Source organism: Gilliamella sp. N-G2, from assembly GCF_002142215.1.
Lineage (GTDB): Bacteria > Pseudomonadota > Gammaproteobacteria > Enterobacterales > Orbaceae > Gilliamella.
In genome coordinates this window covers 1-86,968 of record NZ_NAST01000012.1, presented here as the reverse complement: position 1 = coordinate 86,968, position 86,968 = coordinate 1, and the positions used below count along the sequence as shown (strand labels likewise).

At 34.4% G+C, this 86,968-nt stretch carries 86 protein-coding genes, 5 tRNA genes, 1 rRNA gene and 1 pseudogene; 49 read left to right on the top strand and 44 right to left on the bottom strand.

All coding sequences use genetic code 11. The annotated features are described in order from the left end of the window. The first annotated feature begins 5 nt into the window (after nt 1–5). From rrf to gltP, 12 genes are all read left to right on the top strand, one after another. Nucleotides 6–121 (top strand): 5S ribosomal RNA (rrf, locus tag B6C99_RS07380). Between the two features lie 197 nt (nt 122–318). Further along, nucleotides 319–486 (top strand): YgjV family protein, encoded by a 168-nt coding sequence (locus B6C99_RS13685; protein ID WP_158092455.1) that lies wholly within the window; start codon nt 319–321, stop codon nt 484–486. A gap of 98 nt (nt 487–584) precedes the next feature. After that, nucleotides 585–1,157, top strand: coding sequence for an RNA pyrophosphohydrolase (gene rppH, locus B6C99_RS07370; RefSeq protein WP_065578249.1), 573 nt, complete (start codon nt 585–587; stop codon nt 1,155–1,157). After that, nucleotides 1,154–2,023: a prolipoprotein diacylglyceryl transferase gene (lgt, locus tag B6C99_RS07365; RefSeq protein WP_086359247.1), complete on the top strand. Its 870-nt coding sequence runs from the start codon at nt 1,154–1,156 to the stop codon at nt 2,021–2,023. The genes rppH and lgt overlap by 4 nt, the downstream gene beginning before the upstream one ends. Further along, complete coding sequence (gene thyA, locus B6C99_RS07360) at nt 2,020–2,814, top strand: thymidylate synthase (RefSeq protein WP_086359246.1); 795 nt, start codon at nt 2,020–2,022, stop codon at nt 2,812–2,814. The genes lgt and thyA overlap by 4 nt, the downstream gene beginning before the upstream one ends. 236 nt (nt 2,815–3,050) lie before the next feature. After that, on the top strand, nt 3,051–4,001 hold the full coding sequence (locus B6C99_RS07355) for a Kdo(2)-lipid IV(A) acyltransferase (RefSeq protein ID WP_086359245.1): 951 nt from the start codon (nt 3,051–3,053) through the stop codon (nt 3,999–4,001). A 52-nt stretch (nt 4,002–4,053) separates the two neighbouring features. Further along, the gene (gene rlmM / locus B6C99_RS07350; RefSeq protein WP_086359254.1) at nt 4,054–5,127 is read left to right on the top strand and encodes a 23S rRNA (cytidine(2498)-2'-O)-methyltransferase RlmM; all 1,074 of its coding nucleotides are present in this window, start codon (nt 4,054–4,056) and stop codon (nt 5,125–5,127) included. Between the two features lie 20 nt (nt 5,128–5,147). After that, entirely contained in the window at nt 5,148–7,016 is a 1,869-nt protein-coding gene (locus B6C99_RS07345; RefSeq protein WP_158092454.1) for a penicillin-binding protein activator, read from the top strand. After that, a complete protein-coding gene (locus B6C99_RS07340; protein WP_216819417.1) occupies nt 6,970–7,350 on the top strand; it encodes a YraN family protein in 381 nt (126 codons plus the stop codon). The genes B6C99_RS07345 and B6C99_RS07340 overlap by 47 nt, the downstream gene beginning before the upstream one ends. A gap of 16 nt (nt 7,351–7,366) precedes the next feature. Beyond that, nucleotides 7,367–7,945 (top strand): SIS domain-containing protein, encoded by a 579-nt coding sequence (locus B6C99_RS07335; RefSeq protein ID WP_086359253.1) that lies wholly within the window; start codon nt 7,367–7,369, stop codon nt 7,943–7,945. Nucleotides 7,946–8,042: 97 nt separating this feature from the next. Beyond that, nucleotides 8,043–10,736 carry a DNA topoisomerase (ATP-hydrolyzing) subunit A gene (gene gyrA, locus B6C99_RS07330; RefSeq protein WP_086359243.1) on the top strand — a complete coding sequence of 898 codons (2,694 nt, stop codon included), beginning with the start codon at nt 8,043–8,045 and terminating at the stop codon, nt 10,734–10,736. A gap of 90 nt (nt 10,737–10,826) precedes the next feature. Then, nucleotides 10,827–12,137 (top strand): glutamate/aspartate:proton symporter GltP, encoded by a 1,311-nt coding sequence (gltP, locus tag B6C99_RS07325; protein ID WP_086359251.1) that lies wholly within the window; start codon nt 10,827–10,829, stop codon nt 12,135–12,137. A gap of 104 nt (nt 12,138–12,241) precedes the next feature. Here gltP and B6C99_RS07320 read toward each other — a convergent pair whose 3' ends face one another. From B6C99_RS07320 to rpmB, 7 genes are all read right to left on the bottom strand, one after another. After that, complete coding sequence (locus B6C99_RS07320) at nt 12,242–12,652, bottom strand: VOC family protein (protein WP_158092453.1); 411 nt, start codon at nt 12,650–12,652, stop codon at nt 12,242–12,244. 1 nt (nt 12,653) lies between these two features. Further along, entirely contained in the window at nt 12,654–13,955 is a 1,302-nt protein-coding gene (gene fucP, locus B6C99_RS07315) for an L-fucose:H+ symporter permease (protein ID WP_086359241.1), read from the bottom strand. 40 nt (nt 13,956–13,995) lie between these two features. Then, nucleotides 13,996–14,925: a ribokinase gene (locus B6C99_RS07310; RefSeq protein WP_086359240.1), complete on the bottom strand. Its 930-nt coding sequence runs from the start codon at nt 14,923–14,925 to the stop codon at nt 13,996–13,998. A 15-nt stretch (nt 14,926–14,940) separates the two neighbouring features. After that, the gene (alsE, locus tag B6C99_RS07305) at nt 14,941–15,624 is read right to left on the bottom strand and encodes a D-allulose 6-phosphate 3-epimerase (RefSeq protein WP_034884351.1); all 684 of its coding nucleotides are present in this window, start codon (nt 15,622–15,624) and stop codon (nt 14,941–14,943) included. Nucleotides 15,625–15,682: 58 nt separating this feature from the next. Next, nucleotides 15,683–16,471, bottom strand: a complete 789-nt coding sequence (locus tag B6C99_RS07300; RefSeq protein WP_034884350.1) for a DeoR/GlpR family DNA-binding transcription regulator — start codon at nt 16,469–16,471, stop codon at nt 15,683–15,685. 405 nt (nt 16,472–16,876) lie between these two features. Further along, nucleotides 16,877–17,044, bottom strand: a complete 168-nt coding sequence (rpmG, locus tag B6C99_RS07295) for a 50S ribosomal protein L33 (RefSeq protein WP_034884348.1) — start codon at nt 17,042–17,044, stop codon at nt 16,877–16,879. Between the two features lie 15 nt (nt 17,045–17,059). Continuing rightward, nucleotides 17,060–17,296 carry a 50S ribosomal protein L28 gene (gene rpmB, locus B6C99_RS07290; protein WP_034884345.1) on the bottom strand — a complete coding sequence of 79 codons (237 nt, stop codon included), beginning with the start codon at nt 17,294–17,296 and terminating at the stop codon, nt 17,060–17,062. Between the two features lie 376 nt (nt 17,297–17,672). On the opposite strand from rpmB, the gene aroE reads away from it, so the two are divergent. The 4 genes from aroE to argA all read left to right on the top strand — a co-directional run bounded on the left by aroE (nt 17,673) and on the right by argA (nt 21,225). Beyond that, nucleotides 17,673–18,503, top strand: coding sequence for a shikimate dehydrogenase (aroE, locus tag B6C99_RS07285; RefSeq protein ID WP_086359239.1), 831 nt, complete (start codon nt 17,673–17,675; stop codon nt 18,501–18,503). Between the two features lie 152 nt (nt 18,504–18,655). Continuing rightward, entirely contained in the window at nt 18,656–19,009 is a 354-nt protein-coding gene (locus B6C99_RS07280) for a DUF1870 family protein (RefSeq protein WP_034884341.1), read from the top strand. A 205-nt stretch (nt 19,010–19,214) separates the two neighbouring features. Further along, on the top strand, nt 19,215–19,730 hold the full coding sequence (gene aroL / locus B6C99_RS07275; protein WP_086359238.1) for a shikimate kinase AroL: 516 nt from the start codon (nt 19,215–19,217) through the stop codon (nt 19,728–19,730). 166 nt (nt 19,731–19,896) lie between these two features. Next, nucleotides 19,897–21,225 (top strand): amino-acid N-acetyltransferase, encoded by a 1,329-nt coding sequence (gene argA / locus B6C99_RS07270; protein WP_086359237.1) that lies wholly within the window; start codon nt 19,897–19,899, stop codon nt 21,223–21,225. Between the two features lie 138 nt (nt 21,226–21,363). On the opposite strand, the gene B6C99_RS07265 is transcribed toward argA, so the two are convergent. The 9 genes from B6C99_RS07265 to B6C99_RS07225 all read right to left on the bottom strand — a co-directional run bounded on the left by B6C99_RS07265 (nt 21,364) and on the right by B6C99_RS07225 (nt 28,583). Beyond that, nucleotides 21,364–22,335, bottom strand: coding sequence for a sugar-binding transcriptional regulator (locus B6C99_RS07265; RefSeq protein ID WP_086359236.1), 972 nt, complete (start codon nt 22,333–22,335; stop codon nt 21,364–21,366). 109 nt (nt 22,336–22,444) lie between these two features. Further along, a complete protein-coding gene (locus B6C99_RS07260) occupies nt 22,445–23,689 on the bottom strand; it encodes a zinc-binding dehydrogenase (protein ID WP_086359235.1) in 1,245 nt (414 codons plus the stop codon). A 175-nt stretch (nt 23,690–23,864) separates the two neighbouring features. Further along, nucleotides 23,865–24,686: a mannose/fructose/sorbose PTS transporter subunit IID gene (locus B6C99_RS07255; protein ID WP_216819418.1), complete on the bottom strand. Its 822-nt coding sequence runs from the start codon at nt 24,684–24,686 to the stop codon at nt 23,865–23,867. 26 nt (nt 24,687–24,712) lie between these two features. Further along, nucleotides 24,713–25,525 carry a PTS mannose/fructose/sorbose transporter subunit IIC gene (locus B6C99_RS07250; protein ID WP_086359233.1) on the bottom strand — a complete coding sequence of 271 codons (813 nt, stop codon included), beginning with the start codon at nt 25,523–25,525 and terminating at the stop codon, nt 24,713–24,715. Between the two features lie 26 nt (nt 25,526–25,551). After that, nucleotides 25,552–26,043 carry a mannose/fructose/sorbose PTS transporter subunit IIB gene (locus B6C99_RS07245; protein ID WP_086359232.1) on the bottom strand — a complete coding sequence of 164 codons (492 nt, stop codon included), beginning with the start codon at nt 26,041–26,043 and terminating at the stop codon, nt 25,552–25,554. Beyond that, nucleotides 26,044–26,463 carry a PTS sugar transporter subunit IIA gene (locus B6C99_RS07240; RefSeq protein ID WP_086359231.1) on the bottom strand — a complete coding sequence of 140 codons (420 nt, stop codon included), beginning with the start codon at nt 26,461–26,463 and terminating at the stop codon, nt 26,044–26,046. It lies immediately after the preceding gene. A 206-nt stretch (nt 26,464–26,669) separates the two neighbouring features. Next, nucleotides 26,670–27,341: a DNA mismatch repair endonuclease MutH gene (gene mutH / locus B6C99_RS07235; RefSeq protein ID WP_086359230.1), complete on the bottom strand. Its 672-nt coding sequence runs from the start codon at nt 27,339–27,341 to the stop codon at nt 26,670–26,672. Nucleotides 27,342–27,409: 68 nt separating this feature from the next. After that, nucleotides 27,410–27,958 (bottom strand): NADPH-dependent FMN reductase, encoded by a 549-nt coding sequence (locus tag B6C99_RS07230; RefSeq protein ID WP_086359229.1) that lies wholly within the window; start codon nt 27,956–27,958, stop codon nt 27,410–27,412. A gap of 82 nt (nt 27,959–28,040) precedes the next feature. After that, on the bottom strand, nt 28,041–28,583 hold the full coding sequence (locus B6C99_RS07225; protein WP_086359228.1) for a Dps family protein: 543 nt from the start codon (nt 28,581–28,583) through the stop codon (nt 28,041–28,043). Between the two features lie 267 nt (nt 28,584–28,850). Here B6C99_RS07225 and srlA point away from each other — a divergent pair, with 267 nt between their 5' ends. The 6 genes from srlA to B6C99_RS07195 all read left to right on the top strand — a co-directional run bounded on the left by srlA (nt 28,851) and on the right by B6C99_RS07195 (nt 33,003). After that, nucleotides 28,851–29,399: a glucitol/sorbitol-specific PTS transporter subunit IIC gene (gene srlA, locus B6C99_RS07220; protein WP_086359227.1), complete on the top strand. Its 549-nt coding sequence runs from the start codon at nt 28,851–28,853 to the stop codon at nt 29,397–29,399. Between the two features lie 32 nt (nt 29,400–29,431). Further along, nucleotides 29,432–30,427 carry a PTS glucitol/sorbitol transporter subunit IIB gene (locus B6C99_RS07215; protein ID WP_086359226.1) on the top strand — a complete coding sequence of 332 codons (996 nt, stop codon included), beginning with the start codon at nt 29,432–29,434 and terminating at the stop codon, nt 30,425–30,427. 96 nt (nt 30,428–30,523) lie between these two features. After that, on the top strand, nt 30,524–30,892 hold the full coding sequence (gene srlB, locus B6C99_RS07210; protein WP_086359225.1) for a PTS glucitol/sorbitol transporter subunit IIA: 369 nt from the start codon (nt 30,524–30,526) through the stop codon (nt 30,890–30,892). Between the two features lie 10 nt (nt 30,893–30,902). Then, a complete protein-coding gene (gene srlD, locus B6C99_RS07205) occupies nt 30,903–31,682 on the top strand; it encodes a sorbitol-6-phosphate dehydrogenase (RefSeq protein WP_086359224.1) in 780 nt (259 codons plus the stop codon). A 75-nt stretch (nt 31,683–31,757) separates the two neighbouring features. After that, nucleotides 31,758–32,123, top strand: a complete 366-nt coding sequence (locus B6C99_RS07200; RefSeq protein ID WP_216819415.1) for a transcriptional regulator GutM — start codon at nt 31,758–31,760, stop codon at nt 32,121–32,123. A 100-nt stretch (nt 32,124–32,223) separates the two neighbouring features. After that, entirely contained in the window at nt 32,224–33,003 is a 780-nt protein-coding gene (locus B6C99_RS07195) for a DNA-binding transcriptional repressor (RefSeq protein ID WP_086359223.1), read from the top strand. Between the two features lie 202 nt (nt 33,004–33,205). On the opposite strand, the gene serA is transcribed toward B6C99_RS07195, so the two are convergent. Then, nucleotides 33,206–34,447: a phosphoglycerate dehydrogenase gene (gene serA, locus B6C99_RS07190; protein WP_086359222.1), complete on the bottom strand. Its 1,242-nt coding sequence runs from the start codon at nt 34,445–34,447 to the stop codon at nt 33,206–33,208. A 60-nt stretch (nt 34,448–34,507) separates the two neighbouring features. Next, the gene (rpiA, locus tag B6C99_RS07185; RefSeq protein ID WP_086359221.1) at nt 34,508–35,170 is read right to left on the bottom strand and encodes a ribose-5-phosphate isomerase RpiA; all 663 of its coding nucleotides are present in this window, start codon (nt 35,168–35,170) and stop codon (nt 34,508–34,510) included. 208 nt (nt 35,171–35,378) lie between these two features. On the opposite strand from rpiA, the gene B6C99_RS07180 reads away from it, so the two are divergent. From B6C99_RS07180 to B6C99_RS07165, 4 genes are all read left to right on the top strand, one after another. Next, on the top strand, nt 35,379–36,284 hold the full coding sequence (locus tag B6C99_RS07180; RefSeq protein WP_034883838.1) for a LysR family transcriptional regulator ArgP: 906 nt from the start codon (nt 35,379–35,381) through the stop codon (nt 36,282–36,284). An 83-nt stretch (nt 36,285–36,367) separates the two neighbouring features. Then, the gene (hemE, locus tag B6C99_RS07175) at nt 36,368–37,438 is read left to right on the top strand and encodes a uroporphyrinogen decarboxylase (RefSeq protein WP_086359220.1); all 1,071 of its coding nucleotides are present in this window, start codon (nt 36,368–36,370) and stop codon (nt 37,436–37,438) included. After that, a complete protein-coding gene (locus B6C99_RS07170; protein ID WP_086359219.1) occupies nt 37,435–38,028 on the top strand; it encodes a YjaG family protein in 594 nt (197 codons plus the stop codon). Before hemE ends, B6C99_RS07170 begins: the two co-directional genes overlap by 4 nt. A gap of 176 nt (nt 38,029–38,204) precedes the next feature. Then, the gene (locus B6C99_RS07165) at nt 38,205–38,477 is read left to right on the top strand and encodes an HU family DNA-binding protein (RefSeq protein ID WP_086359218.1); all 273 of its coding nucleotides are present in this window, start codon (nt 38,205–38,207) and stop codon (nt 38,475–38,477) included. A 133-nt stretch (nt 38,478–38,610) separates the two neighbouring features. On the opposite strand, the gene ybaK is transcribed toward B6C99_RS07165, so the two are convergent. The 4 genes from ybaK to glyQ form a co-directional block, all read right to left on the bottom strand. Beyond that, a complete protein-coding gene (ybaK, locus tag B6C99_RS07160) occupies nt 38,611–39,096 on the bottom strand; it encodes a Cys-tRNA(Pro) deacylase (protein WP_086359217.1) in 486 nt (161 codons plus the stop codon). A gap of 97 nt (nt 39,097–39,193) precedes the next feature. Beyond that, nucleotides 39,194–40,018, bottom strand: coding sequence for a hypothetical protein (locus B6C99_RS07155; protein ID WP_086359216.1), 825 nt, complete (start codon nt 40,016–40,018; stop codon nt 39,194–39,196). Between the two features lie 59 nt (nt 40,019–40,077). Beyond that, nucleotides 40,078–42,150, bottom strand: a complete 2,073-nt coding sequence (gene glyS, locus B6C99_RS07150) for a glycine--tRNA ligase subunit beta (protein WP_086359215.1) — start codon at nt 42,148–42,150, stop codon at nt 40,078–40,080. Between the two features lie 10 nt (nt 42,151–42,160). Continuing rightward, nucleotides 42,161–43,093, bottom strand: coding sequence for a glycine--tRNA ligase subunit alpha (gene glyQ / locus B6C99_RS07145; RefSeq protein ID WP_065613767.1), 933 nt, complete (start codon nt 43,091–43,093; stop codon nt 42,161–42,163). A gap of 202 nt (nt 43,094–43,295) precedes the next feature. Between glyQ and envC the strand changes: the two genes are divergently transcribed. Then, nucleotides 43,296–44,507, top strand: coding sequence for a murein hydrolase activator EnvC (gene envC / locus B6C99_RS07140; RefSeq protein WP_086359214.1), 1,212 nt, complete (start codon nt 43,296–43,298; stop codon nt 44,505–44,507). Continuing rightward, nucleotides 44,504–45,319 carry a divergent polysaccharide deacetylase family protein gene (locus tag B6C99_RS07135; RefSeq protein ID WP_086359213.1) on the top strand — a complete coding sequence of 272 codons (816 nt, stop codon included), beginning with the start codon at nt 44,504–44,506 and terminating at the stop codon, nt 45,317–45,319. Before envC ends, B6C99_RS07135 begins: the two co-directional genes overlap by 4 nt. 6 nt (nt 45,320–45,325) lie before the next feature. Here the strand turns inward: B6C99_RS07135 and rapZ are convergent, their stop codons facing one another. The 4 genes from rapZ to dsbB all read right to left on the bottom strand — a co-directional run bounded on the left by rapZ (nt 45,326) and on the right by dsbB (nt 48,214). Continuing rightward, nucleotides 45,326–46,174, bottom strand: coding sequence for an RNase adapter RapZ (rapZ, locus tag B6C99_RS07130; RefSeq protein ID WP_086359212.1), 849 nt, complete (start codon nt 46,172–46,174; stop codon nt 45,326–45,328). Nucleotides 46,175–46,275: 101 nt separating this feature from the next. Further along, on the bottom strand, nt 46,276–46,872 hold the full coding sequence (locus tag B6C99_RS07125) for an XTP/dITP diphosphatase (RefSeq protein ID WP_086359211.1): 597 nt from the start codon (nt 46,870–46,872) through the stop codon (nt 46,276–46,278). A 77-nt stretch (nt 46,873–46,949) separates the two neighbouring features. After that, nucleotides 46,950–47,606 (bottom strand): bifunctional tRNA pseudouridine(32) synthase/23S rRNA pseudouridine(746) synthase RluA, encoded by a 657-nt coding sequence (gene rluA / locus B6C99_RS07120; protein ID WP_065613760.1) that lies wholly within the window; start codon nt 47,604–47,606, stop codon nt 46,950–46,952. 74 nt (nt 47,607–47,680) lie between these two features. Then, entirely contained in the window at nt 47,681–48,214 is a 534-nt protein-coding gene (gene dsbB / locus B6C99_RS07115; RefSeq protein WP_086359210.1) for a disulfide bond formation protein DsbB, read from the bottom strand. Between the two features lie 147 nt (nt 48,215–48,361). Here dsbB and rluC point away from each other — a divergent pair, with 147 nt between their 5' ends. Further along, nucleotides 48,362–49,342: a 23S rRNA pseudouridine(955/2504/2580) synthase RluC gene (gene rluC / locus B6C99_RS07110; RefSeq protein WP_086359209.1), complete on the top strand. Its 981-nt coding sequence runs from the start codon at nt 48,362–48,364 to the stop codon at nt 49,340–49,342. Between the two features lie 26 nt (nt 49,343–49,368). Then, complete coding sequence (locus B6C99_RS07105) at nt 49,369–50,028, top strand: histidine phosphatase family protein (RefSeq protein WP_086359208.1); 660 nt, start codon at nt 49,369–49,371, stop codon at nt 50,026–50,028. 67 nt (nt 50,029–50,095) lie between these two features. On the opposite strand, the gene B6C99_RS07100 is transcribed toward B6C99_RS07105, so the two are convergent. From B6C99_RS07100 to proS, 3 genes are all read right to left on the bottom strand, one after another. Next, nucleotides 50,096–51,547, bottom strand: a complete 1,452-nt coding sequence (locus B6C99_RS07100; RefSeq protein ID WP_086359207.1) for a M48 family metalloprotease — start codon at nt 51,545–51,547, stop codon at nt 50,096–50,098. A gap of 141 nt (nt 51,548–51,688) precedes the next feature. Further along, the gene (locus B6C99_RS07095; protein ID WP_086359206.1) at nt 51,689–52,270 is read right to left on the bottom strand and encodes a tyrosine-protein phosphatase; all 582 of its coding nucleotides are present in this window, start codon (nt 52,268–52,270) and stop codon (nt 51,689–51,691) included. Nucleotides 52,271–52,294: 24 nt separating this feature from the next. Continuing rightward, nucleotides 52,295–54,010, bottom strand: a complete 1,716-nt coding sequence (gene proS, locus B6C99_RS07090; protein WP_086359205.1) for a proline--tRNA ligase — start codon at nt 54,008–54,010, stop codon at nt 52,295–52,297. Between the two features lie 108 nt (nt 54,011–54,118). Here proS and B6C99_RS07085 point away from each other — a divergent pair, with 108 nt between their 5' ends. Further along, nucleotides 54,119–54,559: a hypothetical protein gene (locus B6C99_RS07085; protein WP_086359204.1), complete on the top strand. Its 441-nt coding sequence runs from the start codon at nt 54,119–54,121 to the stop codon at nt 54,557–54,559. Between the two features lie 188 nt (nt 54,560–54,747). Then, entirely contained in the window at nt 54,748–56,106 is a 1,359-nt protein-coding gene (locus tag B6C99_RS07080) for an L-serine ammonia-lyase (protein ID WP_086359203.1), read from the top strand. Nucleotides 56,107–56,223: 117 nt separating this feature from the next. Here the strand turns inward: B6C99_RS07080 and B6C99_RS07075 are convergent, their stop codons facing one another. The 5 genes from B6C99_RS07075 to xerD form a co-directional block, all read right to left on the bottom strand. Continuing rightward, a complete protein-coding gene (locus B6C99_RS07075; RefSeq protein ID WP_086359202.1) occupies nt 56,224–57,708 on the bottom strand; it encodes an NAD(P)H-hydrate dehydratase in 1,485 nt (494 codons plus the stop codon). 70 nt (nt 57,709–57,778) lie between these two features. Next, on the bottom strand, nt 57,779–59,173 hold the full coding sequence (mpl, locus tag B6C99_RS07070) for a UDP-N-acetylmuramate:L-alanyl-gamma-D-glutamyl-meso-diaminopimelate ligase (protein WP_086359201.1): 1,395 nt from the start codon (nt 59,171–59,173) through the stop codon (nt 57,779–57,781). Between the two features lie 119 nt (nt 59,174–59,292). Next, a complete protein-coding gene (recJ, locus tag B6C99_RS07065; protein ID WP_086359200.1) occupies nt 59,293–61,026 on the bottom strand; it encodes a single-stranded-DNA-specific exonuclease RecJ in 1,734 nt (577 codons plus the stop codon). 79 nt (nt 61,027–61,105) lie between these two features. Beyond that, entirely contained in the window at nt 61,106–61,810 is a 705-nt protein-coding gene (gene dsbC / locus B6C99_RS07060) for a bifunctional protein-disulfide isomerase/oxidoreductase DsbC (RefSeq protein WP_086359199.1), read from the bottom strand. Nucleotides 61,811–61,836: 26 nt separating this feature from the next. After that, entirely contained in the window at nt 61,837–62,751 is a 915-nt protein-coding gene (gene xerD / locus B6C99_RS07055) for a site-specific tyrosine recombinase XerD (RefSeq protein WP_216819413.1), read from the bottom strand. Between the two features lie 210 nt (nt 62,752–62,961). On the opposite strand from xerD, the gene B6C99_RS13190 reads away from it, so the two are divergent. Both B6C99_RS13190 and grxB read left to right on the top strand, forming a co-directional pair. Further along, complete coding sequence (locus B6C99_RS13190; RefSeq protein WP_158092452.1) at nt 62,962–63,588, top strand: Pr6Pr family membrane protein; 627 nt, start codon at nt 62,962–62,964, stop codon at nt 63,586–63,588. Further along, nucleotides 63,585–64,235, top strand: a complete 651-nt coding sequence (gene grxB, locus B6C99_RS07045; RefSeq protein ID WP_086359197.1) for a glutaredoxin 2 — start codon at nt 63,585–63,587, stop codon at nt 64,233–64,235. The genes B6C99_RS13190 and grxB overlap by 4 nt, the downstream gene beginning before the upstream one ends. A 150-nt stretch (nt 64,236–64,385) precedes the next feature. On the opposite strand, the gene B6C99_RS07040 is transcribed toward grxB, so the two are convergent. After that, nucleotides 64,386–65,426, bottom strand: a complete 1,041-nt coding sequence (locus B6C99_RS07040) for a tagatose 1,6-diphosphate aldolase (RefSeq protein WP_086359196.1) — start codon at nt 65,424–65,426, stop codon at nt 64,386–64,388. 184 nt (nt 65,427–65,610) lie between these two features. On the opposite strand from B6C99_RS07040, the gene B6C99_RS07035 reads away from it, so the two are divergent. After that, a complete protein-coding gene (locus B6C99_RS07035) occupies nt 65,611–66,930 on the top strand; it encodes an MFS transporter (protein ID WP_216819412.1) in 1,320 nt (439 codons plus the stop codon). A 70-nt stretch (nt 66,931–67,000) separates the two neighbouring features. Here B6C99_RS07035 and B6C99_RS13680 read toward each other — a convergent pair. Then, nucleotides 67,001–67,137 (bottom strand): annotated as a pseudogene (locus B6C99_RS13680) (pyrroline-5-carboxylate reductase); the annotation flags it as partial. Between the two features lie 524 nt (nt 67,138–67,661). Here B6C99_RS13680 and adhP point away from each other — a divergent pair. Further along, nucleotides 67,662–68,693, top strand: a complete 1,032-nt coding sequence (gene adhP, locus B6C99_RS07025) for an alcohol dehydrogenase AdhP (protein ID WP_086359193.1) — start codon at nt 67,662–67,664, stop codon at nt 68,691–68,693. A gap of 173 nt (nt 68,694–68,866) precedes the next feature. Then, the gene (locus B6C99_RS07020; RefSeq protein WP_086359192.1) at nt 68,867–70,315 is read left to right on the top strand and encodes an APC family permease; all 1,449 of its coding nucleotides are present in this window, start codon (nt 68,867–68,869) and stop codon (nt 70,313–70,315) included. A 76-nt stretch (nt 70,316–70,391) separates the two neighbouring features. Here the strand turns inward: B6C99_RS07020 and rimL are convergent, their stop codons facing one another. The 4 genes from rimL to B6C99_RS07000 form a co-directional block, all read right to left on the bottom strand. Then, entirely contained in the window at nt 70,392–70,937 is a 546-nt protein-coding gene (gene rimL, locus B6C99_RS07015) for a 50S ribosomal protein L7/L12-serine acetyltransferase (RefSeq protein ID WP_086359191.1), read from the bottom strand. Nucleotides 70,938–71,110: 173 nt separating this feature from the next. Further along, nucleotides 71,111–72,469, bottom strand: coding sequence for a PTS ascorbate transporter subunit IIC (locus tag B6C99_RS07010; protein ID WP_086359190.1), 1,359 nt, complete (start codon nt 72,467–72,469; stop codon nt 71,111–71,113). A 15-nt stretch (nt 72,470–72,484) separates the two neighbouring features. Next, nucleotides 72,485–72,757, bottom strand: a complete 273-nt coding sequence (locus B6C99_RS07005) for a PTS sugar transporter subunit IIB (protein ID WP_034900870.1) — start codon at nt 72,755–72,757, stop codon at nt 72,485–72,487. 31 nt (nt 72,758–72,788) lie between these two features. After that, a complete protein-coding gene (locus B6C99_RS07000) occupies nt 72,789–73,232 on the bottom strand; it encodes a PTS sugar transporter subunit IIA (RefSeq protein WP_086359189.1) in 444 nt (147 codons plus the stop codon). Nucleotides 73,233–73,548: 316 nt separating this feature from the next. On the opposite strand from B6C99_RS07000, the gene B6C99_RS06995 reads away from it, so the two are divergent. Then, nucleotides 73,549–74,580 carry a LacI family DNA-binding transcriptional regulator gene (locus B6C99_RS06995; protein WP_086359188.1) on the top strand — a complete coding sequence of 344 codons (1,032 nt, stop codon included), beginning with the start codon at nt 73,549–73,551 and terminating at the stop codon, nt 74,578–74,580. A gap of 106 nt (nt 74,581–74,686) precedes the next feature. Here B6C99_RS06995 and B6C99_RS06990 read toward each other — a convergent pair. Together B6C99_RS06990 and tgt are read right to left on the bottom strand one after the other, a co-directional pair. Then, a tRNA-Pro gene (locus B6C99_RS06990) sits at nt 74,687–74,763 on the bottom strand. 60 nt (nt 74,764–74,823) lie between these two features. Beyond that, nucleotides 74,824–75,975 carry a tRNA guanosine(34) transglycosylase Tgt gene (gene tgt / locus B6C99_RS06985; RefSeq protein WP_086359187.1) on the bottom strand — a complete coding sequence of 384 codons (1,152 nt, stop codon included), beginning with the start codon at nt 75,973–75,975 and terminating at the stop codon, nt 74,824–74,826. Nucleotides 75,976–76,114: 139 nt separating this feature from the next. Here tgt and B6C99_RS06980 point away from each other — a divergent pair, with 139 nt between their 5' ends. Further along, the gene (locus B6C99_RS06980) at nt 76,115–76,795 is read left to right on the top strand and encodes a M48 family metalloprotease (protein WP_143413918.1); all 681 of its coding nucleotides are present in this window, start codon (nt 76,115–76,117) and stop codon (nt 76,793–76,795) included. 45 nt (nt 76,796–76,840) lie between these two features. Here B6C99_RS06980 and queA read toward each other — a convergent pair whose 3' ends face one another. Continuing rightward, a complete protein-coding gene (gene queA, locus B6C99_RS06975; RefSeq protein WP_086359185.1) occupies nt 76,841–77,872 on the bottom strand; it encodes a tRNA preQ1(34) S-adenosylmethionine ribosyltransferase-isomerase QueA in 1,032 nt (343 codons plus the stop codon). 156 nt (nt 77,873–78,028) lie between these two features. Between queA and B6C99_RS06970 the strand changes: the two genes are divergently transcribed. Next, entirely contained in the window at nt 78,029–78,787 is a 759-nt protein-coding gene (locus tag B6C99_RS06970; protein ID WP_086359184.1) for a M48 family metallopeptidase, read from the top strand. Between the two features lie 206 nt (nt 78,788–78,993). Here B6C99_RS06970 and B6C99_RS06965 read toward each other — a convergent pair whose 3' ends face one another. Further along, nucleotides 78,994–80,211, bottom strand: a complete 1,218-nt coding sequence (locus B6C99_RS06965; protein ID WP_086359183.1) for a pyridoxal phosphate-dependent aminotransferase — start codon at nt 80,209–80,211, stop codon at nt 78,994–78,996. A 143-nt stretch (nt 80,212–80,354) separates the two neighbouring features. Here B6C99_RS06965 and B6C99_RS06960 point away from each other — a divergent pair, with 143 nt between their 5' ends. The 9 genes from B6C99_RS06960 to B6C99_RS06920 all read left to right on the top strand — a co-directional run. Beyond that, on the top strand, nt 80,355–80,624 hold the full coding sequence (locus tag B6C99_RS06960; RefSeq protein WP_086359182.1) for an ACT domain-containing protein: 270 nt from the start codon (nt 80,355–80,357) through the stop codon (nt 80,622–80,624). Between the two features lie 35 nt (nt 80,625–80,659). Beyond that, nucleotides 80,660–82,015 (top strand): PFL family protein, encoded by a 1,356-nt coding sequence (locus tag B6C99_RS06955; protein ID WP_086359181.1) that lies wholly within the window; start codon nt 80,660–80,662, stop codon nt 82,013–82,015. Nucleotides 82,016–82,314: 299 nt separating this feature from the next. After that, entirely contained in the window at nt 82,315–83,112 is a 798-nt protein-coding gene (gene tcdA / locus B6C99_RS06950; protein WP_086359180.1) for a tRNA cyclic N6-threonylcarbamoyladenosine(37) synthase TcdA, read from the top strand. Nucleotides 83,113–83,407: 295 nt separating this feature from the next. Continuing rightward, nucleotides 83,408–86,104 carry a bifunctional acetaldehyde-CoA/alcohol dehydrogenase gene (gene adhE / locus B6C99_RS06945; RefSeq protein WP_086359179.1) on the top strand — a complete coding sequence of 899 codons (2,697 nt, stop codon included), beginning with the start codon at nt 83,408–83,410 and terminating at the stop codon, nt 86,102–86,104. Nucleotides 86,105–86,257: 153 nt separating this feature from the next. Further along, a tRNA-Thr gene (locus B6C99_RS06940) sits at nt 86,258–86,333 on the top strand. A 32-nt stretch (nt 86,334–86,365) separates the two neighbouring features. Next, nucleotides 86,366–86,450 (top strand) — tRNA-Tyr (locus tag B6C99_RS06935). A gap of 55 nt (nt 86,451–86,505) precedes the next feature. Further along, nucleotides 86,506–86,580: transfer RNA gene (locus B6C99_RS06930), tRNA-Gly, on the top strand. 3 nt (nt 86,581–86,583) lie between these two features. Beyond that, nucleotides 86,584–86,659 (top strand) — tRNA-Thr (locus tag B6C99_RS06925). Between the two features lie 182 nt (nt 86,660–86,841). Next, on the top strand, nt 86,842–86,968 hold a 127-nt coding region (locus tag B6C99_RS06920), incomplete at its 3' end, for a GTP-binding protein (protein ID WP_086359178.1).

Sequence of the window (86,968 nt, the reverse complement as noted above, 5' to 3'; positions counted from 1 at the left end):
ATATGTCTGGCGGTAATAGCGCGGTGGTCCCACCTGACCCCATGCCGAACTCAGAAGTGAAACGCCGTAGTGCCGATGGTAGTGTGGGTATTACCCATGTGAGAGTAGGGTGCCGCCAGACTTTTAAATATACGAGCCCAGCAGCGATGCTGGGCTTTTTTGCATTTTAGGATTAATATATTTTTATTAATTATTTTTCAGAGCCATTTCCCTGAATAGTAAACAATGGATAATCTAAACTTTCTGTATCAGTTTTTGAGTTCTGATTTTATTGAAAAATATACAACAATCCCGTAATTAATTGTTAAATTATATTATTTGGATGTTAAACAACATAATATACGATTGTTAATATTATTAGGTAGTATTTTATGGATAATATATAGCTTATGGATAGGCTTTTTAGGTAGTTTAGCTATAGAGGTTACCTTCACGATAATTACTATTATAACAATTATTAAATTATCACCAAAATTGACTGTATGATATTATATTTACTCTATTAGTATCATTTTCCTATTTATTTATTGTTGTATGTGTGAAACAATTCAACAATATAAAAAATAAATTTTTTGAGGTAGTCAGTGATCGATAATGATGGCTACCGTCCAAATGTAGGAATAGTTATTTGTAACAGGTATGGTCAAGTGCTTTGGGCTCGGCGTTATGGGCAAAACTCTTGGCAATTTCCTCAGGGCGGAATAAAACTTAATGAAACGCCAGAACAGGCAATGTTTCGTGAACTAAATGAAGAAGTAGGATTACTACCTAAAGACGTGAAAATTTTGTCAGTTACCAATGGTTGGTTAAGGTATAAATTACCAAAACGTATGATTCGTTGGGATAATCAGCCGGTATGTATCGGTCAAAAACAAAAGTGGTTTTTATTAGAATTAATTTCTGATACATCAGTTATTAATTTAAATATGTCTTCAACTCCTGAGTTTGATGATTGGAAATGGGTAAGTTATTGGTATCCTATACGGCAGGTTATTGCTTTTAAGCGTGATGTATATCGCAAAGCAATGAAGGAGTTTTCTTTGCCTGCATTTACTATACAATCTGAAGTAGAAGAACCTGTAACAAATCTTTCTAAGAAAAAACGGTTTAACTTCTTTGCTCACAAACGAAAAAATAAACAGCGTATTAAAAAATGAATCAATTTTTACAATTTCCCAATTTTGATCCAATTGCTTTCTCAATCGGACCTATTTCATTACATTGGTATGGTGCAATGTACCTATTTGGTGTGCTTGGTGCTTTGTTTTTAGCTAAACGTCGAGCTAATAAACCCAATAGCAATTGGACATCACAACAAGTTGAAAACCTATTGTTCTGGGGGTTTTTAGGCCTCTTTATTGGTGGGCGATTAGGTTATGTATTATTTTATAATTTTGATGCATTTTGTGAAGATCCCGCTATTCTATTCAGAGTTTGGGAAGGAGGAATGTCTTTCCATGGTGGTTTGATTGGTGCTATTTGTGTTATTGCTATCTTTGCTAAAAAAACACAAAAGACCTTTATGCAAGTAGCTGATTTTGTAGCTCCATTAGTACCGCTCGGTTTAATGTTTGGCCGATTTGGTAATTTTATTAACGGTGAACTTTGGGGCCGAGTAACTAACTCTTCAATCGGTATGTTATTTCCTACTTCATCACATGCTGATTTTATGTTTGTCCAAGCAAATCCAGAATGGTTTTCTTTATACAGCCAATTAAACGGCGTTTTACCACGTCATCCTTCACAACTTTATGAGATGGTATTTGAAGGTATAGTATTATTTATTATTTTAAATTTATTTATTCGCAAACCTCGTCCAGTTGGTGCAGCCTCAGGACTGTTTTTAGTTTGTTATGGCATATTTAGGTTTATAATTGAGTTCTTTAGACAACCCGATGAACAATTAGGATTATTTTTAAATATAATCAGTATGGGACAAATTCTCTGTCTCCCTATGATCATTGGTGGTATCTTGATGCTTTTATATGCATATAGATTTAACAATAAGGCTATTAAAAAATGAAACAGTATTTATCACTAATGCAAAAAATTTTAAACGAAGGAACGGCTAAATCGGATAGAACTGGTACAGGGACTTTATCGATCTTTGGTCATCAAATGCGATTTAATTTGCAAGATGGTTTTCCATTAGTGACCACAAAAAAATGTCATTTACGTTCAATCATCTATGAGTTACTTTGGTTTCTTAAAGGTGATACTAATATTAATTATTTAAAAGATAATAAAGTAACAATTTGGGATGAATGGGCCAATGAAAATGGTGATCTTGGTCCTGTTTATGGCAAACAATGGCGCGCTTGGGGAGCTGCGGATGGTCGACAAATAGATCAAATTTCGCAACTAATCGAACAAATTAAAAATGATCCAGACTCTAGAAGAATGATAGTTTCGGCATGGAATGTTGGAGAGCTTGATCAAATGGCGTTAGCACCATGTCATGCTCTATTTCAATTTTATGTAGCTCAAGGTAAGCTGTCATGTCAACTTTATCAACGTTCATGTGACGTATTCTTAGGATTACCATTTAATATTGCTAGTTATTCGTTATTAGTTCATATGATTGCTCAACAATGCGATTTAGAAGTTGGTGATTTTGTCTGGACAGGTGGCGATACCCATTTGTATTCCAATCATATGGAACAAACACATTTACAATTAAGTCGTGAGCCAAAACCATTGCCTAAGCTTGTAATTAAACGCAGACCACCTACAATTTTTGATTATGAATTTGAAGATTTCGAAATTGTTGATTACGATCCTTATCCAGCAATAAAAGCGCCCGTAGCAATTTAAGGCTTAACAAATTTTGAGGAACGTTCTTTTAGGGTATATTTTTTCTAAATTATAAGTAAAAATTGATTATTAGGGATTAATTAATTTAATCCTTAAATGTGTTTTTTATGTAATCTTTTCAAACAACTTCATGATAAGCACTTTAGTTATCTTTGATTATTTTATTTTTCTGCCGCATAACAGAAGATATTGGTATATAATGACTAACTTTGTTTAAATGGTTATTTAATCTTAATATGAGTCAAAATCAAGAAATTCATCCTATTTTTACAAAACGATTATTACATCCTCGCTATTGGTTAACCTGGTTTGGCATTTCTATTTTATATTTGATCGTTTTACTGCCATATCCAGTTATTTATCAATTAGGGAAAGGTTTAGGATTACTTTCGATGAAATTAATTGGCAAGCGTAAAGAGACCGCAAGGCAAAACTTAAAATTATGCTTTCCTGATAAATCTGAACAAGAACGAGATAAAATATTAAGAGATAATTTTATTTCCACAGGACTTGCTATATTTGAAACTGGTATGGCATGGTTCTGGTCCGACAAAAGACTTAAAAAACATTCTTCAATTGAAGGTGATTCACATATCACTCAAATACAACAGTCGGGACAGGGTGTTTTGTTAATTGGTATTCACTTTTTAACGCTAGAACTCGGTGCACGTATTTTAGGTATGAGTCATCCAGGTGTAGGTGTTTATCGACCAAACGACAACCCTGTTATGGATTATGTACAATTAAAAGGGCGTTTAAAATCGAATAAATATATGTTAGATCGTTATAATACTAAAGGTATGATAAGAGCCTTAAAGAATGGTGAACTGCTTTGGTATGCGCCAGATCATGATTATGGTCCTAAGAATAGTGTTTTTGCGCCACTCTTTGCGGTAAAAAAAGCAGCAACGACCATTGGAACTCGAATTTTAGTCAAATTAAGTCAGCCTGCAATTATTCCTTTCACCCCTAAACGAGAAAAGAATGGGCACTATACTGTTTACGTTACACCTGAGCTTAAAGGCTATCCTATAGATGATGATGTGCTAGCGGCTACTTTTATGAACAAAGCGATTGAACACGAAATATTAAAAGCACCAGAACAATATATGTGGTTACATCGACGCTTTAAAACTCGTCCTAAAGGTGAGGCGCCTTTATATACAAATAAAGTCCAATCAGATTAATTTGATGAATTTATAATATTTTCAAATAATTGAAAGAAAGAATATGCAAAAACTGAACAAAATAATTTTGTATTGTCGACCAGGGTTTGAAAAAGAATGTGCAGCAGAAATAACGGATAGAGCCGCACAAAAAGAAATATTTGGTTTTGCCAAGATTAAAGAAAATAGTGGTTATGTAATATTTGAGTGTTACCAAGACGATCAAGCTGAATTATTTATTAAACAAATTTCATTTCGAACATTGATTTTTGCAAGACAAATGTTTGTTGCTGGTGATTTATTAGCTAATTTATCAACTGAAGATCGTATTACGCCAATAATTAATGTTTTATCGGGTACTGTTGATAAAGCTGGTGATTTACGTGTTGAAGTTGCAGATACTAATGAAGGTAAGCAATTAGCAGCATTTTGTCGCAAATTTACTGTTCCACTTCGTCAGGAATTACGCAACAAACGTATTTTGTTAAAAGTACAAAATCCATCACGACCAGTTATTCATTTATTATTTATCAATAATAATAGTTGTTATGTCGGCTATTCCTTGAGTCAAAATAATTCTCCTTTTTATATGGGAATACCAAGGTTAAAATTTCCAACTGATGCACCAAGTCGTTCAACATTAAAATTGGAAGAAGCTTTTCATATTTTTATTCCTTATGAAGAATGGGGTGAACGACTTAAAGGTGGTTTAAATGCTGTTGACTTAGGGGCTTGCCCAGGCGGTTGGACTTATCAATTAGTCAAAAGAAGTATGATGGTATATGCTATAGATAATGGTCCTATGAATGAAAAATTAATGGAAACAGGACAAGTTAAACATTATCGTGAAGATGGCTTTAAATTTATACCTAAAAAGCATAATATTTATTGGTTGGTGTGTGATATGGTTGAAAAGCCAGCCAAAGTAACAGAGTTAATAGCCAAATGGCTAATTAATGGTTGGTGTCGAGAGGCAATTTTTAATCTCAAACTACCAATGAAAAAACGTTATGAAGAAGTAAAACAAAATTTACAATTACTAATAGAAGAACTAAATAACAACCAAATAAATGTACAAATTCAGGCTAAACAACTTTTTCATGATCGTGAAGAAGTCACTGTGCATGTACAGCGAATTTGGGGATGAAAAATTATAAGAGAATGGGTATGAAATTAAAAAAATCCTTTTATGCTATTGTTATTTTAGCATTATTTTCACTTTTAGTTGGATGTCATCTTAACTCATCAAAGAGTGCTAAATATGATGAAACTAAAGATTCCAATTATTATTTGTCGCACTTAGATACTAGCTCTGGAAGTGCTAAAATCGATTGGCAGTTATTGGCGATAAGAGCATTAATAAATGAGAATAAACTTTCTCAAGCAAATAAATTATTATCTCAACTACCATCTAATCTTAATGCAGAACAACAAAAAGACCAATTGTTATCCCAGGGTGAAATAGCAATTAAAAAAGGGCAATCATTTAATCTTAATCAGTTATCTGCTGAAAAATTAAATGATTCTCAATTATATCGTTATTATTCAATCAAATTAACCTTAGATAGAAAAGCTAAAAAGCTTAATGAGCAAGCGTATGATTACTTATCTTTACAAAAATTTGCACCAGAAAAATTAAAAAAACAAACCTTAAATAATACCTGGAATTTTTTTAGCAAATTATCGACAAATCAACTAAGTAAAATTTCTGTACCTGAAAATGACTTAACATTGAAAGGGTGGATTGATTTAAGTTATACATATCAACGTAATAATATAAAAGCGCCTGTTCAAGATAGTGATAGCCCAGAAGTCCTTGAAGCAAAAAATACAAATCGCAAAAATCAACTAAAACGAGCTATTTTGGATTGGGCTGCAAAATATCCTAATCATCCTGCACAAGATATTGTTGCGATTATAACTGGTGAACAAACTCTTGCTGTTGATAATGTAAATACTAAAAAGGTCGCTCTTTTATTACCATTAAATGGCTCTTCTCGTGTATTTGGTGACACTATTCGTCAAGGATATGTTGATGCTGCTAAGTTTTATCCACAAGAACCACAACAAAATGTTATTGTTTTAGATACAACATCAATACCAATGGATAATTTAATTCAGCAAGCACAAGAGCAAAATATTGATTTAATCGTTGGTCCATTATTGAAGTCTGAAGTGAGCCAAATAAAGCAGTTAGCACCATCTATTCCTGTGTTAGCATTGAATAAAGTTGATGATGGAACTGTTTCCTCTAACAAAATGTGCTTTTTTGCGTTATCTCCTGAAGATGAAGCAAAGGATGCTGCTGATCATATTTTTGCACAGAATAAACAAAAGCCGTTGTTAGTTATACCACAAAGTGAGTTGGGAAGAAGAGTAGCTCAAAGTTTTGCTAAACAATGGTCGCAAATTTCTAATGGTTCACAAGCTTATGTGCAATATGTTGGTAATTTAAATACTCTACGTGCAAATATTAATCATAGTAGTGGTATAAGTTTAACCGGTAGTCCGATTGCATTTAATAATGATGATGGCTCGGCTTCAATGTCCTCAAATGGTTCCTCTTCTGGATTTGATGCAATTTATGTTTATGCATCTTATGATGAATTAACCTTGATAAAACCAATGCTAGATATGGGAGCAGGAAAGACAATAGGTAATGGCTCTTCATCCATAGCGCTTTATTCAAGTTCTAAAAGTCATGTGGCAAATGCTTCGAATGACTTTAATTATGATATGAATCAAACTGAATATTCTGACATTCCTTTGATTATTAATTCATCAGAAAAGACAACGGCAATGATTCCTAGCAATATTCAAAAAGATTATTCTTTAACTCGATTATACGCTATGGGAATTGATGCTTGGCGATTGGCTAATCGCTTTAATCAATTAGACTCTTATCAGCCTAATTTTTTAGCTGGAATGACTGGTAAATTATCAACCAGTAATCAATGTGAAGTGACACGATCTCTTGCATGGCAACAATATGCCTATGTTATATCCCAATCGTCTTCAGAACAGAACGAAAAATAAAGATATCGGCAAGCATTATGAACATATTGCTTGCCAATTCTTAGCAAATCAAGGGCTGGTGTTGCTTGATAAAAATAGCCTATATCAAATTGGTGAAATTGATTTAGTCATGCGAGATAAGAGTTGTCTGGTTTTTGTTGAAGTTAGATATCGCAAAAATGCTAACTTTGGCGAAGCTGAAATGACTATTTCGCTCACTAAGCAAAACAAAATTAAACAGGCAGCTCAACTTTGGATGTTAAATAATAACTTAAATATTGAAGATACAGAGTTTAGATTTGATGTTTTTGCCATAACGGGAAAAAGTCAAAAATGGATAATTAATGCGTTTTAATGATCAGGTGAAAAACGTGCAAGATTTAATAAAAAATTATTTTACTGAAAGTATTCAAACTCAAATTGTTATGGCAGAATCTCTAGGCTCTTCAATTGAAAAAGCTGCTAATATTATCGTTGGAGGATTACTTAATGGTAATAAAATTATGGGATGTGGTAATGGCTCAGCTGCTGCAAATATACAAAGTTTTACCTCTCGGTTAATTACCAGTCTTGATATTGAAAGACCTAGTATTCCGGCTATTGCATTAGTGTCTGATAATGTATTGTTAAGTGCGATATCTAATCACGAAGAAATTTATGCTAGACAAATTCAAGCTTTAGGTCAACAAGGTGACATCTTAGTTATTTCAACTTGTGAAGGCAATAGTCGTTCGATTATTCGTGCTGTTCAAGAAGCCGTAATTAAAGATATGAAAATTGTTGCCTTAACTGCATTTGATGGTGGAGAAGTGATCGGATTACTTGGGCAAAATGATATTGAAATTAGAATTCCATCTTATAAAAAGGTGATGGCTTATGAAATGCATGCAATGATTTTAAACTGCTTAAGCCAATTAATTGAAAATACATTGTTTATTCATACAGAATAAGTTGAAATAAAAACAGTTTTGTTCTGCATTAATAGCGATTTTTATGCTATAATTATGAACTATTTTAAGATTTAAGTTAATAAGAGAACCAGGTGTTATGACCGAACTAGCCAAAGAAATAACCCCCGTCAATATTGAAGACGAATTAAAATCCTCTTATCTTGATTATGCGATGTCTGTTATTGTTGGGCGAGCTTTACCTGATGTCCGCGACGGACTTAAACCTGTTCATAGACGGGTTTTATTCGCTATGCATGAAGCTGGATACGACTGGAATAAACCTTACCGAAAATCTGCTCGTGTTGTTGGGGACGTAATCGGTAAATATCATCCACATGGTGATTCAGCCGTTTATGATACCATTGTTCGTATGGCACAACCATTTTCATTACGTTATATGCTTGTTGATGGCCAAGGTAACTTTGGTTCTGTCGATGGTGACTCTGCGGCGGCAATGCGTTATACCGAAATTCGTATGCAAAAGTTTGCCGGTGCATTATTAACTGATTTAGATAAAGAAACAGTATATTTTTCACCAAACTACGATGGATCAGAAATGATTCCTGACGTGTTGCCAACTCGCATTCCTAATTTATTAATTAATGGTTCGTCAGGTATTGCTGTTGGTATGGCAACCAACATCCCTCCTCATAATCTAGCAGAAGTTATCAATGGTTGCTTAGCATTTATTGAGGATGAAAATATTTCTGTTGATGGATTAATGGAATATATTCATGGTCCAGATTTTCCTACTGCTGCTTTAATTAATGGCCGTAAAGGTATTGAAAATGCTTATCGAACTGGCCGTGGTATTATTTATATTCGTTCAAAGGCGACGATTGAAGTAGATGATCATAGTGGTCGTGAAACGATCATTGTTAATGAGATCCCTTATCAAGTTAATAAGAAAAAACTGATCGAAAAAATAGCTGAGCTAGTTAAAGACAAAAAAGTTGAAGGTATTTCAGCATTGCGTGATGAATCAGATAAAGATGGTATGCGCATTGTTATTGAAATCAAACGTGATGCAGTTGGCGAAGTCGTTTTAAATAATCTTTTCTCATTAACTCAACTACAGGTTTCTTTCGGGATTAATATGGTTGCCTTACATAAAGGTCAACCGAAACTATTAAACTTACGAGAAATGATTGAAGCGTTTGTTCTTCACCGTCGTGAAGTCGTAACGCGTCGAACTATCTATGAACTTCGCAAAGCTCGTGAACGAGCACATGTGTTAGAAGGTTTAGCGATAGCATTGGCTAATATCGATCCTGTTATTGAATTAATTCGTGCTGCGGCGACTCCTTCTGAAGCGAAAACTAAATTATTATCGCAAGCTTGGCAACTAGGTAATGTTGCGGCAATGCTTGAAAAAGCGGGTAATGATGCCGCTCGTCCTGAAGATTTAGCGCCTGAGTTTGGTATTCGTGATGGCCATTATTATCTTTCTGAATCTCAAGCCCAAGCAATTTTAGATCTTCGATTACATCGTCTAACAGGACTTGAACACGAGAAAATTCTTGATGAATATAAAGAACTATTAGTTCAAATTGCTGGTTTGTTACATATTCTAGCGAGTCCAGAAAGACTAATGGCAGTTATTCGCGAAGAGCTTGAAGCTGTTCGCGATCAATTCCAAGATGCAAGGCGAACTGAAATTACAGCAAGTAGTGCGGATATCAATATTGAAGATCTTATTGCTCAAGAAGATGTTGTAGTTACGCTTTCTCATCAAGGTTATGTAAAATACCAACCGTTATCTGATTATGAAGCTCAGCGTCGGGGCGGTAAGGGTAAATCGGCAACGAAAATTAAAGAAGAAGATTTTGTCGAAAAATTATTGGTTGCAAATACTCATGACACGATTCTTTGTTTCTCAAGTCGTGGCAGATTATATTGGATGAAAGTTTATCAATTACCCGAAGCCAGTCGAGGCTCCCGTGGTCGTCCAATTATTAATTTATTACCATTGGAAGCAGATGAACGTATTACAGCGATTCTACCTGTTCGTGAGTTTGATGATGAGCATTGTGTGTTTATGGCGACAGCTCAAGGTACGGTTAAGAAAACTTCATTAATTGAATTTAGTCGTCCGAGAAGTGGTGGCATTATTGCCATTAACTTACGTGATGATGATGAGTTAATTGGCGTTGATTTAACCAGTAACGAAACAGCAGATATTGTTGATGATGAAGAACTCAATGATGATGCTATTGTTGATGAGCTTGAAGATGGTGATGAAGTCTCACAAATTTCCAATACTGAAGATATTATGCTATTCTCGGCTAATGGTAAAGTTGTACGATTCCCAGCCAATAAAGTCCGTTGTATGGGTAGAACAGCAACAGGTGTTCGAGGTATCAAATTAGAAGGCGATGATAAAGTTGTATCACTTATTGTTCCTCGTGGTAATGGGGCAATTTTAACCGCAACTCAAAATGGTTATGGTAAACGTACTGAACAAGAGTTATATCCAACTAAATCACGAGCAACGAAAGGCGTAATCTCTATTAAAGTGAGTGAGCGAAATGGTGCTGTAGTTGGTGCTGTACAGGTTGAAGAAACCGATCAAATCATGCTGATTACTGATGCCGGAACCTTAGTACGAACTCGAGTATCAGAAGTTAGTGTTGTTGGACGAAACACGCAAGGGGTTACGTTGATTCGAACAGCTGAAAATGAGAAAGTTGTAGGATTACAACGAATTGCTGAAACAGAGGATGATATTGAATCGGAACTATCGCCACAGAGTGAGGATAGTAATGATTCAAACCAAGAATCCGAGCAATAATTTTAATTATAAAAAAGGATTAGCCACACAGACTAATCCTTTTTTATTTTCTAAAACAGTGAAAAGGAATAGAATTACATGTCTTTCTTAATAAAAAAAATCTTAACTAATCTTGCATGGCAAATATTAATTGCCTTGATTTTAGGTGTAGCTGTTGGTGCTTTTCTATATGAACTAGCAGATCCTAATCATGCGTTACATTCATATTACCAATTTTCAATTGTTAATATTTTCCAACCAGCAGGTGATATTTTTATTCGTTTAATTAAGATGATTGTTTTACCAATTATACTTAGTACACTGACATTAGGTATTGCTGGAATAGGTGGATCTAAACGTTTAGGAACATTAGGATTTAAAACCATTCTTTATTTCGAAATCATTACAACAATTGCTATTTTATTAGGCCTTTTATGGGGTAATGTTTTTGCACCGGGTGCTGGTATTGACTCTTCAACTTTAGCTACCACTGATATTAGTAAATATACTAAAGCAGCCGAAGAGTTAAGTGGCAAACCTCACGGTTTGATTGTCATGATCTTAGATATGATTCCAGCAAATATATTTAAAGCAATGACTGATGGCGCAGTTTTACCGGTTATTTTCTTCTGTGTATTTTTTGGTTTAGGTTTAATGTCTTTACCAGATAAACAACGCGAACCATTTGTGTTCTTCTTGAAAGTAGTTTCAGATACTATGTTCAAAGTAACCAATATGATTATGCGTTATGCTCCAATTGGTGTATTTGCATTAATTACCGTAACCGTTGCTAAATATGGCTTTGCTTCTTTACTACCGTTATTAAAATTGATTATAACTGTATATTCTGCAATGATCATTTTTACATTATTGATATTAGGTGCAGTTTGTAAACTATGTAAATTCAATATCTTTACCTTATTAAAAATATTGAAGGAAGAATTAGTGATTGCTTTTTCTACAGCAAGTTCAGAAACAGCATTACCAAAAATTATTGAAAAGATGGAAGCCTATGGCGCACCAAAAGCTATCACAAGCTTTGTTATTCCTACTGGATATTCATTCAATCTTGATGGTTCGACATTATACCAAAGTATCACGGTTATCTTCTTAGCGCAGTTATTTGGTATGGATTTAAGCATCTTAGATCAAATTATCATTGTAATAACATTAATGATTGCTTCAAAAGGAATTGCTGGAGTGCCAGGCGCTTCAATTTTAGTATTATCAGCAACACTTGGTAGTGTTGGTATTCCACTTGAAGGTATCGGTTATATTATGGGTGTTGAACGAATTTTAGATATGGGTAGAACAGTTGTTAATGTTGTTGGTAACGCATTAGCGGCAATTGTTATTGCGCGTTGGGAACATGTCTTTGATGATAAAAAGGCAAGAGCCTATGAACAACAATATTTAAAATAATTCTACGGTTATCTTGTCTTAGCGTATTTTTTCAAATAAAAAACTACCGGTATTTACCGGTAGTTTTTTATTGATAATTCTCTCATTATTTATAGCGATAATGATTAAAAATATCTTGTCATATCAAATTCAACTCGCTCACCATCAGGACCACTAATAAGAAAGAAGCTTACTTCACAATACTCTCTTTTCTCATAAACCGGCCCTTCATTAATTTCGTAACCGAGTGCTTTTATTTTATTGAGCATTTTGTCAATATCATTTACTTCCAGTGCAAAATGCTCAATACCATTGCGAGATTGAGATAAACTATTATCAATAGAATCTGGTAATTGATAAAGTTCTAAAGTAAGTTTTGGCGAAGTTAAAAACGCTACATGTACTTCGCCATTTTCGCCTTTTTTTGCAAATTTTTCTCTAACACTAAATCCTAAAGTTTGATAGAAAGCTGACGATTTATCAATATCACTAACTTTTAAACCTAAATGAGCAATACCTGTAATTAAATTATTCATATTAAATACCTTTTCTTGAACAATAGTAACCATAAAATGCGACGTAGATAAAACAGCATAATGGGGCGATAAATGCGATTTGCATGTTTCCTTGATTAACATCAGAAATAATCCCCATAATGAGAGGAATAATGGCACCACCAATAATTGACATGACGACAATAGAACCGGCAGTTTGCGTATCTTTACCCATTCCTTTAATGGTTAATCCGAAATTAGTTGGCCATCCAGGCGCCATACAAAAACTAATAGTAGTTAATGTTGCGATAGCGATGATACCCGAGCTCATTATTGCGATTGCTAATAAGAACACCGCTAGCAGAGCAAATATACTTAATAGTTTAGCTGGAGTTATTTTTTTCATTAAAAATGTAGATACCACTTTGCCTAATGCATAGAAAAGTAGCGAGATTAGTAACCAATAAGTCGCATTATGTTCTGACGTGCCGGTTTCCACTTGTTGGACGAAACGAATAGTAAAACTCCAGACGCCGACTTGCGCACCCACATATAAAAACTGAGAAATGATACCTAAAGTAAAACGAGGAATAGCAAAAAGTCGTTTTAAAGAATGAATTAAATTTTCATTTTCTAGGTTTTCTATCGAACTAGCTTTACATGCAGGAAATTTGACAAAAATAAATAGCAACGCAATTAAAACTAATATTGAACCGATAATTAAATAGGGGGTAACTACCTGTCCAACCATTTGATGTCTTGCTTCATCTGCCGCTTCTGGTGTCATTTGCAACAATTCAGCATGGCTAGGATCATTTTTTCCAAATACTAATTGTTGCCCAATTAGGACACCTAAGATAACACCTACTGAATTAAAAATTTGTGAGAAATTAATGCGCTGTGTTGAGGTTTCTATTGGTCCTAATAAACTTGAATAGGTATTACAAGATGACTCAAGAAATGACAAACCACAAGCGATAATGCCTAAACAACCAAGAAATGCATAATAGGTCATTGAGGAGGCGGCTGGAATAAATAGAAAACAGCCAGTCGCATATAACATTAAACCAATCACAATCGCTAATTTATATGAGAATTTTTTTATTATCGCGGCTGCTGGTAAGGCGATAAAAAAGTATCCTAAAAAGAATACTGATTGTACTAAAGCGGTTTGGGTATCAGTAAGATCAAACCCTTTTTTAAACTGTGCAATTAGAATATCATTTAAATTAACCGCCATTCCCCAGAGTGCAAATAAACAACAAACTAGAATAAATTTTGCCCATGGTGTTTTGGTTAAATAACTACTACTATCTAAAGTAGATGATTTATTTGTCGTATTCATAATAAAACCTTAATATTCAAAAATAATTAGTCATAATTTATTAATTACCACTAAGTTTGTGCATACGTTCAATTGCCTGTTGGTAGGTCGTCATACAGGCTGCACCAATGTATTCGACACTCACTGCTGCAAAAGCAGAGCTAAATAACGCAGCTTGTTTGATATCTTGTCCATTAGCAATTTGAGCGGCTAGGGCGCCGTTGAAAGCATCTCCAGCACCAGTGGTATCAACAGGATTTGCTGGAAAACAAGGGATCCAAGTTTTAGTTGCCTGATCAGAAAGTAACGAACCTTTTGCTCCCATCGTGATGATGATTTTTTTAACACCTTTTTGATGTAGATAATCGGCAGCACGCTTAGCACTTTCCCTATCGGTAATTTTTTGCCCAGTAAGAAGATAAGTTTCTGTTTCATTTGGGGTTAACAAGTCAACTTTTGATAATAATTCATCACTTACCGGTTGAAATGGTGCTGGATTTAAAATAGTAAATGCGTTGTTATTTTTGGCGATATTAATAACTTGCTCAATTGCAGCAATGTTGTTTTCAAGTTGCACTAATACCACATCAGCACACTTTATTGCAGGTTCACATTTTTTAATTTCCTCTTCAGTTACAATCATATTGGTACCTGGATCGACAGAAATCATATTTTCAGCACTTTCTCCTGCAACATAAATTAATGCATTACCGGTAGCTCGTTCATTTGAAGTTAATATGGTTACCGCATTAAACCCGACCTCTTTAAGATGACGACGAGCAAAATAACCAAAATCATCTTCGCCAATTTTCCCTATATAATGTACGTTTGCTCCTGCTTTCAATGCTGCTGTTGCTTGATTAGCCCCTTTTCCTCCTGCTGAAATCTTACTTGATTTAGCGACGAGTGATTCACCAGGCATAGGAAAACGATCTAAAAATGCTGTTATATCAAGATTAAAAGATCCGAAAACACAAACTTTTCCTTTCATTTAATTGTCCTTTTACTATTTGATAGTTTGGATAGCGTTATTGATATCAACCGTCATTTTTTTCCATGCCTCATCTAAAGAGAGATTTTTTTTAAATAGCCCTGAGCTTCCCATAATCAATACTTCAGCTCCAGATGAGAGCAGTTGATAATAAGTATTGGCATTACAAGAACCGTCAACCTCAATGAGAAATTTGTAACTATTACGTTTTTTTAATTCAGCAAGTTTTTTTATTTTTTGTAGCATTTCAGGAATAAATGGTTGTCCAGCATAACCTGGATCCACGGTCATTATGGTGATCTTATCAAGTAGATGACTATATTCTGATATGTACTCAATAGGTGTTGCCGGATTGATGACAACGCCTGCTTTTTTATTTAATTGGTGAATATGATTAATCACTCTAAACGCATTAGTATTAATTGTTTCAGCATGAGGGCAAATAAAATCGGCACCTGCATTTGCCATTTGATCAATAAAATCCGTAGGGTGTTCTACCATCAAATGGACATCGATTGGTATGGATGTGTGAGGTTTTATTTGTTCAATGAAAAAAGCTGAAAGTGTGATATTTTTAACAAAATGGCCATCCATGATATCAACATGCAGAAAGTCGGCATGTTGATTAAAAAATGTTAATTGCTCTTTTATATTAATTAAATCCATACACATCAGTGATGGGGAAATTTTATACTGCATAATTATTCTCCTTATTACTAGAATCATCATTTTTATCTAGTTAAGAAGAGATATTTAATTAAGCTAATACCACCTCAACACTGTGCCAATCCATCTCTTTTTGTAGTAGTTTATCGATAGTTTTATCGGTAATGAGTACATCAATATCGCCTAAGTTACATATTTTGGCGAAGGCGTTTTGATTAAATTTGGTTGAATCCGCTAATACAATGACTTTTCTTGCTGTTAAAATCATCTGTTTCTTCAAATGAGCATGATATTCATTGTTGTCGCTTAAACCATTATCAAAATCTAAGCCATCGCAAGAAATAAATAAGGTATCTATAGTAAATTCTGCCAACATTTTTTCGGTTAATGAGCCAACCATATCTTCATTTTTGGCAAAATAGGCGCCACCTAAAACAAAAATTTGAATTTGGCTTTTGGCTGCTAATGTTTGAACAACATTTATTGAATGAGTGATGACTGTCATATCAACATTTGGTAGCTGTCGAGCTAAAAACCAGCAAGAAGAACTACTGTCTAAAGCGATACGATCTGCATTATTTACAAATTGTAGTGCTTTTCGAGCGATGCGGGTTTTTACCTCTGTATTAACTAAAATTCGTTGGCGGAAAGAGCGATTATTACTCAATATGGAAGGCACTATAGGTTCACTAGAGAGAGTAGATGCGAGAACTGCACCACCATGGCTGCGACGAATCAAGTCCTTTTCCTCTAAAGATCTTAAATCTCTACGTAGTGTTTCTTTAGATACGGAACAGAGTTTTGCCATATCATTTACTGTCAAACTAGTGTGTTGACTGAGTAATTGAATGATCATTTGTTGCCGTTCTAGTATTAACATATTATCTCCTTAACTGCCTTGTCATTTTAACTTTGTAAAAATTACTATTTTGTGTATAGAATCTGTTTTGTTATCTGTTTTGTTTCGTTAATAATAAAATGTGATAAAGGGCACATTTACCATATTAAATAGTGCAATATTTGCTTAAATTTATCCTTATTATCACCTGAAACAAAAACAATCGGTCAAAATCGGTGGGTAAAATCATTTCTGATTTTGACCGAATTTGACCGAAACTTTTGCGATCAATTAATAGTAATCTATTTTGAAGTGGAGTGTTGATGAGCTTGAAATATTTTTAGTCAGTAGATGATTAAAGTACTTTTTTATATGGACGGTAGGAGATAATTTATTATAACGATAAAAAAACCCAGCCTAAGCTGGGTTTTTTATTTATAAGTAAAATTATTTAATTTTAGCTTCTTTATAAACAACATGCTGACGAACAACGGGATCATATTTTTTGATCTCCATTTTTTCAGGCATGGTTCTTTTGTTTTTGCTAGTGGTATAAAAATGACCGGTACCAGCAGAAGAAACTAATCTAATTTTTTCACGTACACCTTTAGCCATGATATGGTTTCCTTATTAGTACTTTTCACCACGGGCACGAAGTTCAGCTAAAACTGCATCAATACCCTTTTTATCGATAGTACGCATACCTTTAGCTGATACACGTAATTTTACAAAACGTTTTTCACTCTCAATCCAAAAACGGTGAGTTTGAAGGTTTGGTAGAAAACGACGTTTAGTAGCATTCATCGCATGAGAACGATTATTTCCTACTAAAGGACCTTTTCCTGTTACTTGGCATACTCGTGACATGTCAATAATTCTCCGAAATTTCTATGCTTAAGCCTTGGGCGTAATATGTTAATGGAATTAACCTCGTCAGGCTTTTAGTTTGCTGCAGTTCTATTTGAGAAGCAGTCTAACCTCTCACACTACACCCATAATAATGAGGTAGCGAAGTATACGCTTTTAATGGCAATTTCTCAAGCATTATATTAAGTAAGCTTGAAAATAAGTTTTTAATTGAAAAAAGATTAATAAACCTATATTGGTTATTATGGCGAAATAATTATCGCATAATATGGATTGTTTTTGTTCAATATATAATGATTTAATCTTATAATAATAATTTATTAATAGTATAGATTTTATCTATTAGCCTTAATTTTCTTACTTTCAAGGAGATAGTATGAGTCAGTTTACGCCATATAGCATCTATGGCATTATCGGTTATCCTTTGGGGCATAGTATGAGCCCACTTATTCATACAACATCATTTCAAGATTATGGTATTCCTGCTGTACTTGTGCCTTTTCCAACACCTCCTGAAGAGATTGAAACACTTTTTAAGTCAGTACGATTACTCAATATTCGTGGTTTATGCGTTACCATTCCACACAAACAAGCCATTATTCCTTATTTAGATGAAGTCAGCGAGCATGTTAAAAAAGCTGGTGCTGCCAATTTAGTTTATTGGGATGGTGATAAACTTTGTGGTGATAACACTGATATTATTGGTTTTATGCAACCATTAATGCAAAAGAAAGTACCCGCTGAATATAAAAAAGTATTAATACTAGGTGCGGGTGGCGCAGCTCGCGCGGCAGTTGTTGGTTTACATGATCTTGGATATAGCGATATAACGGTTACCGATATTGTCACTGATTTACCAGAAGCATTAGCGAAAGAATTTAATCTTAAAACGGTAGCTTGGGAAGATAGAGATAAAGTTGAAGCACAAATTATCGTTAACTCAACACCATTAGGTATGCAAGGTAAATTTGAAGAGCAAACGCCTTATGAACAAGCGTGGTTCAAAGGTAAAGGTATCGCTTATGATATTGTGTATACCCCATATAACACGAAATTTAGACAAGAAGCTGAAAAAGCCGGTTGGGAGTCGATTTCTGGACGAGAGATGTTTATTGGTCAAGCAAATGCTCAATTTAAAATTTGGACAGGAAAAGATCTTTCCGATAGAGCAAAACAAGCAGTGATTGATGCTTTAGCTGGAAAATAAAAGTTAAAAACATCCATCTTATTAAATTGAGGTGGATGTGTAGTTAATCTTCATCCTAAAAATTTATTAAATCTACAAAAAAGCAGTAAGAGTGAAAGGTAGTAAGTGTGATTGGTAAATTTAAAATGTGATTGAAAAGGAGTATTTAATTTATGACTAATTTAGAATTACAAGCATTTCGCCGTTTTCTAATGCTAAAAGTTTCAGAAGCAAGTGAGTATATTGGTAAAACCGATGTGGAAACATGGCGCAATTGGGAAAACGATACTTTACCTATTCCTGAAAATGTAGCCACAGCGATGAAAGAACTAAAAAATCTACGTAGTGAAAAAATACAATTGATTATCAATAGCATTAATGACCGTGTTGGTAGCAACACTATTCGTTATTTCATGACATATCAAGAGTTTAAAAAGGTTAATCCTGAACTTGATGTGATCCAATGGCGATTACATCAATCTATTGCTACAGAGCTTTACTTTCGAGGTTTAGAGAAGTTGTGTTGATTTTTAGACACAATGCTAAATTATCTTTAAATAATGTTGTGTAAATTGTAACAATATATTTACAGTGTTGCTTATTATTATTCTATTTTAAATCATATGGATAGCATGTAATTAAATCATTCTGTAAAAAAATATTGCAAAAATAAAAATGAATCACTAGCATAGGTAACTTAGATTTAGAGCGGTATATCAAGAAGGACCCAAAATGAAGAAAACAATTTTTTTAGTTGGCGCAAGAGCAGCTGGCAAAACAACCATGGGTAAAATGTTAGCCAATAAGTTATCATTTTCTTTTATTGATACAGATTGTCATTTACTTGAAACTACGCAAAGAACGGTTGCTGAAATTGTTGAAAAAGAGGGGTGGCAAGGTTTTCGTGCTAGAGAGAGCCAAGTCCTTATTGATACAGCTAAGCCGAATCGCGTGATTGCAACTGGTGGTGGTATGGTGTTAGCCGAACAAAATCGACAGTTTATGAAACAAAATGGCATTGTTATTTTTCTATCTGCTCCGGCGGCAACCTTAGCTGCTCGTTTGATGAAAGATCCTAATGTCGCACAACGACCATCATTAACCGGTTTATCCATTTCAGATGAGATGGAAAAAGTGCTTGCTGAGCGTTTACCATTATATCATGATGCTGCGCACCATATTGTCGATGTTGATCAGGACGAAAATATAATTCTCAATCAGATGATTGAAAAACTGCAAAGTCACTAAATCAACTTCGTTCATTTTCTGCCATCAATTATTCATTAAACTATCTCTATAAATTAGTTTTATCTATTTTTTCCTTTTTGAATTTTTAAAAAGTACTTGCCATTAGATAAAAAATAAATAAAAATACAAAAATTGTGAATAAATATTCATATTGGATGGTAGTGCGATGAAAGAAAGAACAACTGAACTTGTTGACGGTTTAAGGCATTCAGTCCCTTATATTAATGCCCATCAAGGAAAAACCTTCGTTATTTTATTAACCGGCGCCGTGTTAAAAAGTAATAATTATGCAAGTATCATTAGCGACATTGGTTTATTACATAGTTTAGGTATTAAATTGGTGATTGTTAATGGTGCACGTAACCAAATAGATGAGTCGTTAAAAAACCATAATATCCAACCAAAATATCATAAAAATACCCGGATAACTGATGCTTCAACGCTAGAGATTGTTAAACAAATAACTGGATTATTACAACTTAATATTACCGCTAGCTTATCAATGAGCTTAAATAATACGCCATTGCAAGGTGCCCATATTAATGTGGTCAGTGGTAACTTTGTTATAGCGCAACCATTAGGTGTTGACGATGGTGTCGATTATTGTCATACCGGAAAAATTCGACGAATTAATAACGAAGCGATCGATGAGCAGTTAGACCGTGGCTCGATTGTATTATTAGGTCCAGTAGGTGTGTCGGTGACTGGCGAAAGCTTTAACTTATCATCAGAAGATGTTGCGGCCGAAGTTGCCATTCGTCTTAAAGCTGATAAATTAATAAGTTTTTGTGCTGAACAAGGGGTACTTGATGAACAAAAGCATGTAATTACTGACCTGTTTCCAGTTGATGCTGATAATTATGTTAATCATAAAGAACAAACCGGTCAATATCTATCTAGTGAGGCTCGTTTTTTGCGTGCAGCATCTAAAGCATGTCGTAATGGGGTTCGTCGTAGCCATTTGGTCAGCTATTTAGTGGATGGATCTATTTTACAAGAACTATTTTCGCGCGACGGTATTGGTACCCAAGTTGCCATGGAACATTCTGAACAAATTCGCTTGGCAACAATAAATGATATTGGAGGAATTTTAGAGCTGATTCGACCACTTGAAGAACAGGGTATTTTAGTAAAACGCTCAAGAGAACAGTTAGAAATAGAAATCGATAAATTTACTATTATTGAACGTGATAATATGACCATTGGTTGTGCGGCACTCTATCCTTATCCAGAAGAAAAGATGGGCGAAATGGCCTGTTTAGCCATTCATCCACAATATCGTAACTCATCACGCGGTGATTTATTGTTAGACAAAATTGCGGAACGAGCCAATAATTTAGGATTAGAAAAAATCTTTGTGCTCACTACTCGTAGTATCCATTGGTTCCGTGAAAAAGGTTTTAATCCAGCTGAAGTAGATGATCTACCGATTAAAAAGAAACAACTTTATAATTATCAAAGAAATTCAAAAATTTTAATGTTTGATTTGATATAAAAAACTATCACCAAGAAAAAGTCCGTATTGAAACGGACTTTTTTATTTTGATTAAAGAAAAATATGATTATAGTTTATTGAAGTTTATTTGTAAAAATAATCGAGTGTGGGCTAAAACATTAAATTTATTCATGGAAATTAGTTAACTAACTGATCAGCCATTTCGTCACTAATGACTAATATATCAATATAATTTGCATTTAAGGCAGCAATCAAACTATTAAGTTTTTCAGGATCACCACTAGCACATATTTTTAGAGGAATTTTTTTTAGGTTTTCTAATGTTATGCCAATAATTTGATCATGTAATGGAGTATGTAATTCCTTACCATTTTTATCATAAAATCGCGATAAAATATCGCCAACAATTTTTTTGTTGGTAATTTTTTGAAAAAGTTCACCATAAAAACCATACCAAATTGAGTTTTTTGATATCGCTGGGCAGCCAATACTAAATAAAGCAATCGTAATTTTATCCCACCAATCATAGAGTTCTTTCATATGTTGAGTTTTTTCAATTTCGTTTTTTAAATTGACGGTATCAACAATAGCTGGATAGTCAATTGATATCGCTTTACTTTTAAGTTTATCAGAAAGTTTATAAGCAATATTATTGACATGGTATTTAGTTTCGATCTTGCCGGAAGGTCCACCAATCATTGGCACGATGGTAACGTTTTTAAATATAACATTATCATTTTTCAAGCTATTAACAATATAGTTGATAGATCGCCCCCAAGACACACCGATTACATCATTATCAGTAATATTTTTGAGTAGAACATTTGAAGCTACATTACAAACAATTTGATTTTTACTTTCATTGTCTATATTAAGATTTACTGGCACAACAATCACTTGTTTTAAATTATATTTGTTACAAATTTTTTCCTCTAACGCGATATCTGGTAACAGATTATAATTAATCGAAATTGAAACAATGCCTAGCTCTCGGATTGTTTTTAACATTCGACTAATGCTTGATCGATGTATATTAACGATTTTTGCTATTTCCGATTGTGTTTTATTTTCTTCATAATACAGTTGGGCAATTTTTATTAACATCTTATGTTGTTCAAGCTCATCGTTGCTAAAATTTTGATTAATCATAGTAGCGTTATCTTATTATCTTTAGTTAGTAAAAAAACTCCGTATTTTTATTCACATCAAGAAGTCATTTATTTATGACAACTTGAAGTGAATAGAGTATACCAAAAAATCAAGAATCAATATCGGGAAAATAAGTTAAAACATAATCCTCGGCCTCTTTTGACCAAATACCATGATTTTTAGATAGTATTGTTTGTAAAGTAACATCATCCGTATTTTCATTTATCGATTTTAAACTTTTAAGATCGAATTTTTTGTGCGTATAAACTAGTTTCTTTCCACCTTTAATTTGATCCTGGATTTGAGTGACTTTACTCGCTTGATCGATTCCCATAATATGCGATACGATTTTTGCCACATCGACTGATCGTGATTCAATGAGTTTTACTGCTTCACGCATATCATTGGTATTGCCGCCCGAAGTACCAACAATATGGGTAAAGTTATAATGGACATCATAGAAATTAATTTCGGCTGAAAAGTTCTTATCTTGTGGACCGGCAAAAAAGTTAAGGCAACCGTCAATCGCCAATAATTGCGAGGCAAGTTGAATCAACTCTTTAGAAGGTAAGAAAACAAAAACATCATCAAAACTTCCAGTGGTGGATTTATCTTTTAATAATGAGGCTTGATCATCGATATTGGAAATATCTACAAATTCTAATTCAATACCATTACGAGATTGGTAAAGGGTTTTTAGATGTGCTATTTTTTCCTTGCTGCGACCAGTTACAACAACTTTTTTTGGCGCGATAGGACCACCTAATGCATAATCTATAGCCAACATTCCCATAGGACCGGTACCACCTAAAATAATCAGATTACCATTGGGTTTTATACCCATGATGTGTTCATAACTATTTGGTTTTAGATGAAAGTTAGCATTGAATGCACCAATGATACACGATAATGGTTCAATTAACGCGCCTTCAAAATAAGTTTGTCCATCATAAGGAATCAAACAGTCTTGCTTCAGTACATCATGATTAATTATCATGTAAGTTGCACAACCACCTGTATAAGGATAGGAATAACCCACGCAGTATGGACTATCGGCAAGTTGCAAATTAGCTTGAACGACATATTTTTGACCCGGTTTAAATTTATGTTGCCATTTTTTCCCAACTTTTATAATTTCACCGCAACATTCATGCCCAATAATAATCGGGTTATTTTTTAAATACGGTGGTGTTTTTTTATGATTTTCACCTTGATTAACTAATTTTAATGAAGACATACACATACTATCAACAATGACGGTTACTAGAATTTCATCATCAGTAATTTCTGGAAGTTGAAATGACTCTAATCGCAAATCATTTTTTCCATACAATCTAACTGCTTGAGTTCTCATATATTCCTCTTATTTTTCAATTTGATTAAATTGCTTAAATTTGTTTAGTGGAAAGGTTCAAAGCGTGTTTGTTTTTTAGCAATCAAATCACTATTACTAACGTATTAGGTAACTCTGAACCCTTTTATTAATTTTGGACGATTAATTATTTTCTTTCTTTTTTCTCTCCCTAATGTTAGGCAAGAATACCTAAACCATAGCCAATAATACCCACCGCAAATAAGATAAAGATTAATATTATTGGACTTATTTTTTTCCTTAACAAATTCATCATTAAAAGTGTTAATGCTAGAGGTAGTAGGCCTGGCACAAGATCGTTAAAGATGCCTTGTACTGTCATAGTGACTTCTTCACCATTGATTCCGACAGTTTGTGACACAATTAGTGGGACATTTATTGAGGTCCATTTGGTGACCAATACGCCCATGATAAATAGGCCTAAAATTGTTGCACCTTCAGTTAATTTTGGCAGAATATTGCCTGAAAGATCTTTAACGATACCAATCCCTTTAGATAATCCATAAGTTAATCCATACCATTTCATTGCCAATCGAATTAAGTTAAATAAGACAAAAAACAATAATGGACCAGCGATATTTCCACTTAGTGCTAATGATGCACCCAGCGCCGCCGTTATTGGCCGTAACGTTCCCCAAACTAATGGATCACCTACTCCAGCTAAAGGACCCATTAAACCAACTTTTAAACTGTTAATTGTGCCATCAGAGATATCAGCGCCATTCGCTCTAGCTTCTTCCATTGCCATGGTGACGCCTATAACAGGTCCACACATTGCCGGAGTTGTATTAAAGAATGTTAGATGTCTTTTTAACGCTTCGCGTTGCTCCTCTTTTGTTTTGTATACTCGTTTGATTGTAGGAATCATGTCAACACAAAAGGCTAGGGCATGAATTCGTTCATAATTAAAAGATGCTTGTTGAAAATTAGATCGAATAAACGTGCTAACAATATCTTTCTTTTGAATGGTATTTAACATTTCTTTCATAATAAAATCCTTATTTATTAATCGTCTAACTCATCATCAGCAATGATTGAATTATTATTTGCCACAATATTTTTTTCATTATTTTTAGTTGTGTTAAATTTAGAATTTAATTGGACATAAATAATGGCAAAAATAACGCCTAAAATACCGAATGACAGTAAGCTAAAGTTTAGATAACCACCAAGAACAAAGCCTAAGTAGAAGAAAGGTGCAAGGTATTTAACCATCATCATGTTTAATACCATTGCATAACCTACGACAACAATAAATCCACCAGCAACGGTAAGTCCTCCAGTAACAATATCTGGCAACATGCTTAATAAGGTATTAACTGTATTTGCATCAACATAAATGGCGACTAGCGTTGCGGGTATTGCTACTCGTAACGCTTGTACAAACAGTGCACTGTAATGTAAAAGTTCTATTTTTTTGAATTGAACTTTCTCAGCAGCATTATCAGCTTCATGTTGGAAGACCACAGTGATAGTTCTAGCAAATACAGTTAAAACTTGTCCTGCAGCGGCAACGGGTAGGGCGATTGCGATTCCGGTTTGAATATCTTGTTTACCAACCACGACTAAAATTGTCGATATGACACTAGCTAGTGCTGAATCAGGTGATTGGGCCGCGCCAATATTCATCCAACCTAATGCTATCAATTCAAGCGTACCACCTAGAATAATACCTGTTTTTATATCGCCCAATATTAAGCCTATTACCGTACAGGCGATTAGTGGGCGGTGAGTTTGAAATTCATCAAGTACACTTCCCATACCGGCTATACATGAAAAGATGAAAATTAATACAATTTGAAATAATGAAATCTCCATTTTTGCCTCCTTTTTATTCCTATTAATTAATAGGGAAATTCTTGTTCAAGTAGTTTGATAAAATCGACGTTAGGATCGGTAATTACAACTTTTAAACAAAGTTCAACTCCCATTTGGTGCATTTTTCTAAATGCTGTTACGTCGTTTTCATCTACTGAAACGGCTTTAGTAATCTGCTTTTTTCCAGTTTTAAAGGACATACCACCAATATTGATACTTTTAATTGGCACACCTTGTTCTATTAGTCGCATCACATCGGTTGGATTAGTAAACAGATAAAATACGGTATCGTTTTCATATTTTGGGTTTTTATAAACCGCTGCTGCTTTTTCAATACTCACAACGGAAACTTTAATTCCAGGAGGGGCAGCTTGTTTAACTAAAGTTGAACGGATTTCGTCGTTAGCAACATCATCGCTAACCACAATTATTCTTTCCGCTTTTGCTTCTTTGGTCCAAACTGTCGTGACTTGACCATGGATTAAACGGTCATCAATACGAACTAGATTTATAATCATTTAAAACTCCTCTTCTTCAGCGATGTCTTTAGATATTTTTTTGAAAGATTTGATGAAATCTGATTTGATGTCGTTAAGTTGTTCAAAAGTTTCTTCAAAGCTAATTGAAGAGTAATCAAGATGTAATAACGCTAAGCAAAGGGGTAAAGATAAGCCACTAATGACTTCAATATTTCCTAATTGCATTGCTAACATTGCCGCTGCGTTATAAGGGCTGCCGGAAAAAATATCAGTGATAATAATGAATGGTTGCTCAGTTGATTGATTTATAATATTTAGATATTTGTCTTTTAGAGTCTCGATACCATCACCTAATTGAAAAGTGATAGCGTATACGTTTGGGTATTCGCCAGCTATCATTTCAATGCTATTTTTCATTTCTACGGCAATGTTTCCATGACCAGCTAATATAAAGTTCATATAATACCTCTTTCACAAATTCTCTTATTGCTTCACAAATGTTTAAAATAAATTTATATTCACAAATACTCAAAGTAAATCACCAATGTGAAAAAATGTGACATAGATTTGATTATTCTTGCAAAATAAAAGAAAAGGTTTTTTTTTAACGAAAAAAGGAGTATTTTGTAAGGCTAAAAAAATTAAGGTGTGATGGTTATTTATTCTTAATTAAAATTGGAATTTTGTAGAATCTGTAATGTAAATGACTTTTTAAGGTAAAATCCCCTTGGACGAGTTAAAATAATCTCACCATTTTCACCAATCGCTTCAGTTAATGCTTTTCCATTGGCTGCTTTAGGTCGGATTTGTAAATACGTACCATAGCGTGCTGTAATCTTTTCAACTTGACCAAGCGCAATCATATCCATCAATTCTTGCCAATCTTGTCTAAGTTGTTGTTCTTGTTTAAAAGTTGGTGTCCACAGTATGGGGTGTCCAACCTTTCTTTCGGCTAAAGGAATACTTCTTTCCCCTTCAATTGGGATCCAAAGCACTTTGCTGAGTTTGTATTTAACATGACTGGTTTCCCAAATTACACCATGATTTTCCATTAAGGGAATAACACTAACAAAGGTTGTTTCTAATGGTTTACCTCGTTTATTGATTGGAATAGTTTTTAATTCGATACCTAAATCGGCAAAATCGCGCTCTGCTTTGCTACCTGCATTCGCACCTAGATAAGTTTCAATAAGATTGCCTACCCAGCCTTTTTGTTTGTTAAGGTTAGCAGGAATAGGAATATTGACAAATTGAGCTATCTCAGCAAAGTTATAACCAGCAGCTAATTTGGCACGATTTAACAAATCTTGTTCATTAGAAGGATAGAAGTTCGGCATGTTCTTTTAAATAAATTTAATAATATCCACAATCAATTATATTGGTTGTGGATATTAAAATAAATCTATTAACTTAGCTTTTCAACCCATTTAGCATAACTATCAATAATTAATGCAAGAAATGACTGAGTTTTTTCATTAATATTACCATGTTCATCAAAAGCGGCAGTGATATTACCGACATAAGCTTCCGGTTGTTGTAAAGTTGGCATATCAAGAAAAACCAATGATTGTCGTAACTGGTGATTGGCACCGAAACCACCAATAGCTCCTTGTGATACTGAAACTACAGCCGCTGGTTTTTTTGACCAAACACTTTTACCATAAGGACGCGAACCTACGTCAAGTGCATTTTTAATAACAGCCGGTAATCCACGATTATATTCCGGCGTAACAAAAATCACACCTTCACAACTAGCAATAGCTTGGCGAAAGCGATTATAAGATGGTGGTGGCGTATCAATATCAATATCTTCGTTATAAAAAGGTAAATCACCAATTTCAATAATATTGAGTGAGAGTGATGCTGGTGCAATCTGTTGAAACACTTTGGCCACTTTTAAATTGTAGGAATCCTTGCGTAAACTACCAACAAGTACGGTAATTTTTTTACTCATTTGTAATTCTCCATAATGAGAAGAGAAAGAGACACAAAAATGTGTCTCTTAGTTAAAATGATCAATTATTATCACAAAACTTTTAGTGACCTGAAGAGTCTAATTTTCGGCTTGTTTCGAATAAGAACCAAGCGCGTTTTTCCGTTTGGTCTATCCATTCTTCAATTAAACTTGCCGTTGCTGAGTCATTATATTTATCACAAATATCATGAGCTACACGCATACGAGTGGTTAGTTTAATATTATCTTGGCATAGTTCCGCTATCATATCTGATGGCTCAACAAAATCAGCATCATTGTCAGAAATACTTTGTAACTTTGAAATATGACCAATAGAACGTAGAGTTGTACCACCTAATTTACGTACACGTTCGGCAATTGGATCGGTCATTGCAAATAATTCATCACCATGTTCATCTAACATTAAATGATAGTCACGAAAATGAGGGCCACTTACATGCCAATGAAAGTTCTTAGTTTTTAAATATAAAGCGAAAACATCGGCCAATACAGAATTCATCGCACCAGAAATATCTTTTGATGCCTTTTCACCTAAATCAGTTGGGAATAAAATAGCTGATTGTTGTAGTTTTTTTGCAGAAGCTGTATTTTTTGTTTTAGTCATATTAGATTCTCCTTTAAGTTGAAAAATAAAATAACTACATGATAACAACTTACGCCAACTCTTTATTAAAGTCCAATCAAAATGAGCTATTTTTAACTATTACTGCTATATCAACAATCTATGAATGGTTAATTTAATTATTTTTGCATTGCTTCAAATATTTTCTTTCAAATTAAAAGAAAATATTTCAAATTGTGATCTAGTTAAAGTTTTTTTAATTTCATAATTGTTAATATTTTTTTGCATTTTAACTCAATAGGAGAAAATATGATTGATACAATTGCATTTGGAGCCGAATGGTTTATCGGTTTATTCCAAGAAGGTGGTAAAGTGTTAGTCGGGATGGTCACCTCCATTTTACCTTTATTAATTTCATTATTAGTTGTTATGAATGCGGTTATCAAATTTATTGGACAAGACCGTATTGAACGTTTAGCACAAGCTTGTGCGGGTAACCCAGTTTCGCGTTATTTATTCCTTCCTTTAATTGGTACATTTGTATTTTGTAATCCGATGACGCTAAGCTTAGGTCGATTTATGCCAGAGTTTTATAAACCAAGCTATTATGCAGCATCTTCTTATAGCTGCCACTCAATGAATGGTTTATTTCCACACGTAAATCCAGGCGAACTTTTTGTTTACTTAGGGGTTGCTGCTGGGTTAACTACCTTAAATCTACCATTAGGTCCATTAGCTGTTAGCTATTTCCTTGTCGGTTTAGTTACTAACTTCTTTAGGGGGTGGATTACTGACTTTTGTACTGCCATTTTCGAAAGAAAAATGGGAATTAAATTAGATAGAAAAGTTCACTTATAACAATTCATCTATCACGATATAAGGAAAATAAAATGGCTAAATATATTCGTATTGAAAAAGGTGAAGCAGGTTGGGGCGGACCATTAGAACTTCCAATTGTTGCAGGTAAAAAAATTGTTTATATTGCGGCAGGTACTAGACCCGCAATAGTAGATACCTTAGTTAAATTAACTGGTTGGGAGGCAATTGACGGTTTTAAAGAAGGAGAACCACCCAAAGAGGAAATTGGTGTCGCAGTGATTGACTGTGGCGGAACACTTCGTTGTGGTATTTATCCCAAAAATCGAATTCCAACTATCAATATCCATGCAACGGGTAAATCAGGACCACTTGCTCAATATATTGTTGAAGATATTTATGTTTCAGCGGTCAAATCAAATAATATCAAATTGATTGAAAAAGAAGGCGAGGTTGTAAGTGAAGCTGTAAATCCTCAACAAAATGCTAAGGTATCAGAATTTAAAGATTATGATAGTAGCAAAAAAATCACTGAACAAAGTGATGGCTTATTAGCCAAAATTGGTATCGGTATGGGATCTGGTGTAGCAGTTTTCTTCCAAGCTGGTCGAGATACCATTGATACGGTTCTTAAAACAATTTTACCTTTCATGGCCTTTGTGTCTGCCTTGATCGGGATCATAATTGCATCAGGATTAGGTGACTTTATTGCTCATGGATTAGTTCCTTTAGCTGATAATCCACTTGGTTTAGTGATATTAGCACTAATCTGTTCTTTCCCATTACTTTCACCGTTCTTAGGGCCTGGTGCTGTCATTGCACAAGTTATTGGTACATTAGTTGGTGTTCAAATTGGGTTAGGTAATATTCCTCCTCATTTAGCATTACCAGCATTATTTGCAATAAATGCTCAAGCTGCATGTGACTTTATCCCTGTTGGTCTATCACTTGCGGAAGCGAAACAAGATACTGTTCGTGTAGGTGTTCCTTCAGTTTTAGTAAGTCGATTTTTAACTGGAGCACCAACCGTATTAATTGCTTGGGCTGTGTCATTATTTATCTATCAATAAATCATATTTAAGTGTCTTGGAATGAATATCATTCCTCTTTAGCAAATGGCGGAACTTAGACTTTCGCCTTAACTAAAAAATTAGAGAAGGTTAACGATGTCGAATGTTATCTATCAATCAAAAATTAATCAAATTGGTCAGTTTGCTCCAGATGCGTTAGCTGATGGCATGCTAATACTATTTAAAAATGGTGCACCATCAGACTTAGCTGATTACTGTTTTGTACATAGTCATGATGATTTAAAACAGGACATACAATCAGGTCAAGTTTTTCAAATTGGCAAACATGCTTATCAAATTACATCCGTAGGTGATGTTGCTAATACTAATTTTCGTGAATTGGGGCATATCACGTTAAAGTTCGATGGCAGTAATCAAGCAGAATTACCTGGAACCATCCATGTAAAAGGTGATATTCCAAATCAACTTTTTGTAGGTGATGAAATTAAAATTTTAACTAATTAAGGAGCAAAGAATGAAAAAAGTTGCAGTTATTGTAGGTGGAGGTCAAACTTTAGGTGAGTTTTTATGTAAAGGTATTGCTGATGCTGGTTATCGAGTAGTAGTTGCTGATCTAAATATTGATAATGCAAATAAAGTGGCAGAAGCTATCAATCAAAAACATGGAAATGGTACGGCTAAAGGGTTTGGTGTTGATGCAACAAATGAAGCGAGTGTGATCAAACTTGCTCAAAACGTTGATAGTACATTTAATCGTGCTGATTTAATGGTTTATAGTGCGGGAGTTGCTAAAGCTGCTCCTATTACAAACTTTACCTTAAGCGATTTCCAATTATCTGTGAATGTTAATCTTACTGGTTATTTTTTATGTGCCCGTGAGTTTGCTAAATTAATGCTAAAACATAAAATAGCTGGTCGAATTATTCAAATAAATTCAAAATCTGGTAAAGTAGGTAGTAAACATAATTCTGGTTATAGTGCAGCTAAATTTGGTGGCGTAGGTTTAACTCAATCATTGGCTCTTGATCTTGCTGATTATGGTATTACCGTAAATTCATTAATGCTAGGTAATTTATTAAAATCGCCAATGTTCCAATCCTTAATTCCTCAATACGCTAAAAAATTAGGTATTCCAGAAAGTGAAGTTGAGCAAGTTTATATTGATAAAGTGCCTCTTAAACGTGGTTGTGATTATCAAGATGTGCTTAATGTATTACTATTTTATGCAAGTGATAAAGCATCTTATTGCACAGGGCAATCAATTAATATTACTGGTGGACAAGTAATGTTCTAATTAAAATAAAATGCGGTAGTGTTAATTAACACTTTCGCATTCTTTATTTAGCATTAATGATCAATGGAGACAACCATGAATATGACGACAGCTTTAATTATTTTTGCTCTTATAGCATGGTGTGTTCAAATCGTTTTTAGTTGGTTGCAAATTCGCCGATTTAACTTAGCCTTTTTAGCAATGAAAAAGGGGCGATATTTAGGTGTTGGACGTAGCCAAACCAAATGGTTTAAGCCAAGAGTTTTAATTGCTATTTCTTTGGATGAAAACCAGAATGTAATTGATTCGGTAAGAATGAAAGGTATTACAGTATTTGCATTACCTAAACCTATCCTTCAATTACAAGGTTTTAATGCTAAAGAAATTATACCTGAAACGATATTTCCCAACGATCCAGCATCGCAAAGTGCGTTATCGGTAGCACTAACTGCGAGTAAATAGTAATCAACTTTTATTTTGAAAAGTATTTTCTTTTATATTGAATTATACTATCTTGCAATGTAAATGATCTTATTTACTATGAAAATAATGGAATCTCGGAATGAAAGTTAAACAACGACAAACTGCAATTTTAGAATATCTACAAACTCATGGACAAGTTAGTGTTGATGAATTAGTCGCACATTTTCGGACTACTGGAACCACTATAAGGAAAGATCTAACTCAACTTAATGAGGGCGGTTTAGTTTTACGAACTTATGGTGGAGCAATGTTGAATCGAGAAATCGGTGACAGAGCTATAGACCATAAAACCTACATAAATACCGCTTCTAAAAAAGCGATTGCACAAGAGGCCGCTAAATTGATTCATGAAGGTGATTCGATTATTTTCGATGCTGGCAGTACTGTTGCCCAGATGATTCCCATGCTAGCTCAATTTAATAATTTAACTATTATGACAAATAGTTTACATATGGTTAATGAACTCGTGGCAAATGATAACGATCAAACTATCATTTTAACCGGTGGTACTTTTCGACGTAAATCAGCCTCGTTTCATAGTAATCATGCATCAGCAATTGCAGCTTTTGAATCTTATACTTTTGATAAATTATTTATGGGGGCTGATGGTGTTGATGTTATTGGTGGTGTTACCACATTCAATGAAAGTTATCATGGGAGTGTGGCAATGAGTAAAGCCGCCGCCAAATTAATTTTACTGGTTGATTCAACCAAATTTGGACGACGTAGCCCGAATGTGGTTTGTGATATAGAATCAGTTAATACCATTATCACAGACGATAAATTAGATGATAAATATTATGATGCATTAATTGAAAAAGGTATCAAAGTAATAAAAGTAAAACCATTAGATAAGTAGGTATTTTTAAAATCTAAAAAAGTTGAGGGATGTATTTTTTTATACTCAAAATTGGCCATAAGTTAGATACTTTATCATAAATTATAGTAATATTATAAAATTGTTTTGATATTAACAAACCCTTTAAAACGTTTGAATAATTTCTGAACGTATTATTATACGCTCGGAAGTTATTATAATCGTCCGAACGTATTAGGTTAAACTAAAACAACAATCTTGCTCGAATTGTACCGTCTACATTTTTTAATTTCACCAGTAACTCTTCCGCTTTATTTTGTTCTACTCTATCAATATCAATAACTACATAACCAATTTTAGCATCAGTTTGTAAATACTGAGCTGAAATATTTAAACCTTGTTCCGCAAATAGTGTATTTATTGCCGTCAATACGCCGGGTTGATTGTGGTGAATATTGATAAAGCGACTAGAGCCTTTCGCCGGAATCGGTAAGGATGCTTCCGGAAAATTAACCGCCGAAAGGGTTGCCCCTGTGTCTGAATATTTTGCTAATTTAGTTGCAACTTCAATACCAATGTTTTCTTGGGCTTCACTAGTTGAACCACCAATATGTGGAGTAATAATCACATTATCGAATTTACACAGTGGTGATTCGAATGGGTCACTATTGGTTGCCGGTTCACTAGGGAAAACATCAATTGCTGCACCACTAAGTTTATTGTTTTCTAGTGCTTGAGTTAAGGCCTCGATATCAATCACACTACCGCGAGAGGCATTTATCAATATTGAACCTGATTTCATCATGTCGATTTCTGATTTACCAATCATCTTTATGGTGGTTGAATTTTCAGGAACATGCATGCTGACAATATCACTCATAGCAAGTAATTCTTTCATAGTTGAAATTTGTTTAGCATTACCTAAAGGTAATTTGGTTTCGATATCATAAAAATAAACATTCATGCCTAATGATTCAGCCAATACACTTAATTGACTACCAATATGCCCATAACCAATGATACCTAAATTTTTGCCTCGTGCTTCATGAGAGCCTGTAGCTAATTTGTTCCACTTACCTTGGTGAGCTTTGGCATTAGCTTCTGGCACACGACGAAGTAATAAGATGGCTTCGGCTAACACTAGTTCAGCAACAGAACGAGTATTGGAAAATGGTGCATTGAATACAGGAATTCCTTTAACTGTCGCTGCATCAAGTTCAACTTGATTAGTACCAATACAGAAACAGCCAATTCCCGCTAGTTTTGGAGCGGCATCAATGATATCTTTGGTCAAATGTGTTCTTGAACGAATACCAATAAATCTAGCATCTTTTAATGCCGCTTCGAGTTCGGATCGCGATAGTGCACCTTTATGATATTCGATGTTGTTAAAGCCTGCCGATTTAAGTGTTTCAATCGCACTAGGGTGAACACCTTCAAGTAATAGAAACTTATTTTCATCTTTAGTTAACGCTTGAACAACCATCTCTTCCTCTCTATTTTTTAATATTTAAATCAATTTATGATGCAAAATTAAAACTGCAATCTATTTTTTTGTTACTTCTTTTACGCCAGAACTGGTACCGACTAAGGCGATATCCGCTCCTTTATTGGCAAATAATCCCACTGTGACCACACCGGGTATACTATTAATTCGATCTTCTAATTCCATTGGTTTAGCAATGATAAGGTCATGAACATCTAAAATGACATTACCATTGTCGGTAACCACACCTTGCCGATAGATAGGTTTGCCACCAAGTTTGAATAATTCACGAGCAACATAAGAGCGCGCCATTGGAATCACTTCTACAGGTAGTGGGAATTTGCCGAGCACATTTACCATTTTGGATTCATCAACGATACAGATAAACTGTTTTGCCAGAGCCGATACAATTTTTTCTCTGGTTAATGCTGCACCTCCGCCCTTAATCATTTGCATATGATGGTTAATTTCGTCGGCGCCATCGACATAAATATCCAAGCTATCTACTTGATTGCAGTCTAATACTGGTATGCCATAGCTTTTCAATTTTTGGGTTGAGGCTTCTGAACTAGAGACAGTTCCTTTTATCTGATCTTTCATTGTAGCTAAGGCATCAATGAAGTGTGCTGCGGTAGATCCTGTGCCTACGCCGACTAATGAATCAGGTTTAACAAATTTTAGCGCAGACCAACCTACTGCTTTTTTTAGTTCATCTTGTGTCATGATATCACCGTGTGTAAATCCAATTTCGATAAAAAAAATAAAATTTTAAAAGCAAAATTATTTAAGATATGGCATAGTAAACAATTAGAAAGCAAAAATCATTAGTAATTTTAGAAAATCTATAAAGTTTTAAAACGATTTGAATTTTTTTGCAAAATTAAAGTAGCTTGAATGACCAAGCGTAGATTAAGTCATTAGTAAAGAGATTATGAAGCGTCCAGATTATAGAGCATTACAAGCATTAGATGCAGTGATAAAAGAACGAGGATTTGAACGAGCAGCCGATAAATTGTGTATAACACAACCAGCGGTTTCGCAACGTATTAAGCAATTGGAAAGCTTTTTTGGTCAGCAACTCTTAGTTAGAACGATTCCCCCAAAAGCAACTAAACAAGGGGAGCATCTTTTAGGATTATTGCATCAAGTAGAATTGTTGGAACAACAATGGTTAGGCGACAATGAACAAAATACGACACCACTATCATTATCCATCGCCATTAATGCAGACTCTTTAGCGACATGGTTTTTACCTGCTCTAAAACCGGTATTAGATAAAAATATTTTACGTTTTGATATTCAAGTTAAAGATGAAGAGCATACTTTAGAACTACTGCGTTTAGGAACGGTGGTTGCGGCTATTAGTATTCAACCTAATCCATTACCAGGTTGTTTATCGGATTTATTGGGTGCATTGGACTATATTTTTGTTGCTTCTCCGGAATTTGCCAAAAAATACTTCCCTAATGGCGTAACCCGTTCATCGCTGTTAAAAGCTCCAGCGGTAGCATTTGACCATTTGGATGACATGCATCAAGCTTTCTTGCAAGAGAACTTTAATCTTACTCCTGGTAGTGTGATTTGCCATATAACCAGTTCATCTGAAGCTTTTGTTCAATTAGCTAAACAAGGTTCTGCTTGCTGTATGATTCCGATGCTACAAGTCGAGCAAGAGTTAAAAAATGGTGAATTGGTTAATTTAACCGAAGGTTTATTCCAAAGACGAATGCTTTATTGGCATCGTTTTGCGCCTGAAAGTAGCGTGATGCAAAATATTTCCGAAACATTGATTCGGTACGCACAACGCATATTGTCACAACACCAAGAACGCAAATAAAAGTCAGATTAACTATTTTTATCTGATCATAGTATATTGTTCTATGTAATTTACCTTCTATTACTATTTATAGAGCTAAAAAAATGAACCAATTGAAAAACGACCGTTATTTACGAGCTTTACAATGTTTACCTGTAGATTACACGCCAATTTGGATGATGCGCCAAGCCGGTCGATACTTACCTGAATATCGACAACTTAGAGCTAAAGCGGGTGATTTCATGACCATGTGCCAAACTCCAGAACTGGCCTGTGAAGCGACGTTACAACCATTACAACGCTTTAACCTTGATGCCGCTATTATTTTTTCCGATATTTTAACTATTCCTGATGCAATGGGGCTTGGTTTATATTTTGAAACAGGCGAAGGGCCGAAATTTAAAAAAAAAATTTCTTGTTTAAATGATATAACCCAATTGCCAGTACCAGATCCAGAGCAATCGCTGACCTACGTCATGAATGCTATTCGCTTAACGAAGCAAGAGTTAGATGGTAAAGTCCCATTGATTGGCTTCTCTGGTAGCCCGTGGACGTTAGCTACATATATGGTTGAAGGTGGCAGCAGTAGGACATTCACTAAAATAAAGAAAATGCTTTATTGCGAACCTAAAGCACTACATTTACTATTAGAAAAATTAGCTAACAGTGTGGCACTGTATTTAAATGCTCAAATAGCGGCTGGCGCGCAATCAATTATGATCTTTGATACCTGGGGAGGAGCACTTAGTCACCAAAGTTATCGTAGTTTTTCTTTGCACTATATGCAATTAATTATATCGCAACTAAAACGTGGTAAGAAAAGCCAGAATATTACCTCTTATATTCCTGTGACGCTATTTACCAAAGGTGGTGGTTTATGGCTTGATGCGATTTCTAACTCAGGGGGTGATGCAATCGGTGTAGATTGGACAGTTGATTTGAATCAAATCGACCAAAAAGGTAATATTTCTATACAAGGTAATTTAGATCCGGCAATATTATATGCCAATCAAGAAACTATTGCGTCTAACGTAGAATCAGTTTTAGCGGAATTTGGTCACTATAATGGTCATATTTTTAATTTAGGTCACGGTATTCACCAAGATATTCCGATTGAGCATGTGCAATATTTAGTTGATGCAGTACACAAACAGTCAAAAAGGTTTCATTCATGATTAAAAATCCAGTTCAATTAAGGCTAGCAAAGTTGCCAGTCTGGAAGCAGCGTTTGTTTATGGTTTGTTTATGTGAACGAATGTATCCAAACTTTATTTACTATTGCAATTTGCAACATGAAGAACTGTCAGCTGTTGGATATAAAAAAATTCTTGATCTCATTTGGGAATCATTGTTAGTTGAAAATGTAAAAATCAATTTTGACTTACAACTCGAGAAACTAGAATCACTAATTCCAATCGTCAATGATGATAGCCCATATATGGTTTACCCTGCTATTGATGCTTGTCAGGCACTTAGTGAGATTTTACACTCTTTTATCAGTGGCGAAATAGTGGAACATACAGCCAGAGTTAGCAGTATCTCCGCAACTACTGTGGCGGAATTTGAAATGACCAAAGATAATATTGAACTGGCGGAAGAGGAACAATCATCTTTACCTTGTGTAATTGAAGAATTTGATTTGCAATGGGAAATATATCGATTATTAACTGATGAAAATAATGAAAGCAATGATTTGATTCGCGGCCTAAAAATGGACATTCGGTCAGCAAAAATTAGCAATATTGGTGTTTTTTTAAGCGATTAAATGGTTTGTTGAGTGATTTTTTTAAATTTTATTAAATTTTTCTTTAACATTGAGCAAATATAGACTACATTTAATGGCAATGTAATCTGAATGATGTTTACAGAAGCAAAATTAGATTATTAAATTTGCTTATAATGTTAACTTTAACAATAAAATAAATATGTAAGGATATCTCCATGAATAAAACAGAACTCGTAGATGCTATCGCTAGTAAAGCAGATATTACTAAAGTTGCCGCGAAAACAGCCTTAGAAGCAACTCTTGCTGCTATCACTGAATCACTAAAATCTGGTGAACCAGTTCAATTAGTTGGTTTTGGTACATTTAAAGTTAATTCTCGTAAAGCTCGTACTGGCCGTAATCCAAAAACTGGTAAAGAAATTAAAATTGCAGCAAGCAAAGTACCTGCGTTTGTTTCTGGCAAAAGTTTAAAAGAAGCAATCAAATAAATTTTTTTGTTTTTGTTAGTGAATTTGATAAAGCCATAACATAAAATGTTATGGCTTTATTTTTTTAGAATAATAAAATTATTCAATGATTTTATATGTTTATTTTTTAATGAATTTTTTCCGTTATCAATCATTAAACTGTTAATTTAGCAAATTTAGCCTTTAATTGAGTAGCTAAATCCTGTGGTGATATTTCTATTTCTAATCCTCTTTTACCACCTGAGACAAGAATGGTTGCATATTGTTCTGCACTATCATCAATAAGTGTAGGTAATGGTTGTTTTTGGCCTAAAGGACTTATACCTCCAACTATATAACCGGTCCTTTTTTGTGCTAGATTTGGATTGGTTAACTCTACTTTTTTACAATTAAGAACTTTAGCAACTAGCTTAAGATCCAATATGCAATCAACTGGTAATACACAAACGGCTAATGTTTTATTGTCACCATTTAAGCTTAGAATTAATGTTTTGAATATTTGACCTGAAACAATATTTAGTTCTAATCCCAATTTATTTGCAGCTTCTTGACCATAATGGATCTGATTAGTATCGTGTTGATATTGATGAATATTGAATTTAATCTTATTTTTTTTAAGTAATTCAATGGCTGGAGTCATAATATTAACCCTACAATATATATAACATGTGAGAATTAAATGTCGGATAATCCCTATTATTTTTTGATTAATAGAAATTATCCATGATTGAAATAGATTAAGAAATTATTTGTTGGTTTTGTTGATCGTTCTCATCTAATTTTGGTAATTCAATATTATTTTTTACAGTGTATAAGCGATAGAAAAAACTAAATACAAAGAAACTAATAATCGTAGATAATGTTGAGAAAATTACACCTACAATAATATTATTACCGAGTAATGCACTAAACCAATTAAGTACTATATTAATGAGTCCACTGATTAATACTATTAAAATAGGTGATTGCCAATTTGAAAATATGAATTTGTGACTATCAATGAATCTTTGTAAAAATGTTTTTGTACTTGGTTGTATTGTTGAAGCAAGGAAATAGTAAAAAAGAGAAAAGTAAATCAATGCAGCTGCAATAAGAAATAGTATTGTTGTAAGCAATCGTACTCTTTCCGATAATACGAAACTTAAAATAAACATTATCAATGAAAATAAAATAAATAGAGCAATTAATATTATAGAATAAATGATTGTATAACCTAATATATTTAGAGCAATAGGTAATAATCTTGGCAAGATTAAACTTGGATTGAGTTTATCATTAATCGATAAATTATAAAGAATAGCTAGTGTAATTGAGATACAAATTATGCATAAAATATATAGTAAGATTAAAGGTCTTATCAAATAGGTAAATACTTGAGTTGGGCTCTGAATATAATAAAGTTGATTAATTATAAGATTTGGATTAAATACTAAGTTTGAAATAATAGTACTGAATAATGCAAGAATAATACTTACAATTGCTATTAATAAAATTCGATTTCGAATAAAGTCAACAGTTTGTTCAAAAGTAACAGAAAAAGATAAATTATTTTGTGAGTTCATCGTTATTCCTTATTGGTGGTTATATGACTATTTCCACAGTGTAAAATTTAATTAAATAATTATGATTGCAGTAAAGAAATATCGGCAACTTTCAAAAACAAATTTTGTAATTTCTTTAAAAGAGCCAATCGGTTTAGTTTAATTTTTTCATCATCAACCATAACCATTACTTTTTCAAAAAAGGTATCAATCGGTGCTTTAAGTGATGCTAATTCAATTAAAGCGTCTTGATAACGACCTTCAGAAAAGTAAGGTGCTAACTTGTCTGTCAATATTGCTATTTGCATGGCTAGATTGCCTTCTGCACCTACCTCAAGCAGTGAAGCATTGATATTTTCAGGGATAGCGTGTTCGGTTTTAGACAAAATATTTGATACGCGTTTATTTGCTTCGGCTAACGAAGAAGCTTCAGGTAATGTTCTAAAATGTGTTACCGCATTAACGCGAGTATCAAAATCTGCAGGCTTGGTTGGATTAATTGCCAAAACAGCCTGAATGGTATCTATAGAAAATCCTTTTTCTTGATACCATGCTCGGAATCGACCTTGCATAAAATTGACAATGTCTTCAACGACATTTTTATTGGTTAACTTATTACCATATAATGATGCGGCAAAAGTTGTTAGCTCAACTAATTCAATAGGTAAGCTTTTTTCAACAATGATACGTAATATACCAATTGCCGCACGGCGAAGTGCAAATGGGTCTTTATCACCTTTCGGGTGTTGGTCAATACCAAAAATACCGGCTAATGTATCCATTTTTTCAGCAATTGAAACTGCACTAGAAACAGCAGTACTTGGCAGTTCATCACCTGAAAAACGAGGTTTATATTGTTCTTCAATAGCTGTGGCAACTTCGATACTTTCACCATCTTTAATCGCTAAGTATCGTCCCATAATGCCTTGAGTTTCAGGAAATTCAAATACAGTATTGGTGACTAAATCACATTTAGTTAATTTTCCTGCTCGTTTGGCTTGTTCAACATTAGCTCCAGTTTTTTCAGCAATAAAACCAGATAAGGCTTCAATACGGAGTGCTTTATCTTTAACTGTACCTAGTTGTTGTTGGAACAAAACGGTTTCAAGGCGAGGAAGACGCTCTTCTAAGCTTTGCTTCAAGTCTGTTTTATAAAAGAATTCAGCATCTGCTAAACGTGGACGAACGACTTTTTCATTCCCAGAAATAACAACTTGCGGATCTTTGGACTCAATATTGGCAACAAAAATGAAATTTGGTAACAATTTTCCTTGTTTGTCATAAACAGGAAAATATTTTTGATCGCCTTTCATGGTATATACCAATGATTCAGCTGGAACCTCTAAAAATCTTTCTTCAAATTTAGCAGTCAATACCACTGGCCATTCAACTAATGATGAAACTTCTTCAAGTAAGCTTTCGGTTAAGTCTGCTTTACCATTAAGTTTAGCTGCTGCTTCTTCAGCTTGCTGTTTAATGATTGATTTTCGCTTGTCATAGTCAGCGACGACTTTTCCGCGTTGCTCAAGAATTTCTGGATATTGGTCAGCATTATCAATAGTAAATTGTTGCTCGCCCATAAAGCGGTGACCACGAATGATTCGGTTTGATTCAATATCTAAAATGATACCTGGTACTAGTTCATCGCCATATAACATAGTGACTGTATGACTAGGTCGAATAAATTCAACTTGACGAGCTGCCCAGCGCATCGGTTTAGGAATCGGCAATTTATTTAAGGCATTTTTAACCATATCACAAAGTAAATTGACAACAGGTTGACCTTTTTGATTGTGAGTATAAGATAGCCATTCGCCTTTATCGGTTTGAATTCGTTCTGCTTGTGATATATCAATCCCACAACCACGAGCCCAACCTTCTGCTGCTTTTGTCGGACTACCATTTGCATCAAATGCTGCACTTACTGCTGGTCCCCGTTTAACAATTTTGCTATCTGGTTGAGTATCATTTAAATTCAAAACTTTTAATGCTAAACGGCGTGGTGATGCATACCAAAGTACTTCACCATGTTCTAAATTAGCATTATCAAGTTGTTCAATAAAATTAGCTGCAAAGCTTTCAGCTAAAGTACGGAGTGATTTTGGTGGTAACTCTTCAGTACCGATTTCCACTAAAAATGTTTTTTGCATAATATATCAACTCCTACTTTGCTGCATTTGTTTTAGAACTTGAATTTTGGCACATTGGAAATCCTAGTGCTTCACGAGATGCGTAATATGCTTCAGCCACCATTTTGGTTAGTGTTCTGATTCGCAATATATAACGTTGGCGTTCGGTTACCGAAATTGCTTTACGAGCATCTAATAAATTAAAACAGTGAGCTGCTTTCAAAATACGTTCGTAAGCTGGTAACGGTAGTGGTTTTTCTAATTCAAGTAATAATTTTGCTTCTTTTTCATGTTGTTCAAAACAATAAAATAAGAAATCAATATTAGCGTATTCGAAATTATAGGTTGATTGTTCGACTTCATTTTGATGAAAAACATCACCATAAGTAGTTTTACCAAATGCTCCATCGCTCCAAACTAAGTCGTAAACACTATCTACACCTTGGATATACATTGCTAGTCGTTCTAATCCATAGGTAATTTCACCGGTGACTGGTTTACATTCAAGCCCACCGACTTGTTGGAAATAGGTAAATTGCGTCACTTCCATGCCATTTAGCCATACTTCCCAACCTAATCCCCATGCACCTAATGTTGGGTTTTCCCAGTTATCTTCTACAAAACGAATATCGTTGATAGTTGGATCAAGACCAAGTTCTTTTAAAGATCCTAGATAGAGTTCTTGGATGTTATCTGGTGATGGTTTTAAGATAACTTGAAATTGATAATAATGCTGTAACCTATTTGGGTTTTCACCATAACGACCATCAGTTGGGCGGCGAGATGGTTGAACATAAGCTGCATTAATTGGTTCCGGACCAAGTGCTCGTAGACAGGTCATTGGATGAGAAGTACCAGCACCGACTTCCATATCTAATGGCTGAATCACTGTACAACCCTGATTAGCCCAGTAATCTTGTAACGTAAGTATTAAACCTTGGAAGGTTTTGACATTAAACTTTTGCATGATGTTATCTTTATGGTTGAATTAATTTTTCTACAAATTAAATAGTGCTACATTTTATACTTTTTATTAGAGCTTGTGAAATGCCTAATTACTTTATATTGATTAAGCTACACATGATAGTTTTCATTTTGCATCTTTAGCCATTTGTCGGTATAGTGAAGCCATCTATGTTGCTTGGTAAAAAATCAAAAATAAAAAGGCCATGTCTATTTATCATAAACTGTTGATTATATTTTTTATTGGATTAATAAATACACACTTTGTGTATGCAGATGATAATCAACAATTACAATCGTTACGTCGTTCAATCGAAGAACAAGAGAAACGTCTAGCAGAGCAAAAAAAAGAGCGAACGCAATTAATTAATGATCTTAAAGATCAAGAGACAAAAATAGCAAAATTACTAACATCAATTGAGAAAAATAGTCTTACACTCAAAAAGTTAGACAGTGAAATCATTTCTTTAATTAAACAAATCGATGATTTAAAAATTAAACAACAACAACAACGCAATGAGTTAGCAAAACAGTTAGAAAGTGCATTCAAGTTAGGAAAAAACACCAACTTTAAACTCATTTTTGCTAGCGAACAAAGTGAGCGTAATGAGCGTCTTATTACTTATTTTCGTTATATTAATGAGGCACGACAACAGCAAATAAATATGCTTCGCGAAACACAAGTACAACTTAGTGAAAAGAAAACGGCTTTGAAAAAGACACAGAGCACGCAAAAAACATTGAATACTAAACAGAAACAAGAACAGTTAGCCCTAGAAAAAAATCACCAAAATCGTAAAAAAACTATTAATCTGCTTGAATCCTCAATGCAGAAAAATCAACAGAAATTAGACGATCTAAAAGATAATGAAGCAAAATTACAGGCTAGAATAGCCCAAGCGGAACGAGAAAGCCAAAAAATAGCCGAAGAAGAGGCTAGGCAAGCAAAAAATATAGAAGAAAAACAACAAAAGAATACTAATTATACACTTAATGCCAACGAACGAGCATTAATGGCCCGAGTCAGTGGTATTGGTAAACCACAACACCAATTTAATTGGCCAGTAAATGGAAATACTGTTCATCGATTTGGTGAAGCATTACAAGGTGAACTTCGTTGGAAAGGGATGGTCATCGATGCTAGAGATGGTACTCAAGTTAAAGCCATTGCTGATGGACGAGTTATCTTAGCTAGTTGGTTACAAGGTTATGGATTTGTTGTTGCACTTGAACATGGTAAGGGCGATATGAGTTTATATGGTTATAACCAACGAGTTTTAGTTGAAGTAGGTGAAAAAGTTAGGGCTCAACAACCCATTGCTATTGTTGGCTCCAGTGGTGGTCAAAATACCTCTGGCCTTTATTTTGAAATTCGTCGAGATGGTAAAGCATTAGATCCAAGTGGTTGGCTAAAATGATAAAACATCTGTTAAAAATAGGAGTATTATTTTTATTATTTAATGCTAATAATGTATTAGCAGCAAAATTAGCATTAGTAATAGATGATTTTGGTTATCGCCAGCACAATGAAGAACAGATTATTTCATTCTCCAACAACATTACAATTGCCGTTCTACCTCATTCACCGAATGCTAGACGGATTGCGACCATTGCTCATGAACATGGTAATGATGTTATTATTCACTTACCCATGGCTCCTTTGGGGAAACAACCTCTAGAGAAAGATACTCTATTTCCCTATATGAGTGAGTTAGAAGTAAAAAGAATCGTTGATGATGCAGTCTCGCGTGTACCTTATGCGATTGGTGTGAATAATCATATGGGCAGTTTAATGACTGCAAATTTAAATGGTATGCATAACGTCATGAAGGCGTTAAGTCACTATTCAATGTTTTTTTTAGATAGTAAAACAATAGGTAAGACTCAAGTTAAAAATGCTGCAAGTGAATACAATATAGCGGTTATTGGACGCGATGTATTTTTAGATGATCAACAAAAAGAATATGCTATTGCTCAGCAGTTTGATTTGGCAATAAAAATAGCTCAAAAAAATGGACATGCCATTGCTATTGGTCACCCTCATCCACAAACCGTGAATGTCTTACGTACAAAATTAGCTAATTTACCTGACGATATTGAACTAGTAAAAGTTAGTCAGTTGATTACAACACCACTAACTAAAACTAAACTTAAACCGACAATTAAAGATATATTTGAAAAATATAAAAAACGATTTACAGATATATCAAATCTTAATTCTCTAGAATAACAACAGTTATTGCTTTTCAAGCGTACGATGACGAATTTGAACTTGTTTATTTTGCGCTTTAAAAAACTCGGCTAATTGTTCAGCGATAAATACAGAGCGATGTTGCCCACCAGTACAACCAATGGCAATAGTCAGATAGCTACGGTTATTTTTTTCTAACATTGGCAACCATTGTTGTAGATAATTGGCGGTTTGATAAATGAAATTCGCTACCTCATCATGTTTTAATAAATAGTTTTTAACGGGTTCATCTAAGCCGGTTAATGGTCGTAAATTGATATCCCAATGGGGATTCGGTAAAAATCTAACGTCAAACACAAAATCAGCATCGACGGGTAAACCATGTTTAAATCCAAATGATTCAAAGATCATGGTTAATTCTCGTTCTTTCTTACCTAAAACTCTGGTTCTAAGAATAGTTGATAACTCATGAACCGAAAGGTTGTCGGTATTTATCATCAAACTCGCATGTGATTTTAATGGCTCTAAGTAAGCCTCTTCAAGATCGATGGCTTCTTCTAATGAATATTTTTGATTAGTAAGGGGATGTATTCGTCTGGTTTCGCTATAACGTCGAATTAGTGTATTACGACTACAATCAAAAAAGATTATTTCCGGTGTAACCGAAGAGGGTAAGCGTTGGAGGACATCATGATTAAAATCAAAATTATCAGGCAAATTTCGAATATCTAGACTGACCGCAACAGGGGTATTATTATCTTTTAATGATTCAGCCAGTTGGGGCAATAACGCAATAGGAATATTATCAACACAATAAAATCCCATATCTTCTAGTGCACGTAATGCAATTGATTTTCCTGAACCTGAACGGCCACTTACTATCAATAATATCACAATATCAACTCCAAAATAATTGGTGTTCTAGTATATACTGTTTAGTTCAAAATGTGCAATTATTGGAAATAAGTAGTGAGCTGAAAAGCCAGATTATCTGGCTAATACTCAGTTTTTATTTTGGCGATTAATTGTTTAAGTGCCTGTCCTCGATGAGAAATTTGGCTTTTATGTTCTTTAGTTAGCTCTGCGGCACTACAATTAAGTTCTGGAACAAAAAATAATGGATCATAACCAAATCCACCATTGCCATGCGGTTCATTCAAAATTAATCCATTCCATTTTCCTAAGCAGATAATAGGGGTTGGATCGTTTTCATGTCGCATAAAAGCAAGCGCACAGTAGAAGTATGCAGTTCTTTTTTCTTTTGCTACATCCTTTAATGCAAGTAATAATTTCTCATTATTACTTTTATCATTGCCATGTTCTCCAGCATAACGAGCTGAATATATTCCTGGCTGACCATTTAGTGCATCAACAACTAAGCCAGAATCATCTGCAATCGCAGGTAATTTTGTCAATTTTGCAGTATGTCTAGCTTTTAAGATAGCATTTTCAATAAATGTTAAACCGGTCTCTTCAGCATCAGGAACATTGAATGCACTTTGGGCTACAACATCAAAGCCAGCACTGGCTAAAAGCTGTTGTAATTCATTAACTTTTCCTTGATTGTTGGTAGCTAAAACAATTTTTTGCATTTTATGACTCCATAACTAATTTGTGTTATATCGCTATTAGTAAGTTAAATATTACTAATAGATATATTGTTTAAAATTTAAAAATCTGGTTCACAACAAAATGTCATACTTTCCCCTGTTTTGGGGTGATTTATTGTAAGTCGTTGTGCATGTAACAATAATCGTTTTGACATCGAAAATGCTTCAGGATGAGCATAAAATTTATCCCCTAGAATGGGATGTCCGATTGCTTGCATATGAACTCGTAATTGATGGGAGCGTCCTGTAAACGGAAATAGTGCAACTCTAGTGGTATTATCATCATTACGGGAAATAACTTGATAATGGGTTAATGCATATTTGCCATTTTCGTGATCAACCATTTGTCGTGGACGATTAGGCCAATCACAAATTAATGGTAACTCGACTTGGCCAATATCATTTTCAAGATGGCCATGAACTATGGCAATATAAGTTTTTTTCGGTATTCGTTCGCGGAATTGTTTTTTAATTTCTCTATCAGCCAATTTTGATAAAGCCGCAACCATGATTCCACTGGTCGCCATATCGAGACGATGGACTGATTCAACATAACTATATTTTTGTTGTAAGCGATGAATAATGCTATCTATAAATTGTGGCTTATTGCCTGAAACAGATAATATACCGGGTTGTTTATTCACAACAACAATATGATCATCTTGATATAAAATAGATAGCCACGGATCAATGGGGGGATGATATTCCAAAAGCATGTATGTGTGATAATTTGTAAAATTAAATTGCCACACATTCTAACAAACTCAACAAAAAGTGTCAGTCGAAAAGTTTATTTACTCCAGATTGACTTTTTACTCGGTGAAAAGAGTTGAGAGAAGAGTATCACCAAACTCACTAAAAGGTAACAAGCAAAAATAATGATCATCCATTGCGACATTTCAATAGTTAAAAAAGACCAAATTTTGTCTGCACATGAGCCATAAGCATTAAACATGCTTGGTAACCATTCATTTAATGCTAGCCAAGAAGGAAATTGCACATTAATAGCACAGGTATCACCTAGATTTGGTTCAAACTGTAAATGGGCATGAAACATTGCTAAGTTAAAACCTTTAACGGCACTAAATAACCATACCAAAATACCCGCTAAACGAAAAATTAGTTTGCTAGGCGCAATCAGCCCAATTAAGCTACCAAGCATAATGCCGTAAATTGCACAACGTTGATAAATACATAATGTACAAGGGGCTAGACCTAAGCCATGTTGAAAATAGAGAGCGGTTATTTCAAAAATAAAGGTGGAAAGAAATAATAAAAACCAAGCAACTCTACCGCGAGAGTATTGATTGAGCAGAGATAACATACTGTTTTATTCCTCCGGATTCCGTTATAATCATATTAAATTCATTTTATTGAAATTAATCGATATTAATTTTTAGCCAGTAGTGTAGTTTATTTTTTAATAATGTGAAACGACTTTTATTTATTAACGGTGGATTAATCTTTTCTTATGAACTCAAAAGTTCAACAAACAAAACAACAAGTCTCATTTGTCACAATTAGTGAAGAAAATGAGGCTCAACGCATTGATAATTTTCTCATTACATATCTTAAAGGTGTGCCTAAGAGTATGATTTATCGCATACTTAGAAAAGGTGAAGTCCGTGTTAACAAAAAAAGAATAAAACCAGAATACAAGTTAGCTATCGGTGATGAAGTGCGTATTCCGCCTATACGCGTTTCTGAAAAAACGGTGCCTGAGATTTCCACAAAACTAAATAAAGTTGCTGATTTGGAGAAGGCGATCATTTATGAAGATGATGTTATTCTGGCCATTAATAAACCATCTGGAATTGCCGTACATGGTGGTAGTGGTCTAAGTTTTGGTGTTATTGAAGGATTAAGAGCCTTACGACCAGAAGCAAAATTTTTAGAATTAGTGCATCGAATTGACCGCGAAACATCAGGTATTTTATTGATTGCGAAAAAGCGTTCTGCGTTAAAGTCACTGCACGAACAATTACGTTTGAAACAGATGCAAAAGAATTATTTAGCTTTAGTGAAAGGTAATTGGCCTTCTGAATGCAAAGTTGTACAAGCACCATTACTAAAAAATGTTCTTAAAAGTGGTGAACGAGTGGTTAAGGTCAATGCCGAAGGTAAACCTTCAGAAACGAGATTTAAAGTAGAAGAACGTTTCGGTTTTGCAACCTTAGTTAAGGCGAGCCCCGTAACTGGTCGTACTCATCAAATTCGTGTGCATACTCAATATGCTAATCATCCAATTGCATTTGATGATCGCTATGGTGATAGTCAATTTGATGCGTTATTAGCTGATAGTAAACTTAATCGATTATTTTTACATGCCGCTAATGTAAAATTTATTCATCCGAAAACTTTACAAGAGATGCAATTAAATGCTCCGTTGGATGATGTATTGCAAAATTGTTTGACAAAGATTAGAGATGACAAACATCAACAAACAGAATGATTAAAATGAGAAGGTAATTAATAAGCATGAAAGATCTTAATTTATACTTAATTAGACATGGTCAAACAGAATGGAATATTAAAGATCAGATGCAGGGGTCACAAAATTCACCTCTTACTGAAAATGGCATTTTAGGTGCCAAAATAACCGGAAAGCATCTAAAAAATACGCCATTTATACAAGCCTATTCTAGCCCTCAACAACGTGCTATGGAAACTCGAGATTATATTATTCATGAAAATGACAATGTCATACCTAGCACTGAGCTTGATAATTTACGAGAAATGGATTTTGGCATTTGGGAAGGAAAGCATGTTCCTTTATTAAAAAAAGAAATCCCCGAATTTACAACTTATTTAACCGATCCAGGGAACTTTGATGCCTCTATTAACCAAGGTGAAAACTACCTTGATATACTTTCTCGCATGAAAGAGGCATTAAACGTTATTGTAAAAAATGCACCACAAGATAAAGGTAATATTTTAGTGGTATCACATGGTACGGTGTTACGAATATTACTTTGTGTTTTAAATGGTGGAGATTGGCGTCGACATCGAGATCAAGATTATTTTCCTCGAGTGTTAAATACTAGTATTAGTCTAGTTAACTACAAACAAACTGAAGATAATCCAGAAGGTGAATTTTCAGTTAAGTTTTATAATAATGTTGATCATTTAACCAATTAATTACCGTTATTTTTATCATGTTTTCTCGGCTAATGCTAATTAAGCAATTAGCCGAGTAATATTTAGATTATTTTCTGCTATAAACTGCATAACGTTTTTGTAACTGTTTTAATTGATTAATTCTGGCATCAATTTTTGAAATTAATATCTGATTACCTTTAGCTTGAGTTTTAGCGTTAGTTAATAATTGAATTGCATCTGAATACTGTCCTTCAAGTGCAACTAATTCTGCTTTTGCACTCATTTCTTGAGCTCTTGATTTTAATCCACCATAAGCGGTAACCAATAAATCCCAACCATTAGTATCATCATTGTGATCAAATGTATAACGATGTAATAAACTTACGGCTTGCTGATATTTACCAGCTTTTATATAAGCATTAGCTAGATTTAATTGTAAAGCAGTGCTATCAGGTGATCGCTTTAATGCCGATTGCAGACGAGTAATCGCATTACTACTATAATTACTGTTTAAATCAATATCTGTCATTAAATCAATATACCAAATATTATCAGGGTCATTGTCTAACAAGGGTTGTAATTCATTTTTGGCACGTACCGCATCTTGATTATTGTAATAATTTAGTGCGATGGCATAGCTCAGTGCTTTTTTACCCTGATCATTATTCAATTTGCGATAATCATTAATCAATAGTTTAGCGGTATTACTATTCCCCATAAGTATGGCTATTCGTGCCTTGGCTAAATAATAGTTTAATGAAGAAGACACATTTTTTTTAGAATATTGCAAAGAGCGATTACGGATATCTGACAAGCGGCTATTAGGTAGTGGGTGAGTCATTAAAATTTCCGGTGGTTTACTACTAAAGCGACTTTCATCCGCTAGTTTTTGTAAAAATTCGGAAGAAGCATAAGGATCAAATCCTGCTTTAGCTAATGTTCTCAGACCAACTCTATCCGCCTCTTGTTCATTTGATTGAGTAAAACTAATCATACTTTGTGTTGAACTCGCCATTGTGGTTGTCATTGCCGCCATCCCAGCTTCAGGATTGGCTAAAGTCAATAATAACGATCCAAGTGTTGCCCCCCAAACGTAAGGACTATTATTATTTTGTGCCTCCATAGCACGAGCTAAATGGCGTTGTGTTACATGTCCTATTTCGTGTGCCATAACCGAAGCTAATTGACTCTCATTGTTGGTATCCATAATTAATCTAGAATGAATAACAACATTTCCACCAAAAAAAGCAAAAGCATTAAGTACATTACTTTTCATAATATAAAAATGGAATGGAGTTTGCACTGATTCAGATTTGGAAACTAATTTTTTTCCTAAATCATTGATGTATTGATTTAAAACCGGATCATTAATAATCGGAGCACTACCACGTAACAAGCGCATATAATAATCGCCCATCTCTTTTTCTTGTCCGATGCTTAATGTAGTTGCAGCTGCGGTTCCCATATCGGGTAGCTTAATGTTATCTGCATAAACGATCGATGCATTTTGCAATAATAATGATGTAGATACTATTATTGCGATTGCTTTTCTTAACATACTTTTAACTCATAAAAAAGATTAATAATTAAATATTCTAGCTTAAAAAAAAGACAATATCACTTTGAATATTTTATCAATTTGAGCTATTACTTCTATATTATTTTATTTACTCGATTTAATAATCATTAAATAATGATGTTATTCAAATACTGCGCGGCGAATTTGTTCTACATCAACATTGTCAATATAGTTTTTGATATTGGGATAAATATTATAATGATGTCCAAACTCAGGTTGCATTAATTCATCAATAACTTGGTGTTTACTCCAGTTTTGAAAAATTAAGCGATACATAGCAACAACTACACCTGTTCGGTCACTGCCATGCCAACAATGAATTAATATCGGTTTAGGGGCATTTTTGATTGTTTTAAGGATTTGAATTATTTTTTTATCAGAAATATTTCCTGCTCGCATATTGATCCAAACCTCAGTGATGCCAGTATTGACAACTTTATCTCGATCACTATGCCATAATCGCAGATTAATTATGGTTTTAATGCCGAGTTTATCAAGCTGTTTTATCTGTTTTAACGAGGGTTGTTCAGAGCGATATATATCGTTAGAAACTTGATAAAAGTTATTTGGGATGAGGTTGGAATTAATATTCGACTGGCAACTGCTAATAAAAAAACTCAAGCAACACAACAATATAATGTTCACTCTTTTGGTGATTTGCAAACCAAAGTGAGCCATTACTTGTTGTGTCCTATTTATCATTACTACAATTGTCTATTGTTGTGTTTATTGTTGACGGTTTTTAATAAATTCAAGTACTTGATCTACTTTTACCAATTCTTTATCCCCATCAGCACGGTGTTTATATTCTACATCACCATTATCAAGGTTACGATCACCAATAACAATAGTGTGTGGAATACCAATTAATTCAGCATCAGCAAACATTACACCAGGGCGCTCTTTACGGTCGTCAAATAGTACTTCAATACCGGTAGCTTGTAGATCAGCATAGAGTTTTTCTGCAGTCGCCTGTACTCTTTCTGACTTGTGCATATTCATTGGAATAATAACAACGCTAAATGGTGCTATGGCTTCTGGCCAAATAATTCCACGATCGTCATGGCATTGTTCGATTGCAGCGGCAACTATTCGGCTAACGCCAATACCATAACAACCCATGATCATTACATGATTTTGTCCATCTTCACCTTGCACTGTTGCTTTCATTGCTTCTGAATATTTAGTACCAAGTTGGAAAATATGTCCAACTTCAATACCACGTTTAATTTGCAATGTACCTTTGCCGTCAGGGCTAACATCGCCTTCAACTACATTACGGATATCTTCGATGCGAGGTAAAGCAACATCGCGTTCCCAATTGATATTGAAATAATGTTTATGGTCAATATTGGCACCAGCACCAAAATCACTCATTACAGCAACATCACGGTCAATAATCATTGGCATATTTAGGTTTATTGGCCCTAGAGAGCCCGGTCCTGCATTGACTAACGCGCGAATTTCATCTTCGGTTGCAAATTCAAGTGGAGACGCCACAATATCGATTTTTTCTGCTTTGATTTCGTTTAAGGTATGATCACCTCGAACTAATAAAGCTACTAGTTGGTGACCACTCTCTTTAGTGGCTTTAACCATTAATGTTTTAACGGTTTTTTCAATTGGTAGATTGAATTGGGCTACTAGTTCATCAATAGTTTTGGCATCTGGGGTATCAACTAATTGCATTTCCTTGGTTGGAGATTGGCGAGTTTGAGTTGGTGCTTGTGCTTGTGCCATTTCGATATTTGCCGCATAATCAGACTCTGTTGAAAAAACAATATCATCTTCGCCACTATCCGCTAATACTTGGAATTCATGTGACCAGTTACCACCAATTGAGCCAGTATCAGCTCGTACTGCTCTGAAATTTAAGCCTGCACGAGTAAATACTGCACTGTAAGCTCTATACATATCATCATAAGTTTCTTGTAATGATTCTTGCGATGTGTGGAATGAGTATGCATCTTTCATAATAAATTCACGCGAACGCATAACACCAAAACGTGGGCGTACTTCATCGCGGAATTTGGTTTGAATTTGATATACATTAAGCGGTAATTGCTTATAAGAGCTCACTTCATTACGAAGTAAGTCAGTGATCACTTCTTCATGAGTTGGGCCTAAGACGAAATCACGATCACCACGATCTTTAATGCGTAATAATTCGGGGCCATATTGTTCCCAACGACCACTTTCTTGCCATATATCGGCAGGCTGTACCACAGGCATTAATACCTCAATTGCACCTGCTTTATTCATCTCTTCTCGAACAATATTTTCGACTTTTTTTAGTACACGATAACCTGTGGGTAGCCATGTATATAATCCGGCGGCAACTTTACGGATCATGCCGGCTCGTAACATTAATTGATGGCTAATTACTTCAGCATCTGCTGGCGTTTCTTTTAATGTAGATAGAAGATATTTACTGGTTCGCATACATTTATCCCGAAAAATAATTTATATATAAATATAATAAAAATGTTAGCTAGTTTAGCAGTACCAAGCGCAACACAAAAGTAATTTTATGAATAATTATGGTGATAGATGCTTATTAATGATAAATTATCGTTTATTGAGAATAAGTTACTAATCAATATGGACAAATGGACATTGAACATACATAAATTAATTGAGCGTTTATTCTTTCTCTTTTTAATAGGTCTTATTTTATATTGGCCGATTAAATTTGCTAAATATCATTTGTTTGATTTAAGTTATCAAGAGGTATTAGAGTTTTCTTGGCGAACTGATGGTTGTCAATTGTCGTATCGAGAGGTATGCCCATGTCCTAGTTTCATTGAGCCAGATGATCATTTCACAATTACTGATGATGGCGATTTATATTTTGAAAATAAACTTTATGGTAAATTGATATTAAAAGACAAACCTAGTTTTTTCCATGACTACTCTGAAATATTGTCTGGTGGCTTCATGGAAATTATACGGTCAGATTCAGGTGTTATTTGCTACTATGATTCGATATAAAAATTTTGAGAATTTTTTAGCTAAAATTAGCTGTCAAAAACCCCGTTCCTCAAAAATTTTTTATGCTAATAATTTAATATCAATTAATGGCTTGATTCGACAATTGTTATCACCATAATATAGCACTAAATATAAGTCATTTTTAACTATAAATTACGAGCAAATCATTGATTACAAAAAGGGATAAAATGGGTTCGGTTTTTGATATATTCAAAATTGGTATAGGTCCTTCTAGTTCACATACCGTTGGTCCAATGAGAGCAGGTAAGGCATTTATTGATCTACTTATTAATAATGAGCAAATGCCGTTAGTGACTAAAATTGTTGCTGATATTTATGGCTCTTTGTCACTGACAGGTAAAGGTCACCATACTGATGTGGCAATTATTCTCGGATTATCAGGTGAAAAACCTGATACTGTTAATATTGATCAGATCCCCCACATTATTCAAACTATGAATCAATGTTGTCGGCTACCAATATATAATGGTCAATACCAAGTCGATTTTTCCAGTCAAAGCATTATATTTCATTCTACTTTTCTACCATTACACGAAAATGGAATGACGTTAAGAGCTTATCATCATGACGAACTAATTGTGCAAAAGACTTATTATTCAGTGGGTGGAGGTAAAATTGTTGAAGAGGAATTGTTCGGTCTACAAGATCAGAATGCAATAGATGTACCTTACCCTTTTACAACCGCCGCACAATTATTGCAGCATTGTGATGATAACTCATTGTCGGTATCTAGTATTGTTTTAAAAAATGAGTTACAACATCATACGCATGAGGAAATCGTAAATTATTTTTCTTTAGTTGGACAAACAATGCTTGATTGTATTAAGCGAGGCATGAATACCGAAGGGTTATTACCTGGTGCTCTTAAGGTTTCTCGTCGAGCAAATGCGTTGTATCGTCAATTATTAACAAGTAAAAGTAATAATGATCCAATGATTATTATCGATTGGGTAAATATGTTTGCACTAGCTGTTAGTGAAGAGAATGCCGCTGGTGGTAGGGTCGTGACAGCTCCGACTAATGGGGCTTGCGGTATCATTCCTGCTGTACTGGCATATTACGATAAATTTATTGATCCTGTATCACCAGATATTTTTATTCGTTACTTTTTAACCTGTGGAGCTATTGGATTACTCTATCAAAAAAATGCATCCATTTCTGGTGCAGAAGTAGGCTGTCAAGGTGAGGTTGGCGTGGCTTGTTCTATGGCGGCGGCAGGGTTAGCTGAATTATTAGGTGGTAATCCTCAACAGGTGTGTATGGCTGCCGAAATTGGTATGGAGCATAACTTAGGTTTGACTTGTGATCCTGTTGATGGTCAAGTACAAGTTCCTTGTATTGAACGTAATGCGATTGCAGCTGTGAAAGCCATTAATGCCACTCGGATGGCATTAAGACGTACTACTGCTGCGATTGTTTCACTTGATAAAGTGATTGAAACTATGTACGAAACAGGCAAAGACATGAATGCTAAATATCGAGAGACTTCTCGTGGCGGGCTAGCTATTACGGTTCATTGTAGTTAATAGTGAATCGTATGAGATGTGACGATTAATCATCAGTAATATTATGATTAAATCATAGCTGTGATTTCATTTATGAAATATTTTTGCAGGGTACTAAAATTGTCCATATTTTTATAGCTAAATGGATAGTACCTCGTTTAGACTATCAATTATATCACTAGCTAATAAACTGTATTTATTTAGTTTTTTAGAAGCAATATCGCCAGCTAAACCATGTAAGTAAACACTTACTGGAGCAGCTTTGGTTGGCGGTAGATGTTGAGCTATAAGTCCAGCCATTATTCCTGTTAAAACATCACCAGCACCGCCAGTAGCCATACCACAATTACCAGATTGGTTAATATAAGTGGTTTGTTCAGGTATTGTGACGATGGTTCTTGCATCTTTTAATACGCAGATTACGTTATAGTCTTGCGCAAATTTTTTAGCCGTGTCGACTAGATTATTTTTAATAGTTTCAATTGGTTGTTTAACTAGCCTTGCCATTTCTCCTAAATGAGGGGTAACAATAATAGTTGACTGTGCTTGTTTCAATAATCTTAAATTAGGTACTAACGTATTAAGCCCATCAGCATCAATGATTACTGGAATCCTTGCATGCTGTAATACATACGATAAAATTTTATGGGTATCATCGGATACCCCCATGCCAGGTCCAATAACAATAACTGAAGCCAAATTTATTAGTTCATCAAGTTTTTTTATATCAATTTTATTGGTAATAAATGGGGTTAGTAGAACTTCGGGAATTTGGGTTAATAAAATATCACGATTACACATGGGGGTGTAAATATGTACTAATCCAGCTCCAGTTTTATATGCTGCTTTAGCTGAAAAGTAGGCGGCTCCAGACATATTTTCGGAACCAGCGATAACTAACACTTTGCCATAGCTACCTTTATGACTATTGTTTGATCTTTGCGGCAGTAATTTACTCAACTCATTAGATTGATAAGTATAATGACTGGCTGGAGTATCTGCATAGATGCCGATATCGGCAATAGTGATTTCACCTGCTAATTCAGCCCCCGGATGAAGCGATAAACCAACTTTTGCGTAGGCAAAAGTGACAGTTTGTTTAGCTTTGACCGCAACACCAAGGATTTTACCTGTATTGCTGCAAAGTCCCGAAGGAATATCAATAGCAAGAACATCGGTACAGCACTGATTTATCCACTCAATGGCATAAACAAAATCGCCGCTAACTATACGATTAAGTCCTATACCAAAAATAGCATCAATGATAGTGGTATATTCAGTAAAGCATTCGGGGAGTGAAGTGATAAAGTTGATATTATAATGCTGTGCTATTTTAATTTGTTGAAGTGTTTCCTTCGATGCATGTTCTACTTGACCAATTAAATACACATCAACATCAATATGTTGTAATTTGAGTAAGCGAGCTACAGCAATACCGTCACCGCCATTATTGCCATATCCACACACTACCGCAACTTTATTTAAATTATAGTCGTTTTCATTAAGTTGATTTACAACGGCTAATGCTGCTCGTTCCATTAATACTAGAGAAGGTAAGCCAATTTTATTTGCGGTATAAGCATCATAATGCTTCATTTCAGATGAAGTGACTAAGTATTGCATGAGATTACCTCTCACTGTATACGAGATGCCACGTTGCGTGGCAAAATCATATCTGTAAATTAATCAATTATTAGATTAAGGGTTGTTCATCTAATTTATCTTTTAATTGTTGTTTTTTTAAGTTTTCTAAAATCTTATTATGAATACCATTAAAACCACCATTACTCATAATCAAGATTGCATCAGTTGGTTTAGCTGATTTAGTAATCATCTCAACTAATAAATCAATATCACCAGACCAATAAGCGGGTTGAATACAAGCATCGACCACATCAGCAACTAACCAAGGTAGTTGTTCTGGTTGAAACATATATATTTCATCTGCACGACCTAATGATGGCGCTAGTTCATCTTTCGATATGCCTAGTTTCATGGTGTTCGAACGAGGCTCTAAAACTGCTAATATTCGTCGATTTGCACCAATTTTGCTACGTAATGCTTCTAAAGTTGCTAATATTGCAGTTGGATGATGGGCAAAATCATCATAAATCTCAATATTATTAACTTCGCCATATAATTCTAAACGTCTTTTGGCATTCAAAAACGATCCCAGTGCTAAACAAGCATCAGCTGGTTTAATACCGACATTATGTGCTGCTGCAATAGCCATTAAGGCATTATGCATATTATGTTCACCGACAAGAGAATAGTTAACTTCACCAACCTGTTCATTGTTAAAGTAAACAGCAAATTGGCTCGCATCATTAGCGATTTTTTTCGCCATCCAGCCATTTTCTGATTCGGTGAATGATTGCTCACTCCAACAACCTTTCGTTAAAACTTGTTTTAAATTGACATCTTCTTGCGGTGAAATTATCAACCCTTTACTTGGTACTAAACGAACTAAATGATGGAATTGTTTTTGAATTGAACTAAGATCATCAAAAATATCCGCATGATCAAATTCCAAATTGTTCATAATTAATGTTTTTGGGCAATAATGCATAAATTTAGAACGCTTATCAAAAAATGAACAATCATATTCATCGGCTTCAATAACGAAAAAGTTACCTTCACCTAGTCTTGCTGATACTTCAAAATTACCAGGTACGCCACCAATAACAAAACCTTGGTTATAACCTTGTTTCTCTAAAATCCAGTTAACCATACCGGCAGTTGTTGTTTTACCATGCGTTCCCGCAACCGCAATCACCCAACGTTCGCGTAAAACGTTGTCATGTAGCCATTGAGGTGCAGAAACATAAGGAATATTGTTGTCTAAAATATATTCAACACAAGGATTTCCTCTTGATAACGCATTACCAATAATCACCAGATCAGGAGTAGGGTTTAATTGTGAAGGGTCATCTCCTTCAATAATATCAATATGTTCTTTTTGTAGCAGCGTACTCATTGGTGGGTAAACATTTTTGTCTGAACCCGTGACTTTATGACCCAATGAGCGAGCGATTAATGCAATGCCTCCCATAAATGTGCCACAAATTCCAAGAATATGAATATGCATTTTTGGTCCTTACTGTTGTATAAAATATCGTACTGATGATAAAACTTATCTGTTGCCAGTATTTTAGTTAACTGATTTGATTTTTGTAGAAAATTATAATTATAGTCGATTTTAATCGCTTATGCGATAGGCCAAATATGCCTAATCATCAATTTTGCCGTCTGATTTCCTCGAAAGTCATCAACATCTAATTGATAGACAATCTTTACATTTTTTATTGTATTATCTGGCCATTGCGTTAAATTTACATTGAAACATACGCCTTCAATAATTGGGCCACCGTTTTTCGGTTCTAATACTAATCTAAGATGTTTTTCAGCAAATAAACGTTGTTGATGGACAATAAAATCGCCATCGAATGTCGGTTCTGTAAATCCTTCACCCCATGGACCAGATTCTTTTAATTGTTTAGCCATCGCATAATTAAAATCTTGGCTGTCTATCTCACCATCGGTTTCTATTATTTGCTCAAGTGTATTGGCGTTTAAACATTTATCTATTAGTGTTTCAAAATGTTTTCGAAATCGTTCTAAATCGTTTTCGTGAATGCTTAATCCGACCGCCATTGCATGTCCACCAAAACTCACCAGAAGATTGGGATGGTTTTGATCCAGCTCATCAAGTAAATCTCGTAAGTGAATACCGGCTATTGATCGTCCTGAACCTTTTAGTATCCCTTCTTCAGTAGATGCAAAGCAAATAACTGGCCGATAATGTTTATCTTTTAAACGGGCTGATAAGATGCCAATAATACCTTGGTGCCATTCAGGATGATAGACAACTAATAAGTTTGGGAAAGAAGATTGTTGTTGCTCTAACTCTTGGATATAGGATAAGGCTTCTTTATACATCGTTTGTTCAATTAACTTACGATCATTATTTAACATATCTAAATCACTAGCTTGTTTAAGAGCACTATCGTAGTCTTCACATAACAATAATTCAACGCTAAGAGACATGTTATCCATTCGCCCTGCTGCATTAAGCCGTGGGGCAATATAATAAGCTAGATCGGTTGAGGTAAAGGATACGGGATCTTTTCGAGCAATATGTAATAGTGCTTTTATTCCTGCACAACAATAACCAGATCGGATTCGATTAATACCTTGATGAACCAATATTCGGTTATTGTGATCGAGTTTTACCACATCAGCAATAGTACCTAACGCGACTAAATCTAACAAACTAGCGATGTTGTATTCTTCTAAATTATGTGTTCTGAACCAGTTTTCTTGGCGTAATTTTGCTCGTAAAGCTGACATAAAATAAAATGCAACACCGACACCAGCTAAGTGCTTAGATGGAAAAGAGCAGTTTGGTAAATTAGGATTAATGATTGCATCAGCTGCCGGTAATTGCTCAGAACATAAGTGATGGTCAGTAATGATTACAGTTAAGTTTGATTGTTTTGCAAATTCAACCGCCTCAATAGCGGAAACACCATTATCAACAGTAATAATTAGATCGGCTTTTTTTAACAGTGCTCTTTTTATAACACTTATACTTAAACCGTAACCATCATCAAATCGATTAGGAATGATATAATCGACATGTTGGCATCCCATCTTTTTTAACGCTTTTACCGTTAGCGCTGTACTGGTTGCGCCATCAGTATCAAAATCACCGACAATCATAATCCGCTTGTTATTCTGCATAGCTGAATAAACAATTTCGACGGCGGTTTGGGTACCATCTAAGTTATCATAATTGCATAAGTTACGCGTGGTATAATCTAACTCTTGCATAGATGTTATTCCACGTAATGCATAGACTCGTTGCAATAATAGTGGAATATCTGGTGATAATTCAGGTAGCGTTTTAGGTAATTGGCGGTGTGTTAATTTATTTTTCATATTTTAAATGTTAGCGCATGTGCGCTAACATACATTTCTATTTTATATTTAAATTTTAATTGTTATAAATTATAACGTACTAATTTTTAGATTTCTTTTTTAAAATTTCGATTAATTTATCAGCAGGAACATAGCCTGAAACTAATTGTCCATCAGGTAGTACTAATGCTGGAGTACCACTTATACCTAATTTTTTACCAACATTAAATTGTTGTGTTACGTAAGGTACCATGCTATTAGCTGGAGAAATTGAATTACCCTTATAAGCATTATCAAAAGCAGCCTTACGATCGGCAACACTCCAGATAGATTGCATATTTTTACCTACATCGCTACTAGCTCCTGCTCGAGGGAAGGCAAAATAGTGCACTGAGATACCCGCATCTAAATATTGATTAATATTTTCATGAAGTAATTTACAATAATGACAAGTGTAATCGGTGAAAACTGAAATAATATATTTTTCTTTTGGTGCTTTATAAACAATGGCATCTTTTTCAATCGATTTCATTAGTTTTAAGTTATTACTGTTAGCAATATTTACTGGTTCATTGCCCTCTAGATTATATATTGGACCTTGCGTTAAAAATTTACCATCTTCAGTAATATAAAAAATACCATCCGGTGTGTTAACACTTTTTAGCCCTTGTACTGGGTTATTTTCGATAGTAATTTCTTTATTAGAAAAACCTAATTTTTCCATTGTTTTGGTAATATCAGCGTCAGAGGCTAATACCGAAGTTGAAATCAATGCTAAACCTAAACTGATTACTAATTTTTTCATTCATTTATCCTTAGTTGATTGAACCGCTATGCGCGAGGATGATGTTTACTATGCAATAGTTTTAATCTTTCTGTTGCAACATGTGTATAAATTTGTGTAGTTGATAAACTACTGTGCCCTAGTAACATTTGTACTACTCGTAAATCGGCGCCATGATTAAGCAGATGCGTTGCAAAGGCGTGCCTAAGTACATGAGGTGAAAGGGCTTCGATATTAATGCCGGTTAGTATGGCATAATATTTGATTCTATGCCAGAATGTCTGTCGTGTCATTTTCTTGCCTAAACGACTTGGAAAAAGCACATCAACTGGGCCATTTTTTAGTAGATCATTGCGCGCATATTTGAAATAGTATTCAAGCCAATAGATTGCTTCTTCACCTAAAGGAACTAAACGTTCTTTATTGCCTTTGCCTACAACTCGTACCACTCCTTGCCTTAGGCTGACGTCACTAATTTCTAAGTTAACTAATTCTGAAACTCGTAATCCTGTAGCATAAAGCACTTCTAACATAGCTTTATCTCTCAGCTCAATTGGATCATCAATACTTGGTGATTCTAGTAGGGCATCAACCTGTAATTCAGTTAAGTCTTTAGGTAACTTTTTTGGTAATTTGGGTGATGACAATATAGCTGATGGATCATCGGTACGATAGTTTTCTTGATATAGATATTGGAAGAAACGTTTAGTCGCACTCAATAAACGTGCCGAACTACTCGCTTTATAACCATCTTTAACTCGTTGTAGTAAAAATTCTTGTAAGTTAATGGATTGTGCTGTGAGAAAATTAACTTGTTGTAATTGTAGTGATTGGCTTAGTGCAAAAAGATCAAGTTTGTAAGATTCAATCGTGTTTTCAGCAAGATTTCGTTCTAACCAAATTGAGTCTAGAAATTGTTCAATTAATATTTTATTTTGTGATGATATATCTTTATCAGACATTAAAAGCCAACTCATTTTTAATAGTTGTTAACATTATATACTAACTGTCAATAACTTGAAGTTGTCACATTATTATTGTGTTTGGAATGCATAAAAAACGAAACGTTTAATTAATGAAAAAATTAACTTTAGTTGATATTGAAATAATATTTTGTATCTTTTCTATAGCCTACTATATACTGAATTATCTGTTATTTTTTATAATAAGTTATGTTAAAACGAAATATTAATCTTTTTATTGCGTTATATGCTTTTTTTATTATTGGTCTTGAAACTTATATTTATTGGCATACACAGCTGAGACCGTGGCAACCAAATACTCCAACTGGGCGAATAATATTTTACTACAGTTTTTTTACAGTACTTTCTAATCTAATGTTGGCATTTAGTTGTCTATGTTTAACTTTCAATCCCAACTGTAATCGATATAGTTTCAAGGTTATACGATTGAATGGCTTAGTCGGGGTGTTTATAACCGCGATAGTTTATAACTTAATTTTAAGGGGAATACATAAACCACCTAATACGTTATTACAATTTGCCAATGAAAGTTTACATGTGATTCTACCGATTATTGGCGTATTAAGTTGGTTAGTTTGGGGGCCATTTCGACGCATCCAATTTAATGTCATTGTTGGCTCGTTTTTGTCGATGCTAATTTATGGTATTTATATTTTTATACGGGGTTATCTTACTAATCAATATCCATATCCTTTTATTAATGTGGTTAGGGTTGGATATGTTAAAGCGCTATATGCTGCAGGATCGGTTTTTGTACTGTTTTTAGGGCTGGCTCTTTTGTTATGGGTTATTGATTGCTTTAGGAGAAGAATATGAAATTGTATATTTATGAACATTGTCCTTTTTGTGTACGGGCAAGAATGATTTTTGGTTTAAAAAATATTCCAGTGGAACAGCATGTCTTTCTCAGTGATGATGTAAAATCACCGACAAGTATGATTGGTGAAAAAATGGTGCCGATCTTACAAAAGGAAGATGGTAGCTATATGCCAGAAAGTCTTGATATTGTTGCTTATGTTGATAGTAATTATGGTAAAAGCCCTATCTTAAGTGGAACTAAAAATCCAGAAATTGAAGCATTAATTAAACAGTTTCAACAATATGACTTTAAATTAGAGTGTCCTCGATATGTAAAATTAGGCTTGGCTGAATTTGCCACTCAAGCTGCTATTGATAATTTTATTACTAATAAGAGTAAAAAATTGGGTTCGTTTGCTGATTGTCTTGCCGAAACTGATGCATTAATTGCTAAGATATCTGATTTATTAAATCAGCTTGAACCATTAATTGTGGCATCGAATGCATGTAATGGAACATTATCTTGGGATGATATATGTTTATTCCCGATATTACGCAATTTAACTTGTGTTAAAGGCCTTATTTTTCCTACTAAAATTAAAGCCTATTTAGAGTCAATGGCTGAACTAAGTAAGGTAAACCTGTTTTTTGATCAGGCGGTTTGATAAAAAGTAGAATCCAATTGTATACAGAGTTGATGGTTAGCTATTATGCAAGTTATTCATTAATAATAAGAAGAGTACAAGAAAAATAGGAATAAAACTTGTACTCTTATTTGTTATTTGAGTTATTTATATAAATCTCTACAAAAACGATTAATTACTTAATTTAAGATCAATAATTTCAATCTTATCTTTACCACCATACACACTATACCAAGGTGTTGCGTATTGTTTTAAAATTTTGTTTAGTTGTTCAACATTTTCACGGCCAGTCGTATCAAGCCAACGTTTTAAGCCGTCTTTGCTACCTTTAGCATATGCGGCTACCCCCTCAAACCAAGTCGCACGACCACCTAAAATACCACTGTATTTAGCGCCATGTTCACCAGCAAAGATAAGTTCTTCATGGAATGTTTTGGTTGGTACGCCAGCACTTAAATAGATGAATGGGCGGGTAGCTGCATCACTTGCTTGTTTAAAGTATTCTGCCGCTTGTTTTTGTGAATATACCACAGGATTATTATCGTTAAAGCCTTCAACATTTTTAAATAGCACAGGTACTTCTACTTTTAAAATATCGATGTAATAATGATCTTTAGTAAATTCTTCAATGGTTCTGATCACTTTTTGTGGTTTAATTTTGGCAAATTCCGAACTTTTATCGTCAGTAATCGCATTATCATAGACAATCGGTTCTACAAATACCGGAATATCAGCTGCTCTCGCTTCGTTACCTAAACGCTCTAAAAATGCATGTTTTTTATCTAAGATATCTTGCGGATCGTCAGGATTATAATAGACCAGTACTTTCGCTGCATCAGCACCTTTTTGAATTAGGCGTTGAAGTGAATCTTCTGGTAAAATATCTGGTAAACGTCCTGGTGTATTGGCATCGTATCCAGTTTTTTCATAAGACATAATTAAACCGGCATTTTTATTTTTTGCTGCCATGCCTTTAAAACCGAGTTCTTCATCCAGTAAAATGGCACTAACATATTTGGTTAATTCCTGAGAAACAAGCTCTTTAAATTCATATACCATATCAATATTATAACGTTCTTGACCTACAGCATTTTGCATCATTTTTACCATTGAACCACGCTGATCGATTGCTAATGCTGCAATTACGCCATCTTGGTTAGATAATTGTTGCATACGGTTGAATTTTCCACGAGAAATGCGTTTTGTTGCCATTTTAAAACTCTCCATTTAATAAGATTTTTTCATTGTAGGTTTTTATTTGACCAATTATTAATCATTTAGTGCTAGTTTTAATTTTGTGTAAACTTTTTGATATTTTCTTTTAAATGGCAATTTGTTCCGGTATATTAGTACAGATTAATAGACTGTTTGTAAAAAAATATTTACAGGGATGATTATGCCAAATTCTACAATAGTTACAAATGTGCGAACATTAAATAATCAGGATTATAAAACGTTAGCCCTATCAGCATTAGGAGGTGCATTGGAGTTTTATGATTTTATTATATTTGTCTTTTTTTCAATAACAATTAGCCATCTGTTTTTTCCTGATGATATGCCTGCATGGTTAAGTCAAGTACAAACTTTTGGTATTTTTGCGGCTGGCTATTTGATTCGCCCTTTTGGTGGTATTGTGATGGCTCATTTTGGTGATATATTTGGCCGCAAACGAATGTTTACACTTAGTATTCTATTAATGGCGTTACCAACATTATTTATTGGTTGTTTGCCTACTTATGCCAATATCGGTATTTTTGCACCATTATTACTCTTAATGATGCGATTATGCCAGGGGCTCGCGGTAGGTGGTGAAGTGCCTGGGGCGTGGACATTTGTTGCTGAACATGTACCTAAAAACAAAATTGGCCTAGCCTGTGGTATTTTAACTAGTGGTTTAAGTTTAGGTATTTTGCTGGGTTCATTAGTATCAACCATAATGAGTAAAAGTGTATCAATAGAACAAATGAATGATTGGGGCTGGCGAATTCCATTCATTATTGGTGGTATCTTTGGCTTAATTGCCATGTATCTTCGCCGTTGGTTAAAAGAGACACCTATTTTTCTAGAAATTCAAAAACGTAAGAATGAAGAATTATCTAAAAAATTACCTGTGATAACCGTTTTAACTCAGTATTTACCACAAACTATTTTATCAATGTTACTAACTTGGGTGTTATCTGCCGGTATTATGGTGATAATGTTAATGACTCCAATTTTATTACAAAAGCAATTTGGTTTTTCGGCAATTGACGCTTTACAAGGTAATATATTAGCTATCATTGGACTTATCATTAGTTGTACGTTTTATGGCATGATGATGGATAAATTTGCAATGGGCAAAGTGCTGGTTATTGGTTGTAGTATTGCTGCTATCATGATTGCTGTATTTTATTTATCATTAGAAAACGCAAATCTTCTCTTTATCACTTATTTCTTAGCCGGTTTTAGTGTCGGAATTGTTGGCTCTTTTGCTTATTTTATGGTTAAGGTATTCCCAACTCAGGTTCGCTATAGTGGTGTATCTTTTTCATTTAATATGGCTTACGCTATTGCTGGTGGTTTAACCCCATTACTGATCTCATTTTTTAGTGATTTTGTTAGTAAAATGGCACCGGCCATTTATGTGGTTGGATTATTTGTATTAGGCGCATTAATCGGACTGTTCTTATTAGTTAATAACAATATCCAAAAATATGTGGCAAAAGATATTGCTTAACTTCTGATAGGAAAAGAAAATTTTGAGGAACAGTTTTTTCATGTTCCTCAAAAATCATATTTAGACTATTTCACTGATTCTTGCCAAGCTCAACTGTTCGTATTACACCAGCTTTAACACTGCGCTGTAATCCTGCTGCGAAGTCACTGTTATTAAGTTCATACAAAGTATGTATACCACACCAACCGGTAAGTTGTTAATAAATAGATTTAATACTGTCATGGGATCTTGAAATACCATACCAATATTCTCCCTAAGGATTGTACTCATTTGTATAGGGAAAATTATTACCGTTGAAATTTATCTCTCCTTGAAATGTAGTAACACATCACGCAGTAATCCCATGATTACATCATTTATTCCTTGACCAACTAATGAGGTCAATAAAACAGTTAATAATATTACGATGCACGGAATAGCTGAAATATACCATTGTTGGCGTAATACAAGCCTTCCATCTATAACTATAAAAATTTTTAGTAAAGATGAGAGATGTCGATATCGCATATTTATATTATTTTTAGGAATATGTTTGGTTATGAATCCAATTAGTTGGACCTTTATAATTATCAAGGTTTGCTATTTAACAATTTAAGAGTGTACATAGAAAGGAATAATGAATAATTCTCATTTTTATTGATAAATGTGAAATAGCGCATATTTTTTCTAAATAAATAGTTTAAAATGAAACCAGTGATATTTTTAAATTGTATTTATTTTAGGAGAAACAAATGAAAGCTGCAGTTATTAGACAAGAATGCGATGGTCAAGTTGAAATTAAAGATATTCCTGTTCGCCCATTAGAGGCAGGAGAAGCTTTAGTTGAGGTTGAGTATTGTGGGCTTTGTCATACTGATCTTCATGTCGCTGCTGGCGATTTCGGTAAAAAACCTGGTCGAGTAATTGGCCATGAAGGTGTGGGTATTGTGACTAAAATTGCACCTGATGTAAAAAGTTTGAAGGTTGGAGATCGTGTTAGTATTGCATGGTTCCATGCAGGTTGTGGTACCTGTGAATATTGTATATCGGGTAACGAAACATTTTGCCGAAGTGCTTTAAACTCAGGTTATAGTGTCGATGGTGGTATGGCTGAACAATGTATTGTCAAAGCTGATTATGCGGTAAAAGTCCCCGATGGACTTGATCCAGCCCAAGCAACTAGTGTGACTTGTGCTGGGGTGACTACTTATAAAGGCATAAAAGTAGCCGATACTAAACCAGGCCAATGGTTAGCCGTATTTGGTATTGGTGGGCTTGGTACTTTGGCTATCGAATATGGTAAAAATGTTTTCAACAATAAAGTTGTTGCGATTAGTAACAGTGATAGTCAGCTAGAGTTGTGTAAGAAACTTGGCGCTGATTTAGTGGTTAATCCTAAAAAAGTGGCTGATGTTGGTGCCTACATAAAAGAACATACCGATGGTGGTGTGCATGGTGCGGTGGTCACTTCAGTTACTAAAACAGCATTTAATCAGGCTATTGGTTCTGTACGTCCATTAGGTCGCGTTGTTGCATTGGGTTTACCTTCTGAAACAATGGATTTAAGTATTCCTAAGACAGTACTAGATGGTATTCAAGTGCTCGGCTCATTAGTTGGTACTCGTGAAGATTTAGCGGAAGCCTTTCGTTTTAGTGCTGAAGGTAAAGTTGTGCCAATTGTAGAAAAACGTCCTCTTGAAGATATCAATGATATGATCGACGAAATGAAAGCAGGTAAAATTCGTGGTCGTATGGTTATTGATATGAAAATGAAGAAAAAATAGTAATTATTACATAATTAACTTATTGAAAGTCAGCTTTATGCTGACTTTTTTATTGACAGTAACTTCTGATTTGGAAAGCTTTTTTTCTATTAAAATTAATCGTGCTTGTTTTTTATAAATAAAGTCCTATTATAGGCAAATTTTGCTTTATTGATCAGTTTAAGAGGTTATTTATGTCTGAACACAATTTAGAGAATAATTTGCGGAAAGATCTTGGTTTAGTTTCTGCATTATCACTAGTTGTTGGAATGGTTTTAGGCGCTGGTGCATTTATGAAACCACCTGCTGTATTGGAAGTCGCTGGCGATTATAATTTTGCTTTGTTAGCGTGGATTATTGGTGGAGTTTTTTCAATTTGTGGTGGTTTAACGTTATGTGAACTAGGGGTTATGTTCCCGAAAACTGGGGGCATGCTGGTTTATTTAGAAAAAATTTATGGTGCTAAAGTTTCTCATTTATATGGTTGGATGATCACTGTACTTTTTGCTCCATCCTTAGTTGGGGCTTTGGTTGGTTATTTTAGTTCTGTATTTTGTTTATTATTTGGGATCAATGATGCCTATCGTATGGCGGTAAGCGCTGGTGTTTTGGGGCTTATTGCATGCATTAATTCAATTGGCGTAAAACAGGCTGGATATCTACAAACTATTGCTACCTTTTGTAAACTTGTTCCAATTTTGTTGTTAGCAATATTTGGATTATGGAAAGGTAATGGTCAAGTTGCATTATTTAGTGCTAGTGGACAAAGTATTGAAACTTATGCACCATTTGCAGTTGCAATATTGGCAACACTATTTGCTTATGATGGATGGGCGCAGGTTGCATCTGTTGCTGGTGAAATTCGTAATCCATCAAAAGTATTACCTAAAGCAATTATTCTCGGCATAATATTTTTAGTGATTGTTTATGCTTGTATCAATATTGCGTTATTTAAGATATTTCCGGTACAAGAAATGGTTACGCTTGGGCATGACGCTTCAGCAGTTGCGTCACAACGCATGTTTGGACATTTAGGCGGTAATTTAGTTGCTGTGGGTATAATGGTTTCAATTCTTGGTGGTATTAATGGTTATATCATGACCTTATCTCGAACTATTTTTAGTATGGGAGAGCGAGGAACCATCATTGGAGCAAAATTTTTAAGTACTATTGATGACGATAGCCGTTCACCAGTAAATGCAATTATTATATTGGTTGTTTTTTCATTCCTTTATTCAACCCTGCTTGATGCTGATCGTTTATCTGAAATATCGATGTTCTCTATTTGGGTTTTTTATCTATTGACGTTTATTGGGGTAATTATCGCGAGGAAAAAATTTGCTGATATCCCAAGACCTTATAAAGTCATTGGTTACCCAGTTATTCCTCTTATCGCTATTTTAGGCGCTGGCTATGTTATATATGGTATGTTAATTCACCAAACAGTAAATGGGATAGCTTCAATTGTGTTAACTTTAATTGGTTTACCTCTTTATTACTATTTTGATAATAAAAATAAACATATTGAACTTTCACTTGGTGAAGTAAAGAAATACCAGTTTAAAACCAAGTATATGATTGCAATATCTTCAATTATTATTGTTTTAGGTTTAATTGCCTACGGTTATTTTGTAATCAAATAATCGTTAAGCATATTTATTCAACAATTGTTAATCAAAACCGACAGAGGTCGGTTTTTTTATAACCAAATAATTAAACCTAATTAGCAATCAAACCATAAATATTTTGATCGTGAAAAGTTCCATTAATATATTCAGCTTGTTTTAGGGTGCCTTCGTAACTAAAACCACAACGTTTGGCTATAGCATTACTTTTCTCGTTATTAACTGCGCATTTAATGACAAATCGTCTAATTATTTTTTGCATAGCGTAATGCTTTATTAATGCATTGATTGCGACGGTCATAATTCCATTGCCCTGTTTTGAGCTATCTAGCCAATAACCGATATAAGCTGTTTTATTATTTTTATCAATCTGATTAAAAGATAGTAATCCAATAGCTTGACCTTTTAATAAAATGACATAGGTTTTGCTTTCATTCTGTTGATGTTTTAACCAACAAGAATTTAAAAACAGCTCTGTATCCGCTTGGTTTTTCACAAATATAGGCCATGCCATAAATTGACTAAAGTACTCTCTATTGCTAGTGATAATATTATAAATATCTGATGCATATTGATTATTTGCTGGTGCTAAACAAAGATGTTGATTGACATCAATCGTAGCATTTAGACTATTGGTCATTATTTATTCCTTTAAAAAACCATATTTGTTCAATGATTTTAAACCTATTAGCAAGTCATGTATATTGAATAAACTTTATTACCGATAATTGATTGACTAAGATGTGGGGTGATGAAGTGATAAAATTGCCAGACTAGCAAGTCTGGCCTTTATAAAAAAATAATAACTTATTTTTATTCTTTAACTTGTTTAGGTTTTGTTAACACATTATGTACAACTAATAAACAAAAAATAGCAATGAAGATTCCCATAATAATATCTTTATTGAACCATTTAGCCATATTGCCCAGAATAATTCCTACACCACAGAAGTCTACATCAGAGAAAGTTGTGTTAGAAAAGCCAAGTGACCCTAAAACTGGTAATAAAAGTACTGGTAAGAATGTAACTAATAAGCCATTAGCAAAAGCACCAAGCATTGCACCTCGACGGCCACCCATAGCATTACCAAACACCCCCGCAGTTGCACCACAGAAGAAATGAGGGACAACACCAGGTAAAATAAGCACAGCATTTAGTTGTCCTAATACAAATAATCCAACTAATCCACCAAGAAAACTAAATAAAAAGCCAATTAATACTGCATTTGGTGCATAAGGGAAAACAACCGGACAGTCTAAAGCTGGTTTTGCATTTGGCACTAATTTTTCTGAGAAGCCAGTAAATGCAGGAACAATTTCGGCTAAAATCAGTCTAACCCCTTGAAGGATAATGAATACACCTGCTGCAAATGTGATGGCTTCAATAATGGCATAAACTAAATAATTATCTCCCTTACTTAAGTTTTCTTGAATATAATCAGGGCCAGCAAATATCGCTAAAATTAAATAGATAACCATCATCGTTAATGAAATAGAGATTGAACTATCACGTAAAAAACTTAAGTTTTTCGGTAAATTCATTTCTTCAGTAGAACGAGAGCCTTTACCAAATGCTGAACCAAGCCAACCCGCTAATACATAACCTAAGGTACCGAAATGACCGAATGCAACATCATCATTGCCAGTTATTTTTCGCATTTGTGGTTGGGCTAAAGCTGGGAAGAATGCCATGATCAAGCCGAGAACTAATGAACCAGTAAATACTAATTGCCAACCTTCAAATCCAGCAACGGTCAAAATAATACTGATCATACATGCCATATAAAAAGTATGATGGCCAGTTAGAAAAATATATTTTAAACATGTGAACCTAGCAACTACAATATTGGCCACCATGCCGAATGCCATAATTAATGCTGTTGCTGTACCATATTCATTTAATGCCATTGAAACGATAGCTTCATTATTAGGGATGATACCTTGAAGTTTAAAAGCTTCTTCAAACATTAATCCTAATGGAGTAATTGCACTGATTAAAACTGTTGCACCACCACCTAATACTAAAAATCCTAAAATTGTTTTAACCGTTCCTTTAACTGTATCAGCAAATGATTTTCGTTGTGCTAATAACCCAACCATAGCAATTAGACCAACGAGTATTGCTGGTACTTTTAAAATATCAACAACGAATTTAATTACTTCTTGAATCATAGCAATACCTCATAATTAGGCTTTATTAAAGTGCTCAACGAGTTTCTGTTCTAAATCGTTGATATCAATAATATTATTTAAAACTACTAATTTATCTTGTGGAATGCCAGAGCTTGCTGCTAGATCTTTAGTCATCACAAAAAGATCCGCTTGTTCTGGTGTGGCGGAGGCGAGATCTGCATGTGTTACTTCTGCATCAATGTTTAATTTTTTGAGTACTTTTTTGATATTCATTTCAACCATGAAGCTACTACCAAGCCCAGAACCACAAACTGCCATAATTTTCATATTATTTATCCTTCTATTAATTGATTTGAATTTAATAACGATCAATTACTGTTAAAATTTCATCGCTATTTTTAGCATTAAAAATTGTATTAACATCATCTGATTCAGCGAATAATGATGCTAACTGAGTTAACATTTCGATGTGACTAGTGCTATCACTAGCGGCCAGCAAAGTAATTAAATAAACAGGGTCATTTTCTTCTGAATTAAAATTAACGCCATTTTTAACTAATAACATCGATAAACCTAAATTATTTACCCCTTGTTCGGGTCTGGCATGAGGCATTGCAATTCCCGGTGCTAATACATAGTAAGGACCGATAGATTCATGCAATTGAAAGATAGCATCAATATAGTTTGGTGTTATTGATTTGTTCTCTAATAATGGAGCAGCGCAAAGCTTAATTGCTTCTTTCCAATCTTTCACTGAATCAACAATCTTTACAGTTTGACCCGTTAGCCATTGATTTAACATTTTACCTCCGAAAAACTGATTTATTATTTGTTAATATTACGATAATAGAAAATTAACACATTGGCTAACAATAATAATTCAAAAAGAACAAAAATGTGATAGCGCTATCATTTTTTCGTGAATAATTTTTCTATTTTGTGATTTAGATAGCATTTTTAATACATATTTGAAAAAAAATAGTAATAGCATAATATTATAATAATCTCATTATTTTGATTAAACATTTAAGTTAATTAATTAACATGTTGTAATTATTTGTATTTTTAATTTTTGTAGTATACATTTAATTACTGGTTAGCTCTAGTTGAGATCGAATATGCAAGATACCAAAAAACGCAGGAGTACAGGTCAAACTACTTTATTTGACGTCGCTAAATATGCTGGTGTTGGTACGATGACTGTTTCAAGAGCATTACGAACGCCAGATAAGGTGTCGGATAAACTGCGCCAAAAAATCCAATTAGCTGTTGAGACATTAGGCTATAAACCTAATATTGCAGCTAGCTTGCTAGCATCCGCTTCAGCCAATAAAGTTATTGCTGTTATTACTACAAAAATTTATGAAGATTCAACCCGCATAGCCCTTAATTCACTGCAAGCATATTTACTCAAAGAAGGTTATACCACAGTTATATTTGAATCTTATTATTTCTATAAACGTGAATCACAACTATTAGATACTCTCTATAGTAATAATCTTGAAGCGATATTGCTCTTTTATATTGAAAATGATGATTTTGTTGAAAAAATATTAAACAATAAAACGATTCCTACTTTCAATATTGGTAAGTCGTATGATGAAGTGGCAAATATACATATCGAAGTGGATGATAGTTTAGCAATGTGTATGTTGACTGAACATGTAATAAAAAAAGGCTATCGCCATATTGGTTTACTTTGTGCTGACCATCAATGTCATGTTTTTCAACAAAGGTTACATGGTTGGCATAAAGCTATGTTACACAATCATTTGCCAACCCATAGAATAATTAATCCTGCTAAACCAGCTAATTTTAGTACCGGCAGTGAATTACTGCCAGATATTGTATTGAATTGGCCTGAATTAGATGCATTAGTTTGTACTACCGATGAGCTAGCTTGTGGTGTGCTCTATGAATGTCAAAGACGGCATATTCGCGTTCCTTACCAATTAGCCGTTTGTGGATTTGGTGATAGTGAATTTAGTCAGGTAAGTATTCCAACGCTCACAACTGTTTCTCTACCTTCAAAGAAAAAAGGTGAGTATATTGGTAATTTATTATTGAATAAATTAAAAAATAAAATGGAGAATTCAAAATTTGAATTATCAACGTTAAAACCAACAATTTGTTCAAGAGCAAGTTTGTAATTTAGCTAGGAATTTAAATGTATATGAGAATATTGTAAGTTTAAATTAGATTATCTGTGATTATAATAAAAAAGCCCACTCAAACGAGTAGGCTTTCTTATTAAATTGGTCGGCGAGAGAGGATTCGAACCTCCGACCCACTGGTCCCAAACCAGTTGCGCTACCAAGCTGCGCTACTCGCCGTTAGGAAGCGCATAATACTGCGCTAACTATAATGTGTCAATAGTTGATATATAAAATTTATCAACTTTGTTTGGTTTGGTTACCTAATGGTGCAGGTGTTTTACCAATTCGTTGATAAAATTCAGTAACAAACGCTTCATATCGTTTATTTGCTACTGCTTCGCGTATTTCAGCCATTAAACGTTGATAATAACGTAAATTGTGAATAGTATTTAAGCGAGCACCCAATATTTCACCACATTTATCTAAATGATGAAGATAAGATTTCGTGTAGTTTTTACAGGTATAACAATCACAATGCGGATCTAATGGTGTCGTATCGTCTTTATATTTGGCATTACGAATTTTTATAACCCCATTGGTAACAAATAAATGACCATTACGAGCGTTCCGAGTTGGCATAACGCAGTCGAACATATCGATACCTCGACGCACGCCTTCAACTAAATCTTCTGGTTTACCAACACCCATTAAATAACGGGGTTTATCGGCAGGTAATTGTGGGCAGGTTCCTTCAAGTATGCGGTGCATATCTTCTTTCGGTTCACCAACCGCAAGTCCACCAACCGCATAACCATCAAAACCAATTTCGGTTAATCCCTTAATTGAAATATCACGTAATTCTTGATGTATACCGCCTTGTACAATACCAAATAATGCATTTTTGTTATTTAGTTCATCAAAACGTTGTCGGCTACGTTTTGCCCAACGTAAGGACATCTCCATTGATTTTTTGACATAATCCCATTCAGCAGGAAAGGGGGCACATTCATCAAAAATCATTACAATATCAGAACCAAGATCATATTGGATTTCCATTGAAATTTCAGGAGATAAGAAAATTGAATCACCATTAATTGGATTACGAAAATAAACACCTTCTTCTTTTATTTTACGAATATCACCAAGACTGAAAACTTGAAATCCCCCTGAATCGGTTAAGATTGGTCCTGACCACTGCATGAAATCATGAAGATCTCCGTGTTTGCGCATAATTTCCTGTCCAGGTCTTAACCATAGATGAAAAGTATTACCCAATAAGATTTGTGCTCCTGTTGCTTTTACTTCTTTGGGTGTCATACCTTTTACTGTGCCATAGGTACCAACCGGCATAAAAGCAGGAGTCTCAACGGTATATTCCACTCCACGACGATCAAATTTCATACGGCCACGACGAGCTAAGCCGTCAGTATTATCTAACTCAAATTTCATTTTTATATTAACCTCTTGCGACCAAATAAACAGTTTGGCGCCAATTATTGCTATAATACAAACTTGTATTATTAAATAGTGGCGCCTAGTGTATCGTGCTAAGCTTAATTAGACAATATTTGTAAGGATTTTCGAACCATTGAAATCTATTATTTTATTTATCTCATGTGTTGTAATACTTATGCAGGTTGGATGTCAAAGCCAAACTAGAATACCACCAACTATTGTTTCACCTGAAGGAGTTAAAAGCTTATCGGAAAATGATATATTGGCAATTAGTCAACAAGCATGTATTGAAAATGACAATAGAGCGATTATTCCTCCTGATTATCATCATCTTAATCGTCGATTATCTAAAATAGCCCAAAGTTTACCAAAACGAATAAATAATATTGAATTAAACTATAAGGTTTATATTGATACAGACCCCAATGCTTGGTCAACAGCTAATGGTTGTATTCGAATAAATAGTGGTTTAATAAAATTACTTGAAGATAATGAGTTACAAGCCGTACTTGCGCATGAACAGGCTCATATAGCCCTAAAACATGGGATAAGTTTGTTTCGACAAGCTCCTTATATTGAAATTACTGATAAAGCTAATGAACTTGTAATTATTGTAAAAGAAGAAACCTCACATCAATATGAGGTTGAAGCAGATAGTTTTGCTTTTAATTTATTAGTGCGAGAAAGTATAGATCCAATTGGTTTGCTCAAAATGTTAACAAAAATGCCAATTCATTCTAAAAATCAACCTACCTCACATCCATCAAGAATAAAACGAATGGCCAATATTGTTGATAGGTTGAATTATCATTAACTATTTTTAATTTATTGAATATAAATGATTTATTCTAGATATAAATCATTTATTATTGGTAATTAGCATTGCATCACCATAACTAAAGAATTGATATTTTTCTTTTACGGCATACTGATAAGCATTCATGGTGTTCTCATAACCAGCAAATGCTGAAACCAGCATAATTAATGTTGATTCAGGTAAATGGAAGTTAGTGATAAGAGAATCAATGACTTTAAATTGATAGCCAGGGTAAATAAAAATTCGGGTGTCAGCAAAAAAAGGCGCTATAGTTCCAGTTTGTTGTGCCGCACTTTCTAGTGCTCTGACTGATGTTGTTCCTACGGCAATAACTTTATTTCCGCGAGCTTTACAGTTTAAAACTGCTTTTACGACTGATTCAGGAACTTCTGCATATTCGGCATGCATAATATGAGTTTCAATATTTTCAACTCTTACAGGCTGAAATGTACCAGCGCCAACATGTAAGGTAACAAATTCCATCTCAACACCTTTTTGTTTAATTTTGTCTAATAAAGGTTTATCAAAATGAAGACCAGCCGTTGGGGCTGCGACAGCGCCAGGAACTTTGCTATAAACGGTTTGATATACTTCACGATCTTGAGCTTCATCAGGGCGATCTATATAAGGTGGTAATGGAATATGGCCGATTTCATTTAAAATGCTAAGCACATCGTCAGGAAATTGTAGCTCAAATAATGCATCATGACGTGCTATCATAGTAACTTGGATATTTTCATTTTCACCTAAAATAAGTTCTGCTCCTATTTTAGGCGACTTTGAGGCTTTAATATGTGCAAGTGCTCGATTTCCCTCTAACAATCGTTCAATCAACACTTCAATTTTTCCACCTGATATTTTTTTTCCATATAACCGTGCAGGAATGACTTTAGTATTATTAAAAATGAGTAAATCACCAGCATTGATATAATCAACAATATCTGTAAATACTTTATCTTCAATTTTACCTGTATGGCCATCAAGTGCTAATAATCGACAAGAACTTCTTGTTTTTGAAGGGTATTTTGCTATCAGTTCTTTGGGGAGAGTAAAATTGAAATCAGACAGTTGCATAATTATGTTCCTCAAAAAATGAGGCACTAGTCTAAATGGCTAATTATCTCTAATCAAGTAATTATTTGTTGATTATTATTAAAGTTGCGTTAAAATTCAATTTATCTAACATTTATGTTAGAAGAAAGTAAAGTCTGTTAATATAAGGAAAATATTATGAAAAAACATCAAAAAACATTGCTTGTTGCACTACCTTTAGTTGCAGCTATGTCTTTAGCTGGCTGTAAAAATATGAGTGCTAGTGATTTAACTAGTCTTGGTAGGAAAGGTTTCGAAGCAGCAACACTCAGTGATAATGATGTGAAAGCATTAAGCCAAAAATCTTGTGCTCAAATGGATGCTCAGTCAAAAATAGCTCCAGCTAAAAGTGCATATACTAAACGCTTAAATAAAATTGCTAAAGCTCTTGGTAATAATATCAATGGAACTCCAGTTAACTATAAAGTGTATATCACTAAAGATGTTAACGCTTGGGCAATGGCTAATGGCTGTGTTCGTGTTTACAGTGGTTTAATGGATATGATGACTGATAACGAAATTGAAGGCGTTTTAGGCCACGAATTAGGTCACGTTGCTTTAGGTCATAGTAAAAAAGCAATCCAAGTTGCTTATGCAACAGAAATCGCTCGTGATGCAGCTGCAGCATCAGGTAACAGTACAGTTGCAGCATTATCTAAATCTTCTTTAGGTGCTTTAGCTGAAGCTGTTATCAATGCTCAATTCTCTCAATCACAAGAACAAGACGCTGATGATTTCTCTTTTAATTATTTAGTTAAGAAAAAAATCAATCCAGCTGGTCTTGCAACTGCATTTGATAAATTAGGTGGTGGTGATGCATCAATTTTAAGTAGCCATCCATCTTCAGCAAAACGTGCTGAAAATATTCGTAATAAATTAGCTGAATTAAAAAGATAATTCATTTAAATAATTTATTAGAAAAAAGCGCCTTTTTGGCGCTTTTTTATTAGTTACTGTTAATCAATTATTAATTGATAATCATAATTAATGAGCTTAAGTAGAGATTAAACGAATTAATTTAAATAATTTATTAAAATATTAAATAGGTTATTTTAATGTTCGAATATCCCCCTATTTATAATTAGAGAGATATAGGAATTAAATTATGCTTGTTTATAGTTAGATAAAAAGTGTGCAAATCGAGCTATAGCATCTTGTAGTTCACCTGTATGAGGTAGAGCAACAATCCTAACATGATCTGGTTTATGCCAATTAAATCCACTTCCTTGAACTAACAGTACTTTTTCTTGTAACAAAAAGTCTAAAACTAATTTTTGATCGTTATGAATATTAAATTTTTTCTGATCTAGCTTAGGGAATAGATATAAAGCACCCTGTGGTTTGGTACAAGAAACGCCGGGAATATCATTTAATAAACGCCATGCCAACATACATTGATCATAGAGTCGACCTCCAGGCACAATAAATTCGTTAATACTTTGATAACCACCCAATGCTCCTTGAATTGCATGTTGCAGTGGTACATTGGCACATAAACGCATTGAAGCTAACATATTTAGACCTTCAATATAGCCTTTAACATGTTGTTTGGGTCCACACAGTGCCATCCAACCTTGTCTAAAACCAGCAACTCGATAAGTTTTCGATAAACCACTCATAGTAATAACAAATAGATCTGGCGCTAAAGCTGCTATTGAATGGTGTACTGCATCATCATATAAAATTTTATCGTAAATTTCGTCAGCAAAAATAATTAAATTATTTTGACGTGCGATTTCCGCTATTTCGAGTAAAGCTTCTTTACTATAAACTGCGCCAGTAGGATTATTTGGATTAATAATCACAATCCCTTTGGTTTTAGGAGTGATTTTTTGTTTGATATCTTGTAAATCAGGTGACCAATTAGCTTCTTCATCACAAAGATAGTGAACCGCGTTACCACCAGATAAACTAACGGCAGCAGTCCAAAGTGGATAATCAGGCATTGGTACTAATATTTCATCACCACTATTAAGTAATGCTTGCATTGATTGAACAATTAACTCAGAAACACCATTACCAATATAGATATCTTCTACATCCAAATTTGTAATTCCTCTGGATTGATAATGCTGCATAATCGCTTTACGAGCAGAATAAAGACCTTTTGAATCACAATATCCTTGTGATGTTGGTAAGTTGCGAATAACATCCACTAATAGTTCATCTGGAGCAGTAAAACCGAAAGGGGCGGGATTTCCAATATTAAGTTTAAGAATGGTTTGACCTTCTTCCTCAAGCTTTTTTGCATGATCAAGAATTGGTCCACGAATGTCATAACAAACATGATCCAATTTATTGGATTTTTGAAAATTCACCATAATAACGCCCTTTCATTTTATCTTTTTGTTTTTTATTTTGATTAAAAAAACAATCTACTCCTATTTAGATAATTTTTGAAGGTGTTATTATAAACAACTCAATAAATATTTTTTAAGTGTATAAAATTTGTGCGGAGAGTGTGATGAAAACAATTTTAACGGTAATAGGAAAGGACCAAACAGGAATTATTGCAGGGATAAGCCAAAAGTTATATGAATTAAATATTAATATTTTAGATGTTAGTCAAACTATCATGGATGAGTATTTTACCATGATTATGTTATTAGATTTATCTAAAATTAACGTCACTTTTGATGAAGTCAAAAATACTTTAGTACTTACCGGTGAGCAATTAAAAGTTAAAGTGAATATACAACGAGAAGAAATTTTTGATGCAATGCATCGTTTATAAGCTCAATTTCATATTTTTACGAAAGGATAGAACTAATGGAAACAAAACAGATCCTCGAAACAATTAAAATGATAGAGGAAGAAAAACTTGATATCCGCACAATAACCATGGGTATATCTCTTCTTGATTGTATTGATAGTGATGGTGCAAAAGCGCGTCAAAAAATCTACGATAAAATTACGCGATTAGCGAAAGATTTAGTTAAAGTTGGTGATCAAATTACTTCTGAATTTGGTATCCCTATTATTAATAAACGAATTTCGGTTACGCCTATATCATTGATTGCAGGCGCAAGCGACGATAAAGACTATGTTGCTTTTGCTAAAACACTCGATGAAGCAGCCAAAGCGGTCGGTGTTAATTTTATAGGTGGATTTTCTGCATTAGTGCAAAAAGGTTACCATAAAGGCGATGAAATCCTTATTAAATCAATTCCACAAGCATTAGCACAAACCGAACGAGTTTGTTCATCAGTTAATGTCGGTTCTACTCAAACCGGTATTAATATGGATGCAGTAAAGCAAATAGGACAAATTATTAAAGAAGCGGCCGCATTAACCGCCGATAATAGTAGTATGGCTTGTGCGAAATTAGTAGTATTTGCTAATGCAGTTGAAGATAATCCATTTATGGCTGGTGCTTTTCATGGTGTTGGTGAAGCTGACTGTGTGATTAATGTCGGTGTGAGTGGGCCGGGTGTAGTTAAGCGAGCATTGGAAAAAGTTAAAGGTCAGCCTTTTGATGTTGTTGCTGAAACCATTAAAAAAACAGCCTTTAAAATAACTCGTATGGGGCAATTGGTAGGTAAAGAAGCGTCAGAACGGTTAGGCGTTAAATTTGGGATTGTTGATTTATCATTAGCGCCAACTCCTGCCATCGGTGACTCAGTAGCACATATTCTAGAAGAAATGGGACTAGAAGTTGTTGGAACACATGGAACTACCGCTGCGCTAGCGATGCTGAATGATGCCGTGAAAAAAGGTGGCGTAATGGCTTGTGGCCATGTAGGTGGATTAAGTGGTGCCTTTATTCCTGTCTCAGAAGATGCAGGTATGATTGATGCTGTAAACAATGGGGCACTAAACCTTGAAAAATTAGAGGCCATGACTTGCGTTTGCTCAGTGGGGCTAGATATGATTGCTATTCCTGGTGATACACCAGCTGAAACTATTTCAGCAATTATTGCTGATGAAGCAGCAATTGGCGTAATTAATCACAAAACTACAGCGGTCAGAATTATCCCAGCTGTAGGTTTGAAAGTAGGCGATAATATTGAATTTGGTGGTTTACTTGGCCATGCTCCTGTAATGCCAGTAAATAAATTTAGTTCATGCGATTTTATTAGTCGTGGTGGGCGTATTCCTGCTCCAATTCACTCCTTTAAAAATTAATTTATTGTGACTCTGTCGATAATATTTATTTATGGCAGAGTCATAAATTATTTCTCATTATAAAGCATATCGATGACATAGATTTATTGTTTAGTGTGCTTATTCTAAATTGTTCATATATGCAATATTATTTGCTAATCAGTATCAATAATTCTAAACAAATTTAATGTTTCACTATTGAAAAGGTATAATAGGAATAATATTAATGAATAAGTTATCAATAAAAGATAATAAATATTCTCATCTAAAAAGGTTTGGGGGAGTATATGGTGTTTAAAAATAAACACTATCAATAAATAATGATGAAAACAGAACTTTATTTTCAACGCTTTAGTGGTATCGCTAGACTTTATGGTGAACGGGCATTACAACGTTTCTCTCAAGCTCATGTCTGTGTCATTGGTATTGGTGGTGTGGGGTCTTGGGTCGCTGAATCGCTTGCTCGAAGTGGCGTTGGACAAATTACTTTGATAGATATGGATGATGTCTGTATTACCAATACTAATCGTCAAATTCACGCTTTAAAATCTAATATAGGTAAAGCAAAAACTTCGGTTATGGCAGATCGAATTTTACAGATTAATCCTGAATGTGTTGTTCATGAAATAGATGATTTTATTAATGCCGATAACGTTATTGAGTATTTGGGTTCTAAACAACATCCTCGTTATGACTATATTATTGATGCAATTGACAGCGTCAAAGATAAAGCTGCCGTTTTGGCTTATTGTAAGCGACAAAAATTAAAGGTCATTACAATCGGGGGAGCGGGGGGGCAAAAAGATCCTACGCAAATTAAAATCGCTGACTTAGCGAAAACAATTCAAGATCCTTTAGCGGCTAAATTGCGCGAGCGATTAAAAAATGATTATAAACTTAATAAAGATAGTAAAGGTAAATTTGCTATTCCATGTGTTTTTTCAACTGAACAATTGACTTATCCGGCAACTAATGGTCAAACTTGCTTAATGAAAAGCCATGCGCAAGGTGCAAAAAAAATGGATTGTGAATCAGGTTTTGGGGCAATCACTACTGTTACGGCAACATTTGGTTTTGTGGCGGTTAGTTATGTATTAAATAAGTTGAGCATTGTATAATTTTTATCATTTATTTACGTTAAAAATATATTTTTTACCTTATCGTAAATTGTTCATTTCTTGAAATGCTCTGATAATAAAGTAATAAAATTTTGAAATTTAATTAGCAAAAAACAATAAAAATATTTGCTATTTTAAATAACATTCATTTTTTGTGAATATCTTATTGTGTAAAGTAAAAAACTGATTTACGATATCCAACAATTTCGTTTTGCTATTATATATATGCTTTAAATATGTTCAAGGAAGACGCCAAACGATCCAAGTTTATTTTTTAATTTTCAAGGAGAAATCTATGGCAGTAACCAATATGAATGAGTTAAATGAGTTAATGACTCGAGTTAAAAAAGCTCAGGAAACTTATTCTACTTATACTCAAGAGCAAGTTGATAAAATCTTCGTGGCAGCAGCAACAGCCGCAGCCGCAGCTCGAATCCCCCTTGCACAGCAAGCTGTTGCTGAATCAGGAATGGGGATTGTAGAAGATAAAGTTATTAAAAATTTATTTGCTGCAGAGTATATTCTTAATAAATATCGCAATGACAAAACTTGCGGTGTTGTTGCTGAAAATGAGTCTTATGGTACCATTACAATAGCGGAGCCATTAGGGATTATTTGTGGAATCGTGCCAACTACAAACCCAACTTCAACCGCAATTTTTAAATCATTAATCAGTTTAAAAACTCGTAATGCTATTGTCTTTTCACCACATCCACGTGCTAAAAAATCAACTATTGAAGCTGCCCGTATTGTGTTAGATGCGGCAATTAAAGCTGGTGCTCCAAAAGATATTATTGGTTGGATTGATGAACCATCTATCGAATTATCAAACGCTTTAATGCATCATGATGATGTTGCTGCAATCTTAGCAACTGGTGGCCCAGGTATGGTTAAAGCCGCTTATAGTTCTGGTAAACCAGCATTAGGTGTTGGTGCAGGTAATACCCCTGTAATAATCGATGAAACTGCAGATTTAAAACGTGCTGTTGCATCAGTACTTATGTCTAAAACTTTTGATAATGGTATGATCTGTGCTTCTGAGCAAGCTATCGTTGTCGTTGATTCAGTTTATGATGAAGTACGTGATTTATTGACTCAATATGGCGCTTATGTTTTAAATGCTAAAGAAACAAAAGCTGTTCAAGGTATCATCTTAAATGATAAAGGCGCTTTAAATGCTAATATCGTAGGTCAACCAGCAACTAAGATTGCAGAAATGGCTGGCATTAAAGTTCCTGCAGGTTCTAAAGTACTTGTTGGTGAAGTAAGTAAAGTAGATTTATCTGAACCATTTGCTCACGAAAAACTTTCACCAACATTAGCTATGTTTAAAGCTAAAGACTTTAATGAAGCGGTAGATAAAGCTGAAAAACTTGTTGAAATGGGTGGTATGGGACATACTTCAGTACTTTATACTGATCAGGATAGTAATCGTGATCGTGTTGCTTATTTTGGCAGTAAAATGAAAACATGTCGTATTTTAATCAACCAACCAGCTGCTCACGGTGGTATCGGTGATTTGTATAACTTTGATTTAGCTCCATCTTTAACATTAGGATGTGGTTCTTGGGGTGGTAACTCGGTCTCAGAAAATGTCGGTCCGAAACACTTAATCAACAAGAAAACAATCGCTAAGAGAGCAGAAAACATGTTATGGCACAAATTACCAAGTTCTATCTATTTTAAACGTGGCTCGCTTCCAGTTGCTTTAAATGAAGTGATTGAGCAAGGTGCCAAACGAGTATTTTTAGTAACCGATAAATTCTTATTTAATAATGGTTACTCAAAACAAATTACTGATCAACTTGAAGCACAAGGTGTGATTTGTGAAACCTTCTTTGATGTTGAAGCTGACCCAACATTAAGTGTTGTCCGTAAAGGTACTGATTCAATGACAGCATTCCAACCGGATACTGTTATTGCTTTAGGTGGTGGTTCACCAATGGATGCGGCGAAAATTATGTGGGTTCTTTATGAACACCCAGAAACTAAATTTGACGAATTAGCATTGCGTTTCATGGATATTCGTAAACGTACTTGTCATTTCCCTAACATGGGTAAAAAAGCAAAACTAATTTGTGTGACAACCACATCAGGTACTGGTTCTGAAGTGACACCGTTTGCGGTAGTTACTGACGATGCAACTGGTCAAAAATACCCATTAGCTGATTACGCAATTACACCAAACATGGCAATTGTCGATGCTAACTTAGTTATGAATATGCCAAAATCACTTTGTGCGGCTGGTGGTTATGATGCTGTAACTCATGCTTTAGAAGCTTATGTGTCAATTATGGCAAGCGAGTTTTCTGATGGTCAAGCGTTACAAGCATTAAGCTTATTAAAAGCTTACTTGCCAACAAGCTACAAAGAAGGAGCAAAAAATCCTATCGCTCGTGAAAAAGTGCATAATGCTGCAACTTTAGCTGGTGTTGCTTTTGCTCAATCATTCTTAGGTGTTTGTCACTCAATGGCTCATAAAATTGGTGCGGCATTCCACATTCCTCATGGTGTGGCGAATGCGATGCTAATTAGTAATGTTGTTCGCTTTAATGCAACGGATAAACCGACTAAACAAGGTACATTTAGCCAATATGGTTATCCTCAAGCTGTAAGACGTTATGCAGAGATTGCTGACCATCTTGGCTTAACTGTAGCAACAGATAAAGACGAGAAGAAAGTTGAGAAATTAATTGGTTGGTTAGATCAACTAAGAAAAGATCTTGAAATTCCTTTCTCTATTAAAGAGTTTGGTGTTGATGAGAAAACTTTCTTAGCCCAAGTTGATCAACTTGCAGTTGATGCATTTGATGACCAATGTACTGGTGCTAACCCTCGTTATCCTTTAATTGCAGAATTAAAACAAATTCTACTTGATACTTACTATGGTCGTGCGTATCAAGATAAAGGTGATATTAGTGAAGATGTAGCTGTTCAAACTGCAGCTAAAGGTGTTGCTTCAACTAATAAAAAAGCAACTAAAAAGAAATAATTTAAAACATCATTTTTGATTAAATAAAAACCTGAAATAGTCTATATTTCAGGTTTTTTTTATTTTTTTGATTTTTTTTTAAGCAAACAAGTAAAAAAATGTTTTTTTTACTTGCAAGGTTAAATGTTCTAGTACATAATGCGCAGCACTTAGGCCGGCTTAGCTCAGTAGGTAGAGCAACTGACTTGTAATCAGTAGGTCGCCAGTTCGATTCCGGCAGCCGGCACCATTTTCCTAAGTAAACAGTTTATAATGATTCGGGGTGGGGTTCCCGAGCGGCCAAAGGGAGCAGACTGTAAATCTGCCGTGTCACACTTCGAAGGTTCGAATCCTTCCCCCACCACCATTATCTAACATTAGCAATTGCTAATTGAAGCATTTAGGTAGCCGAGTTTGAACATGCGGGCATCGTATAATGGCTATTACCTCAGCCTTCCAAGCTGATGATGCGGGTTCGATTCCCGCTGCCCGCTCCAATTGCTGATATAGCTCAGTTGGTAGAGCGCACCCTTGGTAAGGGTGAGGTCGGCAGTTCAAATCTGCCTATCAGCACCATTCTTGTTACTTTCCTAAACTTCTAAAAAAATTAGATTTGACTGCTTTAAAACTTGTCACTAGATGGTTTTATCTGTTATCATGCAAAACTAATTTTAAGTTAGTATTGTGTTAACACTAAATATGATACTTGGTTAATGTGGTGATTCACCACCGATTTGTATTACATTGAGGGACGATAAATGTCTAAAGAAAAATTTGAACGTACAAAACCCCACGTTAACGTTGGTACAATCGGCCACGTTGACCACGGTAAAACAACTTTAACTGCAGCTATTACTACTGTACTTTCTAAAAAATATGGTGGTC

What these genes read in the sequence shown, in the direction of transcription:
- lgt (WP_086359247.1), top strand. Translation starts at nt 1,154, where the DNA reads ATGAATCAATTTTTACAATTTCCCAATTTTGATCCAATTGCTTTCTCA.
- thyA (WP_086359246.1), top strand. Translation starts at nt 2,020, where the DNA reads ATGAAACAGTATTTATCACTAATGCAAAAAATTTTAAACGAAGGAACG.
- B6C99_RS07355 (WP_086359245.1), top strand. Translation starts at nt 3,051, where the DNA reads ATGAGTCAAAATCAAGAAATTCATCCTATTTTTACAAAACGATTATTA.
- B6C99_RS07345 (WP_158092454.1), top strand. Translation starts at nt 5,148, where the DNA reads ATGAAATTAAAAAAATCCTTTTATGCTATTGTTATTTTAGCATTATTT.
- B6C99_RS07340 (WP_216819417.1), top strand. Translation starts at nt 6,970, where the DNA reads ATGCCTATGTTATATCCCAATCGTCTTCAGAACAGAACGAAAAATAAA.
- gyrA (WP_086359243.1), top strand. Translation starts at nt 8,043, where the DNA reads ATGACCGAACTAGCCAAAGAAATAACCCCCGTCAATATTGAAGACGAA.
- B6C99_RS07320 (WP_158092453.1), bottom strand. Translation starts at nt 12,652, where the DNA reads ATGAATAATTTAATTACAGGTATTGCTCATTTAGGTTTAAAAGTTAGT.
- fucP (WP_086359241.1), bottom strand. Translation starts at nt 13,955, where the DNA reads ATGAATACGACAAATAAATCATCTACTTTAGATAGTAGTAGTTATTTA.
- B6C99_RS07310 (WP_086359240.1), bottom strand. Translation starts at nt 14,925, where the DNA reads ATGAAAGGAAAAGTTTGTGTTTTCGGATCTTTTAATCTTGATATAACA.
- alsE (WP_034884351.1), bottom strand. Translation starts at nt 15,624, where the DNA reads ATGCAGTATAAAATTTCCCCATCACTGATGTGTATGGATTTAATTAAT.
- B6C99_RS07300 (WP_034884350.1), bottom strand. Translation starts at nt 16,471, where the DNA reads ATGTTAATACTAGAACGGCAACAAATGATCATTCAATTACTCAGTCAA.
- rpmG (WP_034884348.1), bottom strand. Translation starts at nt 17,044, where the DNA reads ATGGCTAAAGGTGTACGTGAAAAAATTAGATTAGTTTCTTCTGCTGGT.
- rpmB (WP_034884345.1), bottom strand. Translation starts at nt 17,296, where the DNA reads ATGTCACGAGTATGCCAAGTAACAGGAAAAGGTCCTTTAGTAGGAAAT.
- aroE (WP_086359239.1), top strand. Translation starts at nt 17,673, where the DNA reads ATGAGTCAGTTTACGCCATATAGCATCTATGGCATTATCGGTTATCCT.
- B6C99_RS07280 (WP_034884341.1), top strand. Translation starts at nt 18,656, where the DNA reads ATGACTAATTTAGAATTACAAGCATTTCGCCGTTTTCTAATGCTAAAA.
- aroL (WP_086359238.1), top strand. Translation starts at nt 19,215, where the DNA reads ATGAAGAAAACAATTTTTTTAGTTGGCGCAAGAGCAGCTGGCAAAACA.
- argA (WP_086359237.1), top strand. Translation starts at nt 19,897, where the DNA reads ATGAAAGAAAGAACAACTGAACTTGTTGACGGTTTAAGGCATTCAGTC.
- B6C99_RS07265 (WP_086359236.1), bottom strand. Translation starts at nt 22,335, where the DNA reads ATGATTAATCAAAATTTTAGCAACGATGAGCTTGAACAACATAAGATG.
- B6C99_RS07260 (WP_086359235.1), bottom strand. Translation starts at nt 23,689, where the DNA reads ATGAGAACTCAAGCAGTTAGATTGTATGGAAAAAATGATTTGCGATTA.
- B6C99_RS07255 (WP_216819418.1), bottom strand. Translation starts at nt 24,686, where the DNA reads ATGTTAAATACCATTCAAAAGAAAGATATTGTTAGCACGTTTATTCGA.
- B6C99_RS07250 (WP_086359233.1), bottom strand. Translation starts at nt 25,525, where the DNA reads ATGGAGATTTCATTATTTCAAATTGTATTAATTTTCATCTTTTCATGT.
- B6C99_RS07245 (WP_086359232.1), bottom strand. Translation starts at nt 26,043, where the DNA reads ATGATTATAAATCTAGTTCGTATTGATGACCGTTTAATCCATGGTCAA.
- B6C99_RS07240 (WP_086359231.1), bottom strand. Translation starts at nt 26,463, where the DNA reads ATGAACTTTATATTAGCTGGTCATGGAAACATTGCCGTAGAAATGAAA.
- mutH (WP_086359230.1), bottom strand. Translation starts at nt 27,341, where the DNA reads ATGCCGAACTTCTATCCTTCTAATGAACAAGATTTGTTAAATCGTGCC.
- B6C99_RS07230 (WP_086359229.1), bottom strand. Translation starts at nt 27,958, where the DNA reads ATGAGTAAAAAAATTACCGTACTTGTTGGTAGTTTACGCAAGGATTCC.
- B6C99_RS07225 (WP_086359228.1), bottom strand. Translation starts at nt 28,583, where the DNA reads ATGACTAAAACAAAAAATACAGCTTCTGCAAAAAAACTACAACAATCA.
- srlA (WP_086359227.1), top strand. Translation starts at nt 28,851, where the DNA reads ATGATTGATACAATTGCATTTGGAGCCGAATGGTTTATCGGTTTATTC.
- B6C99_RS07215 (WP_086359226.1), top strand. Translation starts at nt 29,432, where the DNA reads ATGGCTAAATATATTCGTATTGAAAAAGGTGAAGCAGGTTGGGGCGGA.
- srlB (WP_086359225.1), top strand. Translation starts at nt 30,524, where the DNA reads ATGTCGAATGTTATCTATCAATCAAAAATTAATCAAATTGGTCAGTTT.
- srlD (WP_086359224.1), top strand. Translation starts at nt 30,903, where the DNA reads ATGAAAAAAGTTGCAGTTATTGTAGGTGGAGGTCAAACTTTAGGTGAG.
- B6C99_RS07200 (WP_216819415.1), top strand. Translation starts at nt 31,758, where the DNA reads ATGAATATGACGACAGCTTTAATTATTTTTGCTCTTATAGCATGGTGT.
- B6C99_RS07195 (WP_086359223.1), top strand. Translation starts at nt 32,224, where the DNA reads ATGAAAGTTAAACAACGACAAACTGCAATTTTAGAATATCTACAAACT.
- serA (WP_086359222.1), bottom strand. Translation starts at nt 34,447, where the DNA reads ATGGTTGTTCAAGCGTTAACTAAAGATGAAAATAAGTTTCTATTACTT.
- rpiA (WP_086359221.1), bottom strand. Translation starts at nt 35,170, where the DNA reads ATGACACAAGATGAACTAAAAAAAGCAGTAGGTTGGTCTGCGCTAAAA.
- B6C99_RS07180 (WP_034883838.1), top strand. Translation starts at nt 35,379, where the DNA reads ATGAAGCGTCCAGATTATAGAGCATTACAAGCATTAGATGCAGTGATA.
- hemE (WP_086359220.1), top strand. Translation starts at nt 36,368, where the DNA reads ATGAACCAATTGAAAAACGACCGTTATTTACGAGCTTTACAATGTTTA.
- B6C99_RS07170 (WP_086359219.1), top strand. Translation starts at nt 37,435, where the DNA reads ATGATTAAAAATCCAGTTCAATTAAGGCTAGCAAAGTTGCCAGTCTGG.
- B6C99_RS07165 (WP_086359218.1), top strand. Translation starts at nt 38,205, where the DNA reads ATGAATAAAACAGAACTCGTAGATGCTATCGCTAGTAAAGCAGATATT.
- ybaK (WP_086359217.1), bottom strand. Translation starts at nt 39,096, where the DNA reads ATGACTCCAGCCATTGAATTACTTAAAAAAAATAAGATTAAATTCAAT.
- B6C99_RS07155 (WP_086359216.1), bottom strand. Translation starts at nt 40,018, where the DNA reads ATGAACTCACAAAATAATTTATCTTTTTCTGTTACTTTTGAACAAACT.
- glyQ (WP_065613767.1), bottom strand. Translation starts at nt 43,093, where the DNA reads ATGCAAAAGTTTAATGTCAAAACCTTCCAAGGTTTAATACTTACGTTA.
- envC (WP_086359214.1), top strand. Translation starts at nt 43,296, where the DNA reads ATGTCTATTTATCATAAACTGTTGATTATATTTTTTATTGGATTAATA.
- B6C99_RS07135 (WP_086359213.1), top strand. Translation starts at nt 44,504, where the DNA reads ATGATAAAACATCTGTTAAAAATAGGAGTATTATTTTTATTATTTAAT.
- B6C99_RS07125 (WP_086359211.1), bottom strand. Translation starts at nt 46,872, where the DNA reads ATGCAAAAAATTGTTTTAGCTACCAACAATCAAGGAAAAGTTAATGAA.
- rluA (WP_065613760.1), bottom strand. Translation starts at nt 47,606, where the DNA reads ATGCTTTTGGAATATCATCCCCCCATTGATCCGTGGCTATCTATTTTA.
- dsbB (WP_086359210.1), bottom strand. Translation starts at nt 48,214, where the DNA reads ATGTTATCTCTGCTCAATCAATACTCTCGCGGTAGAGTTGCTTGGTTT.
- rluC (WP_086359209.1), top strand. Translation starts at nt 48,362, where the DNA reads ATGAACTCAAAAGTTCAACAAACAAAACAACAAGTCTCATTTGTCACA.
- B6C99_RS07105 (WP_086359208.1), top strand. Translation starts at nt 49,369, where the DNA reads ATGAAAGATCTTAATTTATACTTAATTAGACATGGTCAAACAGAATGG.
- B6C99_RS07100 (WP_086359207.1), bottom strand. Translation starts at nt 51,547, where the DNA reads ATGTTAAGAAAAGCAATCGCAATAATAGTATCTACATCATTATTATTG.
- B6C99_RS07095 (WP_086359206.1), bottom strand. Translation starts at nt 52,270, where the DNA reads ATGATAAATAGGACACAACAAGTAATGGCTCACTTTGGTTTGCAAATC.
- proS (WP_086359205.1), bottom strand. Translation starts at nt 54,010, where the DNA reads ATGCGAACCAGTAAATATCTTCTATCTACATTAAAAGAAACGCCAGCA.
- B6C99_RS07085 (WP_086359204.1), top strand. Translation starts at nt 54,119, where the DNA reads ATGCTTATTAATGATAAATTATCGTTTATTGAGAATAAGTTACTAATC.
- B6C99_RS07080 (WP_086359203.1), top strand. Translation starts at nt 54,748, where the DNA reads ATGGGTTCGGTTTTTGATATATTCAAAATTGGTATAGGTCCTTCTAGT.
- B6C99_RS07075 (WP_086359202.1), bottom strand. Translation starts at nt 57,708, where the DNA reads ATGCAATACTTAGTCACTTCATCTGAAATGAAGCATTATGATGCTTAT.
- mpl (WP_086359201.1), bottom strand. Translation starts at nt 59,173, where the DNA reads ATGCATATTCATATTCTTGGAATTTGTGGCACATTTATGGGAGGCATT.
- recJ (WP_086359200.1), bottom strand. Translation starts at nt 61,026, where the DNA reads ATGAAAAATAAATTAACACACCGCCAATTACCTAAAACGCTACCTGAA.
- dsbC (WP_086359199.1), bottom strand. Translation starts at nt 61,810, where the DNA reads ATGAAAAAATTAGTAATCAGTTTAGGTTTAGCATTGATTTCAACTTCG.
- xerD (WP_216819413.1), bottom strand. Translation starts at nt 62,751, where the DNA reads ATGTCTGATAAAGATATATCATCACAAAATAAAATATTAATTGAACAA.
- B6C99_RS13190 (WP_158092452.1), top strand. Translation starts at nt 62,962, where the DNA reads ATGTTAAAACGAAATATTAATCTTTTTATTGCGTTATATGCTTTTTTT.
- grxB (WP_086359197.1), top strand. Translation starts at nt 63,585, where the DNA reads ATGAAATTGTATATTTATGAACATTGTCCTTTTTGTGTACGGGCAAGA.
- B6C99_RS07040 (WP_086359196.1), bottom strand. Translation starts at nt 65,426, where the DNA reads ATGGCAACAAAACGCATTTCTCGTGGAAAATTCAACCGTATGCAACAA.
- B6C99_RS07035 (WP_216819412.1), top strand. Translation starts at nt 65,611, where the DNA reads ATGCCAAATTCTACAATAGTTACAAATGTGCGAACATTAAATAATCAG.
- adhP (WP_086359193.1), top strand. Translation starts at nt 67,662, where the DNA reads ATGAAAGCTGCAGTTATTAGACAAGAATGCGATGGTCAAGTTGAAATT.
- B6C99_RS07020 (WP_086359192.1), top strand. Translation starts at nt 68,867, where the DNA reads ATGTCTGAACACAATTTAGAGAATAATTTGCGGAAAGATCTTGGTTTA.
- rimL (WP_086359191.1), bottom strand. Translation starts at nt 70,937, where the DNA reads ATGACCAATAGTCTAAATGCTACGATTGATGTCAATCAACATCTTTGT.
- B6C99_RS07010 (WP_086359190.1), bottom strand. Translation starts at nt 72,469, where the DNA reads ATGATTCAAGAAGTAATTAAATTCGTTGTTGATATTTTAAAAGTACCA.
- B6C99_RS07005 (WP_034900870.1), bottom strand. Translation starts at nt 72,757, where the DNA reads ATGAAAATTATGGCAGTTTGTGGTTCTGGGCTTGGTAGTAGCTTCATG.
- B6C99_RS07000 (WP_086359189.1), bottom strand. Translation starts at nt 73,232, where the DNA reads ATGTTAAATCAATGGCTAACGGGTCAAACTGTAAAGATTGTTGATTCA.
- B6C99_RS06995 (WP_086359188.1), top strand. Translation starts at nt 73,549, where the DNA reads ATGCAAGATACCAAAAAACGCAGGAGTACAGGTCAAACTACTTTATTT.
- tgt (WP_086359187.1), bottom strand. Translation starts at nt 75,975, where the DNA reads ATGAAATTTGAGTTAGATAATACTGACGGCTTAGCTCGTCGTGGCCGT.
- queA (WP_086359185.1), bottom strand. Translation starts at nt 77,872, where the DNA reads ATGCAACTGTCTGATTTCAATTTTACTCTCCCCAAAGAACTGATAGCA.
- B6C99_RS06970 (WP_086359184.1), top strand. Translation starts at nt 78,029, where the DNA reads ATGAAAAAACATCAAAAAACATTGCTTGTTGCACTACCTTTAGTTGCA.
- B6C99_RS06965 (WP_086359183.1), bottom strand. Translation starts at nt 80,211, where the DNA reads ATGGTGAATTTTCAAAAATCCAATAAATTGGATCATGTTTGTTATGAC.
- B6C99_RS06960 (WP_086359182.1), top strand. Translation starts at nt 80,355, where the DNA reads ATGAAAACAATTTTAACGGTAATAGGAAAGGACCAAACAGGAATTATT.
- B6C99_RS06955 (WP_086359181.1), top strand. Translation starts at nt 80,660, where the DNA reads ATGGAAACAAAACAGATCCTCGAAACAATTAAAATGATAGAGGAAGAA.
- tcdA (WP_086359180.1), top strand. Translation starts at nt 82,315, where the DNA reads ATGATGAAAACAGAACTTTATTTTCAACGCTTTAGTGGTATCGCTAGA.
- adhE (WP_086359179.1), top strand. Translation starts at nt 83,408, where the DNA reads ATGGCAGTAACCAATATGAATGAGTTAAATGAGTTAATGACTCGAGTT.